88 protein-coding genes and 3 pseudogenes (1 of these 91 cut by a window edge) are annotated in these 100,685 nt (G+C 60.8%); 41 read left to right on the top strand and 50 right to left on the bottom strand.

Going from position 1 to position 100,685, the window contains the following annotated elements:
- Positions 1-41: 41 nt before the first annotated feature.
- Complete coding sequence (locus V3W39_RS21495; protein WP_330213316.1) at positions 42-1,037, bottom strand: succinylglutamate desuccinylase/aspartoacylase domain-containing protein; 996 nt, start codon at positions 1,035-1,037, stop codon at positions 42-44.
- 74 nt (positions 1,038-1,111) lie between these two features.
- Between V3W39_RS21495 and V3W39_RS21490 the strand changes: the two are divergent.
- Positions 1,112-1,624: pseudogene (locus V3W39_RS21490) on the top strand (TetR family transcriptional regulator C-terminal domain-containing protein); the annotation flags it as partial.
- Here V3W39_RS21490 and V3W39_RS21485 read toward each other — a convergent pair.
- From V3W39_RS21485 to V3W39_RS21455, 7 genes are all read right to left on the bottom strand, one after another.
- The gene (locus V3W39_RS21485; protein WP_330213315.1) at positions 1,580-2,578 is read right to left on the bottom strand and encodes a DMT family transporter; all 999 of its coding nucleotides are present in this window, start codon (positions 2,576-2,578) and stop codon (positions 1,580-1,582) included. The pseudogene V3W39_RS21490 and the gene V3W39_RS21485 overlap by 45 nt on opposite strands.
- Positions 2,575-3,273 (bottom strand): ABC transporter permease, encoded by a 699-nt coding sequence (locus V3W39_RS21480; protein WP_259195724.1) that lies wholly within the window; start codon positions 3,271-3,273, stop codon positions 2,575-2,577. Before V3W39_RS21480 ends, V3W39_RS21485 begins: the two co-directional genes overlap by 4 nt.
- Positions 3,274-3,280: 7 nt before the next feature.
- Positions 3,281-3,985, bottom strand: a complete 705-nt coding sequence (locus V3W39_RS21475) for an ABC transporter permease (RefSeq protein WP_177045172.1) — start codon at positions 3,983-3,985, stop codon at positions 3,281-3,283.
- 269 nt (positions 3,986-4,254) lie between these two features.
- A complete protein-coding gene (locus V3W39_RS21470) occupies positions 4,255-5,091 on the bottom strand; it encodes a transporter substrate-binding domain-containing protein (protein ID WP_177045174.1) in 837 nt (278 codons plus the stop codon).
- 25 nt (positions 5,092-5,116) lie between these two features.
- A complete protein-coding gene (locus V3W39_RS21465; protein ID WP_310503520.1) occupies positions 5,117-7,111 on the bottom strand; it encodes an aminotransferase class I/II-fold pyridoxal phosphate-dependent enzyme in 1,995 nt (664 codons plus the stop codon).
- A gap of 103 nt (positions 7,112-7,214) precedes the next feature.
- Positions 7,215-8,006 carry a CDP-diacylglycerol diphosphatase gene (locus V3W39_RS21460; protein ID WP_330213314.1) on the bottom strand — a complete coding sequence of 264 codons (792 nt, stop codon included), beginning with the start codon at positions 8,004-8,006 and terminating at the stop codon, positions 7,215-7,217.
- A 70-nt stretch (positions 8,007-8,076) separates the two neighbouring features.
- On the bottom strand, positions 8,077-9,060 hold the full coding sequence (locus V3W39_RS21455) for an aldo/keto reductase (RefSeq protein ID WP_330213313.1): 984 nt from the start codon (positions 9,058-9,060) through the stop codon (positions 8,077-8,079).
- Positions 9,061-9,172: 112 nt separating this feature from the next.
- Between V3W39_RS21455 and V3W39_RS21450 the strand changes: the two genes are divergently transcribed.
- Both V3W39_RS21450 and V3W39_RS21445 read left to right on the top strand, forming a co-directional pair.
- Entirely contained in the window at positions 9,173-10,099 is a 927-nt protein-coding gene (locus V3W39_RS21450; RefSeq protein WP_330213312.1) for a LysR family transcriptional regulator, read from the top strand.
- A gap of 57 nt (positions 10,100-10,156) precedes the next feature.
- Complete coding sequence (locus tag V3W39_RS21445; protein ID WP_177115296.1) at positions 10,157-11,503, top strand: cation:proton antiporter; 1,347 nt, start codon at positions 10,157-10,159, stop codon at positions 11,501-11,503.
- 3 nt (positions 11,504-11,506) lie between these two features.
- Here V3W39_RS21445 and V3W39_RS21440 read toward each other — a convergent pair whose 3' ends face one another.
- The 3 genes from V3W39_RS21440 to V3W39_RS21430 form a co-directional block, all read right to left on the bottom strand.
- Positions 11,507-11,647 (bottom strand): hypothetical protein, encoded by a 141-nt coding sequence (locus V3W39_RS21440; protein WP_177045186.1) that lies wholly within the window; start codon positions 11,645-11,647, stop codon positions 11,507-11,509.
- 11 nt (positions 11,648-11,658) lie between these two features.
- Complete coding sequence (locus V3W39_RS21435) at positions 11,659-11,871, bottom strand: hypothetical protein (RefSeq protein ID WP_177077663.1); 213 nt, start codon at positions 11,869-11,871, stop codon at positions 11,659-11,661.
- A 72-nt stretch (positions 11,872-11,943) separates the two neighbouring features.
- Complete coding sequence (locus tag V3W39_RS21430) at positions 11,944-12,489, bottom strand: hypothetical protein (RefSeq protein WP_177077661.1); 546 nt, start codon at positions 12,487-12,489, stop codon at positions 11,944-11,946.
- A gap of 413 nt (positions 12,490-12,902) precedes the next feature.
- Here V3W39_RS21430 and V3W39_RS21425 point away from each other — a divergent pair, with 413 nt between their 5' ends.
- A complete protein-coding gene (locus V3W39_RS21425) occupies positions 12,903-14,312 on the top strand; it encodes a circularly permuted type 2 ATP-grasp protein (protein ID WP_177045192.1) in 1,410 nt (469 codons plus the stop codon).
- Between the two features lie 2 nt (positions 14,313-14,314).
- On the top strand, positions 14,315-15,265 hold the full coding sequence (locus tag V3W39_RS21420) for an alpha-E domain-containing protein (RefSeq protein ID WP_010169366.1): 951 nt from the start codon (positions 14,315-14,317) through the stop codon (positions 15,263-15,265).
- Positions 15,266-15,333: 68 nt separating this feature from the next.
- Here V3W39_RS21420 and msrA read toward each other — a convergent pair whose 3' ends face one another.
- From msrA to msrB, 3 genes are all read right to left on the bottom strand, one after another.
- Positions 15,334-16,029 (bottom strand): peptide-methionine (S)-S-oxide reductase MsrA, encoded by a 696-nt coding sequence (gene msrA, locus V3W39_RS21415; protein ID WP_330213311.1) that lies wholly within the window; start codon positions 16,027-16,029, stop codon positions 15,334-15,336.
- Positions 16,030-16,176: 147 nt separating this feature from the next.
- Positions 16,177-17,937 (bottom strand): cytochrome c biogenesis protein DipZ, encoded by a 1,761-nt coding sequence (locus tag V3W39_RS21410; protein WP_330213310.1) that lies wholly within the window; start codon positions 17,935-17,937, stop codon positions 16,177-16,179.
- Positions 17,938-17,966: 29 nt separating this feature from the next.
- Entirely contained in the window at positions 17,967-18,479 is a 513-nt protein-coding gene (msrB, locus tag V3W39_RS21405; protein ID WP_330213309.1) for a peptide-methionine (R)-S-oxide reductase MsrB, read from the bottom strand.
- A 299-nt stretch (positions 18,480-18,778) separates the two neighbouring features.
- Between msrB and V3W39_RS21400 the strand changes: the two genes are divergently transcribed.
- Positions 18,779-19,489 carry a response regulator transcription factor gene (locus V3W39_RS21400; protein ID WP_003217086.1) on the top strand — a complete coding sequence of 237 codons (711 nt, stop codon included), beginning with the start codon at positions 18,779-18,781 and terminating at the stop codon, positions 19,487-19,489.
- Complete coding sequence (locus V3W39_RS21395) at positions 19,486-20,952, top strand: sensor histidine kinase (RefSeq protein ID WP_330213308.1); 1,467 nt, start codon at positions 19,486-19,488, stop codon at positions 20,950-20,952. The genes V3W39_RS21400 and V3W39_RS21395 overlap by 4 nt, the downstream gene beginning before the upstream one ends.
- On the opposite strand, the gene V3W39_RS21390 is transcribed toward V3W39_RS21395, so the two are convergent.
- Both V3W39_RS21390 and V3W39_RS21385 read right to left on the bottom strand, forming a co-directional pair.
- On the bottom strand, positions 20,915-21,856 hold the full coding sequence (locus V3W39_RS21390; protein ID WP_330213307.1) for an alpha/beta fold hydrolase: 942 nt from the start codon (positions 21,854-21,856) through the stop codon (positions 20,915-20,917). The genes V3W39_RS21395 and V3W39_RS21390 overlap by 38 nt on opposite strands.
- Entirely contained in the window at positions 21,813-22,775 is a 963-nt protein-coding gene (locus V3W39_RS21385) for an AraC family transcriptional regulator (protein ID WP_330213306.1), read from the bottom strand. Before V3W39_RS21385 ends, V3W39_RS21390 begins: the two co-directional genes overlap by 44 nt.
- A gap of 206 nt (positions 22,776-22,981) precedes the next feature.
- Between V3W39_RS21385 and V3W39_RS21380 the strand changes: the two genes are divergently transcribed.
- A complete protein-coding gene (locus V3W39_RS21380) occupies positions 22,982-24,190 on the top strand; it encodes a serine hydrolase domain-containing protein (protein WP_330213305.1) in 1,209 nt (402 codons plus the stop codon).
- On the opposite strand, the gene V3W39_RS21375 is transcribed toward V3W39_RS21380, so the two are convergent.
- Together V3W39_RS21375 and V3W39_RS21370 are read right to left on the bottom strand one after the other, a co-directional pair.
- A complete protein-coding gene (locus V3W39_RS21375) occupies positions 24,150-26,438 on the bottom strand; it encodes an ATP-dependent DNA helicase (protein ID WP_330213304.1) in 2,289 nt (762 codons plus the stop codon). The two genes, V3W39_RS21380 and V3W39_RS21375, sit on opposite strands and share 41 nt — an antisense overlap.
- Positions 26,435-28,084 (bottom strand): VRR-NUC domain-containing protein, encoded by a 1,650-nt coding sequence (locus V3W39_RS21370; RefSeq protein ID WP_330213303.1) that lies wholly within the window; start codon positions 28,082-28,084, stop codon positions 26,435-26,437. The genes V3W39_RS21375 and V3W39_RS21370 overlap by 4 nt, the downstream gene beginning before the upstream one ends.
- A gap of 188 nt (positions 28,085-28,272) precedes the next feature.
- On the opposite strand from V3W39_RS21370, the gene V3W39_RS21365 reads away from it, so the two are divergent.
- Positions 28,273-28,497 carry a YgdI/YgdR family lipoprotein gene (locus V3W39_RS21365; RefSeq protein ID WP_177045212.1) on the top strand — a complete coding sequence of 75 codons (225 nt, stop codon included), beginning with the start codon at positions 28,273-28,275 and terminating at the stop codon, positions 28,495-28,497.
- Between the two features lie 120 nt (positions 28,498-28,617).
- The gene (locus tag V3W39_RS21360) at positions 28,618-28,893 is read left to right on the top strand and encodes a hypothetical protein (RefSeq protein WP_256352145.1); all 276 of its coding nucleotides are present in this window, start codon (positions 28,618-28,620) and stop codon (positions 28,891-28,893) included.
- A gap of 132 nt (positions 28,894-29,025) precedes the next feature.
- Here V3W39_RS21360 and V3W39_RS21355 read toward each other — a convergent pair whose 3' ends face one another.
- The 10 genes from V3W39_RS21355 to V3W39_RS21310 all read right to left on the bottom strand — a co-directional run bounded on the left by V3W39_RS21355 (position 29,026) and on the right by V3W39_RS21310 (position 46,442).
- Positions 29,026-30,456 (bottom strand): polyurethane esterase, encoded by a 1,431-nt coding sequence (locus V3W39_RS21355; RefSeq protein WP_330213302.1) that lies wholly within the window; start codon positions 30,454-30,456, stop codon positions 29,026-29,028.
- 167 nt (positions 30,457-30,623) lie between these two features.
- Positions 30,624-33,734, bottom strand: a complete 3,111-nt coding sequence (locus tag V3W39_RS21350; protein ID WP_442968418.1) for an autotransporter domain-containing protein — start codon at positions 33,732-33,734, stop codon at positions 30,624-30,626.
- Between the two features lie 116 nt (positions 33,735-33,850).
- A complete protein-coding gene (eprS, locus tag V3W39_RS21345) occupies positions 33,851-36,808 on the bottom strand; it encodes an autotransporter serine peptidase EprS (protein ID WP_330213301.1) in 2,958 nt (985 codons plus the stop codon).
- A 304-nt stretch (positions 36,809-37,112) separates the two neighbouring features.
- Positions 37,113-38,450, bottom strand: coding sequence for a TolC family outer membrane protein (locus V3W39_RS21340; protein WP_177045231.1), 1,338 nt, complete (start codon positions 38,448-38,450; stop codon positions 37,113-37,115).
- Positions 38,451-38,452: 2 nt separating this feature from the next.
- Positions 38,453-39,787 carry an HlyD family type I secretion periplasmic adaptor subunit gene (locus tag V3W39_RS21335; RefSeq protein WP_177115283.1) on the bottom strand — a complete coding sequence of 445 codons (1,335 nt, stop codon included), beginning with the start codon at positions 39,785-39,787 and terminating at the stop codon, positions 38,453-38,455.
- Between the two features lie 97 nt (positions 39,788-39,884).
- Positions 39,885-41,609 (bottom strand): type I secretion system permease/ATPase, encoded by a 1,725-nt coding sequence (locus V3W39_RS21330; RefSeq protein ID WP_330213300.1) that lies wholly within the window; start codon positions 41,607-41,609, stop codon positions 39,885-39,887.
- A gap of 104 nt (positions 41,610-41,713) precedes the next feature.
- Positions 41,714-42,082, bottom strand: a complete 369-nt coding sequence (locus V3W39_RS21325; protein ID WP_177045236.1) for a protease inhibitor Inh/omp19 family protein — start codon at positions 42,080-42,082, stop codon at positions 41,714-41,716.
- A gap of 74 nt (positions 42,083-42,156) precedes the next feature.
- Positions 42,157-43,605 (bottom strand): serralysin family metalloprotease, encoded by a 1,449-nt coding sequence (locus tag V3W39_RS21320; RefSeq protein WP_177045238.1) that lies wholly within the window; start codon positions 43,603-43,605, stop codon positions 42,157-42,159.
- A 362-nt stretch (positions 43,606-43,967) separates the two neighbouring features.
- Positions 43,968-45,068 carry a DmpA family aminopeptidase gene (locus V3W39_RS21315; protein WP_330213299.1) on the bottom strand — a complete coding sequence of 367 codons (1,101 nt, stop codon included), beginning with the start codon at positions 45,066-45,068 and terminating at the stop codon, positions 43,968-43,970.
- A 9-nt stretch (positions 45,069-45,077) separates the two neighbouring features.
- Positions 45,078-46,442, bottom strand: coding sequence for an APC family permease (locus V3W39_RS21310; RefSeq protein WP_330213298.1), 1,365 nt, complete (start codon positions 46,440-46,442; stop codon positions 45,078-45,080).
- A 196-nt stretch (positions 46,443-46,638) separates the two neighbouring features.
- On the opposite strand from V3W39_RS21310, the gene V3W39_RS21305 reads away from it, so the two are divergent.
- Complete coding sequence (locus V3W39_RS21305; protein WP_371321491.1) at positions 46,639-47,433, top strand: helix-turn-helix transcriptional regulator; 795 nt, start codon at positions 46,639-46,641, stop codon at positions 47,431-47,433.
- A 99-nt stretch (positions 47,434-47,532) separates the two neighbouring features.
- Here the strand turns inward: V3W39_RS21305 and V3W39_RS21300 are convergent, their stop codons facing one another.
- The 5 genes from V3W39_RS21300 to V3W39_RS21280 form a co-directional block, all read right to left on the bottom strand.
- The gene (locus V3W39_RS21300) at positions 47,533-47,991 is read right to left on the bottom strand and encodes an REP-associated tyrosine transposase (RefSeq protein WP_177045244.1); all 459 of its coding nucleotides are present in this window, start codon (positions 47,989-47,991) and stop codon (positions 47,533-47,535) included.
- A gap of 90 nt (positions 47,992-48,081) precedes the next feature.
- Positions 48,082-49,161, bottom strand: coding sequence for a polyamine ABC transporter substrate-binding protein (locus V3W39_RS21295; RefSeq protein ID WP_010169417.1), 1,080 nt, complete (start codon positions 49,159-49,161; stop codon positions 48,082-48,084).
- Positions 49,162-49,221: 60 nt separating this feature from the next.
- A complete protein-coding gene (locus V3W39_RS21290) occupies positions 49,222-49,563 on the bottom strand; it encodes a cupin domain-containing protein (protein WP_330213297.1) in 342 nt (113 codons plus the stop codon).
- Between the two features lie 27 nt (positions 49,564-49,590).
- Positions 49,591-50,997, bottom strand: a complete 1,407-nt coding sequence (locus V3W39_RS21285; protein WP_177045248.1) for an NAD(P)/FAD-dependent oxidoreductase — start codon at positions 50,995-50,997, stop codon at positions 49,591-49,593.
- A gap of 49 nt (positions 50,998-51,046) precedes the next feature.
- A complete protein-coding gene (locus V3W39_RS21280; RefSeq protein ID WP_177045250.1) occupies positions 51,047-51,862 on the bottom strand; it encodes a helix-turn-helix transcriptional regulator in 816 nt (271 codons plus the stop codon).
- Between the two features lie 260 nt (positions 51,863-52,122).
- On the opposite strand from V3W39_RS21280, the gene V3W39_RS21275 reads away from it, so the two are divergent.
- Positions 52,123-52,395, top strand: a complete 273-nt coding sequence (locus V3W39_RS21275; protein WP_177045253.1) for a DUF1652 domain-containing protein — start codon at positions 52,123-52,125, stop codon at positions 52,393-52,395.
- 147 nt (positions 52,396-52,542) lie between these two features.
- Here V3W39_RS21275 and V3W39_RS21270 read toward each other — a convergent pair whose 3' ends face one another.
- Positions 52,543-55,011: a UvrD-helicase domain-containing protein gene (locus tag V3W39_RS21270; protein ID WP_330213296.1), complete on the bottom strand. Its 2,469-nt coding sequence runs from the start codon at positions 55,009-55,011 to the stop codon at positions 52,543-52,545.
- 218 nt (positions 55,012-55,229) lie between these two features.
- On the opposite strand from V3W39_RS21270, the gene V3W39_RS21265 reads away from it, so the two are divergent.
- Complete coding sequence (locus V3W39_RS21265) at positions 55,230-55,370, top strand: hypothetical protein (RefSeq protein ID WP_330213320.1); 141 nt, start codon at positions 55,230-55,232, stop codon at positions 55,368-55,370.
- Positions 55,313-55,924, top strand: a complete 612-nt coding sequence (locus V3W39_RS21260; RefSeq protein WP_330213317.1) for a pirin family protein — start codon at positions 55,313-55,315, stop codon at positions 55,922-55,924. Before V3W39_RS21265 ends, V3W39_RS21260 begins: the two co-directional genes overlap by 58 nt.
- 151 nt (positions 55,925-56,075) lie before the next feature.
- Here V3W39_RS21260 and pgm read toward each other — a convergent pair whose 3' ends face one another.
- The 4 genes from pgm to V3W39_RS21240 form a co-directional block, all read right to left on the bottom strand.
- Positions 56,076-57,722, bottom strand: a complete 1,647-nt coding sequence (gene pgm, locus V3W39_RS21255) for a phosphoglucomutase (alpha-D-glucose-1,6-bisphosphate-dependent) (protein WP_259195751.1) — start codon at positions 57,720-57,722, stop codon at positions 56,076-56,078.
- 106 nt (positions 57,723-57,828) lie between these two features.
- The gene (locus tag V3W39_RS21250; protein WP_330213295.1) at positions 57,829-59,235 is read right to left on the bottom strand and encodes an aminotransferase-like domain-containing protein; all 1,407 of its coding nucleotides are present in this window, start codon (positions 59,233-59,235) and stop codon (positions 57,829-57,831) included.
- A gap of 36 nt (positions 59,236-59,271) precedes the next feature.
- Positions 59,272-60,675 (bottom strand): hypothetical protein, encoded by a 1,404-nt coding sequence (locus V3W39_RS21245; protein WP_330213294.1) that lies wholly within the window; start codon positions 60,673-60,675, stop codon positions 59,272-59,274.
- A 658-nt stretch (positions 60,676-61,333) separates the two neighbouring features.
- Entirely contained in the window at positions 61,334-62,356 is a 1,023-nt protein-coding gene (locus tag V3W39_RS21240) for a zinc-dependent alcohol dehydrogenase family protein (protein WP_177045265.1), read from the bottom strand.
- 248 nt (positions 62,357-62,604) lie between these two features.
- Here V3W39_RS21240 and V3W39_RS21235 point away from each other — a divergent pair, with 248 nt between their 5' ends.
- Positions 62,605-63,519, top strand: a complete 915-nt coding sequence (locus V3W39_RS21235; RefSeq protein ID WP_008433801.1) for a LysR family transcriptional regulator — start codon at positions 62,605-62,607, stop codon at positions 63,517-63,519.
- A 308-nt stretch (positions 63,520-63,827) separates the two neighbouring features.
- On the opposite strand, the gene V3W39_RS21230 is transcribed toward V3W39_RS21235, so the two are convergent.
- Entirely contained in the window at positions 63,828-64,220 is a 393-nt protein-coding gene (locus tag V3W39_RS21230) for a hypothetical protein (protein ID WP_330213293.1), read from the bottom strand.
- Between the two features lie 393 nt (positions 64,221-64,613).
- Between V3W39_RS21230 and V3W39_RS21225 the strand changes: the two genes are divergently transcribed.
- The 4 genes from V3W39_RS21225 to V3W39_RS21210 are packed head-to-tail and all read left to right on the top strand — an operon-like array spanning position 64,614 to position 67,730.
- Positions 64,614-65,750 carry a radical SAM protein gene (locus V3W39_RS21225; RefSeq protein WP_330213292.1) on the top strand — a complete coding sequence of 379 codons (1,137 nt, stop codon included), beginning with the start codon at positions 64,614-64,616 and terminating at the stop codon, positions 65,748-65,750.
- Entirely contained in the window at positions 65,750-66,364 is a 615-nt protein-coding gene (locus V3W39_RS21220) for a 3'-5' exonuclease (RefSeq protein ID WP_330213291.1), read from the top strand. Before V3W39_RS21225 ends, V3W39_RS21220 begins: the two co-directional genes overlap by 1 nt.
- Complete coding sequence (locus V3W39_RS21215) at positions 66,361-66,942, top strand: AAA family ATPase (RefSeq protein WP_330213290.1); 582 nt, start codon at positions 66,361-66,363, stop codon at positions 66,940-66,942. The genes V3W39_RS21220 and V3W39_RS21215 overlap by 4 nt, the downstream gene beginning before the upstream one ends.
- Positions 66,939-67,730, top strand: coding sequence for an aldo/keto reductase (locus tag V3W39_RS21210; protein ID WP_330213289.1), 792 nt, complete (start codon positions 66,939-66,941; stop codon positions 67,728-67,730). The genes V3W39_RS21215 and V3W39_RS21210 overlap by 4 nt, the downstream gene beginning before the upstream one ends.
- A gap of 4 nt (positions 67,731-67,734) precedes the next feature.
- Here V3W39_RS21210 and V3W39_RS21205 read toward each other — a convergent pair whose 3' ends face one another.
- The 4 genes from V3W39_RS21205 to V3W39_RS21190 form a co-directional block, all read right to left on the bottom strand.
- A complete protein-coding gene (locus V3W39_RS21205; protein WP_330213288.1) occupies positions 67,735-68,286 on the bottom strand; it encodes a 3'-5' exonuclease in 552 nt (183 codons plus the stop codon).
- A gap of 96 nt (positions 68,287-68,382) precedes the next feature.
- Entirely contained in the window at positions 68,383-69,279 is an 897-nt protein-coding gene (locus V3W39_RS21200; protein WP_330213287.1) for an ATP-binding protein, read from the bottom strand.
- Positions 69,276-69,773 (bottom strand): HORMA-1 domain-containing protein, encoded by a 498-nt coding sequence (locus tag V3W39_RS21195; RefSeq protein WP_330213286.1) that lies wholly within the window; start codon positions 69,771-69,773, stop codon positions 69,276-69,278. The genes V3W39_RS21200 and V3W39_RS21195 overlap by 4 nt, the downstream gene beginning before the upstream one ends.
- Positions 69,770-70,717 (bottom strand): CBASS oligonucleotide cyclase, encoded by a 948-nt coding sequence (locus tag V3W39_RS21190; protein WP_330213285.1) that lies wholly within the window; start codon positions 70,715-70,717, stop codon positions 69,770-69,772. The genes V3W39_RS21195 and V3W39_RS21190 overlap by 4 nt, the downstream gene beginning before the upstream one ends.
- A gap of 238 nt (positions 70,718-70,955) precedes the next feature.
- Here V3W39_RS21190 and V3W39_RS21185 point away from each other — a divergent pair, with 238 nt between their 5' ends.
- The 5 genes from V3W39_RS21185 to V3W39_RS21165 all read left to right on the top strand — a co-directional run bounded on the left by V3W39_RS21185 (position 70,956) and on the right by V3W39_RS21165 (position 77,654).
- Positions 70,956-71,864, top strand: a complete 909-nt coding sequence (locus V3W39_RS21185; RefSeq protein ID WP_330213284.1) for a helix-turn-helix transcriptional regulator — start codon at positions 70,956-70,958, stop codon at positions 71,862-71,864.
- A gap of 52 nt (positions 71,865-71,916) precedes the next feature.
- On the top strand, positions 71,917-73,440 hold the full coding sequence (locus V3W39_RS21180; RefSeq protein ID WP_330213283.1) for a 5'-methylthioadenosine/S-adenosylhomocysteine nucleosidase family protein: 1,524 nt from the start codon (positions 71,917-71,919) through the stop codon (positions 73,438-73,440).
- A 141-nt stretch (positions 73,441-73,581) separates the two neighbouring features.
- Positions 73,582-75,357, top strand: a complete 1,776-nt coding sequence (locus V3W39_RS21175) for an SIR2 family protein (RefSeq protein WP_330213282.1) — start codon at positions 73,582-73,584, stop codon at positions 75,355-75,357.
- 46 nt (positions 75,358-75,403) lie between these two features.
- The gene (locus V3W39_RS21170; RefSeq protein ID WP_330213281.1) at positions 75,404-75,760 is read left to right on the top strand and encodes a hypothetical protein; all 357 of its coding nucleotides are present in this window, start codon (positions 75,404-75,406) and stop codon (positions 75,758-75,760) included.
- 925 nt (positions 75,761-76,685) lie between these two features.
- Entirely contained in the window at positions 76,686-77,654 is a 969-nt protein-coding gene (locus V3W39_RS21165) for a toll/interleukin-1 receptor domain-containing protein (RefSeq protein WP_104502850.1), read from the top strand.
- A 65-nt stretch (positions 77,655-77,719) separates the two neighbouring features.
- Here the strand turns inward: V3W39_RS21165 and V3W39_RS21160 are convergent, their stop codons facing one another.
- Together V3W39_RS21160 and V3W39_RS21155 are read right to left on the bottom strand one after the other, a co-directional pair.
- Positions 77,720-78,562 carry a hypothetical protein gene (locus V3W39_RS21160; protein WP_330213280.1) on the bottom strand — a complete coding sequence of 281 codons (843 nt, stop codon included), beginning with the start codon at positions 78,560-78,562 and terminating at the stop codon, positions 77,720-77,722.
- A 2-nt stretch (positions 78,563-78,564) separates the two neighbouring features.
- Positions 78,565-79,887: an AAA family ATPase gene (locus V3W39_RS21155; RefSeq protein WP_104502848.1), complete on the bottom strand. Its 1,323-nt coding sequence runs from the start codon at positions 79,885-79,887 to the stop codon at positions 78,565-78,567.
- 186 nt (positions 79,888-80,073) lie between these two features.
- Here V3W39_RS21155 and V3W39_RS21150 point away from each other — a divergent pair.
- Positions 80,074-80,259, top strand: a pseudogene (locus V3W39_RS21150) (transposase); the annotation flags it as partial.
- Between the two features lie 178 nt (positions 80,260-80,437).
- Here V3W39_RS21150 and V3W39_RS33825 read toward each other — a convergent pair.
- The 3 genes and pseudogenes from V3W39_RS33825 to V3W39_RS21135 all read right to left on the bottom strand — a co-directional run.
- Positions 80,438-80,640: pseudogene (locus tag V3W39_RS33825) on the bottom strand (hypothetical protein); the annotation flags it as partial.
- Between the two features lie 463 nt (positions 80,641-81,103).
- Positions 81,104-81,577 (bottom strand): hypothetical protein, encoded by a 474-nt coding sequence (locus V3W39_RS21140; RefSeq protein ID WP_330213279.1) that lies wholly within the window; start codon positions 81,575-81,577, stop codon positions 81,104-81,106.
- 96 nt (positions 81,578-81,673) lie between these two features.
- Positions 81,674-82,714, bottom strand: coding sequence for a LacI family DNA-binding transcriptional regulator (locus tag V3W39_RS21135; RefSeq protein ID WP_330213278.1), 1,041 nt, complete (start codon positions 82,712-82,714; stop codon positions 81,674-81,676).
- Between the two features lie 138 nt (positions 82,715-82,852).
- On the opposite strand from V3W39_RS21135, the gene V3W39_RS21130 reads away from it, so the two are divergent.
- Both V3W39_RS21130 and V3W39_RS21125 read left to right on the top strand, forming a co-directional pair.
- Positions 82,853-83,776: a TIM barrel protein gene (locus tag V3W39_RS21130; RefSeq protein WP_330213277.1), complete on the top strand. Its 924-nt coding sequence runs from the start codon at positions 82,853-82,855 to the stop codon at positions 83,774-83,776.
- A 20-nt stretch (positions 83,777-83,796) separates the two neighbouring features.
- Entirely contained in the window at positions 83,797-84,966 is a 1,170-nt protein-coding gene (locus V3W39_RS21125) for a Gfo/Idh/MocA family protein (protein ID WP_330213276.1), read from the top strand.
- Between the two features lie 67 nt (positions 84,967-85,033).
- Here the strand turns inward: V3W39_RS21125 and V3W39_RS21120 are convergent, their stop codons facing one another.
- Positions 85,034-85,903: an NmrA/HSCARG family protein gene (locus V3W39_RS21120; protein ID WP_330213275.1), complete on the bottom strand. Its 870-nt coding sequence runs from the start codon at positions 85,901-85,903 to the stop codon at positions 85,034-85,036.
- A 34-nt stretch (positions 85,904-85,937) separates the two neighbouring features.
- Positions 85,938-86,873 (bottom strand): NADP-dependent oxidoreductase, encoded by a 936-nt coding sequence (locus V3W39_RS21115; protein ID WP_330213274.1) that lies wholly within the window; start codon positions 86,871-86,873, stop codon positions 85,938-85,940.
- 102 nt (positions 86,874-86,975) lie between these two features.
- On the opposite strand from V3W39_RS21115, the gene V3W39_RS21110 reads away from it, so the two are divergent.
- From V3W39_RS21110 to V3W39_RS21045, 14 genes are all read left to right on the top strand, one after another.
- Positions 86,976-87,851 (top strand): LysR family transcriptional regulator, encoded by an 876-nt coding sequence (locus V3W39_RS21110; RefSeq protein ID WP_330213273.1) that lies wholly within the window; start codon positions 86,976-86,978, stop codon positions 87,849-87,851.
- 295 nt (positions 87,852-88,146) lie between these two features.
- Positions 88,147-88,938, top strand: a complete 792-nt coding sequence (locus V3W39_RS21105; RefSeq protein ID WP_330213272.1) for a hypothetical protein — start codon at positions 88,147-88,149, stop codon at positions 88,936-88,938.
- Between the two features lie 40 nt (positions 88,939-88,978).
- Positions 88,979-89,884, top strand: coding sequence for a transporter (locus V3W39_RS21100; protein WP_330213271.1), 906 nt, complete (start codon positions 88,979-88,981; stop codon positions 89,882-89,884).
- Between the two features lie 32 nt (positions 89,885-89,916).
- Positions 89,917-90,666 carry a DUF2092 domain-containing protein gene (locus tag V3W39_RS21095; RefSeq protein ID WP_330213270.1) on the top strand — a complete coding sequence of 250 codons (750 nt, stop codon included), beginning with the start codon at positions 89,917-89,919 and terminating at the stop codon, positions 90,664-90,666.
- On the top strand, positions 90,663-91,208 hold the full coding sequence (locus tag V3W39_RS21090; protein WP_177133433.1) for a hypothetical protein: 546 nt from the start codon (positions 90,663-90,665) through the stop codon (positions 91,206-91,208). Before V3W39_RS21095 ends, V3W39_RS21090 begins: the two co-directional genes overlap by 4 nt.
- A gap of 24 nt (positions 91,209-91,232) precedes the next feature.
- Entirely contained in the window at positions 91,233-92,207 is a 975-nt protein-coding gene (locus V3W39_RS21085; RefSeq protein ID WP_259195765.1) for an AAA family ATPase, read from the top strand.
- On the top strand, positions 92,204-93,127 hold the full coding sequence (locus V3W39_RS21080) for a DUF58 domain-containing protein (RefSeq protein ID WP_177045328.1): 924 nt from the start codon (positions 92,204-92,206) through the stop codon (positions 93,125-93,127). Before V3W39_RS21085 ends, V3W39_RS21080 begins: the two co-directional genes overlap by 4 nt.
- Entirely contained in the window at positions 93,124-93,591 is a 468-nt protein-coding gene (locus V3W39_RS21075; RefSeq protein ID WP_330213269.1) for a DUF4381 domain-containing protein, read from the top strand. Before V3W39_RS21080 ends, V3W39_RS21075 begins: the two co-directional genes overlap by 4 nt.
- Entirely contained in the window at positions 93,578-94,585 is a 1,008-nt protein-coding gene (locus V3W39_RS21070) for a vWA domain-containing protein (RefSeq protein ID WP_330213268.1), read from the top strand. Before V3W39_RS21075 ends, V3W39_RS21070 begins: the two co-directional genes overlap by 14 nt.
- Complete coding sequence (locus V3W39_RS21065; protein ID WP_330213267.1) at positions 94,566-96,065, top strand: VWA domain-containing protein; 1,500 nt, start codon at positions 94,566-94,568, stop codon at positions 96,063-96,065. The genes V3W39_RS21070 and V3W39_RS21065 overlap by 20 nt, the downstream gene beginning before the upstream one ends.
- Positions 96,062-97,111: a hypothetical protein gene (locus V3W39_RS21060; RefSeq protein WP_330213266.1), complete on the top strand. Its 1,050-nt coding sequence runs from the start codon at positions 96,062-96,064 to the stop codon at positions 97,109-97,111. The genes V3W39_RS21065 and V3W39_RS21060 overlap by 4 nt, the downstream gene beginning before the upstream one ends.
- Positions 97,108-98,109 (top strand): HAD family hydrolase, encoded by a 1,002-nt coding sequence (locus V3W39_RS21055; protein ID WP_177121168.1) that lies wholly within the window; start codon positions 97,108-97,110, stop codon positions 98,107-98,109. The genes V3W39_RS21060 and V3W39_RS21055 overlap by 4 nt, the downstream gene beginning before the upstream one ends.
- 76 nt (positions 98,110-98,185) lie before the next feature.
- Positions 98,186-99,772 carry an arylsulfatase gene (locus tag V3W39_RS21050; protein WP_330213265.1) on the top strand — a complete coding sequence of 529 codons (1,587 nt, stop codon included), beginning with the start codon at positions 98,186-98,188 and terminating at the stop codon, positions 99,770-99,772.
- Positions 99,773-100,115: 343 nt separating this feature from the next.
- Positions 100,116-100,685, top strand: partial view of a fused MFS/spermidine synthase gene (locus V3W39_RS21045; RefSeq protein WP_330213264.1) — the beginning only. It continues 1,923 nt past the right edge of the window; the window shows 570 of its 2,493 coding nt (coding positions 1-570); the start codon lies at positions 100,116-100,118; the stop codon falls past the right edge of the window.

The following is a 100,685-nucleotide window of genomic DNA, read 5'->3' as shown; positions in this document are numbered from 1 at the left end:
AATATCGGCCATCACCCAAACAACGGATATGTACACCTCTACTAAGGATCCAACACCCCACCGCTGTAGCTGTCAGACAACCGCGAACCGGTAAACTTGGCCACCACCGCCCCCTGGGACACCAACCGCTCCCGATGCCCAGTCACCATGCGCCCGGTTTGCGCCGCATACAGCACCACTTCGGAAGCCGGATCCCCAGGCCGCCGGATAATCCGTGCAAACCGCTCCCCCTCTTCCACCTGCTCGCCCAGGCCTTTCTCAAACACCAACACCCCGGCACACGGCGCCAGAATGGTCTCCATACACCCCATGTCCACCACCTGCCCCCGCCAATCGGCAATCACCGGGGCTTCGTCGATCACCCCGCTCGCACAGAGCCAGGCCCAGATGCCGTCGCCATCCTGCCCGGCCAGAGCGTCACTCACATCCGCCTGCCCGCGCAGTTCGATGGTCGCCGCCAACCGCAGGTTCGCGTGATCGATGATGGTCTCCTCAAACGACCCGTCGCCGCCCTCGTCCCAGACAATCACCACATCCACCTGCAACGCCGCCGCCAACGCCCGGCCCTCGGGCCAAAAACTGCGGTGGATATACAGGTACGGCAGCGCTTCATCATCCGTGTGCAGGTCCAGCACCAACTCGGCATCGGCCGCCAGTTGCACCAGGCTTTTCTGCCATTGCGCCAGGTTGCTGGCCGGGCGCTCCATCGCCAATGAATGATCGAATGCCCGGTTAAAATTTTGCCCGGTGGCTTCGTGAAAACGCCCCAGCAACCGCCCCTGGCGAAACTGGCCAATGCCGAACGGGTTGGCCTGGGGCACCACCGTCACCGTGCCTTTGAGCCGCCCCTGCTCCTGGCACGCCTGCAAACGCGGCAACAGTTGGTGCAGCACCAGCATCCCGGCGATCTCGTCGGCGTGCACACCGGCTTGCAGGTGCACCCGCGGACCGCTACCGTCTCCCTCGAAGCGCCAGGCGCCGATGTGCAAGGTGTTCCCGGAATCGCCCGGGACTTGCCACGAAAGGTCTTTTGCCATGCCGTTGCCCTCCTCTTGTTGGATCTGTGGGTATATATTGAACACACGTTCAGCCATGTATCTTGACCAAGGGTGTGCCTGTGACCGAAGACCGTCGCGACCTGTTGATTGCCGCCACCCTCACCAGCCTCGCCCGGGACGGGCATGCCGGCATTTCCGTGCGGCGCATCGCCGCTGAAGCCGGGGTTTCGGTGGGGTTGCTCAATCACCATTTCGGCAGCATCGATGCCCTGATCGCCGAGACCTACCACAAGCTCGCCAGCGAACTGACCGCCGCCCTGTGGCAGGAAGTCGATCAGGCCCAAGGCCCGGCGGCGCGGCTGGATGCATTCCTCGCCGGGTCGTTTTCCTCACGGGTCATGGACCCGAAATTGCTCGGTGTGTGGGTGGTGTTCTGGAGCCTGATCCGCCATTCGGACCACGTGAACGACTCCCACGAAAAAAGCTACCGCGCCTACCTCGAACTGATTCGCCAATTGCTCGACGACCTGGCCGCGAGCGAAGGCTTTGTGATCCACGACACGCGCCTGGCAGCCATCGGCTTATCGGCGATGCTCGACGGACTCTGGCTCGAGTGGTGCCTCAACCCCGGCACCTTCAGCCCCGCCAACGGGCTGCACATCTGCCGCTGCTGGATACAGGGGCTGCGTCACGGAGCATTCGGCACCGACCACGTCCTGTGACACGGGATGCCGGGCACTCAGCATGGCCAGGGTGCCGCTGATGGCGATCAGCACCGCGCCGAAGATCAGCGACACGTCCATCACCGTGCCCCACACCAGGCTCGACAGCAGGAACGCCCAGATCAACCCGGTGTACTCAAAGGGTGCCAACAGCGTCGCCGTGGCCCGGCGGAAACTTGCAAACAGCAGGAACTGGCCAATGCCCCCCACCAGCCCGGCGCCGAGCATGCCCAGCCACGCCGGTGTGGGTGACGGTGTATGCGTCCAGGGCAGCGTCACCGCCATGCAGACCACAAACACCACGTTGGTGATCAGCATCTGTTCCAGCACCGAGGTGTTGTCGTCTACCTGGCGCAGCTGGATATAGGTAAACGCCCAGCACAGCGCCGCCGCCAGCGTCAGGCCGATAGGCAGCGGGTCGACCATGCTGCTGGGACGACAGGCGATCACCACGCCCACAAAGCCGATGATCAGCGACAGCCACTGGCCGCGACTGGCGCGTTCCTTGAGGATCAGCGCCGCCAGCAAGGTGACCATGATCGGCGCGGAAAAATACAGGGTGGTCATTTCCGCCAGGGTCAGGTCCTTGGCCGCGGTGTAGTAAAGCAACCAGGCCAGCAGCGACAGCAGGCCGCGGATGATCAACAACTTCCGGCTGACCGAATTCCAGGCCCGCTTGAGCAGGCCAAGGCGCCCGGCGATCACGCACGCGGTGACCACCACCAGGCTGCGCCAGAACAGGATGGTGAACACCGAATAGTCGGCCACCAGCCATTTGATCCCGGCGTCCTGCAACGCCAGGAACGCATAGGCCAGCGAGCACAGGGCAATCCCTTGCAACGAGCGATCGGTTTTCATCCGGCCGACCTGCGCAACGGTGTGCCACGCCGCTCGGCAATCGCGTACAGGGCTTCAATCAGGAACGTCAGGCACAGGTAAACCCCGGCCACCAACAGCAGCGGCTGGTAGATCTGCAAGGTCTGGGCACGCACGACGTTGGCGGCGCCGAGCAGGTCTACCACCGCGATGGTCGAGGCCAGTGCCGTGGACTTGAGCAACATCACCGTCTCCCCCGCGAGTGTCGGCAGCAACAGGCGCATGGCCCGTGGCAAGCGCACCCGCAACAGTGCCTGGTGTGGCGTCATGCCGAACGCCGAGGCGGCTTCCATTTCGCCCTTGGGCACCGCCAGCAGGCCGCCGCGAATCACTTCACCGACGTAGGCGCCTACCGAGAGCACCAGGGCGAACACAATGTACCAGTAGCCGTCCCGCAGGAACGGCCACAGGAAGCTTGCGCGAATCATCGGGAATTGGGCAAACAGGCTGCCCAGGCCGTAGTAAAAGATGTAGATCTGGATCAGCAACGGCGTGCCCCGCAGCACGCTGGTGTACCCCAGCGCACAACGGGCCAGCCACTTGCGCCGCGACAGCCGCGCCAACGCCACCAGCACCGCCAGGGCGAAGCCCAACAGTGCCGAGATCACCAACAGCGACAGGGTCGTCTGCAAGCCCTTGGCGATCAGTCCTGCGTAATAACTTATCCACTCAGGCATGTGCGGCTCACTCGACAACCGGCATCCAGCGACGAATACGTCGTTCCAGGCGCCCGGACAGGTAGTTGGAGGCCAATGTCACCAGGTAATACAAGGCGGCGGCCGTGAGGTAGAACAGCAGGTAATGCCGGGTCGAGCCCGCGGCCTGCTTGGCGGTGTACAGCAGTTCGTTGGTGCCCACCACGCTGATCAGCGCGCTGTCCTTGATCAGGTTGATCCACAGGTTGGACATGCCGGCCAGCGCGTATGGCGCCATGATCGGCAGGGTCACCCGGCGGAACAGGCCAAAGCCGCTCAAGCCAAAGGCCCGTGCCGCTTCGATCTGCCCGTGGGGAATCGCCAGGATCGCCGCGCGGAAAATCTCCGAGGCGTATGCGCCTTGCACCAGGCCCAGCACCAGGATCGCCACCAGCGGCCCACTGATATTGAACTGCTCGAACCCAAGCCACAGCATCAGCGCGTTGAGGGCCATGGAGCCTGCGTAATACAACAACAGGATCAGCAGCAACTCGGGCACCGCGCGGAACACCGTGGTGTAGCCGCGCATCAGCATGGCAATCGGGCGCGGCGCACTGAGCTTGGCACAGGCCACCACCAGGCCGATCAGCAGCCCCACCGCAAACGAACCGGCGGAGATCTGCAGGGTCATCCATAACCCTTTGAGCAGTGCGTTGCCCCAGCCTTGCTCGCTGAAGTTGAGTAGATCGAACATCGGCGCTCCCTATTTCTATGACAAGCAATGACCCTCTGGCGAGGGAGCTTGCTGTTGTGACGGAGCTTTTGTGGCTAGGGTGTTGTTGTGGTGAGGGAGCTCTTGTGGCGAGGGAGCTTGCTCCCGCTGGACTGCGTAGCAGGCCCATTTTTTGGGGGCGCTTCGCACCCCAGCGGGAGCAAGCTCCCTCGCCACAAGAGCTCCCTCATCACAAGAGCTCTCTCATTACAGCAAGCTCCCTCACCACAAAAGCGCCCCCCTCTACCGGGTTAGTTTGTGTAGGGGCTGTCACATACTTTGCTGATGTAGGCTGGCGTGTCGGCGCGCTTGCACGGGCTCACCGACACACCAAACACACTCTGCGACAGGTCAGCGTAGTCCTTGCTCACCAGCAACTCACCGATGGCCTTGTCCAGACGGGCCTTGAGTTCAGTGTCTTCCTTACGCAGGCCGGCGCCCACGCCACGGCCGATGATCGGGTCGTAAGGCACTTCGGCGATCTCGGCCAGCCCCTGGGCTTCAGGAGTTTTCACCATCATGGCGATGGCGACACCGTCGGCCATCATCAAGTCGGTGCGCCCGGCAATCAGGTCGGCGTTGGCCGATTCCTGGGTGTCGTAGTACTTCAGGTCAGCAATTTTCTCGTAGTACTTCTTCAGGTAGTTGGCACTGACCGTGGAGATCTGCACGCCGATGATTTTGCCTTTCAGGCCCGCCGGCGAGACTTCGACGGTGGTGCCCTTGGGACCGGCAATGCCCAGCAGCGAATCGTAGTAAGCGCGGCTGAACGCGATCTGTTTTTCACGCTCTTCGGTGACCGACATCGAGGAGAAGATCACGTCGATTTTCTTCGCCAGCAACGACGGAATAATCCCGTCCCACGCCACTTCCTTGATCTGGCACTCGGCTTTCATCAAGCCGCAGAGCTTGTGGATCAGGTCCACCTCAAAGCCCGTCCACTCGCCGTTGCCGCCCTTCACCGTGAACGGTGGGTAAGGTTCCGCCGCCACCGCGAACACAATGGGTTTCTCCGCCGCCAACGCAGTACCTGCCGCCAGCATCAACACTGCACTGCTCAACCACTTTGCCAAACGTTTGGATTTCATGATCTTGCCCCGTCTTTTTTTGGAGTTAGCGAGTTTGATGCGCGTTGACGAACTGCCGGCAACGTTCACTGCGTGGGTCGATAAACACTGAGTCCGGCGAGCCGGTTTCCTCGATCAGGCCTTGGTGCAAAAACGCGACTTTGGATGACACATCCCGGGCGAACGCCATTTCATGGGTGACCAGGATCATGGTGCGGCCTTCCTCGGCCAGGGAACGAATCACCCGCAGCACTTCGCCCACCAGTTCCGGGTCCAGGGCTGAGGTGGGTTCGTCGAACAACATGACTTTGGGGCGCATGGCCAGCGCGCGGGCGATGGCCACCCGCTGCTGCTGGCCGCCGGAGAGGAACGCCGGGTATTCGTTGCGCTTGGCGGCCAGGCCGACGCGGTCGAGCAAGGCCTCGGCGCGTTCGATGGCTTCGGCACGGCTTTCCCGCAGCACTTGGATCGGCGCTTCTATCAGGTTTTCCAGCACGGTGCGATGGGGCCACAGGTTGAAGTTCTGGAACACCATGCCCAGCGTCGAGCGGATCCGTACCAGCTGTTTGGCGTCGGCCACCAGCGGTGCGCCGGGGCGGCCGTAGTTGAGTTTGATGCTTTCACCGTCCACATGAATGCTGCCCTGGTCCGGCACTTCGAGCATGTTGATGCACCGCAGCAAGGTGCTTTTGCCCGAGCCGCTGGCGCCGATCAGCGAGATCACCTCGCCTTCGTGGGCCGTCAGGGAAATGCCCTTGAGCACTTCGATATTGCCGAAGCGTTTATGCAGGTCGAGCACCTCGATCATCTTTTTCGCGGCCACCGGCTGCACGCTGATGATTTTTGCCGCAGGTTCTATGCGTGGCTCGCCGGCGAGCTTGGCGACGAAGCGGCTGATGCGCTCGCAGGCCTCGGCCAGTCGCGCTTCACCCAGGGTGAATGACAACCGCACGAAGCCCTGTGCCGGCTCACCGAAAGCGGCAGCATCCAGTACGGAAACCCCCGCTTCGCGGAACAGCCGCCAGGCGAAGTCCAGGGAACTGAGGCCGGTGTCCCGCACATCCACCAGCACGAACATGCCGGCTTGCGGGGCGCGGACATGAATGCCCGGGCAACCGGCGAGGCCGGTCACCACCAGGTCGCGGCGGCGACGGTAGGTCTCACGCATGCCATGGGTGACTTCATCGTGGGCCAGCACGGCGGCGGTCGCGGCTTGCATCACAAACCCCGGCAAGCCGTACAGCATGCTCAACACCAGGGTTTCGGCGTGGGCCACCATGGCAGGTTCTGCGACGATCCAGCCGATGCGCCAGCCGGTCATGGCGTGGGATTTGGACAGGCTGCCAATCACGATGCAACGCTCGGCCATGCCCGGCAGCGCGGCCAGGCTGTGGTACTCACCGTCGAACACCAGGCTTTCGTAGACCTCGTCCACCACGACCCACAGTTCATGCTCGATCGCCAGGTCGGCAATCGCTTGCAGCTCCTGGGGGGTGAGCACCACGCCTGTGGGGTTATTGGGGTTGGAGAAGAAAATCGCCCGGGTGCGCGGCGTGATGGCGGCGGCCAGCAGCGCCGGGTCAAGACGAAAACCCGAGTCGGCGGAACACGGCACCCGCACCAGCGTTGCGCCGCTGGCCTTGAGGGTAGCTTCATAGGTGACATACATCGGGTCGAGGACGATCACTTCATCACCGGCCTGCAACAGGCACAGCGAGGTGACGAACAAGGCGTTTTGCGCACCGGCCACGGTGATGACGTTTTCAGCGCTCAGCGGTCGGGCCAGGGATTTGCTGTAACGGGCGGCAATCGCATCCCGTAGCGCCGGGCGGCCGGGAATTTCGGTGTAGTGGGTGTCGCCCTGGCGCAGGGCTTCGACGGCGGCGTCGGTGATGAACGAAGGTGTGGCGAAATCCGGGTCGCCGACACTCAGGATAATGATGTCTTCACCTTTACTGCTGGCCTGGAACGCGGCGTGGTGGATGTCCCAGGCGGCTACGCCCTGCCCTGCAATTCGCTCAACAAAGGGTGAAAACCGCATGCCAGTGCCTCTCGTTCAATCAGAAAAAGCGCAAGCCCGCTTGTTGCCAAGCGGGGGGTTGCAGCCAACATAATTGAAACTGAACACTCGTTCAACGGCAAAATCAGCGGATGTCGTTAACAGCTAAAACAGGTCGTTGTGGTGGTTTGCCCATCAGGTTGCACTGGTGGTCTTGCAGCTCCTCGGCAGACGCCAGGTTCCACTCCTTGAGGGTCAGCCGGGTGGTCAGCAGCACGAAGTTGCCATCTGCCTCGGGTGCCAGCAACAGGCTGTAGCTGGCCATGGCGTCGCCCTGGGCCTGTACGTACTCATTCAGGATGGCGAGCGGGTCACGCAGGTCGAAGTCTGCCGCCGACAGGGTACGGGCACTGTAGGTGTGCCCCTGCAGTTTCACCGGCAGGGTTTGCCAGTGCTCGTCGAGGGTCGCGGCGCGTTCGTTGAGGGTGTTGAACACATCGGGGCGCAGGCAGGCGATATGGATATGCAGCTGGTTTTGCGAGCGGCCATAACGGGAGTTGATCGCCAGCGACACATAGCGGTCGGCAATCGGCGCAGACAGGCCGCTGGACAGTACCGCGTGGTTCTTCCAGGCCTGGGCGAAGTAATGCGGCAGCAAATCCCGGGTTAGGGCAATGTCTTCGATGCCGGTGACCTTGTCGGTGGGGATCAGCAAGTCCTGATACGGGCCGTTGAGGTCCTTGAGCAGCACGAAGCCCTTGTCCGGATCCACCTTGAGGCATGGGCTGGGGTTTTGGTGCTGGTTCTGGTCGGGCACGCATTGGCGGCTGACGATCTGCCACAGCACATCGGGGTTGCCCCGCCATTTCAAGGCGCCCGCCAACGCCGCCACACACAACAAGCCACCGATAAGCGTAAATACGGTACCGCGCTTCATGCCAAAAACCTCAACGCCAAAGGGATGTCTATTGTTGTTTTGCAACTGCCGCACATCCCTGTCGCAAAGGTTAACGTGTGGCCGGGGCCATAAATTCCGGCCCTACCGGATCTTTTATCGTGTTGGCCAGAATACGGTCGATATGTTGCAGGTCATCGGCGGTCAGTTGCCAGCCGAAGGCGTCCTCGATGCCTTTCAATTGCTCCGGACGGCGGGCGCCCCACAGGGCCACCGTCGGGCCCTGGTCCAGTACCCAGCGCAACGCCAGGGCCAGCACGGACTTGCCGTGGCATTCGCGGGCATACACATCCAGCGCCGCGACGGCTGCCAGGTATTGCTCAAAGCGTGGCGCCTTGAATTTCGGGTCGAGCTTGCGCACATCATCCCCGGTAAAGCGCGTGGCGGCGTGCATGCTACCGGTCAACAGGCCCCGGCACAGGGAACCGTAGGCCAAGACCACCAGCGAGTTTTGCTTGGCGTACGGCAGGATGTCGCTGTCGATCGCCCGTTCGAACAGGTTGTAGGGCGGCTGCACCGTGTCCAGGTGGGTGTACTGGCGGAAGTCGTCCATTTGCGCAGGGGCGTAATTGCTCACGCCCACGGCGAGAATCTTGCCTTCGCGGCGCAATTTTTCCAGCTCGCCGGCGGTCTCTTCCTGGGCCACCAGCGGGTCGGGCCAGTGGACCTGATAGAGGTCGATGTAGTCGGTTTCGAGGCGCAGCAGCGAGTCTTCGATTTCCTTGCGGATGCGCTGGGCCGTGGCGTTGCGACGCACGGTGCCGTCGTCCCATTGCAGGCCGGCCTTGGTGGCGATCACCGCGGTATGACGCACGCCGCGCAGGGCCCGGCCAATCAGTTCTTCAGACAAACCGAGGCCATACACCGGCGCACTGTCGATAAAGTTAATGCCGCTGGCCAGCGCATGGCGGATGGTCTTGATCGATACCTCAGTATCGGCACCGCCCCACATCGAGCCGCCCATGGACCAGGTGCCCAAGGCAATCCGCGAGACTGCCTTGTCGATCCCCGGGATCTTGATGGTTTCGATACTCATTAAAAAAGCCTCCGCCAGAAATATTCAGTAAAAAAACGATTACTCTAGATCATCCGAGGTTGAATCGGGCTCAACGCCGCGTGAAACCCAAACCCTACAAAAGGTGCTTGATATGGCAGCGTTCAACCGCTCCGAGTTGGCCGACCTGAATGTGTTCATGGCGATCATCCGTCGCCGTAGTTTCCGGCATGCCGCCCACGAACTGGGCGTCACCACCTCGGCCCTGAGCCACACCATGCGCAACCTGGAAACCCGCCTGGGCGTCAAGCTGCTCTACCGCACCAGCCGTGCCGTGGAACCTACCGATGCCGGCGTGGTGCTGGCGGAAAAACTCAGTGCCGGCTTCGCGACGATCCAGGATGGCCTCGACACCCTCGAGCTGTACCGCGAGGCGCCGATTGGCCGGCTGCGCCTGAACGTACCCCGGGACGCGGCCGTGTTGCTGATCTCGCCGGTGCTGGGGGAATTCACCAGCACCTACCCGCAACTGCGCCTGGACGTGATGATCGAAGACCGCATGCTCGACATCGTCGCCGAAGGCTACGACGCGGGCATCCGTTATGGCGCCACGGTACCCCAGGACATGGTGGCCGTGCCGCTCACCGGCGAGTTGCGCTGGATCATGGTCGCCTCCCCTGCCTACCTGGCAAGCGCCGGAACGCCCAAGGTGCCCAAAGACCTGCTCGCGCATTCCTGTGTGCGCATGTACCTGGGCGACAAGACCACCTACAAGTGGGAGCTGGGCAACGGCGCCCGCCAACAGCGCCTGGACGTGCCCGGCCACTTCAGCGCGGCCGACACCCAGACCATCGTCGACGCTGCGCTGCAAGGCGTGGGCATCGCCTACTGCCTGGAAAATCGCGTGCTATCGGAACTGGCAGACGGCCGCCTGGTGGAAGTGCTGCCCGACTGGGCCTGCCTGGGTGCGCCGCTGTGCATGTACTACCCCAGTCGCCGGCAGTCGCAGCCGGGGTTGCGCCAGCTGATCGACATGATCCGCCTGAAAACCATCGGTTCGCAGTTGCTGGAATCACATTGAACCTGCACCGGGCCGCACTCCTCAAACCTGCATAGACCACGGCCTGGTGCACACCCGATGACGTTTATTCTGTGGATGGCCGTACTGGGTGCCGTCTTGCTCACCCTCGCCCTCACCTCCTCCTACCTGCGCTGGATGCCGGTCACCACGTCGGCTGTCTGCCTGCTGCTGGGTATCGGCATCGGCCCGCTGGGCATGGACCTGCTGCACCTGGACATAAAGGGTTCCGCCCGCTGGATGGAGCATCTGACGGAAGTCGCGGTGCTGTTCTCGCTGTTTGTCAGCGGGCTGAAATTGCGCCTGCCACTCAAGCATCGAACCTGGCGCATTGCGTTTGGCATGGCCGGCCCGGTGATGCTATTGACCATCCTCGGGACATGCCTGGTGCTGCATTGGCTGCTGGGTTTGTCGTGGGGCGTTTCGCTGTTGGTGGGGGCGATTCTCGCGCCCACCGACCCGGTACTGGCGGGCCTGGTGCAGGTCAACAACGCCCAGGACTATGACGCGCTGCGTTTCGGCCTGTCCGGTGAGGCGGGCTTGAACGATGGCACCGCCTTCCCGTTTGTGATCTTTGCGCTGATCTTCATGCAGCACGGCGGGTTCGACGGTGACTGGCTGGGCGGCTGGGTCCTGAAGAACCTGCTCTGGGCAGTACCTGCCGGGTTGCTTGTAGGGTACTGGATGGGCCGTGGCATCGGCCAGGTCACCCTCAAGATGCGTATCACCAATGCCGACAGCACCCTGTCACCCAATGATTACCTGACCCTGGCCTTGATCGCCCTCGCCTATGTAGTGGCCGAAGCCATCGGCGGCTATGGCTTTCTTTCGGTGTTTGCCGCCGGCCTCGGGCTGCGGCAGGCCGAGTTCAAGTCCACGGGCAACGCTCAAACCCCTGCCGAGCATTTGGCGCAACCGGTGGTCGGTCACATGGAGGTTGAGCCGGAGCACGCATTGCATGGGGATGTCGGGCAGTTACAGGACACGCAGATCGCCGCCGGGGTGATGATGGGCGACATGCTCGCCTTCGGCAGCCTGGTGGAACGTTCGATGGAAGTGTTCCTGGTCACCCTGCTGGGCGTGGTGCTGGCCAGCCATTGGGATTGGCGAGCGCTGGCGGTAGGCGCGGTGCTGTTTTGCGTGATTCGCCCGCTCAGTGTGCTGTCGATACCCTGGGGCACCCTGCTGGATCGCAATCAACGCGGGCTGGTGGGCTGGTTCGGGATTCGCGGGATCGGCAGCATCTACTACCTGTTCTACGCCATCAACCATGGGCTGGTGGGCACCAGCAGCACCGTGGCGGTGAACCTGACGCTGTCGGTCATTGCCCTGAGCATCATCGTTCATGGCCTCAGCACACAGCCGATGCTGGTGTGGTATGAACGACGTGCCCAGGCACAACGATGAGGGCTATTCCTGGTTTTCGGTGTTGCCGACGTCGGCGGCATCATCCAGGTCGTTAAGCGGTACTTCGGCATCATCCATCAATGAGCCCGGGTCTTCATTGCCCGGGTCATTGAGTTCATCGTCATCTTCCAGGTCTACAGACATGACCGTCTCCTCTAACCGCCTTGGGTATCGATATCGGCATCGGTTTCAGGCTTGGGCTCGCGCTCGGGCTTGAAGTCTGGACTGTAGTCGTTTTCTTTGGCCTTGGGGTCGCTGGCGGGTTTGGGGTCTTTCGGCGCATCGGCGGCGGTGCCGGGGGCCGGCTCGCCGCGGTCGATGGCCGGGTCGTTACGGTTGCTGACTTGGGGATCGTTGTCTGTGCTCATGGCTCACCTCTGTTGAAAAACGCAGACTGCGTAAAGGTAAGGTCGTGCGCCGTGGGATGAAGTTCCCGTGAGTTACGAACCCGGGTTGTCCACCTGGATATAGAACGCATAGGCCCCCAGGATTACCCAGAACACCATGAACAGCCACGGCGCACGCATCGAGAACAGCAGTGACTTGCGATAGCCCTTGTGGGACGACTCCGTTTCACTGAACAGCGGCGATTCATCATAGGCCAGGCCCATGACCGGCTCGCTGCGCAGCAGTTCGCTCTGCTTGTAGTGCCAGTGATCGATGATGTCGTAGGCCGCCCGAATGCCCGGCCAGGCGTTCAGGGAACTGAGGATGCCGAGCATCGCCAGGAATACCGGCACCACCAGGGTGAACAGCTTGCCCCATTCCGGGTTGAGGTTGCCCATGCCGGAAACGAAGGCGATCACCAGGAACGACTGCGCCGTGAGGTAGGCGTCGGTGCGGTTGGCCAGGATGCTGGTTTCGTACTGGATCTCGCGTCGGTAGAAATCGAGACGGTCCTTGGGCGAACCGAAAATCTTCGCGTTGTGTTCGCTGTGGTCGGTCTGGTTCGACTCCGGAGTGTCGGGTGAAATGATTCTGGGCACATCCGTGCTCCGTGCTGGCATTTGAAGCAGTTTAGAAGAACCGGGCTGGTGCAAAGTTCAAGTAATCAGTGCACCGTTTTGAGGCGATAGAGCTACATCTGTGGCGAGGGAGCTTGCTCCCGCTGGACCGGGACAGCGCTCCAGTGCACAGCGCTCTCATTCCTTTTTGGGGCCGCTGCGCAGCCCAGCGGGAGCAAGCTCCCTCGCCACAAGGTGGATGGCACAGGCATTGCTTTATTGATTCATCTGCCCGGATACAGGAGCAATCGTTACCCCCCGACCCAGAGCCCACCCCAAAAGAAAGTAAGGACCAGGCCTGCTGGCACCATCAGCCACGGGCTCATAAAAAAATGCGTTTTCTAAAGCGGCAGTGCCAAAGCGCAGTTAGTCCCGGCACTGACAAGGTAATTGGAATGGCTCGATCTTTCTTTGATGAAATGAATGACGCACAAGGCGTTTGCCGTGCGCACTATCAGGAATTCTCCCGCTGGCTGGCCAATACGCCGCCAGAACTGCTGGCCCAGCGCCGCCGTGAAGCCGACCTGCTGTTTCACCGCGCCGGGATCACTTTCACCCTGTATGGCGACGAGCAAGACACCGAGCGCCTGATCCCCTTCGACATCATCCCCCGCAGCATTCCCGCCAGTGAGTGGAGCGTCATCGAGCGCGGCTGTATCCAGCGGGTGAACGCACTGAACATGTTCCTTGCCGACATCTACCACGACCAGCGCATCATCAAGGCCGGGATCATCCCCGCCGACCAGGTGCTGGGCAACGAGGGTTACCAGAAGGCGATGGTCGGGCTGGACCTGCACCGCGATATCTACTCGCACATCTCCGGGGTCGACCTTGTACGCGACGGCGACGGCACCTACTACGTGCTCGAAGACAACCTGCGCACCCCCAGCGGCGTGAGCTACATGCTCGAAGACCGCAAGATGATGATGCGGTTGTTCCCCGAGGTCTTCGCCAAGCAGCGCATCGCCCCGGTGGACCACTACCCCAACCTGCTGCTCAAGACCCTGAAAAGCTCCAGCCGCCTGGACAACCCGAATGTGGTGGTGCTGACGCCGGGGCGCTTCAACAGCGCGTTCTTCGAGCATGCATTCCTGGCCCGGGAAATGGGCGTGGAGCTGGTGGAAGGCGCCGACCTGTTCGTGCACGACCTCAAGGTGTTCATGCGCACCACCGACGGCCCCAAGGCCGTGGATGTGATCTACCGCCGAATCGACGACGCGTTCCTCGACCCGCAAGCCTTCAACCCCGACTCGATGCTCGGCGTGCCCGGCCTGGTCGCGGCCTACTGCGCAGGCAATGTGGTGCTGGCGAATGCCATCGGTACCGGCGTGGCGGACGACAAGTCGATCTACCCGTATGTGCCGGAAATGATCCGGTTCTACCTGGATGAAGAGCCGGTGCTGCAAAACGTGCCGACCTTCCAGTGTCGCAAGCCGGATGAGCTGTCCCACGTCCTCGCGCACCTGCCGGAACTGGTGGTCAAGGAAACCCAGGGCTCCGGCGGCTATGGCATGCTGGTAGGCCCCGCCTCCACCGCTGCCGAGATCGAAGACTTCCGTCAACGTATCAAGGCCCGCCCCCACGCCTACATCGCCCAACCGACCTTGAGCCTGTCCACCTGCCCGACCTTTGTCGAAAACGGCATCGCGCCACGGCATATCGACCTGCGGCCGTTCGTGCTGTCGGGCAAGGAAACCCGCCTGGTACCCGGCGGCCTCACCCGCGTGGCACTGCGTGAAGGCTCATTGATCGTCAACTCGTCGCAAGGCGGCGGAACCAAGGACACCTGGGTGGTGGAGGGCTGAGTATGCTGAGTAGAACCGCCGCAGATCTGTATTGGATGTCCCGTTACCTGGAGCGTGCCGAGAACCTGGCGCGCATGCTGGAAGTGAGTTATTCGCTGTCATTGATGCCCCAGGCCGGGCGCAGTGACGGGCTGGATGAGTTGGCCATGTCGTTGCTCAGCAGCGGCACCCTGGACAGTTACCTCGAACGTCATCAGCAACTGGACGCCGAGCGCATGTTGCACTTCTTCGCCCTGGATGAGGAAAACCCCGCGAGTATCTACAACTGCCTGCGGGCCGCCCGGGGCAACGCCCACGCGGTGCGCGGCCGGATCACCGCCGATATGTGGGAAAACCTCAACGCCACCTGGCTGGAGATGCGCAGCATTGCGGCCGGTGGGCTGGCGCGCCATGGCATCAGCCACTTTTGTGACTGGGTGAAGCAGCGTTCGCACCTGTTTCGCGGGGCGACGTCCGGGACGATCATGCGCAATGACGCGTATCGGTTTATTCGCCTGGGCACGTTTGTCGAGCGGGCGGATAACACCTTGAGGCTGCTGGACGCGCGGTATGAGATGTTTGGGGAAGAGTCCGAAGAGGTCAGTGATCTTTCGGCGCGTGGGTATTACCAGTGGAGCGCGTTGTTGCGGGCCCTGTCGTCGTTTGAGGCGTACACGGAGCTGTATCCGAATGCGCTGAATGCACGGTCGGTGTCGGAGCTTTTGCTGTTGCGCAGTGATGTGCCGCGGTCGTTGCATGCGTGTATTGAGGAATTGAGCCATATCCTGGCGGACTTGCCCGGGAGTTATGGGCGTACGGCGCAGCGTTTGGCTGCCGAATTTGAGGCGCGGCTGAGGTATACCGGGATTGATGAGATTCTGGAGGATGGGCTGCATAGCCGGTTGACGGAGTTTATCGACACCGTGCGGGAGTTGGCGCGGGCGATTCATAGTTCGTATCTGGAGGTGGTCTGAACACCGGTGCAGAACCCATGTGGGAGCAGGCAAGCCAGCTCCCACCTTTGAAATGTGCTGGGGTTGGGTTATTGGTTTTTCACCAGTACGGGCTCGGCGCGGTATTGGTCGGGGAACAGTTTTTTCAGCTGTTCCACCTTGGGCAGGTCGTTGATCACGATGTACGGGTAGGACGGGTTTTCCGTCAGGAAGTCCTGGTGGTACGACTCGGCCGGGTAGAAGGCTTTGCCCATCTCGATCCTGGTCACGATCGGCTTGTCGAAGGATTTGGCCGCGTCGAGCTGGGCGATGTAGGCCTGGGCGACTTTTTGCTGTTCGGCATTCTGGGCAAAGATCGCCGAGCGGTACTGGGTGCCGCTGTCCGGGCCCTGGCGGTTGAGTTCCGTGGGGTTGTGGGCCACTGAGAAGTAGATCTGCAGCAGTTTGCCGTAGCTGATCTTGCTCGGGTCGTAGGTCACGGAGACGGACTCGGCATGGCCGGTATCGCCGCCGCTGACGCTTTCGTACTGGGCGGTGCCGGCCGCGCCGCCGTCATAGCCGGAGACGGCGTTTTTCACGCCCTGTACGTGTTGGAACACGCCCTGCACGCCCCAGAAGCAGCCGCCGGCAAACACGGCGGTTTGCAGGTTGCTGCCGTCTGCCGGCAGGTCCATGGCCGGGGGCGCGATGGCTACGGCGTCGTCGGATGGGCCGAAGGAGAAGGCCGAGCTGTGGCCAACGAAGGCGGCGAATGCCAGCGCTGGTAAATATTTAAATAGCTTCATAAGGTTCACTCCAAAAAAGGCTGATCAAACCCGGTCAACTGTAGGAGCTGGCTTGCCTGCGATGGCGGCGGTGAATTCAACACCGCTATCGCAGGCAAGCCAGCTCCCACATTGATCGGGTTTCCACTCCAGGATTTCTCTGTTGGCTTAGCCGAAGGTGAAGGCGTAGGCCGCCACTTGCGGGTCAATAAATTCGATGGTGAATGTCCGGTCCTTGACGGCGCCCGGCTGGCGCACCAACTGGTACAAGCGTTGTTCGGTCACGGTGCCGCTGCCATCCGGGGCGACGTCGGTGCCGTGGGCATCCCCCGGCGCCTGGCCGTCGACGGTGACTTTGAAGCGCACCGGCTTGCCATCGGCGCCAGGGCCCAGCACCAGGTGCAGGTCTCGGGCGTGGAAGCGGTAGACGATCTTGCCGTTGGCCGCCGCGAGGGTGGCTTGCTGGCCGCCCACGTTCCATTGGCCTTCCAGGGTCCAGTCATTCAGGGCCAGGTTGCCGGCCGCCGGGTAATTCACGACCTTGTCGGTACCCAGGGTGCCGGTGGACACGAAGTTCTCGGCGCGCTGGAAGCCCAGGTAGGTTTCCGGCGATTGCACTTCGTTCATGTCCGGTGCGGCCTGGATGCCTTTGGCGTCTGCTTCGATCAAGCCTCCCGCCACCTTGGTCGCGCCGGCTTCACGCAGCAGCTGCTGGATAACCCGTTCGGACTCGGCGTAGTCACCCTCGCCAAAATGGTGGTAGCGGATCTGGCCCTTGGCGTCGGCAAAGTAATGCGCCGGCCAGTACTGGTTGTTGAAGGCGCGCCAGATCTTGTAGTTGTTGTCGATGGCCACCGGGTAGGTGATGCCCAGGTCCTTCATGGCCTTGGTGACGTTGTTCACGTCACGCTCGAAGGCGAATTCCGGGGCGTGCACACCGATCACTACGAGGCCTTGATCGCGGTACTTCTCGGCCCAGGCCTTGACGTACGGCAAGGTGCGCAGGCAGTTGATGCAGGAGTAGGTCCAGAAATCCACCAGCACTACCTTGCCTTTCAATGCCTCGGCGGTCAGGGGCTCGGAGTTCAGCCATTGCACGGCGCCGTCCAGCGGCGGCAACTGGCCTTCCACCGGTAGCGCGTCGCTATGGTTGGCAGACATCATCATCGCGCCACCGGCCATCATCGCCCCGCTCTTCTGTTCGGGCTTGGCGCTGAGTTTCTCCACCAGGCTTTGTTCCAGGCCACCGGTGGACGCCGTCGACAGGCGCGCCAGGATCCCGGTGTCCAGGCCCAGGGCGATCGCCGCCACACCGGCCAGCATCAACGCACCCAAGCCGCGACGCAGCCATTCACCGGCGCCCAGGGAGCGCTTCATGAAACCGAAGACTTTACCGCCGACCAGCAACGCCAGGGCCAGGGAGGTGGCAGCGCCTGCCGCGTAGGCCAGCAAGAGCAAGGTAGTGCCGATACTGGCGCCCTGCAGCGCGGCGCCCGTCAGCACCAGCCCCAGGATCGGCCCCGCGCACGGCGCCCACAGCAGCCCGGTGGCCACGCCGATCAGGAACGAGGCGCCTGGACGCGGCCGCGAATCGGCCCCGGCGGCTTCCGACAGGCGACTGCCTGCGGCCACCAGTGGCCGGGTCAGGCGCTCGGACAGGCTGGGCAGCAGCAGCGTCAGCCCGAATAGCGCAACAAACAGCAACGCGAGCCAGCGACCGTACTGATTGACTTGCACCACCCAACCGCCGCCCACCGCCGCGAGTGAAGCGACCAGGGCGAAGGTCATCGCCATCCCCAGCAACAGCGGCAAGCCACTGCGCAAAAACGGCTGGCCGGTGCGAGCGAAGACAAAAGGCAGAACCGGCAGGATGCACGGGCTGACAATCGTCAGCACGCCGCCCAGATATGCGAGAACCAAAAGCCACATGGGGTAGACCCTTATAGGAAGACATTGAATTAAGCCGCGGTGAACGTCATGGCTGCGCCGTTCATGCAGTAGCGCAGGCCGGTGGGGGCTGGGCCGTCGTCGAACACGTGGCCCTGATGGCCGCCACAGCGGCGGCAGTGGATTTCCTTGCGTACCACGCCGAAGGAGGTGTCGACGTGGCTGGCCACGGCGTTTTCCAGGGGTTGCCAGAAACTTGGCCAACCGGTGTGGCTGTCGAATTTGGTGGCTGAGGAATACAGGGGCAGTGCGCAACCGGCGCAGGCGAAGGTGCCGTTGCGGTGTTCGTCATTGAGGGCGCTGCTGTAGGGGCGTTCGGTGCCCTCCTCCCGCAGGATCGCGTATTGCTCGGCGGTCAGCAGGGTGCGCCATTCGGCGTCGGTGTGGCTGACTTCGAAGTTTTCGGCGGCTTCGGCTTCGGCGATCAGGGCGGGACCGCCGTTGATTTTTTGCAGCAGGCCGCCGGCGATGACTGCAAGGCCGAGGCCGCCGCCGGCGAGCAGGATCTGTCGACGTGAATACATGAGTTTCTCCTAAGCTCCAACTCTATATGGCCGGCAAATGACCCTGTGGCTGGAACTGTGGCGAGGGAGCTTGCTCCCGCTGGGGCGCGTAGCGGCCCCAAAAAACCGGGAGCGCTACGCACTCCAGCGGGAGCAAGCTCCCTCGCCACAATGATTGGGTTGTGTATTTTTGCCATTGCGAGGGTGAAGGTTAGGCCTGCTGTGGTCGCGGAATCCTCACGCAGAGTTAAACAATTCGTGATAACTACACTGTTGCAAAAGCCGCACAATGCGCGAATCAAGAAGACAGGTTTTTATCAATGGATCAGCCCAAACGTGTCCTGGTGGTCGAGGACGATGCCCATATTGCCGATTTGATCTGCCTGCACTTGCGGGACGAGCAGTTCGAGGTGGTCCACAGTGCCGATGGCGATGAGGGCCTGCGCCTGCTGGAACAAGGCGGCTGGGATGCGCTGATCCTCGACCTGATGTTGCCCGGCGTCGACGGCCTGGAAATCTGCCGGCGCGCCCGGGCCATGACGCGCTACACGCCGATCATTATCACCAGTGCCCGTTCCAGCGAGCTGCATCGCATCCTGGGCCTGGAGCTGGGGGCCGATGATTATCTGGCCAAGCCGTTTTCCATGCCGGAGCTGGTGGCGCGGGTCAAGGCACTGTTGCGCCGGGTCGACGCCATGGCGCGCAACCTGAAGATGGACGCCGGCAGCCTCGACCTCGGCCAGTTGTTCATCAACCCGCTGACCCGTGACGCCACCCTGCAAGGCCAGCGGCTGGACCTCACGCCCCGGGAGTTCGACCTGCTGTATTTTTTCGCCCGTCAGCCGGGCAAGGTGTTTTCGCGCATGGACCTGCTCAACGCCGTGTGGGGCTACAGCCACGAAGGCTATGAACACACGGTCAACACCCACATCAACCGCCTGCGGGCCAAGGTCGAGGCCGACCCGGCCAACCCGGCGCGCATCCTCACGGTGTGGGGCCGTGGCTACAAATTTGCCGAGCAGTCGGCATGAGGCTGACCCTTACCCAACGCCTGTCCCTGGTGTTCGCCCTGCTGCTGCTGATTTGCAGCGGCACCTCGGCGTGGCTGCAAGTGCGCTCCAACCACATGCATGAACTGGAAGTGGTGCAAGGCCTGTCCCGCGACCTGGCCGCACACATCGCCCGTGATACCCAACTGATGGACGCCGATGGGCTCAAGCCGGACGCGGTGCGCAACCTGTTCAGCCAGTTGATGCTGGTGAACCCGAGTGTCGAGGTGTACCTGCTGGACATCAACGGCCGCGTGGTCGGCAATGCCGCCCCCAGCGGCCACCTGCGCCGGGACCAGGTCAACCTGGAACCGGTGCGCCGTTTCCTCAGCGGCGCGATGCTGCCGATCCTCGGCGACGACCCGCGCAGCGTCGACGGCCTCAAGGTGTTCAGCGCCGCGCCGCTGCGGGTCAACGGCCAGCAGGCCGGCTACTTGTATGTGGTGCTGCTGGGCGAAGCCCATGATGTGTTCGACGCACGGGACGCCACCGGCATGGCCTTGAACATCGCCCTGTGGTCCATCGCCCTGGTGGCATTGCTGTGCCTGTTGGCGGGCTTGACCGCATTTGCCTGGATCACCCGACCGCTGCGGCAGTTGACCGAAAAGGTCGGCCAGTTCGATATCAACGGCGCACCGAAAGTCCCACAGGCTGTGGCCCCCGAGGTTGCCAGCCAGGATGAAATCGCCGTGCTCGACCACGCCTTTGTACAGATGGAGAACCGCCTGGGAGAACAATGGCGCGCTATCACCCATCAGGAACAGGAACGCCGGGAGATGGTCGCGAATATTTCCCATGACCTGCGTACTCCATTGGCCTCCTTGCATGGCTACCTGGAAACCCTGTCCCTGAAAGACGCCAGCCTGACCCCACAGGAGCGCCGGCGCTACCTGGGCATCGCCCTGGACCAAAGCCGCAAGGTGGGCGGCCTGGCCCAGTCACTGCTGGAACTGGTACGCCTGGAGCACGGTTTTGTGCAGCCGGTGATCGAAGGGTTCTCGTTGCCCGACCTGGTGCAGGACATCTTCCAGAAATTCGAACTCACGGCCGAAGCCCGCAGCATCACCCTCACCGCCAGCCTGCCGCCGGTGGTACCGACCGTATTGGCGGACCTGGGCCTGATCGAACGGGTGCTCACCAACCTGTTGGATAACGCCCTGCGCCACACGCCGCTCAATGGCAACGTTGAAGTGACACTGGCGCCCAGGGCCGGTCTTGTTGAAGTGACCGTCAGCGACAGCGGCCCGGGGATCGCGGCGGATTTGCGCGAAGGCCTGTTCCTGCGCGCGTTCACCATTGGCGGCGCCCGTCGTGATGGCGGGCTGGGCTTGCGCATCGTGCACCGGATTTTGCAATTGCACGGCCAGGAAATCCGCCTGATTGATGTAGCTGGGCGCGGCGCGACCTTCACGTTCGGCCTAGAAACCCGACCAGCAGTTCGTTGACCTTGGCCCCCTGCTCGTTCTGAATCCAGTGGCCGCAGTTGGCCAGGACGGCTTGTTGCAGATTCGGCACGGATTCGGGCATGCGCTTGAGGGTGTGGGCTTCGAACACGCCCACCGGGTCGCGGTCGCCAATCAGGAACAGCGTCGGTTGCAGCACCTGCTTGCCGGCGAGAAACTCGGTGCGTTGCCAGTTGCGCTCGAAGTTGCGGTACCAGTTCAGCGGGCCGCGGAAGCCGTCGCCGGCGAAGGTCTGTACATACACGTCGAGGTCCTGCTGGCGACACCACGCCGGGAGCTTGCCCGGCAGTGAAACACCTTCCAGCAAGGTGGCGCTGGCGGGTTTCTTCTGCAGGAACACATCCTGGTCCTGCATGAACAAGCGCAAGGTCCGCTCAATATCGGCATCCAGTTCCTTTTCGGCCACACCCGGCGTCTGGAAGTACAGGATGTAATTGAAGCGATCGGCATACAGCTCACGCATGATTTCGATCACCGGCCTGCGGGAGCGCCCGGCAAAAGGCACCGACATCGTCACCACCCGGGTGACGCGCTCAGGCTCCAGCAACGCCAGGTGCCAGGCCACCACGGCGCCCCAGTCATGCCCGACCATGACGACCTGGCGATGCCCGAACAGGTCCATGGCGCCCTGGATATCGGCGCACAGCGTCAGCAGATCATAGTCGGCCACTTCCGGCGGCGCGCTGGATTGTCCATAGCCGCGCATTTCCGGGACAAACACCCGATAACCCTGGGCCACCAGCGCCGGAATCTGCTCGCGCCAGGAGTGCCAGCACTCGGGAAACCCATGCAGCAACCACACCGGCGGGCCGCTCTCGGGCCCGGCGATGTGCACGTTCAGTTCAATGCCGTTGACCTTGACCTTCTGCTGCTGGATATCGCTCATCACGGGGTTCCTTGTGTGGGGTACGCTCGCGGTATTCCCGGGGAGAACAGGCCATCACGCGCTTGAAAGCATTGCTGAAGGCGCTGTCTGACTGATAGCCCAGGCCCTGGCCGATCGTGGACACGCTGTTGTCGCTGGCTTTCAACGCCTGCACTGCCAGGTGCATGCGCCAACGGGTCAGGTACTCCTGCGGTGCCAACCCCACCCGTTGCTTGAAGTGCAAGGCAAAGGTGGAGCGGGATTGACTCGCCACATCGGCCATTTCACTCAATGTCCATCGGCGGGCCGGCGCGGCGTGAATTTCCCGCAATACCGGGGCCAGCCTCGGATCGTTAAGCGCCGCCAACCAGCCGGTAGTACTGGCGCCCATGGAAGATTGATAGAGCCGCAGGATTTGCACCAGCATCATTTGCGCCAAATGCTCGGTCATCAATGCCGCGCCTTGCAACGGGCTGGCGTATTCTCGGGCCAGGCGGTCCAGGCACCAGCGCAATACGGCGGCCTGTTCGGAGTTGGCGCTCACCCGCAGCACCGGCGGCAGGCTGTCCAGCAACAGTCGGGCGTCATCCCCGTAGATAAAACGCCCGGCAATCAAAAACAGATCCACTGTGTCACCCACCGTAGCGATGCCGCCTACCGCATCGGCATACACCTCGCGTGCATCAACACCTTCATGGGACAAATTGCTGGACAGCCGCCACGGGCGCGCCTGGGTCAACAGGAAACAATCACCCTCATACAAGCGCATCGGCACCGCGAGCCCTTCCACCTCCAGCCAGCAACTGCCCTCCACCACCGCGTTGAACTTGATGCCGTCCGGCGCCGCGAAATTGATGGCCCAGGTGCCGCCAGCCTTCAGGCCGGCGAAGGTCGAGCGATGGCTTTTTAGCAGTGCCAGCACATCGGAAAGGGTATCCATAAAAGCTCCGGACGATCGCGACAGAAACACGGACTCTAGGGCATTCCGCGTCCGGGCTCCAGCGGGGAACCTAGGCTTCCCATAAGGAGATCTTTCATGACTGAAAAACAAACCCCAATCGACAGCGGCTGTAACATCACGTTGTAGTCCAGGGCTCTAGTGTTCATATTTGGCAGCCCTGCACTGCCAAAGAGTGAGCCTGACCCATGCAGCCGCCTGCCCGACACCTTGTGCCCCTTGCCGCCGCCCTTTGCGCCACCCTCGCCTGCGCCGACAGCCCGGACCCGCTGCTCGCCAAGCGCGTGGATGCGGTGGTCGACAGTGCCATTGCCGACAAACGCCTGGTGGGCGCAGTGGTGCTGGTGCTGCGGGACGGTCGGCTGGTTTACCACCGTGCTGCCGGCTTGGCGGACCGCGAAGCCGGGCGCCCGATGACCGAAGACACGATCTTTCGCCTGGCATCGGTCACCAAACCATTGGTCTCGGCCGCCGCGATGCACCTGGTGGACCAAGGCCGTTTGCGCCTTGACGATCCGGTCAGCCGCTGGCTGCCCGACTTCAAGCCCAAGCTGGCCGATGGCACCATCCCGGTGATTACCGTCAGCCAGTTGCTCAACCATACCGCCGGCCTCAGCTACGGATTCCTGGAAAGCCCGCACGGCCCGTACCGCACTGCCGGGGTTTCCGATGGTTTGGGCGAGCCGGAGATCGGCTTTGCCGAGAATCTGAAACGCATCGCCAGCGTGCCCCTGAGTTACCCGCCGGGCAAAGGCTGGCGGTATTCGATGGCCACCGATGTGCTGGGTGCGGTGCTGGAAAAGGCGTCCGGCCAGAGCTTGCCAGCATTGGTCCGCGAATCGGTGACCGAACCGCTTGGGTTGCGCGATACCGGGTTTGCCGTGACGGATCTCAAACGCCTGTCCGCCACCTATCAGGATGGTTCACCACAACCAATACGGATGGTCGACAAGGCCACCATCACCTCGGGCGACAGCACCGCACTGTTTGATGTACGGCGGATTCTCGATCCTAAGGCCTACCCTTCCGGCGGTGCCGGCATGGCCGGGACGGCAGGTGATATTGCGCGGTTCCTGGAAACCATTCGCCGGGGCGGCGCACCGATCCTGTCGGCGCACAGCGTGCGGTTGATGGTCACCGATTCGGTGGGCACCCACCCTCCAACCCAGGACCCTGGCTGGGGGTTCGGTTATGGCTGGGCGGTGCTGGATGACCCTGCGCTGACGGGCACACCGCAATCGCGGGGCACCTTTGAATGGGGCGGCGCCTACGGTCACAGCTGGTTTGTCGACCCGCTGCAAAAGCTCACGGTGGTTGCACTGACCAATATGGCTTACGAAGGCATGTCCGGCCTGTTCACCCACCAGTTGCGGGATGCGGTGTATCCGCCGCAGTGATCGACCACCAGCGCGGCAACAACTGCCGTACCCGGGCTTCACCAAAACGGTCATCGATCAGCATCACCACGCCGCGGTCCTGCTGGCTGCGAATCACCCGGCCCGCGGCCTGCACCACCTTCTGGATACCCGGGTACAGATAGGTGTAGTCGTAACCGGCACCAAAAATCGCGCCCATCCGCAGTTTGAGCTGCTCATTCACCGGGTTCAGTTGGGCCAGGCCCAGGGTGGCGATGAATGCGCCGATCAGCCGGGTGCCCGGCAGGTCGATGCCTTCGCCGAAAGCCCCGCCCAGTACCGCAAAACCGATGCCCTGGCTGTGCTGGGTGAACTGGTCGAGAAACCCCTGGCGCTCGGCCTCGGCCATGCCCCGTGACTGGTGCCACAACGGGATGCGCGGGTGCCGCTCGGCGAGCAGTTGCGCCACTTGCTGCAAATAATCGAAGCTGCTGAAGAACGCCAGGTAGTTGCCCGGCGCCTGGGCAAACTGGGTGGCGATCAGCTCGACGATGGGTTCCAGGGACGCCTGGCGGTGGACGAACCGGGTGGAGATCCGATCGACGATATGCACCTGCAGCTGTTCGGCCTTGAACGGTGATTCCACGTCGACCCAGGCGGTGTCGGGCGGCATTCCCAGCAGGTCTGCGTAGTAATGGCGCGGGCTCAGGGTCGCGGAAAACAGCACGCTGCTGCGGGCCGCCGTCAAGCGGGGGCGGATGAAGTCGGCGGGCACCACGTTGCGCAGGCACAGGGTCGATGAGCTGCGTTTGCCACTGAGTTCGCGCTTGCTGATGTCGAAGACGAAGTGTTCGTTGAACAGCTCGGCGACCTTGGCAAATTGCAACGCCTCGAAGTAGAAGGCTTGCAAGTCGCCATTCAGGGCTTCGGGATGGTCGTTGAAATATTCGCCCATGGCGCTGGTGCACAGGCTCAGGGCTTGCAGCAGTTTGTCGGGCTTGCGGGCGTAAGCCTGATACGGCGCAACTTGCTCCTTGTGCAGGGCGTTCCATTCACGGTTCAGGCGCTGCAAGGATTTCTTCAGCGGTTGCGCAGCGCTGTCGCGCAAGATCTTGAGGCTGTACTGATCGAGGGCGGCGCTGTACATCGAGCGGCCGCGCTCCACCAGGTTATGGGCCTCGTCCACCAGCACCGCGACCCGCCACTGGTTGAGCTGGGCCAGGCCGAACAACATGGCGCCGAAGTCGAAGTAGTAGTTGTAGTCGGCGACCACCACGTCGGTCCAGCGCGCCATTTCCTGGCTCAGGTAGTAAGGGCACACGTCATGGGCCAGGGCGACTTCCCGCAAATTGCGCTGGTCCAGCAGGCGTACCCTGGACGCGGCTTCGCGGGCGGCGGGCAGGCGGTCGTAAAAGCCCTTGGCCAACGGGCACGAATCGCCGTGACAGGCTTTGTCCAGGTGTTCGCAGGCCTTGTCCCGCGCGACCAGTTCCAGCACCCGCAGCGGCAATCCCGGGCTGCTGTCGTACAGCACCTGCGCCGCATCCAGCGCCAGTTTTCGGCCCGGGGTCTTGGCGGTCAGGAAGAACACCTTGTCCAGTTGCTGAGGCGCCAGGGCCTTGAGCATCGGGAAGATCGTGCCCACGGTCTTGCCGATACCGGTGGGCGCCTGGGCCATCAGGCAACGGCCGGTGCTGACGGCCTTGTAGACGGTTTCCGCCAGGGAGCGCTGGCCCGGGCGAAACGCCGTATGCGGAAAACCCAGGGCAACCGCTGCGGCGTTGCGGGCTTCACGCTGATGCATTTCCTGTTCGGCCCAGCCGAGGAACAGGGCGCATTGCTGGTTGAAGAAATGCTCCAGGTCGGCGGCCTGGAAGGATTGGCTCAACAGGGTTTCGTGCTCACCGACAATGTCGAAGTACACCAGCGCCAGCACAATCTGCGACAACCCCAGCTTCTGGCACATCAGCCAGCCGTAGACTTTCACCTGTGCCCAGTGCAATTGCCGGTGGTTGGCCGGCTGCTTGGCCAGGTCGCCGCGATAGGTTTTCACCTCTTCCAGTTGGTTGCGGTCCGGGTCGTAGCCATCCGCCCTGCCCCGGACTTTCAACTGAAGGTATTCGCCCTCAAGGGCCACTTCGTTCTGGTAGTGGGCACTGCGCCGCGAAGCCACGGTGCGATGGCCGACAATCCCTTCCTGGGCGCTGGGGGATGGCGTAAAACGCAGGTCGAGGTCGCCGACCTTGGCGGTGAATTCACATAACGCACGCACCGCAACGCTGTAGCTCAAGCCACCTGCTCCGCCCAGCGCACATAACACACGGTCACGGGCATCTGGTGTTCGCCGCAGAATTCCAGCCAGCGCAGCTGGTTGTCTTGCAGGCGATCACCGGGGCCTTTGACTTCGATCATGCGGTAGGTTTTTTCTTCGGGCCAGAACTGGATCAGGTCAGGCATGCCGGCGCGATTGGCGCGGATATCCAGCAGCAGGCGCTCGAACCAGTGGCGCAGGTGCACGGCGGGCATGCAATCGAGGGCCTGGTCGAGCAGTTCTTCGCTGAGGACGTTCCAGAACACGAAGGGCGACTGAATGCCCCATTTGTCCACGTAGCGCTGGCGGATCGTGGCCTTGTAGCGCTCGTCGCCGAGTTGGTCCAGGCATTCGGCAAACAGCTCGGCCCGCCGCTGATGAAAGTCCTCACTGTGCAGGTCCACCGGCCCGCGCTGGAACGGGTGGAAAAACGACCCCGGCAATGGCGCGAAAATCGCCGGCCAGCACAGCAGGCCAAATAACGAATTGATCAAACTGTTCTCGACGTAATGCACCGGCGCACCGTGGTCGCTCAGGTGCGCCTGCACGCAATACTCCACCGACATCAGCGGCTCGGGGGCAGGCAGTTCAAGGTCCAGGCGCACGATCTCGCGGGGTTTTACCCTGGGCACCGCCGGTTCACCCAGTTTGCGCCCCAGCCTGGGTATGACCCGCAACAGATGCTGCTGCTCGGCGGCGCTTTCCGGTGCCAACTGCGCCTCACGGGCCAGGCGCATCGCCTGGGCGAAGTCTTCCTGGCGCTCCAGCACCCGGATCAGCCGCGCCCGGGCGCCGGGATAGGTGCAGCCCCGGTAGATCGCCTCGGCCAGGGCCAGCTCGGCGCTGCGCTCACAGTATTGGCCCACTTGAAACAACAGCTTGGCCCGACGCTTTTCCAGCCAGGGGTTGTCGGTGTGCAAGGTGGCGATATTTTCCAGCACCACCTCCAGCGGCTCGCCCGCCTCAAAGGCTTGCTGGCACTGGTGCAGGAACAGGAAGCCATGCACATCGTCACGGCTGCGCAGACCGCGGGACTCGGCGCAGAACTCGACTTTCTCGTAAGTGAAAATCCCCAGGTCCGCCAGCACAAACTCCGACCAGTCCTGATAGAGATTGCCGAAGAACATCAGCCGCAAACGGTCGCACAGGTCCATCACGGTCAGGCTGTAGAGCTGATCGGCCAGGTCCGGACACCACGCCTGAAAGCAGCGCGCTTCGCAGAACTGCGCGGATAGTTCCTCGAGCCAGTCAGCCTTTTTCGCCTTGGGTTGCTCGATCCAGGGTTTGAACGTCGCGAGGATTTCGGCTTTCTGCAACAGGCCGAACAGCTCGTCGAACGACAGCAGGCACTGATCCGTCACCCAACCCTGTTCCAGCAAAGGCACGACCGCCTCCTGTGCTGCACCGATCTCGGCATAGTTGAGTTTGCCAGCGCGAAAATGCATGCCCTTGCGCATCACCATACGTACCAGCAAGGCCTGGGACGCCTGGGGCAAGCTGTCAAATTGCTGAATGAAATGCGCTTCTTCCGGGGCCAGTAAATCGGCATAACGCTGCCCCAGCCAGTCGAGCACCTGGCGGAAGTTGTGCAGGTAATACAGCGGGTTTTCAAGGGGATTGGGCATTTCACGCACTGAATCAAACACTGGTTATGCATACAGAGTGCCGTCCCTGACCGGCTGTTGCAATCGGTAATAGATCAAAGGCACACGCAACTTTTTGCGTAATAATGATCAGATGGCTGTCAGCCACATTAAATGTGTCTCCCCCGACTGCTCAGGCACGGGGTTTTCGAAGGGTCAGGGTAAGGGTTATGAGCATGAAGAATTTAGGTCTGGCACTGGGTATGTTGACGATGCTGGTATTGGCCGGTTGCTCCACGCAAACCGTGGTGACGTTGCAGAACGGTACCCAATATTTGACCAAGGACGTACCGAACGCGAAGACTGCGGATGGTTTCTACGAGTTCACCGACATCGCCGGCAAGCATGTACGGGTCAAGGCCGCCGACGTTGCGACCGTGATCAAAGAGAAATAAAGCAGCAACCCGCCCTCGGGCAGCGCGAAAAATAAACAGATTTTCACCGAAGGATTTTCCCCGTCGCCGCGTTTAACCGATCAACCACCTTCAACTTCGAGGGTGGTACGACGGAGAACCATGGCCATGACATTCATGTCCCGAGCGGTGCGCGCTCTGCTATTCATTCCCTTGATGTGGGCTGCGCTGGCGAGTACGCCGGTGTTTGCCGACACCATAATCATCCGCCAGGCGCCCTCACGCGTGGTGATCGTGCAACCCCCTCCTCCCGGCTACTACGGCCACTGGGGTTATGGCTACGGCCCGCGAGGCTACTGGCCACGCGGTCATTACTACGGCTACGGCTACGGCCAACCCCATCGCCCGTACTGGAACCACGGCCACTACTGGAGATAACCCCTCCCCATACGCTAACTAACCCTGTGGCGAGGGAGCTTGCTCCCGCTGGGGCGCGAAGCGGCCCCAAAAAAACGGGCCTGCTACGCAGTCCAGCGGGAGCAAGCTCCCTCGCCACAACAGCAGCGCTATTTAGCCGATGGAAATTCCATCGTCCCAAACCCCGGCCGGCCCAACCCCCACCAGCGTCACCGAATCCGCGCCAAAACTCAGCACCGTATCGCCACCCACCACCTTGGCGTGATCACGCCAGTCGGCACTGCCCTCCACGTCCCGGAACACCAGCTTGTCAGTGGACTGATACCCGATCACCCGATCCTGCCCAAACTGCCCGCTGAACAGAAAAGTGTTATGCCCACTGTTATCGCGGATCGTGTCATTGCCCTTGCCGCCCTCGATAAAGTCCACGCCCTTGCCCCCCTGGATCAGGTCATCACCGTCACTGCCAATGATGAACGTGTTGCCCTTGTGAGGCTCGGCGTTGCGGTTGAGGTCCTGCACCCAGGTATTGGCCCGGGCCGGGTCTGACAGGTTGGCCACGATAATCGTCGAATCGCGGCTGGTCAGGTCGTAGAACGCCGAGTCCAGCACCCGGCTCATGCCATCCCCATAGGCCGTGGGCAAATGGGAAATCCAGGTCGGCACATTGACGATGGAAAACGGCAGCACATTCCACAGCGTCGACGCATAGTGATCGTTGAAGCTGACGATATTGTCGGTGGTCGACTCATGGGGCTTGTCGTGCACCCCCAGTGACGAAAAGTTGAACGACGAACCGTCCAGCGCCCGAAATACCGGGTCATTTTCATAGCCGATGTTCAGCACTTTGTCGCCGCTGCTCTGGGTCGGCGAGGCGTAGGCCACGTAGTTGGAATCCTTGTAGAACCCCGACCACTTATTGCCGCTCAAGTCGGCCATGCTGTTGACCGCCAGGCCGCCCAGGCTGTGGCCGCTGACCACCACATCCTTGCCCGTGAGCCCTTGGCTGGCGGCATACGCCGCGACATCCTTGAGCAAGGTGCCAAACGCCTCGCCCGCGTAGTTCTTCGCGTAATCCTTCGGCCCCAGCGCCGCCAGCAAATCACTGACCAAATCGCCAATCGAGTCGCTGATCAGGGTTTCCCGAGGCCCGGAAGTCCCGCGAAAACCGATGCCGATTTCCAGCAACTTGCCGTCGCCATCGTACTTGCCCAGCACTTCGACCTGAGCCGTGGTGTAGCCGGCCTTTTCACCGAAAAACGTGCCCCGGGCATCGACCTTGCCGCCGTAGCCCAGGGTGCTGGCACTGATGGGCGTCCAGCCGGCCTTGTTGACGGCGTCGAGGGCGGCCTTTTCCGAATCGGGGTTCCAGGGAATCCCCGGAATCACCCCCTGGGAATCGGTACTGCCCAGCAACGCGCCCACCAGCGTCGCCGGCAGGCCCAGGCCAAACCCGTTGTGCTGGTAGCCCACGGCAAAGCCGTTATCCAGGTTGTGATAGGAGTACAACGTGATCGCCATGGCATCGGCGAACAACGCTTTGGAACCCTCGGCCCCGAGGTTTTTATAGTCAAAGACACCCATGGTATTGCCTCTCTTTTGTTGGAATTGTCGAGAAAGCCAAATCTGCACAAATTGACGATTGAAACAGAGTCCATGTGGGAGCGGGCTTGCCCGCGATGAGGGCGTATCAGTCGATGCATGGTTGACTGACCCGGCGCTATCGCGGGCAAGCCCGCTCCCACAGGTGTTTAGAACGCCCAGTCGAGGCTCAAGCCGACGCCATGGACTTTCTCCTTGCTGGCCAGCAGGCCGTTGTAATCAAGATTCACCTTCGCGTCCTTGCTCAGCGCCAGGCTGACCCGCGCGCCCACCAGGGCCGCATCACGCACCATCGGCGAACTTTCCACGGAGAACGACGGGCTGCCCGACGCAAACGCCAGGTGCCGCTCGGAGTCGACGCTGCTCAGGTTGTGCTGCCAGCCCAACGTGCCGGAAAGCTCCAGTTGCTGGTGATCGCTCACGTTCAAGGTTTTCAGCGCCCTTACACCCAGTGTGCTCAACACCAGGTCGCGACTGTCATCCCCGCCCTTCAGCGCTGCCGCATCACCCTTCTCGGTAAACCCGTCGGCATCCAGGTGCACATACGCCAGGTTGGCGAACGGCTCCACGGCCAGCGGTTGCAGGTTCAGGCGATACGCCGCTTCGGTAAACACCTGGGTGCTGCGGGCATCCACCTTGGCTTTCTGCTTGCCGGCGACTTCACCGTATTGCAGCTCGCGCTTTACATCGGCGCGGTGCCAGCTGTAGGTTGCGCCACCGCTCAAACGCAAGGCGCCGATCTCGTGCCCGGCATACGCACCCAGGTGATAGCTGTCGATCGATGCGCGGGAGTGGGTGTCACTGCCCATGTTCAGCGAGGTGTCGCTGTAGCCCGCCACCAGGCCCAAGCGGGTGTCTTCATCCAGCGCGCCGTCCACACCCGCCAGCATGCCGCCGATGGAGGTGGTGTAGCCCGCTGTGTCGCTACGGCTGTCGGTCTTGCCCCAGGCGCCGAGGGCCTTGACCCAAACGTTGCCGCGGCTGTCGATAGTCTCGGTCGATGCGCCCATTTCGCCTTGCTGCAAACGCTCACCCACGGCTTCGCGCAGGTAGCGGTTGTCATTGACCAGCGCGGTTTCCAGCGCCGGGTAGATTTCCCCGGACAGCTGCTGGAACGCACCCTGGGCCGACGCCGCATTCGGCGCTGACAACAGGCTTTCATACACCGCGTTACCGGCGCCCAGCTGTTCAGCGGCCGCTGCCACCGAGCGTTGATTCGGGGTAGCCGCTACGCTGGCGAAGGTGTTGGCGTTGCGCGCCACGTCCAGTTGCACGCCGTTGGCGGCGTAGTTCAGGGTGCCGCCGAGAAACAGGTAGTTGGGCAGCACCGAACCGAAGCTGCCAGTAATGCCGCCGGCGGCCTGAAGGATGTTGTACTGCCGACCGATCAGGCTTTCGGCCTGGGTCTGGGTCAGCAGTGTCGGGCTGTTTTCCAGGGCCAGGGTCACGGTGCCGCCGCTGAGAGTGGCCTTGCCACCGGCGACGATGCGATCACTGTTGGTGGCCGACAGCTCCACCGCATAGGTAGAGCCCGCCGCAAAGTTCACATCCCCCGCCACATTCAGGGTGCCGATGGAATTGCCCGGCGCCACGGTACCGCCGCTGTTGGCGGTGAGTGAACCAATGTGCCCGGAACCGCCCACTACCCCGCTGCTGCCCACGGTGACGTCGGAGGTGATCGAGCCATTGACCGCCAGCAACCCTTGATTGACCAGGGTCGGGCCGCTGTAGGTGTTGGTGCCGGTCAGCACCAGCGCGCCAATACCCTGCTTGGTCAGGCCGCCATGCCCGGAGATGTCGTTGCTCCACACGTCCAGCCCGCAATGCACGTCGGTGCAAAGACGCTGGGTCGGTTTACCGGCATCCACCACGGCGCCAATCCCTGGCAGGTCCGCGACGAATTGGCCGGAGCCGTAGGCGCCGTCGATACGAAACTCGGCTGGAATATCCTCAGCCGTCACAAACATCCCCGGGCCGTTGATGGCCTTGCCCAGGTTGATCATGCCCCAGCCGTAAAGCGAGTCGATGCCCGGTGCGCCGAGGTCGGTCGCGGTGGTTTTGAGCAGCGTGGAAATCTGGTCGCCACTCATGTACGGGAAGCGCTCCATCAACACCGCCGCGCTGCCGGCCACATGGGGCGCGGCCATGGAGGTGCCGTTGAAGTTGGCGTAGTCGGTGGTCAGGTTTTCCAGGGTGGTGCCGTTGATCACCGAGCTGTAGATCTTGGTGCCGGGCGCCGCGACGCAAAAGCTCGCGGCATAACCGCAGCGTGAGGAGAAGGTGCTGATCACGTACGGATCGGCACTGGCGGTGTCGGGGTTCTGCTGCAAGGCCGCCACCGACAACCAGTTGGGTGCGATCTCCGGCACGAAGTACGCCAGGCCCGAAATCGCATCCGGGTTGTTGCGGTTGTAGTCGTTGCCGGCGGCAAAGATCGTCAGCACGCCGCTGCGGGCCGCATCGATCGCGCCTTGATAAGCGCCGCCTGCGATCGTGCCAAGGATCGGACGGATGTTATTGAACTGCGCCTGGGCTTCATTGACCGTGAAGTTGGGGAACGCCGGATCACGCCCGCCCTTGGCGTACTGGTCACCGATCCCGATGCCCCAGCTGTTGTTGATGATGCGCGCACCGCTGGCCACCAACGCGTCCCAACCGGCTTTGTAGACCGCGCCGTCGTTGCCCAGGATGATCCCGTCTTCGGGGCCTGGGTCGCCGTTTTCGGCGCTGATGATTTGCGCATCGAACGCCACGCCATGCATCGGCCCGCCATCGCGATTACCCGCAGCAATGCCGCCCACATGGGTGCCGTGGTTGCCGAGCTTGCCGTTGGAGCCCAGGGATGGCGTGCCGTCGTAGCGAAAGGCATCCCCGGCCTTCACCGGGATGTACGGGTCGGTGTATTGGCGGATGCCCTCGGTCACGATCGTGACCACTTTGCCGGGGCTGGCGAACTCCGGATGCTGGGCGTACACCGGCTGGTCGAAGATCCCCAGCTTCACGCCCTTGCCGGTGTAGCCGGCGGCGTAGGCGGCGTCTGCATGCACGGCGCCCAGCCCCCAGTCGGCCTTGAACTCATTGCTGCGCCAACTGGCAGCGTCCCCCAGTTTCCCGGTTTCGACGTAGGGTGCGGCCTGGGCGGTACCCAGGCTGGCCAGGCAACACAGCAACGCGCCGTATGGCACGCAACTCCTGGCCTTGAGCGGGTAGCCCGGGCCTGTTGGGATGGCGGATTGAAACCCTCGTTTTTTTGTTTTCACGGTGGACTTCCTTGTAGGAGCGAGCTTGCTCGCGATGATCGTTAACGATGACTCGGGCTGCGGTGCCTTCACGTTTTTCGCGAGCAAGCTCGCTCCTGCATGAAGAGGCGCAGCGTTTAGAACTGCCAGTTCAGGCTCAACCCCACGCCCTGGATTTTTTCCCGTCCAGCCAATTGGCCGGTGTAGTCGAGGTTGACCCGTGTGCTTTTGCTCAACGCCAGGCTCGCCTGCACGCCCACCAATGCCGCATCGCGCATCAGCGGCGAGCTTTGCACCGCAAACGACGGCCCACCGGCGACAAACGCCAGGTGCTCTTCGGACTCGACGGCACTCAAGCTGTGCTGCCAGCCCAACGAACCGGAAACGTCCAGTTGCTGCCGGTCATTGAGGGCCAAGGTTTTTGAAGCCCGCAGGCCCAGGGTGCTCAGCACCGCGTCGCGGCTGTCACTGCCACGCGCCAGGGCGGCGGCGTCGCCTTTCTCGTGAAAGCGTTCGTTGTCCAGATGCACGTAAGCCAGGTTGGCGAACGGCTCCAGCGCTACCGCTGGCAGGTTCAAGCGGTAGGCCGCTTCGGTAAATACCTGGGCACTGCGTGCATCCAGCTTGGCCTTCTGCTTGCCGCTGACCTCGCCGTACTGCAAGTCACGTTTCACGTCGCCGCGATGCCAGCTGTAGGCGCCGCCGACGCTCAAGCGCCAGTTACCCAGCTCATGCCCGGCATAGGCGCCGAGGTGGTAGCTGTCGATGGACGCCGAGGAGTGAGTGCCACTGCCCATGTTCAGCGAGCTGTCGCTGTAACCGGCCACCAGCCCGGCGCGGGTCTGCTCGTCCAGGGCGCCGTCGACACCGGCCAGCATGCCGCCCAGGGAGCTGGTGTAGCCCGCGGTTTCGCTGCGGCTGTCGGTCTTGCCCCAGCTGCCGAGCGCCTTGACCCACACGTTGCTTTCACCGGCCACCGGCGTATGGCGCAGGCGGTCGCCCACGGCGTCACGCACTTGGCGGCTGTCATTGATCAACATCGTGCCAATGGCCGGGTAGATTTCCCCGGACAGTTGCCGCAAGCCCTGTTGCGCTGTGGCCAGTGAGTCCGCGCGCAGGATGCTTTCATACACCGGGTTGCCGGCGCCCAGTTGCTCGGCAGCCGCCGCCACCGAACGCTGGTTACGGGTGGCGCCGACACTGGCAAAACTCGCGTCACTGCGGGCAATGGCCAGTTGCACTCCGTTGGCGGCATAGTCCAGCGTGCCGCCCAGGAACAGGTAGTTGGGCAACACAGCACCGAACTGTCCCTGGATTCCGCCCGCCGCCTGCAGGATGGTGTACTGGCGCCCCACCAGGCTCTCGGCCTGCTGCTGGCTGAGCAGGGTCGGACTGTTTTCCAGGGCCAGGGTCACGGTGCCGCCGCCGAGGGTAGCCTTGCCGGTGGCGATGATCTGGTCGCTGCTGGTGGGGGTGAGTTCGACTGCGTAGGTGGAGCCGGCGGCGAGGTTCACATCCCCGGCCACCTGCAGGGTGCCCACGGAATTGCCCGGCGCCACGGTGCCGCCGTTATTCACCTGCAAGGCCGCGATGCGACCGGAGCCGCCCAAGGTGCCGCTGTCATTGACCGTCACGGCAGAGGTCAGTGAACCGTTCACCGCCAAACGGCCGCCGTTCACGGTGGTCGGGCCACGGTAGGTGTTATCACCCGTCAGGATCAGGCTGCCCGCGCCGGACTTGATCAGGCTGCCTTCGTAGATACGCTGGGCCGCTGCCGCCGCCCGGGCTGTACCGACGGCGTAGTCGGTCTGGTCCTGCTGACTCGCACCCGCCCCCACGCCGTTTTCCCAGCCCTTGTCGCGCAGGGTTTGCTGCCAGGCCAGGGTTTCCACACTGTCTTCGGCCTGACGCTGGATCAGCGCCTTGTCGGAGATCGCGTTACTCCACACATCGCCCTGCCCGGCCGCCAGCGTGACCGTCATGGGGCCCAGCAATTGCCCAGGCCCATGCATCGCCCGGCCCAGGTCCGGCACGCCCCAGCCGACCTGGGTGGTGGGTGCGTCAGTGACCGCGCCATTAAGCTGGGTGGCCGTGGTCAAAAACACCTGCAAGGCCTGTTCGTTGTTCAGGTACGGGTAGCGTTCCATCACCAGCGCCAGTGCACCGGTGGCATGGGGTGCCGACATGGACGTGCCGGATTTCACCCCGTAGCCGCCCTCGGGAATGGTGCTGTTGATCAACGCTCCCGGCGTGGAAATGCACCAGTACTTGGCGATGCCGCACTGGTTGTATTTCTGGTTATTCGCCTTGTCCAGGCCCGACACCGCCAGCCAGTGACCTTCCAGTTCCGGCTGGAAATACGGCAAGGCCGAACGCACGCTGGCGTTGGCATAGCCGCTGTTGCCGGCGCTGAACACGTTGATCACCCCGGCCCTGGCCACATCGGCGGCGGCGTCGAGCCAGGTGTTCTGGTTGTAATGCTGGGCATAGGCCGCGTGCAGGTCGCCCAGGGTCTGGTAGCTGACATCCTTGGGCTGGCTGCCCCAGCTGTTGTTGATCGCGCGCACGCCGGAATCCACCAGGGCGCTGTACACCGCCTGGAAGTACTTGGGGTCCGGTGTGGGGCCAAACAGGAAGCTGTCGTTGGCGTTGGTGTTGCCGACGTAGATCTGCGCGTTGTACGCCACGCCGTGCATGCCCACGCCATCCCGGGCCGCGCCCATGGTGCCGGTCACATGGGTGCCGTGGGAGTCGTTGTTGGGGTTGAGGGCGCCGGTGGTGTTGAACGGGCTGCCATCGACGTAGGTACCGCTGGCGGTAACCGCGTGATAACGGTCCTTTGAGGCTTCGGGATGATTGGGGTCAAAACCCGAGTCCAGCGCACCGATCTTCACGCCACTGCCGGTGATGCCGGCCGCGTAGGCCTCATTGGCTTTCATCCGGTCCAGGCCCCAGTCGCTCTGGAACTCGGCCGAACGCCAACTGGCGGGATCGCCCGGTTTGCCGGTTTCGAGGTACTGCCCGTGGGCCGCCACGGACAGCAGCAGCAAGGAGCCTGCGGTGAAGGGTTTGAAGCGAGGTGAATCGGTGATCATGAAGAGTCCTTTTTCTTATTGTTGAAGTACCTGTGGTGAGCGCGTCCTGTGAGAAGGGAGCTTGTTGTGGTGGGGGCGGCTTGCAGTGGCGAGGGAGCTTGCTGTGGCGAGGGAGCTTGCTCCCGCTGGAGTGCGCAGCGCTCCCAAAGATTCTGGGGCCGCTACGCAGCCCAGCGGGAGCAAGCTCCCTCGCCACAGCAAGCTCCCCACCATTGCAAGCTTCCCCACCACTGCAAGCTCCGCCACCACAACAAACTTCCCCACCACAGAAGCCCCCTTGCACCAGGCAATACTCATCCAGGCATCAGCGGCTCATAGGCCCGAACGCCTCATCCACCTTGGCCAGGTCGGTATCGCGCAAATTGCCCGCGTAGTAATGCAACTTGGTCCAGGCCATCAGGTAGTCGTAGCGCGCCTGGGCCAGGTCGCGACGGGTGCTGTACAGCTGCTGCTCAGCGTTCAGCGCATCAAGGTTGACCCGCTCGCCGCCGAGGATGCTTTGCTTGGTCGACACCACCAGCGCTTCGGCCGAGGTCAGTGCCTTTTGGTAGGCGCGCAACTTGCTGACGCCCGACAGGCAAGCACTGAACTGGCGCCGCAGTTCGATCAGGGTTTCACGGGTCTTGCCTTCCAGCTCGTACTCGGCCTGCTCCATGGCGCGGCTGGCCTGGCGGGTGGAGGCCGAGACGCCGCCACCGGCATACAACGGCATGCTGACTTCGATGCCGATGGTGTTGGTGTCGTAGCGCTGGTTGTAGGTGTTGCCGCTGTCGGACTCCTGCTGCCGCGAACTGGCATAGGCCGTGACCCGCGGCAGGTGCCCCGAACGGTTGCGCTCCACTTCATAACGCGCCACTTCCACGGACTGGCGTTGCGAGGCCAGGTTGGGGTTGTTGGTCAGCGCGAGTTCGTGCCAGGTGTCGTAGTTGGCCGGGGTCAGGGTGAAGGCGGCAAACCCCGGGTTCAGCGGCGCCAGGTCGGTGATGTTGACGCTCTGCACGCCAATCAGCGCCCCCAGTTCCCGCAGCGAAGCGTCTTGCTCATCCAGCGCCTGGATTTCCTCGGCGGTGGCCAACTCGTAACGGGACTCGGCTTCCAGGATGTCGGTGCGTGTGCCTTCGCCCTGCTGGAACAAATGCTGGTTCTGCTGGAACTGCTGCTCGTAGGCCTTCTTCTTGGCGCGGGCAATATCGATCTGGTCCTGGGCGAACAGCGCCTGGGTGTAATAGGTCAGCACCCGCACCAGCAGCGCCTGGCTCTTGTCGCGAAAACTCTCGTCGGCAAACAGCGCCTGGGCCACGCCCTTGCGGTAGTTGGCATAGGCTTCGTAGTCGAACAGCGGCTGTTGCAGGGTGAAGGTGGAGCCGTAGCTGTTGTAGTTGCGATCGTCGTGATAATTGCCGCCGCGCCCGTCGGGCAAGGTGGCCTGGGAGTTGTTGCGGCCCTTGTTGTAGTTGTACGACAGCTTGGGCAGCAGGCCGGCGCGGCCGATGGTGCGGTTCTCCAGGCCGGCGTCGCGTTCCTTGATGGCGCCAAGGAACACCGGGTCGTTGCGCAGGGCTTGCTCGTAGACATCGAACGGCCCCATGGCCGCCTGGGCGCTGCCGCAGGTGAGTAACAAGGCGATGAACATCGGCTTCATGTTCATTCCTCAGTCAACGCCGAGCCGGCGCGGTCCAGCAGCGGCTTGAACAGGTAGTTGAGCAAGGAGCGCTCGCCGGTGCGGATGAACATCTCGGCGGGCATCCCCGGCTTGATCACCAGGCCATGGAGTTTTTCCAGGGCGCTGCTGCCGACCGTGGTGCGCAGCACGTAGTAAGGCATGCCGGTTTTTTCGTCGAGCATCTGGTCGGCGGAGATCAGGCTCACCTCCCCCGGCACCCGCGGCGTGCGGCTTTGGTTGAAGGCAGTGAACAGAATGTCCACCGGCAAGTGAGTGCCGACTTTGTCCACCAGGTGCACCGGCAAGCGCCCTTCCACTTCCAGCCGGGTGTCCTGGGGCACGATTTCCAGCAGGGTTTCACCGGCACGCACCACGGCGCCCTCGGTGTGCACGCTCAGGTTGACCGCGATGCCATCGGCCGGGGCGTTGATCTCGCTGTGCTGCAAGTCGAAACCGGCGGAGGTCAGTTGCTGTTCCAGGGTCAGGCTGCGCAGTTGCGCGTCGGCCAGCTGGCTGCGGACTTCCTTCTGGTACTCCTCGCTGTGCTGCTGCAGCTTGAGGCGCGATTCGAGGATCCCCTGCTCCACCCGCCCACTTTCGCCGGTGTTCTGCGCCAGGTCCTGTTGCACCTGGGACAGTTGCCGCTGGTATTCCATCAAGCGGTTGCGCGGGATGTAGCCGTTGTCGGCCAGGGGTTGCAGGTTGTTCAGTTGGTCGCGCAGGGATTGGGCCTGGGCGGTCAGGTCGCTGCGGGCGCGGCGCATGCCGTTGAGTTGGGCGGTGGCGCCTTCGATACTCGCGCGAATCCCGGCCTGTTCCCGGGAAAAGGCTTCGCGGCGGCTGCTGAACAGTTGGCGCTGGCCTTCCAGCACCAAGGCCAGGGCTGGATCCGGGTTGCCACTGAGCTGCGCAGGAAAGGTGATGATCGACTGGTTATCACGCTCGCTCTGCCACCGCGCCACGCTGGCCCAGGCCATGCGGTACTGGGCTTGCAGGGAGTGCACGTCGGCCTGGTTTTGCGTCTGGTCGAGCTGGAACAGTGGCTGGCCTTGCTTCACCGCTTCGCCTTCACGCACCAGGATCCGGCTGACCACGCCGGGGCTCAGGGTTTGCACGGCCTTGCGTTTGCCCGAGACCACCACCGTGCCTTGCACCGGAATCCCCTGGTCCAGCGGCGCCAGGCTGGCCCACAGGAAAAAACCGCCGGCGCCGATCACTGTCAGCAGCCAGCCCATGCGGGCAAAGAAACGTGCGTCGTGCTCGGGGTGAGTCTGTTCGTAATCGCGGTTGATTTGAATGCTGCTGTCGCTGCTCATGCGCCTGATCCTTGCGGCTTGATGAAAAACTGTAGGAGCGAGCTTGCTCGCGAAAAGCCCGAGGGCGCCGCGTTGATTCAGGCTGCCCACGTCATCGTTAACGACCTTCGCGAGCAAGCTCGCTCCTACCGCTGGGCTGTTCTCGCTGGCCGGACAGCGCCCGCAGCACGTCCTGGCTGGGGCCGAAGGCCTGCATGCGGCCTTCGTTTAGCACCAGCAGCTTGTCAGCCTGGGCCAACGCCGAGGAGCGGTGAGTCACCAGCACCACCGTGCTGCCCTGGGCTTTCATCTGCATGATCGCGCTGGCCAGGGCGGCTTCGCCCACGGTGTCGAGGTTGGAGTTGGGCTCATCCAGCACGATCAGGCGCGGGCCGCCGTACAGGGCGCGGGCCAGGGCCACCCGCTGTTTCTGGCCACCGGACAGGCCGCTGCCCTCGTCACCGAGCACGGTGTCGTAGCCATGGGGCAAACGCAGGATCAGTTCGTGCACGCCGGCTTGCTGGGCGGCCTGCACTACTAACTGCGGGTCGGCTTCGCGAAAGCGTGCGATGTTGTCGGCGATGCTGCCGCTGAACAGTTCGATGTCCTGAGGCAGATAGCCGATATGCGGGCCGAGGTCGTCGCGGTCCCAGCGATGGATATCCGCGCCATCCAGGCGCACGGTGCCGGCCAGGGTTGGCCATACGCCCACCAGTACGCGGGCCAGGGTTGATTTGCCGGAGCCAGACGCGCCCAACACACCGAGGACTTCGCCGGCAGCCAGGTTGAAGCTGACCTGATGCAAGGTCGGCACACGCCGCCCGGGCGGGCCGGCGCTCACCTGCTCGAAACTCACATTGCCCTTGGGCGCCGGCAAGGCCATCTGCTCGCCCTGGGGCGGGAACTCGCGCATCAGGTTATCGAGGCGCTGGTAGGCCAGCTTGGCCGAGCTCCATTGCTTCCACACGGCAATCAACTGATCGATGGGACTCAACACCCGGCCCATCAGGATGGAACCTGCGATCATCATCCCGGCCGTCATGTCGCCCTTGATCACCAGCAACGCCCCCAGGCCCAGCACCAACGATTGCAGGCACAGGCGCAGGGATTTACTCAGGGAACTGATGATCGAGCCGGTGTCGCTGGCCTTGTTTTGCAAGCCGAGAAACTGCGAATGCACCTTGAACCAGCGCTTGCGCAACGCCCCCAGCATGCCCATGGCCTGGATGGTCTCGGCGTTGTGCAGGTGGCTGGTGGCCAATTGCGTGGATTGCTGGGAATACCCGCTGGCTTCACCCAGAGGTTTTTTGGTCAGGTATTCGTTGAGGCACGCCAGCCCGATCAGCAGCACCGCGCCTGCGCTGGCCAACACCCCGAGCCACACGTTGAACAGGAAGATCACAAACAGATAGATCGGAAACCACGGCGCATCGAAAAACGCGAACAGCGCAGGCCCTGTAATGAACTGGCGGATATGGGTCAAATCCCCCAGGGATTGCCCGCCGTGGCCTTCACCCCGTTGCAGGTTGCGTTCGAAAGCGGCCTTGTACACCCGCAGGTTGAAGCGTCGTTCCAGTTGGCTGCCGATGCGGATCACGATAAAGCTGCGGATCACTTCCAGCACGCCGATAAACGCAAAGAAGCCCACCACCATCAGCGTCAACATCACCAGGGTGGTTTCGTTCTGTGAAGACAGCACGCGGTCGTAGACTTGCAACATATAAATCGACGGCACCAGCATCAGTACGTTAATCAATGCCGTGAAACAGCCAATACTGATCAGAATGCTTTTGTAATCGCCAAGTGCTTTAAATAGTGGTGCAACGGGAGTGGTCTTCGCCATGTTGCCTGATCTTCCCTGAGCCTGATGACGCGCAATAGTTTGCCCAGCGCCCCAATAAGGCGCGAGCAAACATTAAAATCGGGTTATAGCGTTATAACGAACTCTTAGGGTGCGCGTTGTAATAACAACACGGCGCCGGATTTGGAACGGCCCTCATATTCGCCTTCTTTTTGGCGATTCAAGTGAGTAATGCCCGTGCCCTCGGCATTCATCAACCAAATACCATCGGGAGTCGGCGTCCAACTAACGGGGGCTTCTCCCAGCCATTGCCCGGCGCACGCGACATCGCCGCCCAATGCATTGGCCTGTTCAATCAAATCCAGCGCGCATACCTGTTCCTGCTGGTGCAGCGCCCAATGCCCGGCCAGTTGCGCGGACGTAGGTAAAACCAGACTGCTTGCCATTGCTGAGGCTCCTGCCGACATAAGCAATACCTGGAAACACCAGGCCACTGTAGTGCGAAATAACGTCATCACCATCGCCCGTTCAATGGGTGGATGCAAGGGCAGAGGGCAGCGCGTGTGCGCCGCCCTCCTTTACACGTGTATCAAGCCACGATGTCGCTGACGGCTGCCTGGCCAACGGTGGTGACGAGGAAATCCGCCACGCCGTGCCCGGAGAAGTCCACGGCCAGGGTGCCCAGGTTGGTACCCGAGGCGTAGGACAACACCGCATCGCCGGCATGCCCGGTAAATGCATTGACGAAGGTCAGGCCTGCACCTTTGGTGATGCCGCTAAGGTCAATCTTGTCCGAACCCGAGGTGAAGTCGAAGATCTTGTCGGATGCGCCTGGCTTGGAGTCCGAGCTGGCACCGAACACGAAGGTGTCCGAGCCTGCGCCGCCCCACAGCTGGTCTGCACCGCCGCCGCCGTAGATGATGTCGTTGCCGGCACCGCCTTTGAGGACGTTGGCTGCAGCGTTACCGATCAGCAGGTCGTTGCCCGAGCCACCGATGGCGTTCTCCACGGTCACACCCTGGGCGATGGAAACGTTGCCCACCAGGCCGCCAACGTCGGAGAACGAGCCTGCATTGAGGTTGATCTTCTGGTTCTGGGTAAAACCGGAGAAGTCCAGGGTGTCGTTGCCGCCACCGTCCCACACCGAGAACACCAGCTTGTCGGCCGATGAAGTGGCGCTGAGGAAATCACGCCCGGTGTTGGAGTTGAAGCCGTAGGTGGTGTCGCCGGCGCGGGTGTTGTAGTTGGCGCCGTAGAGCTTCTGGATTGCGGCAATGTCGTCGATCAGCGGGCCGGACGAGTAAGCCTCTACCCCGCCTTTGCTGAAGTTCTGGTTGGTGTTGCTCTCGCTCCAGTAACTCATGACGCTGTAGCCACGCGTGTCCTGTCCATAGTCCGCGTCTTTGTACGAAGGGTTGCCGGTCCCGGCGTTGTAGTCGCCAGGGTGGTCCAGGCCCAGGGTGTGGCCGATTTCGTGGGTCAGGGTCTGCCGGCCATAGTTGTTCAGGTCCGGGGTTTTGTTCGGCGTGTAGCTGCTGTTGGTCAGGTACCAGGAAGTGCCATCAAGGCCGCTTTCGTTGTACTTGGCGTTGGTGCCCGGCAGGTAGGCAAAGGCTGCTGCGCCATCCTGGCCGCCGCTGTAGTTGCCGAAGGTCATGTGGAAGTCACCGCCCGAGGCTTTCTCGGTGAAGGTCACGTTGGCCACATCGGCCCAGGATTGCATGGCCAGTACGGCCTGTGCTTTCTGCTGGGTGTTGAACTGGCTGAACCCGGTGATCCCATGCTTGTTCATGGTCGCGTTCGAGGCCGAAGTCAGGAAGGTGTAGGTGAGGTCGATCTTGCCGTTGCCATCCACGTCCCGGTACGCGGCGTTCTCACGCAGCAGGTGGTCAGCAGCCTGGTCAACGGTGAACGAAGGTTTGCCATTGACCGTGAGGTTGCCGCCGCGGTCATATTGATGGCTAAAGCTATCGATTTGCGTATAGGCAGTACTTGCTTGAGCCGCCGACACAATAGCTTTGTCTTTTACTTTTGACATAAACGTACTTCCTTGTTTGCAAGTGGAACAGTTTTTGTCCGATAGAACCCACTCTGGCGAGTAAGTCCTATCACTCGCCCCTTTTGAAGGCGAAAGAAAACTGACACAACTTGAAATCATTCGTCCAGCGCTATTTTTGCCGGGCAAAACATGGCGCAGTGAACAATTCCTGCAAACGCTGGCTAGTAGCGGCTTATAAAAAGACCACTATTTAAATATTAAATATTGCTAAAGCGGTTTTATATGAATGGATCCAAAGTATTGACTGGGGTGCACTAAGAAAGTGTCACCGTGTCATAGTTAGTATTAATTGGCCACTATCTAAGTCTTGTCCCGTATTACCGGGACAAGACTTAAAGTATTTATTGGCCCTTCCACCCTGTTTGGCGCAATGCCTGCAAGAGTGCCTGCGAGTCCAGCGCCGGCACCCGCACACCGTGGTCGGTGGTCATCTCTTCACCGGCCACGATGGCATTGATGATCGCTTCTTCTACCGCCTCTGCCGCCGCACTGAACAACGGCGAAATGTGGTCGTTATTGACCATTTGCAGCGGCGTACTGAACGGCACGCCCTTGCGCCCATAGTCGGCCACCGGCAAATCCTGGTTGCCGGTGGCGAACGCCAGGAACAGGTCCCCGCTGGAATCCTCGGTGCCGCCGCCCGTGCGCGCAATACCGATGGAGGCCCGCTGCGCCAGGCGCTGGCACTGGTGCGGCAGCAACGGTGCATCGGTAGCGATGATCACCACGATGGAGCCCATACCGGGGGTGCCGCGATCGGCGAACGGTGACGGGATGTCCATCAGCTTGCGCCCTACCGGATAACCATCCACCCGCAATTCCTGGCGCTTGCCATGGTTGGCCTGCACCAGCACGCCCACGGTCCAGCCGCCCTGCTCCGCCGGAAGCCGCCGCGACGCCGTACCGATGCCGCCCTTGAACTCATGGCAGATCATCCCGGTACCACCGCCCACGGCGCCCTCCGCCACCGGCCCGGATTCAGCGTTGGCCAGCGCCTCACGCACATGGCCCGGGCCGACGTGCTGGCCCCAGATGTCGTTGAGCAAGCCGTCGTAAGTCTCCATCACCACCGGCATGCACCAGTACACCGCCGGGTCGGCCAGGCTTTCGCGCTCCAGGGCGATCAGGGTGTCGCGCACAATGCCGATGCTGTGGGTGTTGGTGATGGCCAGCGGCGTGGTCAGCAACCCCGATTCGCTGATCCATTCCAGGCCGGTCGCATCGCCATTGCCATTGAGCACGTGGTAGCCGGCAAAACACGGCTGATACCGCGCGGCACCGGCCCGCGGCTGGATCGCCGTCACGCCGGTACGCACCTGCTTGCCGTCGATGCGGGTCTTGATGGTGCTATGGCCGACCCGAACCCCAGGAACGTCGGTGATGGCATTCAACTCACCGGGCGTGCCCAGTCCCAACGTGATGCCCAATTGCCGTGCGCGCATAACCACTCCTTACAATTTCTGAAACGCCGGACTCAACCGGCCACTGATGCAATACAGGATCACCGACAGCGCCAACAGGCCGATGATAATCATGATGTCGCGACCCGAGGCGGCAATCGCCAGGGTCACCAACAGGTAGCCAGCGCCCAGTACCGCCAGTAACGCCGGCACCGGCCACAACGGCATGCGATACGGGTGCTCACGGTCACGCAGCAATACCCGGCTCATCAACGCACTCAGCGCGACGATCAGGTACACCAGCATGATCAGCAGCACGCTGAAGGACGTGAGGTCCGCCAGGTTGGAGCTGAAGCTGAGCAGCGCCGACGGGATCGCCAGGAACAGCGTAGCCAGCCACGGTGAATCCCAGCGCGGATGAATCCGCGTGAACAGTTTGTTGATGGTCGGCGTCCACAGCGCATCGCGGCCGCTGCTGAACACCACCCGGCCAATCTGGATCACGATGGCGACGATGGCGTTGAACACCGACAGGAAGATCCCGGCACTCACCAGCCGTGACAGGGTTTCATTGCCGTGACTGGTCAGCAGATAGCCGATGGGATCGGGGCTGCTGATCATCGCACTGAGGGATGGCGCGCCGATCAGCAGCGCGGTGATGGGCACCAGCTCGATCACCACCACCAGGCCAAGGGACCACAGCACCGCCTTGTGCACGCCCTTGCCGCCGCACTTCATGTCTTCCGCCAGCAGCACCGCCGGGCCGTAGCCATTGAACGAGAACAGGCCGATGCCCACCGCACCGATTACCAGCGCCCAGGGTGCCAGATGCAGCACGCCGTTTTCGACGATCTGCGGCTGCAACAGCACGCTGACCGGCTGCACCGGGTTGCCGAAGCCGATAAACACGATCACCAGCAACGCCGCCACTTCCAGCAGCAGGCAGGTGCCGGTGATCCAGGCATTCAGCTTGATATTCAGGATGCCCAGGGCGTAACTGCACACCACGATGACCAGGGCCACGGTCTGTGAATCGAATTTTGTGCCCAGGGCGTTATTCAGGTACGTCGCTGCCCCGGTGGCCAACACCGGCGGGATAAACAGCAACATCACCAATACCGTGAGAAACGTCGCGTAGCCGGCCATGCCGCCGAACACCCGCTTGGCATACACGTACTCGCCGCCGGCGCTGTTGTGGGCGCGGCCGAGTTCGGCGTAGCAAAAGGCGAACATCAGCGCGAGCAGCGCGGCCATCACAAACGCCAGGAACACCCCGCTGCCGGCCTGCTGGATGGCAAACGGCGCAATCACGAAAACGGAACTGGCCGGGGTCACCGCCGAGACGGTGATGGCCACTACATCGAACACGCTCAAGGTGGGTTTCAGCACGCCGTCGGGCGTGGAAGGAGCACTCATATCGTTATCCTCTTGATTGTTCTTGGTTTGAGGCAGAAACGAAAAGGCAAAGCGACGCAGGGTATGTTCCCCGCTGACTGACGGCCAACTTAAACGCTGCGCACAGAGCGGCCAATTCCCCTATTGGAGTACTCCCCTTGACGTCGCCGGGCAAAAGTCGAACCCTTGCGGCCTAATCCTTTGCGTGGAGCTGCACATGAGCCTGTTCAGGGAAGTCGGCATGCACGCGGGGCTGGGCCGTACCGTCGCGCAGATCGGCACCGAACGCTTCTGGAAGCAACTGGTGCTGTTGCTGCACCAGTGCGTGCCTTTCGATAATGCCCTGGCGATCTTCTACCCCGCCGATGGCCCGCCCCAGGCGCTGGAGGAATACGACGCGCAACCGAGCAGTAAGCCGGCGTCGATGCTGGTTTATCTCAATGGCCTGTACTTGCTCGATCCGTTTTTCCAGGCGTGCCGCGAAGGCTATGCCAGCGGCGTGTACCGGCTTGAAGAAGTGGCGCCGGACCATTTTCGCCAGAGTGAGTACTTCCTCAATTACTTCCACGACAACGTGCTGGAGGACGAAGTGCAGTTCATCCTGCAACTGCCCGGCGCGGGGACGTTGTCGCTGTCGTTGGGCATGCAGCGGTTGTTTAGCGGTGAGGAAACCGGGCTGATGACGACGTTGGCGGCCTGGGTGCTGCCGTTGATGCAACAGCATTGGCAGCAAAGCACCCAGCGGGTGGCGGCGCCTGCGCAAATGGCCAGCCAGATTCGCGATGCGCTGAGCCATTTCGGGAGTGGGGTGTTGTCGGAGCGGGAACTGGAGATTGCGCGGTTGGTGCTGCGCGGGTTTTCTTCGAAAGCCATGGCCGAGCGGCTGAGTATTTCACCGGATACGGTCAAGGTTCATCGTCGGCACCTGTATGCCAAGCTGGATATCTCGTCGCAGCCGGAGCTGTTTTCGTTGTTTATCCAGTCGTTGGGGCATGACTTGGAGAACCCTTAGGTTCGGCGGTGGGGCTACGCAGCCTCGCTTGGGCTCGACAGCTGCTACGCGGGGTGAGCCGTAGCAGCTGTCGAGCTTTAGCGAGGCTGCGTGAGGCCCTCAAAGCCACCAAACATCCCAAAGCGGATAATCATGCACGCGCCTCACCAACCCCGCGCGAATCGGATTAAACACCACATAACGGGCGAAATCCTTCAGATCCTCCTCACGCCGCACACCTCTATCGTGATAGCCCTTCTGCCAGAGTCGGCCACGACGCCCAAGCGCACGATTGACCGTCAAACTGCTGCGCGATTTTATTCGGCACATCAACTCGGCCAACGACTTGTCGTGCAGTTGAACCAACCAGTGAAAATGATCCGGCATCACCACAAACGCGAGTGAATTCGCCCACTGATCTTCATGTGCCTGCCGAAACTCTTTGACGAGCAGCCGCCCGACTTGCCAATCGCTGAAGATCGGCAAGCGCTGGTCGACCACGGCCGTCAGCAGGTACACACCGCCAATCTCTGAGGCCCTTCCAATCCGCAAACGTCCAGACTTGTTTGATACAGGCATTCCTTGCCTCCGAATCAACATTAGGAGGCAAGGAATTTAGAGGGCGCAGGGCTTAAAGGCAGCCATTGATGATCGTCGAAATGTTGCCAATCAGCGGCCAGTACGAATGGTATTCCACACCCGCGTACGAATCCGGTCGATGTTCAGCGGCATCGCTTCCAGCGCAAACAGCTTGCCCATCATTTCCGGGCTTGGGTACACCTTGGTGTCGCTCTTGATCGCCGGGTCCACCAGGCTGTCTGCCGCCGCGTTGCCGTTGGCGTAGTGCACGTAGTTGGTGATGCTGGCCATCACTTCCGGGCGCAGCAGGTAGTTCATGAACGCATAACCGGCCTTCTCATCCGGTGCGTCGGCGGGCATGGCGACCATGTCGAACCAGATGGCGGCGCCTTCCTTGGGAATGTTGTAGCCGATGTTCACGCCGTTCTTGGCTTCCTTGGCACGGCTTTCGGCCTGGAGGATGTCGCCGGAGAAGCCGACGGCCACGCAGATGTCGCCGTTGGCCAGGTCGGCGGTATATTTCGAGGAGTGGAAGTACGCCACGTACGGCCGCACTTTCATCAGCAGGTCCTCGGCCTTTTTGTAGTCTTCAGCCTTCTTGCTGTGGTGCGGCAGCCCCAGGTAGTTGAGCGCCGCCGGCAGCAGTTCCGGGCCGTTGTCGAGGATCGCCACGCCACATTTCTGCAGCTTTTGCATGTTTTCGGGCTTGAAGATCAGGTCCCAGGAATCCACCGGGGCGTTGTCGCCCAGCACGGCCTTGACCTTGTCGATGTTGTAGCCGATGCCGGTGCTGCCCCACAGGTACGGGAAGCCATGGGCGTTGCCCGGGTCGTTGTTTTCCAGGGCCTTGAGCAGCACCGGGTTGAGGTTCTTCCAGTTGGGCAGCTGGCTCTTGTCGAGTTTCTTCAGCGCCCCGCCCTGGATCTGCCGGGCCATGAAGTGGTTGGAGGGAAACACCACGTCGTAGCCGGATTTACCGGTCATCAACTTGCCGTCGAGGGTTTCGTTGCTGTCGTACACGTCGTAGGTGAAGCCGATGCCGGTTTCTTTCTGGAAATTCTTGGTGGTGTCGGGGGCAATGTAGTCCGACCAGTTGTAGATCTTCACCGTCTCGGCGGCTTGGCTGAGGGTGGCGACAAATACCAGCGGCAACAGGGCAATGGGTCTCATGGTTCGATTTCCTGGCGGTTTTAGGGCTGTTTTTATGGCAGGCGATCAAAGATCAAAGAATCAGAGGATCAATACATAGGTCTTGCGCACGGTTTCCTGGATGTCCCAGATACCGGTGCTGTTGGCCGGCAACATCAGTGCGTCGCCGGCTTCTATGTGGAGCATTTCCCCGTTGTCGGGGGTGAAGGTGCAGCGTCCCTGGATAAAGTGGCAAAACTCCTGGGCTAAGATCTGCCGGCGCCAGCGCCCGGGCGTGCACTCCCAGATGCCGGTTTCCACGCCGTCACTGCGCTCCACGCTCAGGGTCGAGGCCACCGCCACCGGTGTGCCCAACGGCACGGCGACGGGCGAGGAATCCGGCAAATGGGCGCTGAGTGTGTCTTTGAACTGGGTAATGCTCATGTTCATACCTGTGGTGATTGAAACGACTTAGTGCATGAAACCTTCCATGAACCCGGCGACGCCGCTGGCCAGCTTGCGCCGCCACGGCGCGGTGTTGGGGTTGGCCAGCACCTGGTCTTCGTGGACAAAGCTGCGAATGATCGCGTTGTAGCCCAGCCAGCGGCAGGGTTCCGGTTCCCAGGCCTTGAGCCCGTCCAGCCGGCCCGGCTGGATGACCCACGGCTGCTGGACCAGGGGCGTATCCAGCCCCAGGATCAAGTCCGCCAAGGTGCGGCCGCCCAGATTGCTGGCCCCTACGCCCTCGCCGCCGTAACCACCGGCCAGCGCAATGCCTGCCGCGTGATCGCAAAGCATGTGTGGTTTGAAGCGTCGGGACATGCCCAGGTTGCCGCCCCACGCGTGGGTGATTCGGACTTTTTTAAGCTGCGGAAATAGCTCGCCGAACAGGTAGCGACGCAGTTCGATTTCGCCCTCGGTGAGCTCGAAGTTGTGCCGCAACTTGCCGGCAAACTGATAACCGCCACGGGCACCGAACACCAGGCGGTTGTCTGCCGAGCGCTGGCCGTAGGTGACCTGGCGGCTGCTTTCACCGAAGGCCTGGCCCCGGCTCAAGCCAATCTCATCCCAGGTACTGGCCGGCAAAGGCTCGGTGGCGACAATCAGGCTCTGCACCGGCAGCTGATAGCGCCCCAGAGGCGCCAATGTCGTGGCATACCCCTCCACCGCCGGCACCACCCAGGAGGCGCGCACCGAGGCTTTTGCCGTGCGCAAGCTGCCGGACTGCCAGTGGGTAACGGGGCTGTTTTCGTAGATCCTGACGCCCATCTGCTCCACCACACGGGCCAGGCCGCGCACCAGCTTGGCCGGGTGAATCGTGGCGACGTGGGGCGCATAGATGCCGCCGTAGGGCTTGGCGATGCGGATTTGTTCGGCCAGTTGCTGCGGGCCGAGCCAACGGTAATCGTCCTCGGTCAGGCCCTGGCTGTGGAGTTTGGCCAGGTACGCCCGCAGGGTGGTTTCCTGTTCGGGATAACGCGCGGCGCAATACAGCACGCCGCCCTTGCGGTAGTCGCAGTCGATGCCTTCACGCTCGATCACCTGGGCCACTTCATCGGGAATCGCGTGCAGCAGGTCGAACGAGGCCCGGCGCTGCTCCGGGGACAAGCCGGCCAGCAGCCGGTCTTCCCCCAGCAGGTTGCCCATCAGCCAGCCGCCGTTACGCCCCGAGGCGCCGAACCCGGCGGTTTGCGCCTCGATGATGGCGATCTTCAGCTCGGGAGACTGGCGCTTCAGGTAATACGCAGTCCACAGCCCGGTGTAGCCGGCGCCGATAATGGCCACGTTGACGTCCAGGTCCTGCTCCAGGGACGGTCGCGCCACCAGCGGCTCGTCCAGCTGGTCCATCCATAAACTGATATTGCGCCATGCAGGCATGCCAAGCTCCACCACCACACTTCGATGGCAGTGATCCTAGAGCCTGGCCTCAGGGGCTGTCTTGCGCGCGTGCACGCAGGGAAATTTGTTTGACGTAGGCCTTGGGCGACTGGCCGGTGTGCTGGCGGAAACAGCTATAGAACGCTGACGTTGAATTGAAACCGGCAGCAAACGCCAGTTCGTCAATGCGGATCGGCGGCGTGGCCTTGTCCAGTGCCGCCAGCAGGTGCTGGAGACGCGCCTGGTTGACGTAGCGATAGAAACTTTGGCCCAGCACCTGGTTCAACAGGTAGGAAATCTGGTTGCGGCTGTACCCGCACTCCTTCGCCACTCGCTGCAAATCCAGCTCGGGGTCCAGGTACGGTTGCTGGCGCTGGAAATACTGCTGCAAGTCATTGGCCATGTAGCTCAATTGCTGGGGCGACAGACCCAGGCGGCTGACCGTCGGGCGTGTGGTCTCGCTGCGGCTGGAGGACTGCTCGTGCACCAAAGACGCGTATTCGTTGACCCGCCAGATCAGGCCGTCGCGCACGGTGATGGCTTCGCTGGTACGAAACGACACCAGGCCCTGGCCACCGCGCAAGGTGATGCGGTACTGGATGAACGCCGTATCGCCGTCGGCGCGGATGCGGTCGGTGTGCTCGATCGCTTCATCCGCACCACGGGGCATGCTGGCTTGCAGGTACTCACGCAGTTCGCCTGCCCCTACGACCCGGTTCTGGAAGAAATCGTGGTACTGGATGTCCGGGTGGTAGTACGACATCACGCCGTCCAGGTCCCGGTGTTTCCAGCACAAATGATGGCGCAGCACCAGCTCGCCGGTGGCTTGGGTCTGCAGTGAATCATCCGGGACGAAGTCGGGCATGGGGCGCTCAAAGGCTGGTGGAACCAGCGAGCTTGCCGAACTTTCCAGGCGGCTTCAATGGCCAATTGACAGTTCTGACTAATGGCCTTTCGCCCACTAATGCGTAGGACATGACCCACATCAACTTTCTTGAAAACAACCGCCGAACGGGACAAAAAAACTCCCCTGCCGGATGCGAACGAATGCTATTTTTAGAGCTCAAGACGGCCATGACCAGTGACGGTGATGGCGCCCCTGCAGCGAGCTAAAGGAAGCGCTCAATGAACAAGGTGGGCAACATGAATAAAGTGACGTTCCCCAACGCCTGCCAGCTGATGCGCTGGCATTTTCATCCCATGGGCTTTGAGGCGAGCATGGACGCTCCCGGCAGTATGATCGCCCGCCTGTTCGACCGCGCCAGCGGAGAAACCCTGATCGCGATTGCCGGCATTCCCTGCGCCACCGTCATGAACGCTGCCGACGTGGAGCGGATCATCGAAGCCGTGGAGGATGAGCTGGAGTCGTTTGTGCTGCCGTTGTCGTTGCGGGCTTAACCTGGCGGCGCGAGTACCCTGTGGCGAGGGAGCTTGCTCCCGCTGGACCGGGCTGGCGCTCCAGTGCGAAGCGCTCCCAGGATTTTGGGGCCGCTTCGCAGCCCAGCGGGAGCAAGCTCCCTCGCCACAGCAGTTTGATGTCACTGCTTATGATTTCTGGGTGCGCTGATCATCAAAAAACGCTTTGTCCCCGGCCACCCGGTCCGACGCCTTTGGCACATTCACCCCTTGGCCATCCTGGCTTTCGACATACCAATAGCAATGGCTCACCGCCCGGGTAATCCCCACATAGGCCAGCCGCAGCACTTCGTCTTTTTGCGCGCTGTCGTAAGGCTCGGTGTCGCCGTCCTTGCCCAGGCCCGCCATGCGGTACACCTGGTTTTTGTAAGGCGAACTGGTCAAGTGCTGGCAATCTCCCAGCAGGAATACCGCATCCGCTTGCAGGCCCTTGGCACTGTGATAGGTCAGTTGCTTGAGCCGGCGGGCGTCATACGGCAAGCTAGAATCCACATTAACAACAGACTGAATATGCTCTTGTATCAATAGCTTATCGCTGCTTTTTCGATACAGCATTAATATTGAGTCGCCCTTTTGGTAGTGCGCCAGCAGTTGCTGGCCCAACGCCGCGTCGTCACGATCACGCACCGTGACAGGCACCAATGCTTTCGGGGTTCCACTCGCCTTGGCTTTCTTGCCGCTGATGGCCGGGGCAGCACGCACGATGTGTTCGGCCGCGTCGATAACGTGCTGGTGGCTGCGGTAGTTCTCGCCCAGCATCACCCGCGTGGTCGCCGGTGACGGGAATTCCTTGTTGAACTCCATGAAGTACTTGGGCGAACTGCCCCGCCAGCCATAAATCGACTGCCAGTCATCCCCCACGCACAACAGCGAAGAACGCTGGGCGCCACGGCCCACATGCATGGCCGGCCCGCGACTGCGGATCTCCCGCAGGCTGGCGCGGATCCACGAGACGATCTGCGGGGATACGTCCTGGAACTCGTCGATCATCAGGTGCGACATCGGCCGCAGCAGCGGGTCGCTGAGCAGCTTGAGGTTTTCCGGGGTGTTTTCACCAAACAGCGAGAACATTCGGTTATAGGTCATGACCGGTGGTGACTGGTCCAGCAGATGGTCTTCCAGGGCCTTCCAGAAGATGCTCAGGGCTTCGAAGTAAAAACGGTCCGGGTCGTCCTTGGCAAAGCTCATCTTGCCGACGGCGGTGGGCACGTCCAGCCCGAGGTTTTCGATAAACCCGGCGGCGGCGACAAAGCTGTCCAGCAGCGGCGCTGAACCCAGTTCGCCCTTGACCTTGTAATCGAAGCCCGGGCCCGCTGTGGCATCGCCCGCCAAACTGCTCAGAAGTCTCTTGGATGATTCGTAACTCTCAAACCATATCAACGGCTTACGGCAGAAAGCTTGAAACAGAGTGCGCTTGACGGCCCACTCTGCGCGTACCGAGAGCTTCGAACCGGGACGGCTGACCTGGGCGTTTTCCCGCGGGTCGAAACCCAGCACTACCCAGGCATCCAGCTCGGCAATGTAACCATGGCAGTGAAACTGTGCGCCGTTTATGTCGAAGGTCTGGCGATTGGGCTCGATGCCCTTGATCGGCCAGGCGCCGGCGCGAAACCACAGGTCTTCGATCACATCGCAGAGTTCTTCATCGCGCTTGGCCGCCAGTTCGGTCACCGCCACGCGCTTCTGCACGTCCGGATGGTCCCGTTCCAGTTCCTTGAGTTGCAGGGCATGCCGCGCCAACGGGGCAATCAGCTCGCGAAAGCGCGCGTGGCGGCCATGCAACTGGTGATAGCAGGCATTGAGCTGCTGGCGCTGGGCCTCGTTGATCCGCAGTTCAAAGGGGTTGCTGTCGGCTTCATCAAAGCCCGCTTCGGTGCGGGCATTGAGGTTCTCAAAAGCTTGCAGCCGCTCAAGGCCCGGTAGGCTGCGAACCATCGGCAGAATGCGCGAGTGAAAGGTGCGCACCACCGCTTGCGCGTCTTTCATACCAAGGGGTTGGCCCCACAAGGCGAGAATTTCCATGAGCTTGTTGATGAAGTCCTTGCGCGACTCGCGGGTGAAAGTCACCACGGTCATCGAGCTCAGCTCAAAGCCCAGGTAATGGGTCAGCAGCAGGATACGCAGCACCAGCGAGGTCGATTTACCCGCGCCGGCGCCCGCGATTACTGAGGTGGACGGCGTATCACTGAAGATCATCTTCCATTGGGCCACGCTCGGCTGGGCGTGGGCCGGCAGCAGGCGTGCCACATCGGCCTTGATGCGTTTCTTCAATTCGGCGGTCAATGGCAGGCGCCAGTCGTCGAACAGGTCGTCGTCGACACCCGGCGCAGTGTGTTCATCCGGCCGAAAGTCGCGAATCAGCAGGACCTGACGGCCCTCTTCGATGCCGTCCGCCTTGCCTTCCTGATAACCGTACTCCACGCCTGCCGTATGGCCGCTGCGAAAGCCGTCGGCCTGGCCATGCAGCCAGGAGAATCGATGCTGGGCGCGCAGGCGCGTAAGGCCGTGGCCGAATAATCGGGCGGCCAGCCGTTTCAACAGGGGCATTTCGGCCAGTGGCCGCAGTTCGGGAGGCAGATCGGGGGTGTGTTGCGGCACGCGGACTCCTGCGATGCTTTAACTCGGACAAGAGCCCTATGTTCGCCGCAAATGCCCCTCAGTTCCAGCCAATTGCTTTGGGCTCATGCAGTTAGGCGATGAAGTGAAGATAAGCTCTGAGCATCGGCATCGAAGCATTCGATAGGAATCCTGCATTTTTTACGCTTTTTATCGATCTGGCGCTGATGGATCATGGCCCCCATCCACAGGAGACGATCATGCTCGAACTTCGACCTTTCAACACCCTGGGCGGCGCCAACCATGGTTGGCTGGACGCTCACCACCACTTTTCCTTCGCCGAATACCACGACCCCAAGCGTATGCACTGGGCAACCTGCGGGTCTGGAACGATGACCTGATTGCACCCGGCACCGGCTTTCCACAGCACCCGCACCGGGACATGGAAATCATCACTTACGTGCGTGAAGGCGCCATCAGCCACGCCGACAACCTCGGCAACAAGGGCCGTACCGAGGCTGGCGACGTGCAGGTGATGAGCGCAGGCACCGGGATCGCCCACAGCGAATACAACCTGGAAGCCACGCCGACCAAGATTTTCCAGATATGGATCATTCCCAACGAGGCCGGTTTACCGCCGTCGTGGGGCGCCAAGCCGTTTCCGAAGGGTGACCGCGAGGGTTTTGTGACCTTGGCCAGTGGCAAGGCCGGAGACAGCGAAAGCCTGCGAATTCGTGCTGATGCACGCTTGGTGGCGGCGAACTTGAAAGCCGGTGAAAGTGCCGAGTATCGGCTGGACAGCGGGCGGCGAGCGTATCTGGTGCCTGCCACCGGGGTGATTGAAGTCAACGGCTTGCGTGCACAGGCTCGAGACGGTGTGGCGGTTGAAGATGAGCCGGTGCTGCGGGTGACGGCGGTTGAAGACAGCGAGATCGTGTTGGTCGACCTGGCTTGACTGAATTTAAATGTGGCGAGGGAGCTTGCTCCCGCTGGAGCGCGTAGCGCTCCCAAGATTTTGGGGCCGCTTCGCAGCCCAGCGGGAGCAAGCTCCCTCGCCACACAAGCTCCCTGCCACAGGTTAATCAGTCACAGGTGCAATTGGGGTGTCAGTTAGACGAGATCGCCCCGTCCACCAACACCTGCGCCTCTTCCACCAGTTGCTTGAGGTGATCCTCACCAATGAAGCTCTCGGCGTAGATCTTGTAGATGTCCTCGGTGCCCGATGGCCGTGCGGCAAACCAGCCGTTTTCGGTCATGACTTTCAGCCCGCCAATCGCCTGGTCGTTACCCGGCGCATGGCTGAGGATCTGCTGGATGCTTTCCCCCGCCAATTGCTTGGACGTTACCTGGTCCGGCGACAGCTTGCCCAGCAAGGCTTTCTGCGCCGGGGTGGCCTTGGCGTCGACGCGGATTGCGAAGGGTTCACCCAGCGCGTCAGTCAGCCCACGGTAGATCTGGCTCGGGTCCTGGCCTTTGCGCGAGGTCATCTCTGCCGCCAGCAATGCCGGGATCAGGCCGTCCTTGTCGGTGCTCCAGACGCTGCCGTCCTTGCGCAGGAACGAGGCCCCGGCGCTTTCTTCGCCGCCAAAACCCAGGGAGCCATCGAACAGGCCATCGGCAAACCACTTGAAGCCCACCGGCACTTCGTACAGGCGGCGGCCAATGCGCTTGGCGACGCGATCGATCAAACCGCTGCTGACCACGGTCTTGCCCACGGCCGCATCCGCACGCCACTCAGGACGGTTCTGGAACAGGTAGTCGATGGACACCGCGAGGTAGTTGTTCGGCGCCAGCAAGCCACCGGACGGTGTCACGATGCCGTGGCGGTCGTGGTCCGGGTCGCAGGCAAAGGCCACGTCGTAACGGTCCTTGAGGCCGATCAAGCCTTGCATGGCGTAGCTGGAGGACGGGTCCATGCGGATCTGGCCGTCCCAGTCGACGCTCATGAAGCGGAAGGTCGAATCGACTTCGGTGTTCACCACGTCGAGGTTCAGGCGGTGATGCTCGGCGATGGCCGACCAGTAACGCACCCCTGCTCCACCCAGTGGATCAACGCCCAGGCGCAGGCCAGCGCTGCGGATCGCATCGAAGTCGATGACGTTGACCAGGTCGGCCACGTAGGTGTTGAGGTAGTCGTGGCGATGGGTGGTGTCGGCCTTCAGCGCCTGGGCGTGGGTGATGCGCTTGACCCCGGCCAGCTTGTTGCCCAGCAGTTCGTTGGCCTTTGCTTCGATCCACTTGGTGATGTGGGTATCGGCCGGGCCGCCGTTGGGCGGGTTGTATTTGTAGCCGCCGCTTTGTGGCGGGTTATGGGACGGCGTGATCACGATGCCGTCGGCCAGGCCGCTGGTGCGGCCGCGGTTGTAGCAAATAATGGCGTGGGAAATCGCCGGTGTCGGGGTGTACTCATCGCCTTCGGCGAGCATCACGTGCACGCCATTGGCGGCCAGCACTTCCAGGGCGCTGGCGCCGGCTGGCGTGGACAACGCGTGGGTGTCCAGGCCGACGAACAACGGGCCGTCGATGCCCTGGGCTTCACGGTAAAGGCAAATCGCCTGGCTGATGGCAAGCACGTGCCATTCATTGAAGCTCAGGTCGAACGAGCTGCCCCGGTGCCCGGAGGTACCAAAGGCGACGCGTTGGGTGGAGATCGCTGCATCAGGCTGGCCGGTGTAATAGGCCGTTACCAGTCGCGGGATGTCTACCAGCAGTTGAGCTGGTGCCGGCTTGCCCGCAAAAGGACTGAGAGTCATGCATAAACCTCTGAAAGAGAAGGATTCGGAAAAAGAGTGCAGTTTACTGGGAGTTGGACTGCTCCGCGACGTTATAAATCCTACAACAATCAGCGAAATTTCATTCTTATTCGGTCTGCGCCTGCTTCAATGCCATAGCCAGGTCACCCAGGGCATTCCCCAGGTTATGCACCCCGTCGAAGGTATGGCTAAGCCGCAGATGCTGGCAGTGCAGACCGCTGATGCTGAATAACTCCCCCGGCGCGATCACCACCTGCCGGCCCAGCAGCCGCTGAAACACCTGGCGCATGTCCACCGCCGCCCGCGAGCGCAACCAGAAGGTCGCGCCAGCCGCCGGCATCCGGTAGGTCACCTGATCCCCCAGGTGCTCATCCAGGCGCAGGCTCATCAGCCGGGCCTGCTCCTTGAGTTGCGGTCGCAAGTCCCGCAGGTGCTGGTCGATCCGCCCGCTTTGATAAAGCCGCGCAATCGCCCGCTGGCGGATAGGCGACAGGCAGAATGCGCGCAGCAGGAACTGGCGTTGCAACTCACTGCTGAGATGACTCGACAGCAAGTAGCCAAAGGGCGCCTCCGGGCCGAGCATTTTCTCGAAGGTGGAAAACACCATCAGCCGCTCGGGGTTGGCCAGGTCTCGCAGTGGGCTGATCGGCTGCTCGAACCCCAGTTCGCCATAGCTGTCATTTTCTAACAGCCAACAACCATGCCGGTTCAGTAACCCCACCAACTGCATGCGGTCAGGGTTGGGCAGCGCGATCCCTGACGGCAGGCTCACGCCCGACGACAACAGCGCCAATTGCACCGGCTCGTGGATCAGCAGTTGCTCGAGCAGCGTCAGGTCCAGGCCGCCCTGCGCCGTAAAAGGCAGTTCGATGATCCTTACGCCCGCCCCCTGCAACAGCCGCAGAATCAGCCAATCACAGGGTGACTCGACGATGACGGCGGCGCCTTTGAGCCCGAGCACCTCAATCAGGATTTCGAGCACCCCGCGCAGATCGGCTCCGATATACACCTCGTCCGCCTGCCAGCAGCGCGTCGGCGACGAGGTGTAGCGGGCCGCGAGGGCCGCGCGCAGTTCCCAGACGCCACACGGCTGCGACCAGGGCTGCAAATGGCGCGGGTAGTGACGCAACAGTTCACGCTCCAGCAGCAACAGTGCCCCGTCCAGAGACGCCCCCAGTGCCGGTTCATCGGCGCTGAGCACCAGCATGCCCGGGCGGCGCGCACTGGCGTAGAGACGCTCCAGCAGGTCGCCACCGTTGCTGCCTGGCGGTTTATTCAACACCGGCCAGGCGTAATAGCCCGACTTGGCCACCGAATACACCCGGCCTTCCTTCTCCAGCAGCGAATACGCGTATTGAATGGTCGAGATCGACACATTCAGGCGCACCGACAGCTGGCGCAATGAGGGCAATTTCACCCGGGCCTCGGCGCCGACCTCGCTGATGAGGTTGATCATGTAGCGATAGACCGCCTGGTAGGCGAACTCGGTTTGCCGGTCGTCCTTGAGGCTCATCGCGCTTCGCCCGCCGTTACACTCGGCGCCACCCCCTTAACGCCCTGACAGCTGGCAGGTTGCCATGGCCGGCCTGTCCGACTGCGGCACCATAGTGGCGGATCGCTTGCGATAGAGGTGTTGGAGCAAGTCGAGCGGTAGCCCGCTGACGTCGGTCACCCATTGCGCCAACATATCGGCCACCGGCTTGCCTTGCAGTGCCTTGTGCAGCTCAGGGAGTGCCACCAGCATGCCGGGATGGCATTGGCGCAAAAAGCTTTCGAGGCGCTCGCCGTGCCGGATAAACGGCGAGAACATCAGGCAATTCAGCTGGTTTTCCTCCAGCCCAAACAACTCGTGGGCGTACCCGGCAGACAAGGCGCGACCCTCGGCAGTGGCTGCCCGGGCAATCAGGTGTTCGCTAATCTGCTTGCGTCGCATGAACGGCGTGGCCTGCTGTACAAACCCCAGGACGCCCTCCTCATAGTCCAGTTCCCGCAGGGACTCTGCCTGCAGGCCCCGCAGGTGGGCCATCAGCAGCGGGTTCACGTGGCTCGGGTGGCTGAAATGAAAGCCAAACTCGTCCGTCTGATAGGCCAGGAACTGCCGCAGCAACGGCCCGGACGCGTAGTCGACCGCCTCCATCAGGTCCGCAACGCAGATGTAGGCGAGATGGCGGTGGCTGTCCTTGTCTTCAGGAGTGCCGTCGGCGTAGTGCTCGCCGTACAGGTCGCGGTAATACCCGTCGCTCCACTCATCCATGCGCGCGAACAGCCCGCTGAGCACCCGGGGTTGCCGCGCGGGCACCACAACGCTGGCCGACAGCGCCGCCTTCTTCAGCCACGCCAGGTACTCCCGTTGCTTGCGTGAGGAATCACCGCTGACCAGCGCATGCACCCCTCCATTCCATGTGGTCACGCGCTGGTAAAAGTCGCCGAGGGCCAGGTAAGCGTCGCTGCACAGCGTCTGGCCAAGGTCCGCTGACGTCAGATGCCCGACCATCAACAGGTTGCGCCGGCTGCTGTCGCGCGCTGTAGCGGCTGCTGGTCGCAGGTGGTTGAACGGCAACACCTCCTGATTCTCCACCATCAGCAGTTCCACCCGAGGGTCATCATGCAGGAACAGCGCGCTGTAGCCGCGATGCAGGGTGTCCAGCGCGGTTTGCGTCATGCCGGCATGGCGCAAGGTGGCGACGCGCAATTGAAAGGTCCGGGGCGTGCGGCCCGCGAGTGTCAGTTGTGCCGCACGCAGCAAGGTCAGGACGTAGCTGCTGCCGGGGCCGGTGCCGTGGGCGACCAACACCCTGTACTCACCGAGCCGCTCAATGCCGCCTGCCGCCACGACGATTCGTTGAATCAACAATTGCAGCGAAGTGCGCTCTGTTCGAGAGAAATGCCCTACCAAGCGTTGCAGTACTTGTTGATAGACATAGTTCATGGCTTGCTCGTGAATTGCGCTCATAGTTCTACTACCTGAGTTGAAATATCAGTTTCGGGCAACCGTTAACGGTATTTGCCAGACCTGTTGTTTCCATAGGGGGTGTTGTCTATTGCAACATGTGACATTTAATCGAGATTAGCACCGGACCATGCCCGCCAATCGGCGTATCGGGGCTTCCAGTCCCGGACAAGCGCCAGCAGTCGAGGCGCAGAGCTCAAGCGGGCAGTCTTAGGAAGGCTCTTACAACTTCCTACCCTGTTTTAACTTACAAACTAAAGAAGCATCTGACGCAACCAACTTTAATAATGCTTTTCCGCATGAGCGGGCATACGAAACGTTATTGGGCTTAACGGATGCGCGGAGTAGTTTCAGATATTCAATCATTGCTCAATCCTTGAGATGAAAGTGACGGGGCAATTATCAGCGCTTGAATAATGATTAACAGATACAGAACCTTGGCTAAAACCAGTGCAGATGAGCACGCGCCAAGGGTCGGGATCGTCCAGACACGACAACGCCGCGCTGGGATTCAGGGCGGCGTCAGGGGGAAGCGGGTGATTTACCGGGCTCAAGGCCTTGAATCCCGGGTCAAACAGTCGGCAGGTTAAATCCTGTCAAATGGCGCATTTACCCCATGCGCCCGGGGGCAGGAAGACTCGCTTGAGAATATTCCCACAGATCAAACAGCTTCTACCTGCAAGGCAACCCGCTCACGGCATGGACATTCGTCCATGTAACGGTGCGCTTCGACGAACTGGCTGAACGGAAATACCGTGGTTTTCAGCGGTACCAGTACCTTGTCGGCCGTCAGTTGGTTGATGTCACGCAGGGCTCGCTGCAAGGCCACTTGGTCCTGGATGATGCCCAGTTCCGGTTTGCCGGTGAAGTTACCGATGCAGTGCACAAAGAACTGAATGTTCTTCTGGAAGGCTGCGCAGGCCGGGAATGGCGTCTGGTTGCCGCCTTGCAGGCCATACAGCACCAGGCTGCCACGGGGCGCCAACACATCACCCAGCAACGACATCTGCGGGCCACCCAGGCCATCGAACACCACGTCCACGCCGCGGTTGTCGGTGAACTTGTTGACTTGCATCAGCAGGTCCTGTTCTTCGGTGACGATAACCTTCTCCGCCCCCAGGGACAGCAGGTATTCACGCTCGTCGCTGGTCTTGGTTGCGGCAATCACCCGCACACCCAGGGCTTTGCCCAGTTGCACGAACGAGGGGCCGGCGCAGTGGCTGGCGTCCGTCACCAGGGCGAATTGCCCGGGTTTGACTCGTGCCAGGTCCATGTACGCAAAGTAGGCAATCAGCAGCGGCGTGTAGTGCACGCTGGCTTCGATCGGGCTCAGGACATCCGGGTACCGGGTCAGGGCCGAGCGCGGCAGGACGATCTGTTCGCCGTACACCGGGTAATCATTCGGGCTCTCGGCCGGGAAGCTGGCGACCTTGTCACCTACATTCAGGTCGTCAACGCCTTCGCCAACGGCCACAACCACGCCGGCCATTTCATGCCCCAGGCCTGATGGCAGGCGGGCATGGGACGATGCCAGGTTCTGGCGCCACAGAATGTCGTACCAGCTGATGCCAATCGCCTCGACGCGCACCTGCACTTCGCCCGGTGCGGGCTTAGCGGCTGCATGCTCTTCGCATTTGAGCACCTCGGCCGGACCAAACTTGTGAAAACGGATCGTGCGGGACATCGCAAACCTCGTCAAAGTAACCTCTATTGCCATGAACTCTATCTGGGCTTTCGGAGCAAGACCACCGGTCGCCGTTAATAGTCGACATGCCTGTCATTGATTCCGCACATACGGAAAACGTACCAAGCCATGTAGGAAAACTGAATTAGCCGGTGCAGAGTACCAGCCTTTCCCCGTAAGATTCATGCCGGTCATTGTTCTTATATGACCGCTCCCGTCAAGTTTACTGACGCCGCCTGGGACACAAGATGAACCGTAACGACCTGCGTCGTGTCGACCTCAACCTGTTGATCGTATTCGAAACCTTGATGCATGAGCGCAGTGTGACCCGCGCTGCCGAGAAATTGTTCCTGGGCCAGCCGGCCATCAGCGCGGCGTTGTCGCGCCTGCGGGGCCTGTTCGACGACCCGTTGTTCGTGCGTACCGGGCGCAGCATGGAGCCATCGGCCCGTGCGGTAGAAATCTTCGCCCTGCTCTCCCCGGCCCTGGACTCGATCTCCACGGCCGTCAGCCGCGCGTCCGAGTTCGACCCGGCCACCAGCACCGCCGTATTCCGCATCGGCCTGTCGGACGACGTCGAATTCGCCCTGCTGCCCCTGCTGCTCAAACGCCTGCGGGCCGAAGCTCCCGGCATCGTGCTGGTGGTGCGTCGCGTCAACTACATCCTGATGCCGGGCCTGCTGGCCTCCGGCGAAATCTCGATTGGCGTGAGCTACACCACCGACTTGCCGGCCAACGCCAAGCGCAAGGTACTGCGCCGCAGCAAGCCGATGCTGCTGCGGGCCGACAGCATGCCCGGCTCCATGAGCCTGGACGACTTCTGTGCTCGGCCCCATGCCTTGGTGTCGTTCGCCGGGGACTTGAGCGGGTTTCTGGATGAAGAACTGGAGAAACTGGGCCGCAAGCGCCATGTGGTGCTGGCAGTGCCGCAGTTCAACGGGTTGGGCACGTTGCTGGCGGGTACCGATATTGTCGCGACCGTGCCGGACTATGCCGCAGAAGCGCTGACCTCTGCAGGGGGGTTGCGGGCCGAGGAGCCGCCACTGCCGGTGCGCACGTTTGAGTTGCATATGGCGTGGCGTGGGTCACAGGACAATGATCCGGGGGAGCGTTGGTTAAGGTCGCGGATTCAGATGTTTTTTGGCGACCCTGAGAGTCTTTAGGCGTCGTCTGGCAGGCTGTTCGACTGATCATTTCTGCCTTTCCACCAACCATGGAGCTCCATTCACTTCCAGTGTATTGCTACATTGAGGGCATATTTGAGGGCATGCTATGGATGGTTTGAAAAGGATGCCCCCAGCCTGAGGTCCAACAGCCCTTTTTCGGAAAAGTCCTACGCTATTGCTCGCAAACCACCATCGCACCAACTGTTTTGATCATTAGCAATAGAGTGTAGGCTCTACTCTACTAGTCTCGATGTCTGTTCTAAACCGATTGTCGTAACCAGTGATGGGCAGCTTACCGATGCCGTTCAGTCATGAATGCACGTAGAGATGATGTCATTACCGTGCTGAGTCGAGTTTCTTGCCAGCACCACCTGTTCCAGAATGTCGAAATCTACAAGGCACTGACTCCAGTCAACGCCGTAATGAGCGAAACCCGTTCGATAGCCTTGGATGAGTCCGTTTTTCTTGAAAAAACCCTTTCCGCACGCCCCCATGCAGTCGAAGCCGTTAATTTCTTCATGCGTCATGAAAAAGATCTTCAAGGTATCGGACAGCATGGACAAGCAGGTTTGGCCAACTATTTGGAAACCTGCCTGAGCCCGAAGCCACTCCTGCAAAAATTCCGGCTCCAGGCTCATGGTGTCGGGATCGAATGGCGGTGGCTGGTCAGGCGCTTCCTGTGCATCAATTTTGCGCATGGTTTCAACGAACGGGGCTGCAGCCTCATCGTAATAGTCTGGATAAATGCCGTACGCTCTTTGAGGAAGAAATCTACGTCCAATCTATGCACCTCCCGGATGACTCGAGGGCAGCTCCGTCAGTGCCCATAGGACAGCCATTTATAGTCCCGGCCGATCTAACGTCGGAAACCTTACCTCGGGCGTTTCGGATGCGAGGACGTCAAGTCAGAGGACGGGACTGTTTGTTCGCGTGGAAATTTTAGATCCATCATTGCCCAATTTGATGGCAAATTGATAGTCTATCAGCTCGCCTGCCTGGTAGACATCGCTCTGCAGCGCACACGTCCCAGGATGGATAGGCACACCTCTAAGGAGCATCTGCGGCTTGGTCGAGCCGCAAGGAGTGCGTCAATGGAAAGAAACGTCGCCATCATCGACGCCACGCAGCAGTCACTGGTCAACCCAAGCCTCAGGGATCCTGTCGAGTACCGCAAAAGCGGTCTGAGCCTCAACCATATCGTCGGCTGTCCACTAGATTGCAGCTATTGCGTAAGGCACCTGTTCGGAAACTTTGATCAGCGTACGCCCCAGGCGTTAATGAGTGACGAAGAGGCGTTCGAACGGTTCGTCTCACATCGATTTTTCCAGCCCCACATCACGCCAATCCAGCTTTTCAATCGGGCGACTGACCCGATGCTGTCGGACGTGAAAAGCCACACGCATAACCTCTTGCGGCTGTTAGATGAAGCAGGCCTGACCAACAACGTCCTGGTCATCACTCGCTGGCGTGTAACGCCCGAGGACTGCGAACGCTTCAACGCCTTGACCAACATCAAGCTGACAATTTTGGTGACCTACTCGGGGATCGAAGATCCGAAGGTCGAGCCGATCAAATCGTCGATTGCGGCTAAAAGCCTGCGTACCCTTTTCAAGTATGCCCAGCGGTACAGGACGCTCCTGTACTGGCGTCCCATAGTCCCTGGGCTCAACGATTCTGAACAGCATATCGCCCGCGCTGCTCAGCTGGCGAAACACGCTCACGCCACGGTGTTCAGCGGTTTGTTTTATCGCCAGGAGATTGCCCAATACTACCAAAGCCAAGGCATCCCTGAACCTTACACCTCAACCGCAAGACGCAAGCTTCTGCCGCTGGAGGAGGAGCAACGTTTGCTGGGGATGTATCAGGCGCAAGCTCCAGGTACTCCGATCTTCAGAAAGACTTCTTGCGGGGTTGCCTATGCTCACCAGCAGCCCGACTACAACGGTCATTTCGGGATCACCGAGTTGTGTGACACCTGCCCTACTGCTCAGTACTCCACGTGCAAAGCTGCCTGGAAGAAACCTGAACAGTCAGTGCTCAATAGCTTATGTCAGCGCATGGGAGCCGAAGGTGACCCTGTTATTACCGAGCGATCCATCATCGTTCGGGGTCTTGATGAACAGCGACGTTACTTCATGCAGCACACGCTGGGATATCAAGTGCACGATGCCGACAAGCCGCACCACTATGATCGCCATGGACGCGCGGAAGCGCATAGGAACATCTGATGACAGACACGGAGTTTCAGTGGCCCTCCGAGCCCATCGTAATCGTCGACGTTGAAGGAAATGGCCAGACGCCGCCTGACCTCGTGGAGCTCGCTATTGCCGGTTTCCCTGTCATCGAGGGAGCAGAGCCTTCCAGCTGGCTCATCAAGCCGCCGAATCCAATCACTTGGCAAGCCAAGCGTGTACATGGCATCGGCAACTCGAAAGTGAAGACTGCACCAGTTTGGGAGGAGCTGCGGGCCAACGTCGAACAACATTTGCAGGGCAAATGGTTTGTCGCACACAACGCCTCAGTCGACTATGGCGTGATGAAGCGCTACCTGCCCGACTGGGCGCCAATTGGAGTGATCGATACCCTCAAGCTAGCACGCCACGTGTACCCAGATGCAGAACGCCATAGCCTCTCATCACTGCTGACCTTGACAGGTTTGGACGCTGAAGTCTCGGGTGAACTGCATCGCGCTGGAGAGGATGCACGAGTGACCGCCCTCCTCCTGAATCGCCTGATCAAGGACTCGCTCATCAAGAGCTGGATTGAAGTGTGCAAAATCGCCCAGCTCAAGATTCAAAAGGAGAAAGAAGCTTCGCCACCGGAACAAGGAAGCTTATGGTGAGCTCCGTTGTGATTGGGGTCGCCGGCACCCACTCAACCGGCAAATCAACCTTCTGTAATGAGCTGCGGACGGTACTTGAGTCGAAAGGAGTTCGCGTCGAAACCATTCCCTCCTTTGGGGCTCTTGCCGTGCAGCAAGGCATTCCACTGCTAACTCAACACACGTATGACTCGACGATGTGGTTCATCGAAAGGACGCTCGAGGCTGAGCAGGCAGCCCGTATTAACGCGGAAGTTGTACTTGTTGATCGCCCAATCATGGACGCGGTGGCGTACTGGAACGCTGCTGTTGAATATCGGGGTTGCGAAGTAGCGGCACATGAGCTGGAAGCGATCGGCGCCTTGATGACGGGTCATAGCCCCAACTATACGACCGTTCTTGCCACAAAACTTGAACCCTCAATTGCTCTCGGCCCTGGTCGAGACACAGATAGTCACTACAGGGCAGCAGTGGACACGCACCTTCATGAGCTTCTTGGTCGGCATTCGATCCATCACCAGATTCTATCTCACGGCTTGCGCGAAGCGCTTCTTGCGCAAGTTACCGCCGACGTATTCCTACGCATGGGATTAGCATGACTTTGACTACACGCGGGATGCTGGCTGGGAAGTCGGTATGTCGCCTTGGTTTCGGCACCATGCGGCTGACAGGGCCAGGTATTTGGGGGCCGCCTGCCGACGAGAGCAACGCGATTCAAGTCCTCCGCTTGGCAGTCGCGTCAGGCGTTCAGCATATCGACACTGCCGATGCCTATGGCCCGCACGATGTCGAAACATTGATCCGCAAAGCTCTGCACCCCTTCGCGGATGATCTGGTCATTGCAACGAAAGGTGGGTTCACGCGCCAAGGCCCGGGCCAATGGACACCTTGCGGAGTACCAGCCTACCTGCGCCAGTGCGTTGAACTTAGCCTGCGCCGACTTGGCGTCGATGCCATCGACCTTTACTACCTGCACCGAATTGACCCAAACGTCCCGCTCGCCGATCAGGTCGGAGAGCTGGAGCAAATGCGCACGGAGGGTAAAATCAAAGCGCTGGGACTGTCCAAGGCGACCATCGCGCAAGCGGTGGAAGCATCGAAGATTGCTCCAATAGCTGCCATCCAGAATTCTTTCAGCTTGATCAATACCGACTCGGATGACGTTGTGCGATGGTGCGAGAGCAACCACGTTGCCTTCGTGCCCTATGCCCCCTTGGGAACTGGTCGATGCTTGGCAGTAGAAGGCTCTAGGGAACCAGCGAGCCCGGCTCTAGCGCAGGACGCCCTCCGGTGGCTGCTGGATTACTCGCCCGCAATGTTCCCCATCCCAGGGACATCAAACGCCTCGCACCTGCTGGAGAACATGAGGGCCGCGGACGCAGACTAGACGACTAGCCACTCATCAACTGGGCTTGGATCAGCCTGAACAGTTCGGCCTGGTAAACCGCGTCATGGAGAGCGTCATGGTCACCTTTCTTGCGAGGGTTGACGATTTTGGCGATCTCACTGGAGCGGGTCTGCTCCCAGGTGCTGCGCGCGGCGCCGAAGTACATCGATTTGATATCCAGAGCCGCGATACCGAAAGGGTTTTCCCCCAGGAAGTAATGGAAGTAATGGTTCACAAATGCCCAGTCGAACGAGGCGTTGAAGCCGACAAATACGGCCCGCGTGCCCTCAGGTGCCACCTGTTCAACCCAAGCCTTGAATTGCTGCATGGCTTCGCGGGGATCTAGCCCTTCGGAACGAAGCTGCCCCAAAGACAACCCTGTAACCTCCAGCGCCTCCGGGACATATCGGTCACTGGTAGGTTTGAGGTAACAGGAGAACGTCTGGGTGTCATCAGATACAAGGCACGCCCCGATCGACAGCATGCTGTATTCCCCGGGGATAGGCCCTGATGCCTCGACATCCACGGAAATGAAAACTTCTGGTGTTGCAGTCATTAGCTACTCCTCGGCAATCAGTCATCGAGTCAGCCCGTTCGCAACTCGATTGCGGTGCGCGGCCGAGGTACATCAGCCGCGCAGGTGCAACAGCACTTACTTGTCTTCCATAACAGGCGAAGGACGCAGTGACTCAATGGAGTCCTTCAAGTCCTTGAACGTCAGCGCGCGATCCGGATAAGCCAGTGCGAGCGCTGCCGGATAGAGACGGGTGCGAAGGTCAGAGTACGTCCATGCCGGCCGCTCGCTACGCTCTCCGGTCAGCGCAGCCAGCTCGTGGAACTGCTTGTCGGTCAAGCGCAACCCCTGCAGATCCATCTCGAACAGGGCTTTGCGCTCATCAGCGTCGGGCCTGCGGAACTCTTCGACGATCGCTGCACGGCGCTGGAGCGCGGCGTCGACCACCGACAATCGATTGGTACACAGGAACACGACCACTCGCCCCTTGTACTTACGCATCTCGTCCACGCCCTGGATAAGCGTGTTCACCGCAACCTTGTCTTCATGATGGCTCTGGCTTTGAGAGCGGGATGCAGCGATGGAGTCACCCTCATCAATCAGCAGAATCGCTCGCCGGTTTTTACCGGCCGCGTCCGCGACCTCCGCCCAAACTTGAGTCAGCAACGTGCCCATTTCACCCACACGCCCGCTACCGCGGACACGGTTGCTCAGTTTGAGCAGCACCGAATCTTCCGCCCCGGATTCGCGCACGATGCGATTGGCGATGCACTCGGCCATGGCCGTTTTGCCCGTACCAACGTCACCGTGGAAGATGACCAGTGGGTACTGATCTGCAACCAGGCTGCAGATCGGCAAAACACTTTGGTGGTAATCCTTGCTCCAAGCCCCTAGTTGGCCGACATCCAGTAACAGCCGGAGTTGGTTATAAACCCGGTCGTATCGCTTAGCGAATCCTAGGAGGCCTGCCTCACGCGCAGACAGTTCACCATCGGGCAGCACCGTTTCGGTATCAAAAACACTCACTTTGCTCATTGGCCGAAATCCTTGCGCTGTACACCGTAACCGTTGCTGGAATACTCGCGGCCTAGCTTTGAAGCCAGCGAGGCATGGCTGATGTCAGCCGTGGAGGGTGACCAGGTGCGCTTGAACTTAGGGGTCAGTTTTTCCTCAGCTGCAGAGTCGTAATGGTGGGTGTAGGACAACACAATACGCAGCCTTCCCTCTGGGCACCTTGGCCACAGGCTGTCACCAGGCCGCTCATTGCTCAACGTTCCCGACTCCGCGTCGATGGTGAAGCATGTTGCCTTCAACTCCTTTTTATCGCCGGAGAGAATGGTAACGTCCACCGATTTCAAGTAGCCGCCTTTGGCCAACAAATCAATATCATGAGCCCACTCCTTCGCGCGCTCCTCAGTAGCTGCGCCAGTGCTGGATGCGATCATCATCAAGTCCATCTTGACTCGCCGCATGACGGTCTCGATGTCTGCGACCGAGTAAGTTTCTGTCCGAGTAGCTGTCTGACTCATGCCGCGTCCTCCACGCTGAAGTTTTTACCGAACAGCTCTTTCCAAACGTCGAAGTCATCGTCGACAGACGCCAGGTATGCGGTCTCCCACGACGATTTGGCGAGCGCGACAATCTCCTTACGCTCCGCCTCGGTGATACGACTGGCAACGTTGTTGGCGTTGCACACTGGATCAAGGATGACGACAGCGTCATCGAAAGCCGGGATTACCCCAGTATTTTCGGGGAACTTGATCACTTCCTTTAACTGAGACTGAGCGATGTAGAGCAGGAAAGCGCGAAACCTCTCTTCCAGCGATCCCTCCTTACCGTTGACCTCCAGTACGTGGGCCATGATGAGCTCGATGGCGAACGATTTGAGGGTACACTCCGTGTAGTTGCGCCACCGTTTGGCCAAGCGCACCAAGGTACGGAAATCGGCGTCTTCTTTCTTACGATCAGCGACGAATTTGATCTGGCAGGGGGCGCACGTCTCGACCTTCGACCCATCCACACGATCAAACTGCCAGCCGTAACCTTCTTTGTTTGGGTTGGCGATCACCGGGACGATGTCCACATCAAGCCCCGTGCCCTTGAAGGTCACCGTCGCTGCCTTACGCTGGATGACAAAATCGTCAACCGCCTTGTTTGGGTACATCTCGATCAGCGCGGCGTGGATCAAGTCGCTCAGGCTTTTGTAGGTCTCCTGGCTAACGCTTTTACCCGAGATGTAGAAGACCACATCCACATCGACGGGGTTGTCGCTGCTTTTGCGCAAGATGGTGTGCTTAGCGAAGGAGCCAGCCTTGACCACCCGTTCGATGGTGATCTTGTGCTGTTCGCGAATCTTGCTCCGCAGCGCTTTGATCAGCCTGTCGACCTGGGCGTTGTATATCTCCCGTTTATCCTTGGGCAGGCGCAGCACGTTACTGTCGTAGCGTCGAATCTCAGCGTTATTCAATGGCATGACACTTAGCCTCGATGATTTGAGCCAGCCACCACCTACCGCACGCCTCCCCATGAGCCGGCCAGCCAGGTGACAGCAGGTGCCAGGGCACCTATTTAACGGCGGCGCATGCGTGGAATTGGAGCCGGAGCCTCTAGGTTTCCGGGAAGACCGATTGCCATCTACAGGTTGCTCGCGTAGCCTAACTATACGACTACTTTTTAGATGTAGTCTAGTTTTTATACGCACAGAGGCAACCATGATGACTGATGAACCCAATGCGCCGGGCAACAGCCCAGCTTCACCTGCACGCCCAGGCGCGCGCTGGGGTCAAGAGCGTCGTTTAGAATTTATTGACTACCGACTCAGGTGGGACGGGCAGATCAACCGAAGCGATCTGACTGATTTTTTTGGAATTTCCGTACCGCAGGCATCTATCGACCTTTCCGAGTACGCGCGCTTGGCGTCGCATAATCTTGAGTACGACAACCGCACTCGTGTCTACCGATCCACCGCGGCCTTCTCACCGGTTTTCGCCTCAAGCGCATTGGATCGCTACCTGGACGACCTGCTCAGAATCGCGATCCAGCCTGACATCCCATACGGAAGCTTTCTGGGTTGGCACGCGCCTGTAGCGACAGTGCCCCGCCCTGGACGACGCCTGGATGCAGATACTGTCGGTCTGGTGCTGAGAGCGATTCGTCAGCACCATGCCCTTTTCGTGACGTACAGCTCGCTATCGACTCCGGAACCGACTGATAGGAAGTTGACGCCTCATGCGCTTGTTCAGGATGGCGCGCGTTGGCATTTCCGAGCGTTCTGCCACACCAAGCATGAGTTTCGAGATTTCTCGCTGTCCCGAGTGATCACGGCCCGCGACGCTGGCCCTGATGAGGATCGAGCTGCTGGGGATACTCAGTGGCACACCATCGTGGATCTCGTTATCGGCGCCAATCCTCGCTTAAAGCCGCATCAGAAAAGGGTCATCGAGTGGGACTATGCCATGGAAAACGGCGAGATCACCTTGCAGTGCCGGCAGGCTCTGACGTTCTACTTGCTGTACCAGTTGAACCTGCAGGAGGAGAAGCCTGAGAACTCTCCCCTGCGGCAGCAGCTGACCCTTAAGAACCGCAAAAAAATAGAGCATCTGCTACCACCGCTGAGCTGACTCAACGAGCAAGATGCCTGCCCCAACACTTATCAGCACTAGGAGCCTCTGGATGGCCAGCTTAGAAAAACAGTGCTTCCTGATCGCAGGGAGCATTTCGAAATCAACGGATCGAACACAGGTCGGACGGGCGCATCAGCTGGTTCGCGGCCTGACGAAAGCAGCGCTGGCTGAAAAGGCTTCACTGGTTGTCTATCTCAGCGGCGAGCCGAAGAATGAGCACGGCGACTCCATGGTATTCGATTGGACGATTGCCCGTGAAGTGGAGCAGTTGAGCACCCAGTTGGACGTTAAGGGCAGGCTGCACATCGTCACATCCCAGCGCTCCTTGTACAGCAAGATGGATGACGAAGGTCGTGAGTTGGTCAGCCGCCTGGTTGGCCAAAACATCGCCCAGATTGAATACGTAGATGACGACGTCGTCACGGGTGGAAATATTCGCGACGCGCAGCTGGATCTGGCGACTGCCATGATTGCCATCAGTGGAGGCAAAGGCGTTCTCGACCGTGCCCAACGCGCGCTCAAGCTTAAGCTTCCAGTTTTTCCTTTTGACATTGATGTCGGGGCATTCTGCGATGATGGCCCGGGTGCCCCCCTGCTCCACCGGCAGTTCACCCAAAATCCAGCCGCCTACCTGCCTCATACCGGGGAGAGCGTTCGTCGCAAGATGCTTGGGCTATCAGCTCAACATACCCTGGGTGACCTCCAGCCACTGGCCGACAAAACCATTCAGCTCTTCGTTGATGAATTTGCGGCGAAGGACGCGGCAGCGTCCCCGGATGTCCTGGTGCTGACCGCGTTGCCTGTCGAACTGGCCGCAGCTAAGCATGCCCTTGGCATCGATGAAGACGATTACGGTTTTCAGAGCGAGCACGGCATCCATGTCTGGCGAGTCAAGGTTGAAGGCCGGAACGGCCCTCTCACCTGTGTTGTAGCGTCGTTCAACGGTGCCGGAAATACCCAGGCATCAGCAGTGACATCAATGCTCATTTCCGAATTCCGACCCCATGCGGTGTTCATGATGGGCATCGCTGCCGGGATGCGATCGAAATTGAAGCTCGGCGATGTGATCTTGTCCGAGCGCGTAGTTGCTTATGAAGGTGCTGCCGCGCTTTCGGGCGGTGTCATGGTTGCGAGGCCAGACATGTCCAAGCCCGAGTTCAGAACCCAACAAGACATGGGGGCTTACCTTGCCCGCGGTTCCCGCTTAGCACGCCTAGCACGACACGCTGAGTCCGTGGGACTGGTGTTCCCGCCTTCATCAGCCGCCGGCGAAGTGTCAATGGCCCTGAACCCAACACTCACCACGATTGCGGCAGGCGAAAAGCTCGTACGCGATGAGCAGCTCTTCAAGAAAATGCAGGAGCTGCATGGCAAGGTGTGTGTCGCTGAGATGGAGGCCCACGGTGTATTTGAAGCCTGCTCTAGACATGAAGTCCCCGCTCTGGTGATTCGAGGGATCAGTGACCATGATGACCACCTCAAGGACGATGCACTTCATTATGTGGCATCGATGGCCGCGGCAGTCGTGACTGCTGACTACATCGCTCATGGGCTTATCTTGCACCGCAAATAGGTCGATTTGCGATTGGCTGGAGATGCAGCAAGTCGTCACCAGCCACCGTCGCTGCCACCGACCGACACGGATCTGACTACTCTTAGATAAGCCGATGCTCGTGCAGAAACCTCACCTCCCCGCTGAAATTTAGGAATGTGCATGACCGCTGCCAGCAGTGATTCAACAGCCCAAATCGCGTTTTCAATGTTTGAGAACAAAGGCGTCTACGCAGTGCTTCTTGGCTCGGGCGTATCACGCTCGGCGGGCGTACCGACCGGCTGGGAAATCACCATGGAGCTGGTGAAACGATGGGGCATAGCCTCTGGTGCCGGCGAACAGGAAGATTGGCTCGCGTGGTACGTAGGTCAAACAGGAGAGCAGCCCAATTACTCCACGTTGCTCGAACGCCTGGCGACAACCCAGACTGAACGGCGAGCGATCATTCAAGGCTTTCTGGAACCTAGCGAAGACGAGTTAGAGGATGGCCTTAAACTGCCTACCCCCGCACATCGAGCGATCGCTGCGATGGTCAAAGCGGGTCATGTACGCGTGATCATCACGACGAACTTCGACCGACTCATGGAAAATGCGCTGCGAGATGTCGGCGTTGAGCCAACTGTCGTCAGCTCAGAAGACACCCTCGCAGGAGCGGAGCCACTCACTCATGCGTCCTGCTACATCCTGAAGATCCATGGTGATTACAAGGATGCCAGGATCCTCAATACCGATGGGGAGCTGGGCAAGTACCCGCCAGCGTTCAATACGTTGCTTGACCGCATCATCGATGAGTTTGGGCTGATCGTCGCGGGCTGGTCAGGTGAGTGGGATCATGCGCTGAGGGCGGCGTTTTTGAGGGCGCCCTCCCGTCGCTACCCGACCTACTGGCTTTCGCGAGGAAAATTGAGCGAGCGTGGCCAAGAGCTCATCACTCAGCGGCGCGCCAACATCGTGACGGGCCTGGATGCCGACACCTTCTTCGATGGGCTGAACCTCAAACTGGAAACCATCCAGCAATCCCGCCTGCAGAACCCTGCCGGCATCGAGCTGACTCTCGCTATGGCCAAACGCTTTATGGCCAGACCCGAACACAGGATTCAGCTCGATGATTTAGTGACCAGCCAGGCTCATCAAGCGATCAGCCATCTGGCTCCTCTCTTCGCAGAACGACCTCAGGGCAGCACGTCCAAGGATTTTACCGACCTGGTTGAGATCTACGAAGCGACCATCGAGCCACTAGCACGCCTTTGTGCAGTGTTAGGGCGATGGGGTGCAGGTGTTGAGCATACGATCGTTTTGGATGCGATCAAGGGCCTGCACGCTGCGTCTCAGGTCGAGCAGTCAGGGTGGGTAGCTGGACTTGCATTGAAGAGTTACCCGATAGCACTTGTTACCTATGCGTATGGCATGGGACTTGTGCGGGCCAATCGCCTGAGCGAGCTAAACGAGCTGTTTAACACGACACTTATCAACCGGCGCGAAATGCCTTTCCCTGTGGGACTTGATCTATCACCGTTCTACGTTGAGGGAGCCAATGGCCTGTTTGAATTATGGAAGAGCTTCGAAGACCAAAGTAGAGCTCTTACCCCCTTGTGCAACCGACTCCATGACCGTCTTACGCCTCGGTGGGCGCCTGACTTCGCAGGTCTGCAGGATCACGGGCTGCTTTACGAACGGTTTGAGTTTTTCAGTTTCCTGTTCTTCTGCGAGCAACGCGGAGTCAGTGAAGAATCACTCGCGGATGCGGTGAAAAACCACGGTTTCAAGAAAATCGCATTGGGCCGGCTTTCCTGGCATTCAGAGACCATCAACCGCTTCGCTCACGAATATGCGACCGAAGAGTACAGGGCCCCGCTGCTGGCAGCAGGGTTCGCACTTGGGTCGCAAAGCTACCTGGAGCAAATGCTTGAAGGACTGAAGCGGCTGTCCAGGTACTGACGCCTCACGCATTCCAATTAATGCAAATACGATTCAAATGGGGTACATGCGTTTGCTGGTGAAAACCCAGGACAAGTTTGGATTCTGGCAGCGGGCATCGAGGGAGGTGATTTATGCGTTCTTCATCGGGTCACTGCCACTCCTGGCCACCACCTCACCAGAAGAGGTGAGCGTTTTGGTGACCGCGCTACTGACCGCACCCGAGCTCATGGCTTACTACGTGTACCTGCTCATAGCATTCGCTATCGTCAGCATCTTCACGCTTAGGGTGACGTTTCGATCCTTTCACCTCATTGGAAGGTCGCGGGAAGTGCACACGTTCTTCATCAGCGTAGGAGGTAGCTTGCTGACTGCCCGTAGGGCTGCGTTGGGGGCGATGATTGGTGATCTGCTTGTATGGTGATACCGAGCACTTGATGACGTGAGTGCAGGAGGAGTACATGCAGTGATCAACTACGCCTCCTTGACCCTGATGTTCTGCATTGGCCTTGCGTGGACAGATGAGACCCTCAGAGACCCGCATACCGTTAGTAGCTACAAATGATGGTGGCTGCCAGCAACTCCAGCACAAATGCCTGGCGCGCGGTCATCACGTGGGTTAACCCAACGACAGACTGAGAAGCTCTGATGACCAAAAACCTCTGTCCCTGCAAGCCCGAGTTTTCGGCCAATGGCTACTGTTTGGCCTGCGACGGTACCAAAATCAAGAATGCTAACAGAGAGAAAACGCTGAATAGCAATCTGCTCCGGCGCATTCCTAGCTGGGAGGAATACCTGAGCTTTGATGGCGCCCATTGCCACCAGCTATGGGCGAAGCTTGATGATCATTGGCGATGCCCGTGCTGCGAACGGACACGATACCAATTGCTACGTTGGACGATGCTTTACCCGAACAAACCGCATAGGCGAGAAGGCTGGGCTGTAGGTCTCCATACTCACCATGACCATGGAACCGACCCTTACGTACGAAAACCGCTTCCTGGAGAACCTCATCGGATCACCACATTTGCTCCCGTCATCATCTGCGAGCAATGCAACAGTGCTGACGGCACGGTTAAGAGACGCCTAGGCCTTCCACATTCCTTTACATTTGCGCCACTTGAGATCCGTCAGTTCGTGTGGCCAACGCCTCACGGCAAGCACATCATTCATTACGAGCGAGCCAAAATGATCTACGACCATGTCACGACTCGAGCACCGTTGTTTTTTGGCTAACAGGTTCAACTGAAGGGCATCCAATCAGCAGTCAAACCAAGCCCACGTCTGTACTTCGCAGCCAAGCTGCCCGTAAGATTGACATCGCACCTATCCGAGTAGGAGTGACCCTTTTGCCGAACGTGTTCTTTTCTTATTGCCATGCTGACGAGGCGCTGCGCGACCAGCTGGAAAAGCAGCTTTCGATGCTCAAGCGCCAAGGCGTCATTGAGACTTGGCACGACCGCAGAATCGGAGCAGGTCAAGAGATCGATGTTGCCATTGATGATCACATCAACAGCGACGAAATTATCCTGTTGCTGGTAAGCCCCGATTTCATCGCTTCCGACTATTGCTACAACATCGAGATGGCTCGCGCGATGGAGCGCCATGCCGCTAAAGAAGCGACTGTCATTCCTGTGATTCTTCGCCCATGCGATTGGCATCATGCCCCCTTCGGCAAGCTGCTTGGTACGCCCCAAGATGGTAAGCCAGTGACCCTTTGGCCTGATCGGGACGAAGCATTTTTGCAGGTTGCGAAGGAGGTTCGGAAGGCCGCCGAGCGACGCAGCCGTGGCCAACCGAACACTGCTCCGCGAGCTGAACGCAACGATTTCAATGGAGGTTCAGCGCCCTCCCTTATCGCCCCGGCTGGCCCTAGGTCGAGTAACCTTCGAATGGCTAAGAGCTTCACCCAGCTGGACAAAGACCGCTTCTTGCTCGACAGCTTCGAGTACATCGCCCGCTATTTCGAGAACTCGTTGCTGGAGCTCCAAGCGCGCAACTCAGGGTATGAAGGGGTGTTCCGTCGGATAGATGCAAATCGCTTTTCTGCGAATATCTACAAGGACGGCCACGACGTTGCAAAAGCGGCAGTGTTTACCGGCGGCCAGATGGGCGCCGGTATCTACTACAGCCATGGAGACTCGTTTGGCGGCGGCTCGTACAACGAGGCGCTCACCGTAAATACGGACGACCAATCCATGTACCTGAAGACCTTCGGCATGGCGTTCCACACTCGGCAAGACCAGAAGCTTTCCCAAGAAGGCGGTGCCGAGACGCTTTGGGGCCTTCTCATCGCACCGCTACAACGCAATCGGTAAATCATTGCTGGGTGCGAATTAGCCAGAACCCAGGGGGCACCTGGCCTTGACGCTAAATAGAGACATCAATCAAGCAACCCCCACTCTCTCAAAAAATAGCGTTTCATCCCAGCAAACGGCTTATCGTCCGAAGCATGCAATCGAACACGCGCCAGCAGATCTTTTCTTTTTTCAACAGTAAAGTTTGCACCCTGAAAAACAAGCGCTAAAGTTTCAAGTTCATAATACGCATTCCACCTGAGCCTTAGTAACTCTTCTCTATTCAGCCCCAACATATCAACAGCTGCATCCACTACCCTAGTTGATCTAGCAGTAGAATTTGATACCAACCATACTTCCTTTGTGGCCGGCTTCGGGTCCCACGAAAAGTCCAGCTCCGGATCGTTCAAGTAGGGATTTAGAAGATTCGCATCTTCGACCAAAAACAACCCAGACACATCTAGATCACTCGAAGTCACCGGATCAGGACAAAGACTTTTTATCAACTGGGCAAGCGCATTAGAGTCAGTTGGCAAAATAGGCGGGACTACTGGAGAGGGAAGTTTAGGCCCGGAAACAAAAAAATTATCCCCCTTATAGACCTGATTGCACACCTGACAGCTGAACGTATAGTTATCATAACAATAAGCCAACCACCAATACTCACTTTTCGGCCGAAAATGCTCGACATCACCATGAGCTACAACCGCTGTATCCGCCTCACAATATGCACATTTACTGTGAGACTCTTTTTTTAATTGCGGCTTGGCCTTACGCCAAACCTGACGGTTCTTGAACTTAAAACTTACTTTCCCAGTAGCGCCATCCGAATAATAATAACCCAGTAACTTGCTCAATTTTTTCTGGAGGTATGACCCCGTATAACCTTCTAGTCCTTTTCTGGTTCTAATGCGGACAATTTTAATCATCCCTAGCCCTCCAGGCTTTTAACAACCGCCCGTATTTTTGAGGCAGACACAGAGGGACGCTTTTTGCCACGACTGATAGACGAGCTTATTTGATCCAGAAGTTTTTTTTGAGCCAACGCGTACTCAGGGATCACATCCCAATCCGGAGCATCCTTCAGAACCTTTTCCATTCGATGAAGCTGTTGTTGCTCGACAGTGCTTAAGGGGGCGGATCTGGCACTCAGTTCCCGAACCACAGTGCGGGCTTTTTCCACCTCCACGGAATCCAAAGTTTCCAATCCGAACATGGGGCTCATTAGCAACTGGTGCAGCATCATTTTTCGAGGTTCACCCTGGAACGGAACCAAACAGGGGGCATTGGTTTGCCCGTCTCGACGAATCACATAGAGTTCACCTTCCCCGCTTTGTTGAGCTGTCAACGCTGAGTGTGTCGTAGCAATGAACTGGAAATTTGGCAACGTCGTGGAAAGAAAATCCACCAGACGACGACGCCACACTGGATGGAGATGCAGATCCAGCTCATCAATGAGCAACACCCCCCGAGCTAGCAGGGGATCTTTCCGATCGGGAAAAGCTTCAGTCACTCTAAAAAGAAGATCCCCGCACCACGCAGCCATGTTCTGATATCCATCAGATAGCTGACTCAAAGGTACTTCACCGTCTACAGTTTTAAAAATAATTTGCCTCAGGTCTCTATCAATACGCGCAAATTCCATACCTGGAAGGAGTTGATTCAATGCCTGGCTCACCGCACCAATTGATTTTCTACCTTTGCGATAGTCAAGATCCATTGCCCATTGCTCCAAGGATATAAGCGAGGCGTCAGGAGAAAACATAGTAGCCAAGCCTTGGGCGCGAGGATTACGTGATCGCTCCTCAGGAAAAGTTGATCTAGAATTTGCCAAAGTTGGTCTTCGTGAAACGCCGTAACCGAGCACAAAATAATTTCGCTCTGCCTTAAACAAGGCATTATCCAACGCCTCTAGAGACGCATGATTCCGATTGAAAATACTTCGAATTCCATCACCTCGGTGAATCTCTAAAGCAATTTCACGAACCTCACCTTTCGCGGTAACTAATGTGCCTTCAATTCTGCACTTTTTGGCACCATTACGGATCCAGATGTCTGGCTCCCCCAAAAGCTCTGGCAAAGCATCACTCCCGGAAAGCAGTAATGCGATAGCACGTAGCACAGAGCTCTTTCCGCACCCGTTTTCACCCAACAAAAGAGTCCAACGCCTTGCTTTACTTCTAGGCGATCGAAAGTCAAGCTCGATAGACTTTATTGAGCGTACATCATGAAGTGCAACTCGTACTAAAAACATCTGTCCCCCTTCCAGTGCGTGCCTCTTCAGTTTACACAAGTTTCAACTGACTCATTGAGCATTTCATGATAGCCGCTTTGGACTCTCACTCTCGCACAACGGAACACATAGCTTTCTGTTGACAGTGTACCAGTACAATCAGCGCGCGCCTCTCCGAATCGTCCTCCACAAGCCGATGACTAACAGATGCTCAATGGCGTGTTCTGGATGTTTTGCTCCGGTGCGACCTGGCGAGACATGCCTGAGCGATACGGCCCTTGGTCTACTGTTTATCAGCGGTTTAGACACTGGTGTAGCCAGGGCATCTTCGACAAGATGCTCAAGCGCCTACACGTCAAACTCAACACTCAGGGTCTGATCGACCTGGACACCTAGTGTATTGACTCAACGGCATTCAACTAGGTCGAAAACACAATCAGGCCATGGGCGCTTGGGTCTTCGAACTGGCTCTTCGCAGGATCACTGCGCAGTGGTAAACGGGCGGCGGCGATCATGAGCCTGATCCAGTCGGCGCGCATGAGTGGGCCCCCCTACCACCTTGGTATTCCCCCCGGGGATCCCCCAGTAGTCGTTGAGCTTTTTTAGCAGCACCAGCAACACGGCTGTTTTGGCCAGCGCCTTCTCTTTGCGATGAAGTTCGCTCTCAAGCTGCTGGATACGTTTCTTGTCCTTGCGTATCTGCTCGCGCTCTTCCTTGCTCAGGACTTTCTCGGGCTGCATGCCGCGGATGAAGGACTGCCTGTTGGCGCTGATGCGATTTTGACGCAGGCTACCGGAATTCATTGACCCACCCGAGTACTCAAGAAATGATTACCTTGCGGGTGATTTCGGAGGCTGCGTGTGGGTCAGTCAAAATCAGCAACCTGGGTCAAAATCGCATCAGCGCCGACACTCTAGGCAGCTTGGGTTTCTGATCCAGTACACGGAGGCGCGCTGAATACCAGCCACTGCCATACTGGAGCCCGTCGGAGATCGCCATTCGCGATCACTAGCCTAGTCGGTGCAAATGTGGGCAAAACTGGGGGCACAATTCGATTTTTTCTGGCTATAACTACCGTTTTAGAGCCCAGTCAAAATGTTTTTTGGGGATCCTGACAGTCTATAGAGGCTGCGTGAGGTTAAGGCACACGCCATCGCTCCCCCACTGAAACGTGGGAGCGATCAACCCGAAACTTCCCCCTTGCACGACTATGAATGAGAAGAACTGTATAAAAAGCTACTCTCTGACCTGAGAAAACGTAACCACTGGACCGTATTCCTGATCAGATATTATCGCTTGCACACAAAACTTCTTTTCTGGAAATTTACTCAGCAACACCATCCTCCATGACTGGGCAATAATCCTGCACAGCTGTTCATACACGGCTTCATCCACCCTGTCAGTGCAGCCGCCAAACACGTCATACAGATGCATATGGTTCAAAAGCTTCTCAACCGCCACCACATCGTTATTACAATTTTTCATCCAACTGGAGTACGCCTCAACAGTAAATCCACTTTCCAGAAATACCCCCGACTCATGAAAAACAAAATCTGGATACAAGACCTTGCAAAACATCAAGGCATCTTCAGGGTGTACAACATCACTGATATAAGACAACCCATCCAGCTCGGACTGATCCCGCCACTGGCTTTTCCACTGCTCGTACTTTGGAGAGCTGACAGAATCTATACTGTTAATTATTTTCATGGGACTTCCTCTGCGCTGACGCTCCGTGGAGGTTTTTTGCTTGACGGTGATTGTGCCCTGAGCGATCCATCTGGCAAATCGTTGCGACCATAGTCACTAGATACTCTCGCTGACATCAATTTGTATGGGCACTATCACCCTGTCGACAAGGCTGGAGCCCGATACCGCGGCGACCAGAGCGTTCACTGCCTGCTGTGCTACCTCCACCACCGGATGAGAGAGCACCGCCTGCACCAGATCAGCTTTCAGCGCTTCCCGGGTCAGCGGCGTCAGGTCATGACACACCACCACCGGAAGCCTGATCTTCTGCTGCTTGAGTTCGCGCAATGCACGCAGCACCCCAGCGACACCACCGCCGGCCACGTACAAGGCGGCGAGGTCGGGCTCCCCGCTCAGTAAATCCAGCGCGTTGCCATAGGCGAAATCATCGTCCTCAAGGGTCAGACGTGAGGCGAGTAACTCCCAATCCGGTGAATGATGGGACAGGTAGCTGCGAAAGCTCAGCTCACACAACTCCTGGCACTGGAAACGCTGGCTGCTGACCATCACCACTGCCGAGCCCGGCTGCCTTGCCAATCGGGTGACGAACCACCCCGCTGTGCGTCCCATCAACCGATTATCGAGGCCGACGTACGCTGGGCCGGCCAGTTCCGAAATCAACGCGACCACGGCAACGCCCGCGCCCTGCAGGCGGGCGATGGCCTCACGCACCAGCGGATGATCGACGGCCACCACCCCAACGCCGTCGACTTGTTCACCCATAGCCTGGATGCGCTGCGCCACCGTTGCCGGGTCAAGGTCGTCCAGGTAACCGATGACCACACGGATGCGCGCCCGCGCGAACATGGCCGAGGCGTTGGACAGCGCTTGTGCGAGCCCTTGGTAGAACGCCACGCCACTCTTCTGCAACAGGAACCCCAGCCGCACCGTCGGCTTGTCATTCAGGACCCGTTGTTCGATGACCCCTTTGGCATGGAAGCCCAGGCGTGCCGCCGCCGTGGCAATGCGATGCGCCGTGTCGGTACGCACGTCTGCACGCAGATTCAGCACACGGTCGACGGTGGAGAGGCTGACGCCGGCTTCGCGCGCGACATCCGCCATGGTAGGGCGCAGTTTTCGACGAGGCTCTTCTGACATGTTTTGACATCTCTTTTTCGCAATCATGAAGGGTTTTGACAGAGTTATCCAGCCTCCCGTAGCGGTGCTCCACCCCCCTGAAATAGCATCGTCACAGGCTGAACAGTCCACTCATAACAAAAACACCGGAGTGTATCGATGACCATCCACATCTCTACGGCGCCCTGCTGCTGGGGCGTCGACGATGTAAAAAATCCTTATCTGCCAGCGTGGCGCGACGTGCTCGGTGAAGCCAATGAAGCGGGCTATCGCGGGATTGAGTTAGGCCCCTATGGTTACTTGCCGCTTGACGCAACGGTGGTGGCAACAGCCCTTGGCGAAAACCGCCTGCATGTGGTGGCCGGGACGATTTTCGATGATCTGGTAAACCCCGCGAACCTGCCGTCGCTGCTCAGGCAAACCCGCGATATCTGCGAATTGCTCAAGCAACTGCCGCCCATCGACAAAGAGCCCGGGCAGCGCTTTGCCGGCCCTTACCTGGTGATCATCGATTGGGGCCATGAGGACCGTGACTACGCTGCCGGCCATTCAGCGCTGGCTGAACGCCTGGATGATGGCGCATGGCAAACCATGATCGAGCACATCCGGGCCATCTGCCATATCGCTTGGCATGACTACGGCATTCGCCCGGTCATTCACCCGCACGCCGGGGGTTACATCGAGTTTGCCGACGAACTGGCGCGGCTGGTCGAGGACATTCCCCACGACGTTGCCGGGCTCTGCCTGGACACTGGGCACCTCTACTACGCGGGCATGGACCCGGCGGCATCGTTGCGCGCCTACGCCGATCGGCTGGACTACATCCATTTCAAAGACATCGACCAACGCGTATTCGACGAGGTGATGAAGCAACGCATCAAGTTCTTCGACGCCTGTGCCAGGGGCGTGATGTGCCCCATCGGTCGCGGCGTTATCGATTACCCGGACCTGTATCGCCTTATCCAAACCCTGGGCTACGAGGGCTATATCACGGTCGAGCAGGAACGCGACCCTCGAAACGCCAATGGCAGCCTGGAAGATGTCCGATCCAGCCGCACCTACCTGGCAACCGTCGGTTTCTGACCCCACACGAGGCACACCCCATGATCAACGGCAGCAAACGAATCCCCCAACCCATCCGCTGGGCCATGGTCGGCGGCGGCAGCCAGAGCCAGATCGGCTACATCCACCGCTGCGCCGCACTGCGTGACAACACCTTCGCACTGGTGGCGGGCGCATTCGATATCGATGCGGCGCGTGGCCGCGAATTCGGCGAGCAACTGGGGGTCGAGCCCGAACGCTGTTACGCCGATTACCTGAGCCTGTTCGAACAGGAAGCCCGACGGCCAGACGGCATTCAAGCGGTGTCGATCGCCACCCCCAATGGCACGCACTACGCCATCACCAAGGCAGCGCTGGAAGCCGGGCTGCACGTGGTGTGTGAAAAACCCCTGTGTTTTACCGTCGAGCAGGCCGAAACCCTGCGCGAACTGTCGCATAAGCAAAACCGCATCGTCGGCGTGACCTACGGGTATGCCGGCCATCAACTGATCGAGCAAGCCCGGCAAATGATCGCCGCCGGTGAACTGGGCGACGTGCGCATGGTGCACATGCAGTTCGCCCACGGTTTCCATAGCGCGCCGGTAGAGGCCCAGAGCCAGGCGACGCAATGGCGTGTCGATCCGCGTCAGGCAGGCCCGAGCTACGTGCTGGGTGACGTCGGGACGCACCCGCTGTACCTGTCGGAAGTGATGCTGCCTGACCTGAAAATCAAACGCCTGATGTGCAGTCGGCAAAGCTTCGTTGCCAGCCGCGCGCCCCTAGAAGACAACGCCTACACCTTGATGGAATACGAAGGCGGCGCGATGGGCATGGTCTGGTCGAGCGCGGTCAATGCCGGCTCCATGCACGGCCAGAAAATCCGCGTCATCGGCTCTCGCGCCAGTCTCGAATGGTGGGATGAGCGCCCTAACCAATTGAGCTTCGAGGTCCAAGGGCAGCCCGCACAAATACTCGAGCGCGGCATGGGTTACCTGCACCCCGATGCACTGATCGACGATCGCATTGGCGGCGGGCATCCGGAAGGTTTGTTCGAAGCCTGGGCCAATCTCTATTACCGCTTTGCCCTGGCCATGGATGCGACTGCCCGCGCCGATACCCAGGCCCTCAGCGCGGTGCGTTACCCGGGCATCGACGCTGGCGTCGAAGGCGTGCGGTGGGTCGAGCGCTGCGTGCTGTCGGCCGACAACGACTCCGCCTGGGTCGTCTACTAAGGCGGTATGGACCGAGTACGGGGCGGACATGTTCACCAAAGCATGATTCGCCCCCTGCCCCGACCGTTTATGCCTGGGCAATCGCCTCGCGAACGAAGTCTTCATAGGTGCGCAATGGGTGCCCAATGATGGCCTCCAATCGCTCCACTGTTCCGTCAGCGGCTTGCATGCCGAACACCTGGATACCCGCCATCATCAGGCGCATGTCATACGCCAGCCAGGCCGGACCGTACGAAGCCAGCTGCCCCTCGAAAGCGGCTACATCATCACCGCCATAGGCGACCTCACGCCCCAGGGCTGCACTCCAGGTCTTTGCCACGTAGGCGCCAGTCAGTGCTTTCGGCCCCACCAACTCCAGCGTTACACGATCGAGAGCAGAAGATGCGTTGTCGCGTCTCAGCAGTTCTGCCACGGCGACATCGGCAATATCGCGCGCATCGATCATCGAGACGCCGGCCGAGCCGATTGGCATCGGGTACACCGAGTAGTTCTGGATCGTCTGCCGGACCATAAGGTCGTTTTGCATAAAGTAAGCGGGCCGCAGAATAGTCGCGGGAATGTCGAGGCTTTCGATCATGCGCTCAACGGTTTGCTTGCCGGTGAAGTGCGGAACATTGGTGAACTTGTCGGCATGAATCACCGACAGGTAGACAATGCGTTCGATGCCAGCTTCCTGGGCGAGGTTCAGCGTGATCAGCGCTTGCGTCACCTCATCGGGCGTCACCGCGTTGAGCAGGAACAGCGTGCGCACCGACGACAGCGCGACGCGCATCGACGCGACATCGGTGAGGTCTGCAACCACCTCAGTGACGCCGGCCGGAAATTCGCGCTTACCGGGTTGGCGCACAAGAGCTTTGACCTCGGCCCCCGCGTCGGCAAGCCCCTGAGTGATGAGTGAACCAATGGTGCCCGTGGCGCCGATAACAAGAATGCTCATGTTTGAATCTCCTGCAGTGGATAGTTAGGGTGAGTCAGCGAGAGAAGTCGGCCACGACCTTGCCGGTTCCTGAAGCGCTGCGATTGCGTTCGATGGCTTGCGGGATGTCACTGAAACCGACGACCTCGCCAATCCGGGACTGCAGCGTGCCGCTGGCGACTTCCTGGGCCAGCGTCTCCAGCAATGCCGGATCTGGCTTGTTCATGAACCAGAGGCCTCGGCGATTCGCCGGTGTGCGCGCCAGAATGTCGGGGGATGAGGTGCCAACAATCACGCCGTTTTCCGCCAACACTTGCCACGAGCGATCCAGTACCTCTCCCCCGACGTAGTCGAGCACCAGGTCGATGCCCTGGATGACGTCCTCGAAACGCTGGGATCGATAGTCAATGACGTGGTCCGCACCCAGGCGGCGTACATACTCCAGGTCAGCCGTACCGGCTGTTGCGAAGACTTCAGCGGCGGCGCGCTTGGCGTATTGCACGGCATAGGCGCCCAATGCGCCCGCCGCGCCGTGAATGAGGATTTTCTGGCCGGGGTGAATCGGCCCGGCGTGGTGAAGACTCTTCCAGGCGGCGACGGCGGCGACGGGAATCGCCGCAGCCTGGACGTCGTCCAGGGTTTCAGGCGTAGGGGAAAGACTCGCTTCACTGACGGTCACGAATTCGGCGTACGCGCCCAGCTCACCCATCGCGCCCATGACTCGATCGCCAACACGAAAGCGCGTGACACCGGCACCGACCGCCTCGATGACGCCCGCCATTTCGGCGCCGAGGACGATGGGCAGTGGCAGCGTAAAGGCACTTCGCACCAGGCCTTCACGGACCTTCCAATCGATGCCGTTCACGCCGGCGGCTCGAACGCGAACCAGCACCTGGCCTAGTGCTGGTTCAGGCTTTTCGATCTCGGCCACTTGCGCGGCGTCAGCGCCGCCGTAGGCTCGGATCAATACAGCGCGTTGCAGTGTGTTCATTGCAATTCCTCGTCTTGCGTTGCGATGACGAGAAGATAGGCTGTTGCACAGATAAAGCAGAGACACCAAAATGCAGACACTTCGTTTCAAAAATGGAACACCATGAACCTGAACGCGCTGATCGATTTCATGCTCGTCGCAACGAATGAGGGGCTGGGGAAGGCAAGCCGTGCGAGCGGTATCTCGAAAGCCACCTTGTCGCGACGAATCGCCGACCTGGAAGAGCAACTGGGCGTGAGGCTGATCGAGCGCAGCGCTCGCGGCCTGAAGCTGACCGAAGCCGGCGAAAGCCTGATGGCCCGCACAGAAGGCCCGTTGGGCGAGGTGGCCGAAGCGATGAAGGCCGCCCGTGAGGGCTTATCGATACCTCGCGGACGCCTGCGTGTGGCCTCCCCGGTGCTGTTCTCCCAGCTTGCGATGGGCCGTATCGGCGTCGAATTCTGTAGCGCCTACCCAGAGGTCGAAATCGAAGTCGCGGCAGAGGATCGCCTGGTCGATCTGGTCGAGGAACACTATGACGTCGCGATTCGGGTCAACCCGAGCCCGGACAGCCGTTTGGTCGGCCGCTGCTTCGCCAAGGACCGGCTGGTGGTTGTGGCGGCGCCTGAAGTGCCCAAGCCTATGCCCGGCGCAATCAGGCCCGTGCCCTGCGTCGTAATGTCGAGTTTTCAGCCCACCCACTGGAGTCTCGATGGTGGGCAGTTGATCCTGGATCCGATCCCCAAGCTGCGGTTCTCTTCGTTACTGATGGTTCGCGATGCGGCTATCGCGGGCGGTGGCGCAGCGTTGATCCCCCAGTCCATCGCCTGGAACCAGCTTGCCCGTGGCGAGTTGGTGCAGTGGGGCACGGTCTCGGGTGAAGAGCCGGCACTCTGGGTATTGCATACATCCAGGCGCCTTGCTGCGCCGAAAGTTCGCGCTTTCGTCGACTTCATGTGTGCGAAATATCCGGACATGTCGTTGGTTCTGAAGGGTTAGAGGGCCGGAACTCGGTAGATGGGCGCCACATTTGCGAAACTCCTTTGTCTTACTCGGCTTGGAATGTCCGCTTTTGGCCGAGCGCTGTAAGTACGTCTGCTCGATCTCGTTGTAATCCTCAAAGAGCCCGTGATAACTCCCGCACAAACCAACTAATTCTTTCGGTTAACTAGCGAGTCTGGATTTTGCTGCTAGCTTAAAACGACATGTCCTACAAACAAGTTCGAATAGGGGCAGCCCCTTAGCCTTCATCAATGCGCTATCGGGTTTATTTCCAGGGAATTGGGGAGCCACCATGCTCAGGTCACCGTCTGTCCCGGCAATTTTGCTGGCGGCTTTAGTGTTGCCCGCGTCCTGGGCGTGGGCCGATAACGCCGACACGGCCAACAAGAGCAATAACCCGCTGAACCTCGCGCCGGGTGCGAATCTGCAGGATTACTACAGCCCCAGGCTCTTCGACACCAATGCCCACACCAATGACCTGTTGCTGCGTGGCACATTGCCTATAGCGCCGTCGGATGTGCTGGGCGTACCGCAACTGTTGCGCGCTACCCTGCCCATCAGCACCCGGCCGGATCCCCATAGCGGCTACAGCACCGGGATTGGCGACCTGAACCTGTTCGATATCTTCCTGCTCAAGACTGAAGGCGTGCAACTGGGCATCGGCCCGCAAATCACCGCGCCCACCGCCGAGCACGACGAACTGGGCACCGGCAAATGGCAGGCCGGCCTGGCCGCCGTCGCCATCGATGCCTCCCCAAGAGGACTGCTCGGTGCGCTGGTGCAGTACCAAAGTTCGTTCGCCGGCGACCGCGGCCGGCCCCATGTCGAAAGCGCCACGTTCCAGCCGTTCATCATGCATAACCTGCCCAAGGGCTGGTACCTGCGCTCCACCGGCACCTGGACCTTCGACCTGAAAAACGACACTCACTACATTCCCATCGGTTTCGGTGCCGGCAAGGCCTGGAAAGCCGGCGGCAATATCTTCAACGCGTTTTTAGAACCGCAATGGACCGTCGCCCGCAAGGGTGATGACTTGCCCCAATTCACGCTGTTCGCCGGGATCAACGTGACGTTTGGAAAATAAGGACTGTTTGAGCGTGCTGGTATTTAGAAGGAGTAGAGCCATGGCTTCACGTAGTCAACTGAGTGCGTTAACGGCCGCCACGCTGGCACTGTTGCCAGGGATAGGGTTTGCCGACAATGCCAGGGATTGGCAGAACACCCCGACGGACCTGAACATGGTGTTCGGCTACTACAACCGGATCGACACCAACACCCCGATCGACACCACGCTGCCGATCACCGGCCTGTCGTTGAATGCCGACCTTTACCTGTTCCGTTTCGCCCGTTCGTTCGGCATCGACGGGCGCAGCAGCGCCATCCAGTTTATCCAGCCTTACGCCGACGTATCCGCGTCCTTCGACAATGCGCAGTACTTCAGCGGTACCAAGCGCAACGGCGGCATGGGCGACACGCAGATCGTGTTCGCCCATAACATCTTCGGCGGCCCGGCACTGACGGCCCAGGAGTTCGCCAGCTGGAAACCCGAGACGTTCCTCACCGGCGCGCTGTGGATGACCATGCCCACCGGTGACTACGATAAAGACCGTGTCATCAACATCGGTTCCAACCGTTGGGTGTTCAAGCCGGAGCTGGGCTTCGGCACGCCCATCGGCCCGACCTGGCTTGAAATCAACACCTACGTCTCGCTGTTCGGCGACAACAAGGACTACCACGGCGACAGCAAGCTGGAGCAAAAACCGCTGTACGCCATCGAGGGTCACTACAGCTACACCATCAACCGCGCGCTCTGGGTCTCGCTGGACGCCACCTACAACCGGGGCGGCGAAAGCCGGATCGACGGCGACTGGCAAGACAACAAACAGGAAAACGGCCTGCTGGGCGCCAGCCTGGGGTTCATGCTGTCACCGCAATTTGGCGGCCTGATTGCCTATAACGATACGGTTTCGGAGCGCACCGGGTCGCCGGATGTGAACACCTGGACGTTCCGCCTGCAGTACGTCTGGTGAGAGCCACTTTCATGGAATGAACGGAGTGCGCCATGTCCCGTATGCATCTCGCGCGTTTACTGCTGACAGGCCTGCTGGTGAACGCCCACACCGTCTGGGCCGACGAACTGGAACCCAAGGCCCTCACCGCCCTGGAGCAGATGGGCGGCTACCTGCGCAGCCTGCAGCAGTTTCGCATCGACGCCCACAGCCACACCGACCAGGTGCTGGATAACGGCCAGACCATCGAATTCAGTCACCAGACCCGCCTCGCGGCGATGCAGCCGGACAAGCTGCAAGTCTCGGTGGAAAGCGACGGTGAACGCCGCAGCCTGTTCTACAACGGTAAACGCTTCACCCTGTACGACAGCCGCAGCGGCTACTTCGCCAACCAGGCCGCGCCGGCGAACATTGGCGGTCTGCTCGACCAGTTGAGCGAACGTTATGGCATCGAGTTGCCCCTGGCCGACCTGTTCCGCTGGAACCCCGGCACCGCCAGGGAAGTGGGCATCAGCAACGCCGTGTTGATCGGCAGCGAAACCATCGACGGCCAGACCTGCACCCATTTCGCCTACCGCCAGCCGGACATCGACTGGCAATTGTGGATCCGCCAGGGCGCGCAACCCTTGCCGTGCCGGCTGGTGATCAGTCGCCGCGACACCGCCGAACATCCCCGGCACAGCGTCAATTACCTGTGGCAACTCAACAGCCCACCCGCGCCCAAGGATTTTGAGTTCACGCCCCCGGCCGGCGCCCGCGCGGTGCCCTTGCAGCAGTTGGAGCCCCACGGAGAGCAGCCATGAAAAGCACTTCGGCGCTACTGACCGCGAGTTTGCTGCTGATGCTGTTCGACCCGCTGGCTGCCCAGGCCTGGCAAGTGCGTGGAGGTGGTGGTGCACGCACGTTCGTGGTGCCCCATGGCGGCGGTGGCGGTTACCGCCCGCCGATGCCTGCGCCGCACCCGATGCCCGCACCCCGGCCGATGCCGCCAATTCCTGCGCCGCACCCGCAGCCCCATCCTCAACCAGGGCCGCATCCCGAGCCTGGCCCGCATCCATATCCAGGGCCACAACCCGGGCCGCATCCGATGCCACCGCCACCGCCGCCACCTCCTCCTCCGCCACCCCACGGAGATGACTGGTACCACCCATGGGCCGCCGCTGCCGTCGTCGGCGCAACCACGGCGACCATCCTCGCCATCGGCACCCGGGTCACCACGGTGCCGGTGGATTGCGTCTCGGTGGTCGCCAATGGCGTGGCCTACCAGCACTGCGGGCCCACCTGGTACCAGCCGCAATACGTCGGCAGTTCCGTGCAGTACATCGTGGTCGCCGCGCCCTGGTGACCCACCGTTTCAAGGAAGACTGTGATGACAGCGCTCAATGATTTAACCGCCCTGCAAGCCAGCATCGCCGAGAGCGTGCTGGGCCAGGACCAGGTGATCCGCCAGATCCTGATCGGCCTGCTGGCCAACGGTCACCTGCTGCTGGAAAGCCTCCCGGGGCTGGCCAAGACCCGCACGGTCAAGGCCCTGGCCCGGCACCTGGACGCGAAGATGAGCCGCATCCAGTTCACCCCCGACCTGCTGCCCTCGGACATCACCGGCGCCGAGGTGCTGCACCAGGTGGACGGCCAGAACCAGATCCGCTTCCAGCCAGGCCCGCTGTTCGGCAACCTGATCCTCGCCGATGAAATCAACCGCGCCCCGGCCAAGGTCCAGGCGGCTTTGCTCGAAGCCATGGAAGAACGCCAGATCACCGTGGCCGGCGCCAGCCACCCGCTGCCCGACTTGTTTATCGTGGTCGCGACTCAAAACCCCATCGAACAGGAAGGCACCTACCCGCTGCCGGAAGCGCAGATGGATCGTTTCCTGATGAAGGTCCTGCTGGACTACCCCACCGCCGAAAACGAAAGCCAGGTGCTGCGCCTGTTGCGCGAAGAAGAGCAGCACGCCGCGAGCGCGACGACCCAAGGCTTCACCCTGGCGCCCGAGGTGATCTTCGCCGCCCGCCAGGAAGTCAGCGCGATCCAGGTGTCCCCCGCCATCGACCGCTACCTGATCGACCTGATCAACGCCACCCGCCATCCCGCCGACTACGACGCCGACCTGGCGCGCTGGATCAGCCTTGGTGCCAGTCCCCGTGGCGGCATCGGCCTGGACCGCGCCGCCCGCGCCGATGCCTGGTTGCAAGGCCAGGCCTTCGTCACCCCGCAAAACGTGCAGGCCGTGGCGCACCCGGTGCTGCGTCACCGCCTGCAATTGAGCTACGACGCCGTAGCCGATGGCGTCACGGCTGACCAGGTGCTGGACCGCCTGCTGGGCAACGTGGCGATCCCGGCATGAACGCCGACGGCCTGGTCTACGTGTCCCTGGGGCAGTTGATGGCCCTGCAGTTCCAGGCCCGTGGCCTGAGCTTTGTGGCGCGCCAGCCCCAGGGCAGCATCCTCGCCGGCAACCACGCCTCGCGGCTGCGCGGGCGCGGCTTGAACTTCGATGAGCTGCGGCGCTACCAGCCCGGCGATGACCTGCGCCACCTGGACTGGCGTGCCTCGCTGCGTACCGGCAAGCCGGTGGTTCGTACCTTTACCGAGGAGCGCGATCGCCCGGCGCTGATCGTGGTCGACCAGCGCATGTCGATGTTTTTCGGCTCGGTGCGCAGCTTCAAATCCGCCGTCGCCGCCGAGTTGGCGGCATTGGCAGCATGGATGGTGTTCAACGCAGGCGACCGGGTCGGCGGCCTGGTATTCAACGATGAGCGTATCGACAGCGTGGCGCCGCTGCGCAGCCGCAAGCGCGTCGAAACCCTGTGCAGCCGGATCGTCCAGCAGAACACCGCGCTGAGCGCCGGCAATCCGGACCATGAGGCCGACGGCCAACTCGACAAGGTGCTGCAACAATGCCTGGCACTGGCCGGGCATGATCATTTGATCTGCATCGTCAGTGACTTTGCCGGTGCTGGCGAGCGCACCCTGCAATTGATGCGGCAACTGTCGGCCCACAACGATGTGATCGCCCTGCAAGTCTACGACCCACTGGCGCTGAACGTGCCCGACACCGGGCACCTGATGGTCACCCAGGGTCAATTGCAGGTCGAACTGGCGGTACAGAAACGCCAGGTGCGCCAGCCCCTGGGGGACTTTCTCGGCGGCCGCCTCAAGGACGTCGCCAGCCTGTTGCGCCGCAGCCAGGTACCGCTGCTGATGATCAGCACCGCGCGGCCTGCGGTTGACCAACTGCGTGACGAATTGGGCAGGCGCCGTTGAACGCCAACATCCCCAGCATTGAACAGCTCAAGGAGTTGGGCCTGCCCGCGCCAGTCAGTTACTGGCCGCAGACATGGGGCTGGTGGGTGCTGCTTGGGGTACTCGCCATTGTGCTGCTGGCGCTGGGCATCCGGGCCTGGCTGCACTGGCGGCGCAATGCCTATCGCCGCGAAGCCTTGGCGCACCTTGATGCGATCGAAGACCTGCGGGAGCTGCCGGCACTGCTCAAACGCGTGGCCCTGTCGATGCCCCTTGCGCCTGACGAACACCAGCGCGTGCCAACCTTGAGCGGCACCGCCTGGCAGGCCTTCCTGCTGCGCCATGCGCCCACGCCGCTGCCGGAGGATTTCAGCCGTCAACTGGCGAGCCTGGCGTATGGGCCGGCCGATATGTCCAGCGCACAACGCGACCAGCTGTTGGCCCAGTGCAAAGCCTGGGTGGAGCATCATCATGTGGCAGCTTGATTACCCCTGGCTGTTGCTCGGGCTGCCGCTGCCATGGCTGGCCTACCGATACCTGCCGGAATACCGCGAAGCCCGCAGCGCCGTACGCGTGCCGTTTTTTGCCAGCCTCAGCCGGGCGGTGGGACAGACGCCGGCGGCCAGCGGCATCCGCACCAACCGTCTGCAACTGCTGCTGAATCTGCTGGTCTGGGCGCTATTGGTAGTGGCCATTGCCCGCCCGGTATGGATCGAAAAACCCATCGAACGCCAACAGCCGGTACGCGACCTGATGCTGGCCATCGACATCTCGCAGTCCATGGAAACCCAGGACTTTACCGACGCCAACGGCCAGAAGATCAACCGCCTGGCGGCGGTAAAACAGGTGGTGCACGGGTTCATCCAGCGCCGCCAGGACGACCGTATCGGCCTGATCCTGTTTGGCAGCGGCGCCTATCCCCAGGCGCCGTTGACCCTGGACCACGCCAGCCTGTCGCTGCTGCTGGATGACAGCGGCATCGGCATGGCCGGACCCAATACGGCGATTGGCGATGCCATCGGCCTGAGCCTGAAACTGCTGGACCAGGCCCACGAGCAGGAAAAGGTGCTGATCCTGCTCACCGACGGCAACGACACCAGCAGCGCGATCCCGCCCGACCACGCGGCATCGATGGCGGCGGCCAAGGGCGTGGTGATTCATACCATCGGCATTGGCGACCCTGGCGCCTCGGGTGAGGCCAAGGTCAACCTCAGCGCCCTGCAACAGATTGCCGAGGCCACCGGCGGGCGGTATTTCCGGGCCGAAAACCGCGACACCCTGGACCAGGTCTACGCCACCCTCGACCAGATCACCCCGCACCAGGTGAAGACCCTGAGCCACCAACCCAAGCGCGACCTGTTCTGGATGCCCCTGGCGGCGGCGATCAGTGTGTTGGCGCTGTATCACCTGGTCGCCGCGTTGTGGCCGCACCTGAGACGGCAACGGCGGGAGGTCCGCGATGGAACTCAACCTCAGTGACTTCCACTTCCTGCGTCCGGCCTGGCTGTTGCTGGCGGTGCCTGGCTTGTTGCTGCCGTTGCTGTGGCGGCGCAGCAAGGACCTGCAACGCCGGCTGCGGGGCAATATCGCGCCGCACCTGTTGCCGCATTTACTGCTGACGCCTAAGGATTCCCATCGCCTGAGGCCAGTGCATCTGGTCAGCGCCTTGCTGGTCCTCGGCGCGCTGGCCAGCGCCGGGCCTACCTGGGACCAGGACCGTCCCGACTTCCTGGAGAACCGTGCGCCGCTGATCATCGCCCTCGACCTGTCGCCGTCGATGGACACCGCCGACGTGCCGCCTACCCGCCTGCAAGCCGCCAAACACAAGTTGCATGACCTGGTGCAGCGTCGCCAGGGTGCGCGCACCGCGTTGATCGTGTACGCCGGCAGCGCGCACCTGGTGTTGCCGCCGACGGACGACCCGGCGCTGCTGGACAGTTTTATCCAGGCCCTGGCCACCGACCTGATCAGCAAACCCGGGCGCGATGTGGCCGGGGTGATCGACCAGGCCAGACGCCTGCTGGCGGCTGAAAAAGCCCCCGGCAGCCTGTTGCTGATCACCGACGGCGCCGATCCCGCCCAACTGCCGCAGCTCAAGCAGCACCTGGCGGACAGCCCGTTGCAGGTGCTGGTATTGGCGGTCGGCGTCAACTTCGATGCCGGTGCCTTGAAGCAACTGGCGTCCGCCACCGACGCGCCACTGGGCAGCCTGACCCTCAACGATGACGATCTGGACTGGGTGGAGCTGCACGCCCAGCAGCATTTCCAGAATGCCGACGAGCAACAGCGCAACCTGCAATGGAAAGACGCCGGTTACTGGCTGTGCTGGCCGCTGCTGCTGTTGGCGTTGTTCAGCGTGCGCCGGGGCTGGAGCCTGAACTGGATGGCGGTGCTGGTGCTCGGGGTGTTCCTGCAACCTGCGCCGGCCGAAGCCAATGCCCTGACCGATGCATTTTTCACCCGCGATCAACAGGGCCGCTGGGCCTTCGAGCACCATCACTACCCCGCCGCCGCCGGGCTGTTTGTAGACCCGTACTGGAAAGGCATCGCCGCTTACAACGCCGCCGACTATGACCTGGCCCTGGCGACGTTTTCCCAACTCGACACGGCCCAGGCCGCGTTTTACCGGGGCAATATTCAGGTACGCCGCTTCAAGTTCGACGACGCTATCGCCGCCTATCAACAAGCCTTGCAGCTACAGCCACAATTCCCCGAGGCCAGCGCGAACCTGGCCCTGGCCCTGGCGCTGAAGAAGGACACCGAAAACGCCTCGGACAACGCCCCCGAGGTCAAGCCGGATGCGATCAAGTTCGACAAGGCCGCCGGCAAGGGCAAGAGCAAGGCGATCGAGACGGAGCAGGCGAGCAACGATGCGTTGTGGCTGCAGAACCTGACGACCTCCCCGGCAAACTTCCTGCGGCGCAAGTTCAGCCTGCAGGACCAGGGAGCGCAGCCATGAACCGTCTCTGCTGGCTGTTATTGCTGGTGACGGGCCCGTTATGGGCGGTCGAGCCGCAACTGAGGGTGCAGGCACAGTTGGTGCCCGGCAATGACGTGGTGGTGGGCGAGCAGGTGCAACTGCAGGTCGATGTGTTGACCGACAGCTGGTTTACCGCCGCCGCCAACCTGCCGCCCTTGCAACTGCCCGGTGCACGGGTGCAGGCACCGGACGGTGAGGCTGAACACCTGAACCAGGTGATCGAGGGCAAGACCTTCTACGGCATGCGCTACCGTTATCGCATCACGCCTGCGGTGGCCCGGACCTTTGAGATTCCGGCGCTGACGGTGCAGGCCCAGCCCGGCCAAGCCACTGCGCCGATGAGTGCACAGACTGCACCGCTGTCATTCCAGGCCTCCCGGCCGCCGGGGTTCGAGCCCGGAGAGACCGTCCTGGTGGCCGATGGTTTGCGCCTGACCCAAACCCTCACACCCACACCGCTCAAGGTCGGCGACACCCTCACCCGCACCCTCACCCTGCAAGCCGACAACACCCCCGGCCTGTCCTTGCCACCGCCTGGCCAGGCCGAGGTGAAAGGCCTGCGCCGCTACCCGCAATCACCCATCATCAGCAACCTGGATGATGGACGCGGCCACATCAGCGGCGGCCAACGCATCGACCGCCAGGTGTACCGCGTCGAGCAAGCCGGCCATTACCAACTGCCCGCCATCAGCGTGAAATGGTGGGACAGCCGCAACCATCGCCTGCAAGTCACACGAGTGCCTGAGGTCAGCGTGGAGGCACACGCGGCGAGCGCCTACACCCCGGCATTTTCCATTGCCGAAGACCTCAAGCAACTCGGGCAACACAGCCGCTGGCAGTTATCGCGGCACGGGTTGGCGTGGGGCACTGCCGTGGTGGTGTCGGTGCTGGCGGCGTACCTCGTGCATGGCATCTGGCCACGTATCCCGCCGCTGTGGCGACGTGGCTGCGGGGCGTTGCGCTGGCTGTTTCGTCGGCTACGCTTGCTACCACTGAACCCTCGTCGCGAAAAGGATTTCCCATGACGTCTCTCCGTTCTGTCCTGCCCCTTCTCCTGCTGTTCAGCCTGCCGGCCCTGGCCGCCGACCCACTGCCGTCGTGGAACGAAGGCCCGAGCAAACAACACATCATCGAATTCGTCCAGGCCGTGACGGCCGAAGGCTCCAGGGACTACGTAAAACCCGCCGAGCGCATTGCCGTATTCGATAACGACGGCACCCTGTGGACCGAGCAGCCGGCCTACTTCGAGGTGCTGTTTGCCTTCGACGAAATCAAACGCCTGGCGCCGCAGCACCCGGAGTGGAAAACCACCCAACCGTTCAAGGCGGTCATCGAAAACGACCATCAGGCCCTGGCCCAAAGCGGGATGGACGGCCTGCTGAAAATCATCGGCGCAACCCACACCGGCCTGACCACCGACGCCTTTATCGACAACGCCAAGACCTGGCTCACCCAGGCCCGCCACCCGAAAACCGGCAAGCCCTACACCGAGATGATCTACCAGCCGATGCTGGAGATGCTCGACTACCTGCGCAGCCAGCAATTCAAGACCTACATCGTTTCCGGCGGGGACACCGCCTTCATGCGCGCCTTTGCCGAGGTGGTCTACGGCGTGCCGCCGGAACAGGTGATCGGCTCCAACTTCGTCACCGCTTTCCAGATCAAGGACGGTGCGCCGCAGGTCCTGCGCACCGCCAAGCTGGCCCACAACGACGACGGCCCGGGCAAGCCGGAAAGCATCGACTCGATCATTGGCCGCCGGCCGATCCTGGCCTTCGGCAACTCCGACGGTGACCTGCAGATGCTGCAGTGGACGGCTGCAGGCGCTGGCAAACGCTTCATGGGCCTGGTGCACCACACCGACGCCAGGCGCGAGTGGGCCTATGACCGCAACTCTCAAGTCGGGCGCCTGGACAAGGCGCTCGATGAGGCCAAGACAAAAGGCTGGACCGTGGTGGACATGGCGACCGAATGGAACCGTATCTACCCCTTCGAGCCGGCTGTGCAAAAGCAGGTGCAATAAGAAAAGACGTCGCGATGGACTGTACTAAACGTTGGTCGCAGGCACTGCGACTCAAGCCGAGAAAGGAGCAAGTCATATGACTCGCATACGCAAGTGGCTGCCGAAACTCGCCCTGGTGGCGGTATCGGTGATGGGGGGCTCGGCATCTGCCTGGGCCGCCGACAAGCCGAATATCCTGGTGATATTCGGCGATGACATTGGGCAAACCAACATCAGCGCCTATTCCATGGGCGTGGTGGGTTACAAGACCCCGAACATCGACCGTATCGCCAAGGAAGGCATGATGTTCACCGACTACTACGCGGAGAACAGCTGCACCGCCGGGCGTTCGTCCTTTATCACAGGCCAGACGCCGTTGCGCACGGGCTTGTCCAAGGTCGGCGCGCCCGGTGCCTCCGTCGGCTTGCAAAAGCGCGACATCACCATTGCCCAGGCACTCAAGTCCCTGGGGTACTCCACTGGCCAGTTCGGCAAGAATCACCTGGGCGACAAGGACGAGTACTTGCCCACCAACCACGGCTTCGATGAGTTCTTCGGCAACCTCTACCATCTCAATGCCGAAGAAGAGCCCGAACGGCCTTACTGGCCCAAGGACGATGCCGAATTCGTCAAGGCCAACTCCCCCCGTGGTGTGATCCACAGCTTCGCCGACGGCAAGATCGAAGACACCGGCGCCTTGACCACCAAGCGCATGGAAACCATCGACGACGAAACCACCGCCGCCGCCCAGGCGTTCATCAAGAAACAGGCGGAGGCCAACAAACCGTTCTTTGTCTGGATGAACACCACCCGCATGCACCTGTTCACCCACGTGCGCGAGTCGATGAAGGGCCAGAGCGGCATGCCCGGCAACGAGTACGCCGACGGTATGCTGGAGCATGACGGCGATGTCGGCAAACTCCTGCAAACCCTCGACGACCTGAAAATCGCCGACAACACCATCGTGGTCTACACCACCGACAACGGGCCGAACCAGTTCTCGTGGCCGGACGCGGCGACCACGCCGTTCCGTAACGAAAAAAACTCCAACTGGGAGGGTGCCTATCGCGTACCGGCGATGATTCGTTGGCCAGGCAAGATCAAACAGGGGGAGGTGTCGAACGAAATGTTCTCGGGCATGGACTGGTTCCCTACCCTGCTGGCTGCCGCGGGCGATACCGAGGTGAAGGACAAGTTGCTCAAAGGCTGGGCGCCCACCGCGGGCGGTGCCAACTTCAAGGTGCACCTGGATGGCTTTAACCAGTTGCCCTACTTGACCGGCCAGCAGCCCAAGGGCGCGCGTAACGAGTTCTACTACTTCAACGATGACGGCGTGCTGGTGTCGATGCGCTTCGACAACTGGAAAGCGGTGTTCTGCGAGCAGCGTGCGCCGGGCGGCTTCAAGGTCTGGAGTGAGCCATTCGTGTGCCTGAGGGTACCGAAGATCCTCAACTTGCGGATGGACCCGTATGAGCGCGCCGATGTGGTGTCTGACCAGTACTACGACTGGACCACGAAAAATATCTACCTGGTGGCCGTGGCGGTCACCAAATCGGCGAAGTTCCTCGAGACGTTCATCGAGTACCCGCCGAGCCAGAAACCGGCCAGCTTCAGCGTCGACCAGATCCGCGCAGCGGTGGATGCGAAGATTGCTGAAAAAATGAAGGCTAATCCGGCGCAATAGCCGTTGAGCGCCGTTCTCGCGAGCGGCGCGTAACCTGTGGTGAGGGAGCTTGCTGTGGTGAGGGTGCTTGCTGTGGCGAGGGAGCTTGCTGTGGCGAGGGAGCTTGCTGTGGCGAGGGAGCTTGCTCCCGCTGGGCTGCGCAGCAGCCCCCATCCAGACAGCACGGTGTTTTCAGGTAAATCGTGGTGTTTGGTTTTGGGGGCGCTTCGCACCCCAGCGGGAGCAAGCTCCCTCGCCACAGCAAGCTCCCTCGCCACAGCAGCTCCCTCACCACAGCAGGCTCCCTCACCACAGCAAGCTCCCTCACCGCACTTTGATCTGTATTTGCATAAGGCTATTTGCAATGTCGTCACGCACCGCCAGCAAACCCGCTGCATTGGCTCACACCTCCACCACCCTGGTCCCCGCCCTGCTGCTGTTCATCTCCGGCATGGCCGCGCTGGTGTACCAGGTGTTGTGGATCAAGCAACTGTCGTTGGTGGTGGGCGTTGAGGTGTACGCCATCACCACCGGCATCAGCGCGTTTTTTGCCGGGCTGGCGTTGGGTGGCTGGCTGTTCGGGCGCTGGGCAGATCGCCTGTCGCGACCGTTGCTGCTGTATGCAATCCTCGAAATTCTCGTCGCCGTGCTCGGCGTGGGCGCCACTGTCGCCCTGAGCATGGCCGCCAGCCCGTTTGCCTGGCTGGAGCAACACATCGGCCTGCTGGCGTGGTTCCTGCCGTTTGTGCTGGTGGGCATCCCGGCGCTGTTGATGGGCGGCACCTTGCCGGTACTGGTGCGCTCGCTGGACATCGACCCCAAGGCCCTGGGCCAGGCCGGCGGCCGCCTGTATGCGGCCAACACCGCGGGAGCCATTGCCGGCACCTTGCTCAGCGCCTTCGTGCTGATCGCCACGTTCGGCGTGCGCGGCAGT

The organism is Pseudomonas sp. Z18(2022), assembly GCF_036346535.1.
Classification (GTDB): domain Bacteria; phylum Pseudomonadota; class Gammaproteobacteria; order Pseudomonadales; family Pseudomonadaceae; genus Aquipseudomonas; species Aquipseudomonas yamanorum_A.
Note: the sequence above shows the minus strand (reverse complement) of the source record. Positions and strands in the feature narration are given on the sequence as shown.

Excerpts from the sequence above, each read along its gene's own strand:
- V3W39_RS21495 (WP_330213316.1), bottom strand. The coding sequence starts at position 1,037 with ATGGCAAAAGACCTTTCGTGGCAAGTCCCGGGCGATTCCGGGAACACC.
- V3W39_RS21485 (WP_330213315.1), bottom strand. The coding sequence starts at position 2,578 with ATGAAAACCGATCGCTCGTTGCAAGGGATTGCCCTGTGCTCGCTGGCC.
- V3W39_RS21480 (WP_259195724.1), bottom strand. The coding sequence starts at position 3,273 with ATGCCTGAGTGGATAAGTTATTACGCAGGACTGATCGCCAAGGGCTTG.
- V3W39_RS21475 (WP_177045172.1), bottom strand. The coding sequence starts at position 3,985 with ATGTTCGATCTACTCAACTTCAGCGAGCAAGGCTGGGGCAACGCACTG.
- V3W39_RS21470 (WP_177045174.1), bottom strand. The coding sequence starts at position 5,091 with ATGAAATCCAAACGTTTGGCAAAGTGGTTGAGCAGTGCAGTGTTGATG.
- V3W39_RS21465 (WP_310503520.1), bottom strand. The coding sequence starts at position 7,111 with ATGCGGTTTTCACCCTTTGTTGAGCGAATTGCAGGGCAGGGCGTAGCC.
- V3W39_RS21460 (WP_330213314.1), bottom strand. The coding sequence starts at position 8,006 with ATGAAGCGCGGTACCGTATTTACGCTTATCGGTGGCTTGTTGTGTGTG.
- V3W39_RS21455 (WP_330213313.1), bottom strand. The coding sequence starts at position 9,060 with ATGAGTATCGAAACCATCAAGATCCCGGGGATCGACAAGGCAGTCTCG.
- V3W39_RS21450 (WP_330213312.1), top strand. The coding sequence starts at position 9,173 with ATGGCAGCGTTCAACCGCTCCGAGTTGGCCGACCTGAATGTGTTCATG.
- V3W39_RS21445 (WP_177115296.1), top strand. The coding sequence starts at position 10,157 with ATGACGTTTATTCTGTGGATGGCCGTACTGGGTGCCGTCTTGCTCACC.
- V3W39_RS21440 (WP_177045186.1), bottom strand. The coding sequence starts at position 11,647 with ATGTCTGTAGACCTGGAAGATGACGATGAACTCAATGACCCGGGCAAT.
- V3W39_RS21435 (WP_177077663.1), bottom strand. The coding sequence starts at position 11,871 with ATGAGCACAGACAACGATCCCCAAGTCAGCAACCGTAACGACCCGGCC.
- V3W39_RS21425 (WP_177045192.1), top strand. The coding sequence starts at position 12,903 with ATGGCTCGATCTTTCTTTGATGAAATGAATGACGCACAAGGCGTTTGC.
- V3W39_RS21420 (WP_010169366.1), top strand. The coding sequence starts at position 14,315 with ATGCTGAGTAGAACCGCCGCAGATCTGTATTGGATGTCCCGTTACCTG.
- msrA (WP_330213311.1), bottom strand. The coding sequence starts at position 16,029 with ATGAAGCTATTTAAATATTTACCAGCGCTGGCATTCGCCGCCTTCGTT.
- V3W39_RS21410 (WP_330213310.1), bottom strand. The coding sequence starts at position 17,937 with ATGTGGCTTTTGGTTCTCGCATATCTGGGCGGCGTGCTGACGATTGTC.
- msrB (WP_330213309.1), bottom strand. The coding sequence starts at position 18,479 with ATGTATTCACGTCGACAGATCCTGCTCGCCGGCGGCGGCCTCGGCCTT.
- V3W39_RS21400 (WP_003217086.1), top strand. The coding sequence starts at position 18,779 with ATGGATCAGCCCAAACGTGTCCTGGTGGTCGAGGACGATGCCCATATT.
- V3W39_RS21395 (WP_330213308.1), top strand. The coding sequence starts at position 19,486 with ATGAGGCTGACCCTTACCCAACGCCTGTCCCTGGTGTTCGCCCTGCTG.
- V3W39_RS21390 (WP_330213307.1), bottom strand. The coding sequence starts at position 21,856 with ATGAGCGATATCCAGCAGCAGAAGGTCAAGGTCAACGGCATTGAACTG.
- V3W39_RS21385 (WP_330213306.1), bottom strand. The coding sequence starts at position 22,775 with ATGGATACCCTTTCCGATGTGCTGGCACTGCTAAAAAGCCATCGCTCG.
- V3W39_RS21380 (WP_330213305.1), top strand. The coding sequence starts at position 22,982 with ATGCAGCCGCCTGCCCGACACCTTGTGCCCCTTGCCGCCGCCCTTTGC.
- V3W39_RS21370 (WP_330213303.1), bottom strand. The coding sequence starts at position 28,084 with ATGCCCAATCCCCTTGAAAACCCGCTGTATTACCTGCACAACTTCCGC.
- V3W39_RS21365 (WP_177045212.1), top strand. The coding sequence starts at position 28,273 with ATGAGCATGAAGAATTTAGGTCTGGCACTGGGTATGTTGACGATGCTG.
- V3W39_RS21360 (WP_256352145.1), top strand. The coding sequence starts at position 28,618 with ATGGCCATGACATTCATGTCCCGAGCGGTGCGCGCTCTGCTATTCATT.
- V3W39_RS21355 (WP_330213302.1), bottom strand. The coding sequence starts at position 30,456 with ATGGGTGTCTTTGACTATAAAAACCTCGGGGCCGAGGGTTCCAAAGCG.
- eprS (WP_330213301.1), bottom strand. The coding sequence starts at position 36,808 with ATGATCACCGATTCACCTCGCTTCAAACCCTTCACCGCAGGCTCCTTG.
- V3W39_RS21340 (WP_177045231.1), bottom strand. The coding sequence starts at position 38,450 with ATGAAGCCGATGTTCATCGCCTTGTTACTCACCTGCGGCAGCGCCCAG.
- V3W39_RS21335 (WP_177115283.1), bottom strand. The coding sequence starts at position 39,787 with ATGAGCAGCGACAGCAGCATTCAAATCAACCGCGATTACGAACAGACT.
- V3W39_RS21330 (WP_330213300.1), bottom strand. The coding sequence starts at position 41,609 with ATGGCGAAGACCACTCCCGTTGCACCACTATTTAAAGCACTTGGCGAT.
- V3W39_RS21325 (WP_177045236.1), bottom strand. The coding sequence starts at position 42,082 with ATGACGTTATTTCGCACTACAGTGGCCTGGTGTTTCCAGGTATTGCTT.
- V3W39_RS21320 (WP_177045238.1), bottom strand. The coding sequence starts at position 43,605 with ATGTCAAAAGTAAAAGACAAAGCTATTGTGTCGGCGGCTCAAGCAAGT.
- V3W39_RS21315 (WP_330213299.1), bottom strand. The coding sequence starts at position 45,068 with ATGCGCGCACGGCAATTGGGCATCACGTTGGGACTGGGCACGCCCGGT.
- V3W39_RS21310 (WP_330213298.1), bottom strand. The coding sequence starts at position 46,442 with ATGAGTGCTCCTTCCACGCCCGACGGCGTGCTGAAACCCACCTTGAGC.
- V3W39_RS21305 (WP_371321491.1), top strand. The coding sequence starts at position 46,639 with ATGAGCCTGTTCAGGGAAGTCGGCATGCACGCGGGGCTGGGCCGTACC.
- V3W39_RS21300 (WP_177045244.1), bottom strand. The coding sequence starts at position 47,991 with ATGCCTGTATCAAACAAGTCTGGACGTTTGCGGATTGGAAGGGCCTCA.
- V3W39_RS21295 (WP_010169417.1), bottom strand. The coding sequence starts at position 49,161 with ATGAGACCCATTGCCCTGTTGCCGCTGGTATTTGTCGCCACCCTCAGC.
- V3W39_RS21290 (WP_330213297.1), bottom strand. The coding sequence starts at position 49,563 with ATGAGCATTACCCAGTTCAAAGACACACTCAGCGCCCATTTGCCGGAT.
- V3W39_RS21285 (WP_177045248.1), bottom strand. The coding sequence starts at position 50,997 with ATGCCTGCATGGCGCAATATCAGTTTATGGATGGACCAGCTGGACGAG.
- V3W39_RS21280 (WP_177045250.1), bottom strand. The coding sequence starts at position 51,862 with ATGCCCGACTTCGTCCCGGATGATTCACTGCAGACCCAAGCCACCGGC.
- V3W39_RS21275 (WP_177045253.1), top strand. The coding sequence starts at position 52,123 with ATGAACAAGGTGGGCAACATGAATAAAGTGACGTTCCCCAACGCCTGC.
- V3W39_RS21265 (WP_330213320.1), top strand. The coding sequence starts at position 55,230 with ATGCTCGAACTTCGACCTTTCAACACCCTGGGCGGCGCCAACCATGGT.
- pgm (WP_259195751.1), bottom strand. The coding sequence starts at position 57,722 with ATGACTCTCAGTCCTTTTGCGGGCAAGCCGGCACCAGCTCAACTGCTG.
- V3W39_RS21250 (WP_330213295.1), bottom strand. The coding sequence starts at position 59,235 with ATGAGCCTCAAGGACGACCGGCAAACCGAGTTCGCCTACCAGGCGGTC.
- V3W39_RS21245 (WP_330213294.1), bottom strand. The coding sequence starts at position 60,675 with ATGAGCGCAATTCACGAGCAAGCCATGAACTATGTCTATCAACAAGTA.
- V3W39_RS21240 (WP_177045265.1), bottom strand. The coding sequence starts at position 62,356 with ATGTCCCGCACGATCCGTTTTCACAAGTTTGGTCCGGCCGAGGTGCTC.
- V3W39_RS21235 (WP_008433801.1), top strand. The coding sequence starts at position 62,605 with ATGAACCGTAACGACCTGCGTCGTGTCGACCTCAACCTGTTGATCGTA.
- V3W39_RS21230 (WP_330213293.1), bottom strand. The coding sequence starts at position 64,220 with ATGCGCAAAATTGATGCACAGGAAGCGCCTGACCAGCCACCGCCATTC.
- V3W39_RS21225 (WP_330213292.1), top strand. The coding sequence starts at position 64,614 with ATGGAAAGAAACGTCGCCATCATCGACGCCACGCAGCAGTCACTGGTC.
- V3W39_RS21220 (WP_330213291.1), top strand. The coding sequence starts at position 65,750 with ATGACAGACACGGAGTTTCAGTGGCCCTCCGAGCCCATCGTAATCGTC.
- V3W39_RS21210 (WP_330213289.1), top strand. The coding sequence starts at position 66,939 with ATGACTTTGACTACACGCGGGATGCTGGCTGGGAAGTCGGTATGTCGC.
- V3W39_RS21205 (WP_330213288.1), bottom strand. The coding sequence starts at position 68,286 with ATGACTGCAACACCAGAAGTTTTCATTTCCGTGGATGTCGAGGCATCA.
- V3W39_RS21200 (WP_330213287.1), bottom strand. The coding sequence starts at position 69,279 with ATGAGCAAAGTGAGTGTTTTTGATACCGAAACGGTGCTGCCCGATGGT.
- V3W39_RS21195 (WP_330213286.1), bottom strand. The coding sequence starts at position 69,773 with ATGAGTCAGACAGCTACTCGGACAGAAACTTACTCGGTCGCAGACATC.
- V3W39_RS21190 (WP_330213285.1), bottom strand. The coding sequence starts at position 70,717 with ATGCCATTGAATAACGCTGAGATTCGACGCTACGACAGTAACGTGCTG.
- V3W39_RS21185 (WP_330213284.1), top strand. The coding sequence starts at position 70,956 with ATGATGACTGATGAACCCAATGCGCCGGGCAACAGCCCAGCTTCACCT.
- V3W39_RS21180 (WP_330213283.1), top strand. The coding sequence starts at position 71,917 with ATGGCCAGCTTAGAAAAACAGTGCTTCCTGATCGCAGGGAGCATTTCG.
- V3W39_RS21175 (WP_330213282.1), top strand. The coding sequence starts at position 73,582 with ATGACCGCTGCCAGCAGTGATTCAACAGCCCAAATCGCGTTTTCAATG.
- V3W39_RS21170 (WP_330213281.1), top strand. The coding sequence starts at position 75,404 with ATGCGTTTGCTGGTGAAAACCCAGGACAAGTTTGGATTCTGGCAGCGG.
- V3W39_RS21160 (WP_330213280.1), bottom strand. The coding sequence starts at position 78,562 with ATGATTAAAATTGTCCGCATTAGAACCAGAAAAGGACTAGAAGGTTAT.
- V3W39_RS21155 (WP_104502848.1), bottom strand. The coding sequence starts at position 79,887 with ATGTTTTTAGTACGAGTTGCACTTCATGATGTACGCTCAATAAAGTCT.
- V3W39_RS21140 (WP_330213279.1), bottom strand. The coding sequence starts at position 81,577 with ATGAAAATAATTAACAGTATAGATTCTGTCAGCTCTCCAAAGTACGAG.
- V3W39_RS21135 (WP_330213278.1), bottom strand. The coding sequence starts at position 82,714 with ATGTCAGAAGAGCCTCGTCGAAAACTGCGCCCTACCATGGCGGATGTC.
- V3W39_RS21130 (WP_330213277.1), top strand. The coding sequence starts at position 82,853 with ATGACCATCCACATCTCTACGGCGCCCTGCTGCTGGGGCGTCGACGAT.
- V3W39_RS21125 (WP_330213276.1), top strand. The coding sequence starts at position 83,797 with ATGATCAACGGCAGCAAACGAATCCCCCAACCCATCCGCTGGGCCATG.
- V3W39_RS21120 (WP_330213275.1), bottom strand. The coding sequence starts at position 85,903 with ATGAGCATTCTTGTTATCGGCGCCACGGGCACCATTGGTTCACTCATC.
- V3W39_RS21115 (WP_330213274.1), bottom strand. The coding sequence starts at position 86,873 with ATGAACACACTGCAACGCGCTGTATTGATCCGAGCCTACGGCGGCGCT.
- V3W39_RS21110 (WP_330213273.1), top strand. The coding sequence starts at position 86,976 with ATGAACCTGAACGCGCTGATCGATTTCATGCTCGTCGCAACGAATGAG.
- V3W39_RS21105 (WP_330213272.1), top strand. The coding sequence starts at position 88,147 with ATGCTCAGGTCACCGTCTGTCCCGGCAATTTTGCTGGCGGCTTTAGTG.
- V3W39_RS21100 (WP_330213271.1), top strand. The coding sequence starts at position 88,979 with ATGGCTTCACGTAGTCAACTGAGTGCGTTAACGGCCGCCACGCTGGCA.
- V3W39_RS21095 (WP_330213270.1), top strand. The coding sequence starts at position 89,917 with ATGTCCCGTATGCATCTCGCGCGTTTACTGCTGACAGGCCTGCTGGTG.
- V3W39_RS21090 (WP_177133433.1), top strand. The coding sequence starts at position 90,663 with ATGAAAAGCACTTCGGCGCTACTGACCGCGAGTTTGCTGCTGATGCTG.
- V3W39_RS21085 (WP_259195765.1), top strand. The coding sequence starts at position 91,233 with ATGACAGCGCTCAATGATTTAACCGCCCTGCAAGCCAGCATCGCCGAG.
- V3W39_RS21080 (WP_177045328.1), top strand. The coding sequence starts at position 92,204 with ATGAACGCCGACGGCCTGGTCTACGTGTCCCTGGGGCAGTTGATGGCC.
- V3W39_RS21070 (WP_330213268.1), top strand. The coding sequence starts at position 93,578 with ATGTGGCAGCTTGATTACCCCTGGCTGTTGCTCGGGCTGCCGCTGCCA.
- V3W39_RS21065 (WP_330213267.1), top strand. The coding sequence starts at position 94,566 with ATGGAACTCAACCTCAGTGACTTCCACTTCCTGCGTCCGGCCTGGCTG.
- V3W39_RS21060 (WP_330213266.1), top strand. The coding sequence starts at position 96,062 with ATGAACCGTCTCTGCTGGCTGTTATTGCTGGTGACGGGCCCGTTATGG.
- V3W39_RS21055 (WP_177121168.1), top strand. The coding sequence starts at position 97,108 with ATGACGTCTCTCCGTTCTGTCCTGCCCCTTCTCCTGCTGTTCAGCCTG.
- V3W39_RS21050 (WP_330213265.1), top strand. The coding sequence starts at position 98,186 with ATGACTCGCATACGCAAGTGGCTGCCGAAACTCGCCCTGGTGGCGGTA.